Origin of the sequence: Comamonas terrae, assembly GCF_001544075.1 — a bacterium.
Lineage (GTDB): Bacteria > Pseudomonadota > Gammaproteobacteria > Burkholderiales > Burkholderiaceae_C > Comamonas > Comamonas terrae.
Map to the genome: position 1 here is coordinate 454,878 of NZ_BCNT01000001.1, position 107,090 is coordinate 561,967.

The following is a 107,090-nucleotide window of genomic DNA, read 5'->3' on the forward strand; positions in this document are numbered from 1 at the left end:
CTCCGCGCCCTGTGCCAGCAGCCATTCATGCACCTGGATGCCGAAGCTGCAGAACTGGCGGTACTCGCGATCGCCCAGCGCCAATACCTGGCAGCGATGGCCGCTCAGATCCTGCGCGCCCGCCAGCAGTTTCTGGACGAAATGCAACGCATGGTCGGGCGCATCGCCCTCGCCCGTGGTCGAAAGCATCCACAGGCTGTGCGGATGGCTGCGCAATACCGCGCCATCCAGCCGGTCGACGGGCAGCAGAGTGACCCGAAAGCCGCTGCCCCCCAGCATCCTGGCCGCCGCACGCGCCAGGCCTTCGGCCTGCCCGGTCTGGCTGGCAAAGACCACCAGAACGGGCGGCCCCTGCACATGTCCCGCCAGTTCCTCGCTGTCATGCGTGAAGGCCAGGCGGCGCTGGCGCGCCATCCAGCCCGTGCGCAGGCACAGGGCCGCATACGCTGCCAGCAGCGCCGCGGCACCCGACACGCGCGCAGGCGTCAATACCCAATCCAAGCTCATGATCCGAAACAGGCCCTCCAGGCCGAAGAAATGAGCGGGCCGGCTGCAGCGCCCGCATTGCGCTTTGGCGCCGCATGCGCATGGAGCACCGCGGCAATCGCATGTTGCTCGGCAAACGCCAGCCCCTCTTCAGGGCCCAGCACGGTCAGCACCGTGGCCAGGGCATCGGCATGCATGCACTCGGAGTGGAACACGGTCACGCTGGCCAGGTCGTGCGCGACGGGGTATCCCGTGCGCGGGTCCAGCGTGTGCGAATAGCGCCGACCGTCCGCTTTGAAGTGATGCCAGTAGTCGCCCGAAGTGGCAAGCGCGCCGGTACGCAAGCCCACGACCAGCGGCGCATACCCGCGCGTGGCCTGGCCGCCGATCTGCACCTGCCAGGGCGTGCCGTCCGGCTTGCTGCCCCAGCCGCGCAGCTCGCCGCCGATCTCGAACAGACCGCTGGCCCAGCCGGCCTGCTGCAGGCGCTGCGCCACCCAGTCCACGGCAAAGCCCTTGGCGATGCCGCAGAAATCGAGTTCCACGCCGCCGGGCTGCAGCAAGGCCTGGCCGGGCAACCAGTTCAGGCGCGCATGGCCGGCCTGCGCCATGGCGGCGGCAATGGCCGCCGCTTGCGGCTTGATAGCAGCCGGCCTTTGCTCCGCCTGCGCCGCAGGCCCGAAACCCCATAAGGACACCAAGGCCCCCATGGTCGGATCCAGGGCTGCGCCGGACTTTCTCGCCCAATTCAGCGCCGCCTGCAGCACCTGCGTGAACTCGGGCGGCAGGTCGAGATAGGTCCCGGCCGCCGCACGGTTGTAGCGCGTGATCAGTGAATCCGGCTCCCAGTTGCTCATCTGGGCGATGACCTCGTCCAGCACGGCCTGCACCAGGGCCTGGACCCCGTCAAGCGGCAGATAGCCGGGATTGGGCAGGCGCAGCGACCAGGCGGTTCCCATCGTGTGGCCGGCCAGCCGGTGGATGCTGGAGTCCTGCTGCAGCTGCATGGCGGCCGGCCGCCAGCCGCCGGCGGAAAAGTCGGCGCCGGCCGTGCCCGCAGCCGTTTCCACGGCCACCCGGGGCAGCTTCCAGATATCGGCCGCATAGCGTATGCGCGGGGCTTGACTCATCTCGATTCCCAAAAAACCTGGCGCCCCGGACCAGGGGCGCCGAACGCAAGCCGCCGCACGCCATGGCGGCGGCTATGGATGGTCAAGGAAGCACTTCCAGGGTGGCCACATAGCCCAGATGGCGCTCCTTGGCCTGCGCCACGCTGGTCCTGTCGTCCTTGGCATCGGTGCTGAGCCAGAACAGGCCCGGGTGCGGGAACTTGACCTTGAGCACGCCCTGCGCATCGGTCCTGAGCTTGATGGCGTTCACGCCGTCGCGGTAGCGGATGCCGTCGGCCACCAGCTCCACTTCCAGGTCGGCGGCAGGCTTGCCGTCCAGCAGGAAGGCAAAGCGCGCTTCCTCGGTGCTGACCAGGTCGTTGGGATGGGTGATGGGCTTGAGCTCCAGGCCCTTGCCCGTGACGGCCAGCGCCGAAGGCTTGCCCACGGAGACGAAGGTCTCCATGCGACGCACGTTTTCGGTGATGCGCACATCCTGGGCGTCGGCCGGAATCTGCTTGAGGATGTCATCGACAGAGCCGCGCAGCCGGCGCATCTGGCCCTTGCCATCCTTGTAGCCGCCCATCACCCCGTTCATCAGCATGCTCACGCGGTAGGTGCCGGTCTTCTCGGGCTTGAAGTCGAACACGCTGCGCAGCTCGCCCTTGACGGCATTCTTCATCTCCACCGCGGCGCCATCGGGACCGGTCACATTCACATTGTCCAGCGCCAGGGGACGGTGGTTGAAGAAGAACACGTCGTTGGACACGGCGGCATCCACCGTCACCCACTCGGGACTGGACAGCACGGTGCTGGAAGGCTTGAACCACAGGTCATGCGCCTGGGCACCCAGCGCGGCCAAAGCCAGAGTTGCGGCAGCGATGGCACGGGTCTTGAATTTCATATCAGGTCCTCGGAACAGAAAGGGTTGTCAAAGGCTCTACGCCAGTGCGTGAGCCTGCAAACGGGGGGTGGCCCGGCAGAGGGCAAGGGCCCAAGCCGTCCGCGCAGTCCTTCTTCCGACAGAAGGGGGCACAGCCGCTCAGGCAGTGGTTTTTCAAGGCTTGATGTCGAGCTTGATCTGGCCCAGCTCCTTGCTGCCCTGGGCCGACAGGCTGGTGGCTTGCTTGGCTGGCCACTCGAAAGGCACGGACACCAGTTCGCGGCCGCCCACTTCGCGGGCGGCTTCCACCATCAGCTTGTACAGGCCGGGCGCCAGCCTGGGCAGCGGATTCCTGCCTTCGGAATAGCTCAGCGTGTGTGCGCCCACGGGCTGGGTGGCCTGGCTCACGCCATCCACGGGCATGGTCAGCTCGCGTCCCGTGCGGCGCCACCATTGGCGCATGTCCTTGAGCCACTTGGTGCCCTCCGCATCGCGCTTCTTGATGTCATACCAGACGGACAGGTTGGCGGCCACGCTGCCGTCGGCCTTTTCCAGCCAGACGGCGACATAGGGCTTGTGGTATTCGGCCACCTGCAGCTGCGGCACCGTCACCGTCACATCCATGCCGCCGGCGATCGCCGGCAGGCCCACCACGGCACTCAGCGCCACCGAAGTCTTGAAAATCCTTTTCGCCATTTTTTTCTTCCTTCACTAATTCCACTCAGTGCACCAGCAGCAACGCCAGCAGTGCTGGCAGCACCAGTCCCAGGCCCACCATGGGCCAGGTCAGCGGGCGGCGCCCGGAATGCATCTTCAGGATCAGCAGCCCCGTGATGCAGAACACCAGGCACCCCACCGCAAATACGTCGATGAACAGGCTCCACGCCCCGCCCGTGTTGCGGCCCTTGTGCAGATCGTTGACATACGAGATCCAGCCGCGGTCGGTCTTTTCGTATTCGACGGCGCCATCCTTCAGATCCACGCGCAGCCAGGCATCGCCGCCCGGGCGCGGCAGGGGCACATAGGCCTCCTCCTCGCTCCACTCCACGGCGCGATGGCTGGTGCTCACCTTCATCTGGGCGGCTATCCAGGCCTGCACCGAGGCAGGCAGCTCGCTGCCGCCCGTCGCGCCCGATGCCTTGGCGTCTTCTCCCGGTTCCTTTTGCTGCTCCTGCGCGCGCCGGAGTTCCTGCAGCAGGCTCTCGGGCAACTGCTGCTGCAGCGACTGCACGCTGGGCTTGCTCTCGATCTGTCCGGCATGGTTCAGCGTGATGCCGGTGAAAGCGAACACCAGCATGCCGATCAGGCAGATTGCCGAACTGATCCAGTGCCATTCATGGAGTTTTTTGAGCCAGTACGCCCGCTGGGGCGCGTTGGAGGAAGCCGCCGTCATTGAAAACCTTGCAAAAAGAATGCCGCCTGAGTCCCGGGGACCGGCACCGCGCGCCGGGCCGAGAAAACTGCGCCAGCCCCGACGCGCGCAACGATGCGCGGCGCTTCCCACCGGACGTCCGGACAGCCGGCGACGTAACCGCCCAAAAGCTGCGGACCTGATACCAGCCAAGTAGCTGCGCCACCGTCGGCAGGGGGGATTCTAGAGGTTTGCAAGCTAAATGCATCTCACTTTTATTTACTTTACCTTGTCGAAACAAAGGTCTGCGCGAGCGGCAGCAAGCCCTCCAGGCCGGCCCGATATCTGTTGCCCCAGGGACACAACCGGCGATTTTCATCCATTTTTTGCTAATGGAATCAAGAATTATTATCAATAGCAACTAGAATCCGCTCGCTGTTTGAGTCAACCCGTCTCCTTTTTTACAAGCATGTCGAAGAACAAATCCAACCCAATCGAAAGCAACGGTCCGCAGTTCGAATTGACGCAGATCGTGATGGCCGTCGGCCTGACCCTGATGGGCGCCAATGCCATGGCCCAGGAGGCCACCCTGTCCACCGTGCAGGTGGAGGCCGCCACTGACAATCCCTTCAAGCCCCAGACAGCGCCTCAGGGCAAGTTCACCGCGCCCCTGATCGACACGCCCAAGACGGTGCAGGTGATCAATGAGGAAATCATCAAGCAGACCGGCGCCACCAGCCTGCAGGAAGCCCTGAAATCCACACCCGGCATCACCTTCGGCAACAGCGAAGGCGGCAACCCCTCGGGCGACCAGCCCTTCATCCGCGGCATGGACGCACAGTCGAGCACCTTCGTGGACGGCATGCGCGACATCGCGGCCGGCACGCGCGAAGTGTTCAACGTGGAATCGGTGGAAGTGATCAAGGGTGCCGACTCGGCCTACGCCGGCCGCGGCGGCGCCGGCGGCTCCATCAACATCACCACCAAAAAGGCCAGGAACGAGAACTTCATCTCCGGCGACGTGGGCCTGGGCACCGACAACTACAAGCGCGCGACGCTGGACCTGAACCGGGTGCTGAGCGAAGGCGTGGGCTTTCGCCTGAACGCCATGGCGCACGATGCCGACGTTCCCGGCCGCAACGGCCCCGAGAACAAGCGCTGGGGCATCGCCCCCACCGTGACCTTCGGCATGGGCACACCCACCGAGGTCACGCTGTCCTGGCAGCATCTGCAGACGGACAACATTCCCGATGGCGGCGTGCCCTATCTGTACAGCAGCACCGCCATGGCCGGCCTGCCGGGCGGCAGCACCGTGCGCCCGACCTACGGCAACAACCGCGAAAACTGGTACGGCCTGTACAACCGCGACTACGAAAAGGAAAAGAGCGACCTGTTCACGGCCACGGTAGAGCACAAGTTCACCGACACCAACAAGATCCGCAACAGCCTGCGCTACAGCAAGACCCGGCAGGACTATGTCTGGACCCAGCCCGACGACAGCAAGGGCAACGTGCTCAACGGCTATGTGTGGCGCCGCGGCAATGCACGCTTGTCCGAAACCACCACGCTGCAGAACGTGACCGAGTTCACCGGCAAGGAACAGACCGGCTCCATCGGCCACAGCTATGCCTTCGGCATGGAGCTGTCCAAGGAGAAGGCCGATGTCCGCTCCACCGCCATCCAGAGCACCAACACCGCCTGCAACTCGGTTTCCGATCCCTGGTGCACCACGCTCAGCGACCCCAGCGGCGCCAATGCGGCATGGAGCTTCCCCTGGGCCCTGCCTGCGCAGTCCACGATCAACAAGATCGACACCGTCGCCCTGTATGGCTTCGACACGCTGAAGCTCAACGAGCAATGGCTGGTGAATGCAGGCCTGCGCGTGGACCACTACAAGCTCTCCGCATCCGGCCCGGCCGGCGGCCGCGGCGCCAGCGCCTATCCCGCCTATGACCTGAGCCGCAGCGACACGCTGTTCAACTACCAGCTGGGCGTGGTCTACAAGCCGGCTTCCAATGGCAGCATCTACGCCAGCATCGGCACCTCCTCGCGTCCGGGCGGCTCCACCCTGGGCAACGGCAGCGAAGACCTGACCACGACCACCGATGCCCTGGCCAATCTCAAGCCCGAGAAGACGCGCTCCTTCGAGCTGGGCACCAAGTGGGATCTGCTGGACAAGAACCTGGGCCTGACCGCCGCCATCTTCCGCAACAACGTGACCAATGTCCGCATCACCGATGCCACCGGCACCTACATGGGCGGCGACAAGGTGGTCAACGGCCTGGAGCTGGGCTTCACCGGCCGCATCCTGTCCAATCTGAGCGTCTTCGGCGGCTATACCTACATGGATAGCGAGCAGAAGAACATGGGTATCGGCAACGTGGCCAACGGCCGTCCGTTCATCAACACGCCCAAGCACAGCTTCAGCCTGTGGACCAGCTACAAGCCCATGGCAAGGCTGACCCTGGGCCTGGGCATCTACGCCCAGAGCAGCGTCAACCAGGGCTATGCAGTCTCCACCGTGGATGGCGGCATCGTGACCAAGGGCGCTGCCGGCTATGCCCGCTACGACGCCATGCTGGCCTACCAGATCAACAAGAACCTGGCCTTCCAGCTCAATGTCTACAACCTGGGCGACAAGGTTTACTACAGCGGCGTGCGCTCGCCCCATTACGCCAACATGGCCCCCGGCCGCTCGGCCGTGGCTTCGCTCAAGTTCACGTACTGAGCATGAGCCAGAGGCCTGCGCCCTTGATCCGGCGCAGGCCGGCCAGTCGGCCCCGCCGCCCTTCAGGGCCTGCGGGGCTTTTTTGCATGCAAACTTCACGTCCATGCTGCAAGGAGAATCCCGCCCATGATGCTACGAATACCTGCTTTGCTCACTGCCGAGGAAGTGCGCCAATGCCGCCAGGCACTGGAGGCCGCCAGCTGGCAGGACGGCCGTGCCACTGCGGGCCCCGTGGCCGCCCAGGTCAAGAGCAATCTGCAGCTGCCGCTGGACAGCCCGGTCGGCCAGCAGATCGGCAACCTGATCCTGGACCGGCTGGGGCGCAACCCGCTGTTCATGTCGGCCGCGCTGCCGCTCAAAGTGCTGCCGCCGCGCTTCAACCGCTACGAGGGGGGCGGCACCTACGGCAACCATATCGACAACGCCTTCTTCAACATCCCGGGCACGGCCATCAAGGTCCGCACCGACATCTCGACCACGGTATTTTTCAGCGATCCCGGCGAATACGAGGGCGGGGAGCTGGTGGTCGAGGACACCTACGGCCAGCAAAGCGTGAAGCTGCCCGCGGGCGATGCCATCGTCTACCCCGGCACCAGCCTGCACCATGTCAGGCCGGTGACGCGGGGCGTGCGCCTGGGCAGCTTCTTCTGGACGCAGAGCCTGATCAAGTCCGACGAGCAGCGCCGCCTGCTGTTCGACCTGGACCAGTCCATACAGCAGCTGGGCAGCGAATACCCCGGCCACAGCCGCATCGCCGCGCTTTCGGGGACCTATCACAATCTGCTGCGGATGTGGGCGGAGAGTTAGCCCTCTGCACGGATTTGCCGCTTTCCATGCAAGGGAATCGCCGCGGCGCGGCCGGCACAGCCCCTGCCTGCCATCTCTGGGCGGGGCATGCCTGCTTGGTTGCCGCGCCACCACTTTGATCATGATCGAAAACGCACTGCGATGAATTCCATCCCTCTCAACACTCTGGGCACGCCGGTGGAGCCGCCGTTGCAGCGCATTCCCGCGGGTATCGCCAGCCTGGCCGACTATGCCCGGCAGGCCCAGAAGCACATCGAAGCCCATGCCTGGGCGCATATCGAAAGCGGCGCCGAGCAGGGCCTGACGCTGGCGCGCAACCGGGCGGCGCTGGAGCGGCTTTTGCTGCTGCCCGAGCCGCTGGCCGACCTGTCCCGAGCCAGCACCGCGCAGATGCTGCTGGGCCAGCGCCTGGAATGGCCGGTGCTGCTGGCGCCCGTAGCCTACCAGCGCCTGGCCCATCCGGAGGGCGAGCTGGCCGGCGCGCGTGCCGCCATGGCCATGCGCACCGCCATGGTGGTCAGCACCCTGTCCAGCTATTCCCTGGAGGACATTGCCCAGGCGGCCTGCGGCGCAGCGGCGGAACTGGGGCGGCGCGCGCCACTGTGGTTCCAGCTCTACAGCCAGCCCGAGCGGCAGCACACGCTGGCGCTGGTGCGGCGCGCCGAAGCGGCGGGCTACCAGGCGCTGATGTGGACGGTGGACGCCAGCATCAAGCGCTCCAGCTATCCGCTGCCCGCCGGCGTGGAAGCGGCCAACCTGCGCGGCATGCCCCAGGCGCGGCAGACCAGTGATCTGATGAGCGAGCACATCTTGTTCGGCACGCCGCTGGCCGCACAGGCGCCAGGCTGGGACGAGCTGCAATGGCTGCGCGGCCAGACGCAGCTGCCGCTGATCGTCAAGGGCATTCTGTCGCCGCGCGCGGCGCGCCGGGCCCTGGAGCTGGGGGCCGATGCGCTGGTGGTCTCCAACCATGGCGGCCGCGTCTTGGACTCTGCTGTCTCCCCTGTCGAGGTGCTGGCCGACATCCGCACGGCCATGGGCCCCGATATACCACTGCTGCTGGACAGCGGCATACGCCAGGGCACGGATGTCTTCAAGGCCCTGGCCCTGGGCGCCAATGCCGTCATGATCGGCCGGCCCCAGTTCCACGGCCTGGCCGTGGCCGGCATGCTGGGCATGGCCCATATGCTGCATGCGCTGCGCGCCGAGTTCGAGCTGGCGATGGCGCAGATGGGCTGCGCCCGCCTCGATGAGATAAGCGCCGACAGCCTCAGGCGCACGGCCTAGGCACGCCCCCGCGGGCCCGCACGCTCATGCTCTTCTATCCGGAGCGGCCCGAGCAGATGCCATGTGGCCTTGTCGGCTTTGCAAGCCAAATCCCCTGAAGTTCTTGTGGCTGCACTGCAAATGCGATGGATTCTCATTTATAATCCCGCTATCGCATCAATAGCCAGCCACAACTGCTTGTAGCCATGATCGTCTGTGTTTGCCGCCGGGTTTCGGACCGAGAGATAGCACGCCACGCGCATGCGGGCATGAGCTTCGACGAAATCCAGTTCGAGTTGGGAGTTGCCACGCAATGCGGCCGCTGCGAAAGCTGTGCACGCGATGTAGTGGCCCAGTGCTGCGCCAGCCACCCTGTTGCAGCCATCCACAACGAAGCGCATCACGAGGCGTCCCCGGGTCTGCAGACGATTCAGCTTGCCGACAACATCCTGGAAAGCAAAGCATGGCCCTCACCTTCCTGTCCGCAGTCCTTGGCAGCCTGATTCTCGTCATGGTTTGCGCCTGGTGGATCTTCCGGGACTGATGCACACTTTCATACCTGTGTCGTGACCGGTCCCGAACTTATCCGCCGCCCCGCTGTCCAGCGCCCCTGTTTCCTGTGACCGGCCCCGCCGGCCCGCGCTGACAGCCCCGCCTTCTTATGTCCCAGTCTGATCGTTTTACTCCCGCCGGCGGCACCAGCCGCAACATGGCGTTGGCCGGTGTGGTGGTGGCTGCGCATGCGGCCGCCCTGTGGGCCATGCAGCACGGCTTCGCCCAGCCACATCCTCCGGAAGTCATTGTTCCCGCCGAAGTGATCGCCGAGTTCGTCGCGCCGCCCGCCCCCGAACCCAAGCCGCCCGCACCGCCGCCGCCCAAGCCCCCGGCTCCGGCCCCCAAGCCGCAGCCCAGGCCCAAGCCGGTGGAGAAGAAGGCCGCGCTGCCCAAGGCCATTGCCGATCCCACGCCGTCGCCCACGGCCCCCCGGGGCGCCATCGACGATGCGCCGCAGGAAAAGACGCCGCCGGCTCCGCCCGCGCCAGCCACGCCTCCCGCTCCGCCCGCGCCCCCGGCCCCGCCGGCTGCGCCCAAGATGGAGCTGCCCTCGAGCAACGCCGCCTATCTGAACAACCCCTCGCCCGCCTACCCCTCCGTGAGCAAGCGCATGGGCGAACAGGGCAAGGTTTTCCTGCGCGTCTACATCAACGAGCAGGGCCAGCCCGAGAAGATCGAAATCAAGCAGTCCAGCGGTTACGACCGGCTCGACGAAGCCGCCCTCAATACCGTGCGCCAATGGAAATTCGTGCCGGGCAAGCGCAACGGCGTGCCCGAGGCCATGTGGCACATCGTCCCCATCAACTTCGTTCTCAAATAAACCAAGCAGTTCTCAGGAGTACCCATGGAATCCCAATTCGGCATTGCCCACGTCTGGACGCAGGGTGACTTCGTCACCCGCACCGTGGCCATCATCTTGCTGGCCATGTCGGTGGCCTCGTGGCTGGTCATTCTCATCAAGGCCCTGGACATCGTGAAGTTCAAGAAGTACGCCAAGAGCGCCCAGGACTTCTGGCACAGCCCCGACCTGGCCTCCGGCATGGACAAGCTCGGCGACGACAAGGCCAATCCCTTCCGCCATGTGGTGCTCGAAGGCCGCGAAGCCACGGCCCACCACCGCAAGACCAGCGCCCATCTGCACGACACGCTGGACATCAGCGACTGGGTGACCCGCTGCCTGCGCAACGGCATCAACGAATTCACGGCCCGCCTGCAGTCGGGCCTGGCCATTCTGGCCTCCGTGGGCTCCACCGCCCCCTTCATCGGCCTGTTCGGCACGGTCTGGGGCATCTACCACGCGCTGGTGGCCATCGGCGTGTCGGGCCAGTCCAGCATCGACAAGGTGGCCGGCCCCATCGGCGAGGCGCTGATCATGACGGCCCTGGGCTTGGCCGTGGCCATTCCCGCCGTGCTCGGCTACAACGCCCTGGTGCGCGGCAACAAGAGCATTCTCAATGCCCTCAACAGCTTTGCCCACGACGTGCACGCCTACTTCGTGACCGGCGCCCGCGTGGCCGTGGACGGCCAGATCTCGGGCAATGTGCTGCCCCTGAAGAAAGGCGCATAAGCCATGGCATTCGGAACCCTGGACGAAGACAGCGGCGACGAGGTGATGAACGAGATCAACATGACGCCTCTGGTGGACGTCATGCTGGTGCTGCTCATCATCTTCATCATCACCGTGCCCGTCATGAAGCACTCGGTCAACGTGGATCTGCCGCGCGCCAGCAACCAGCCCGAGGACATCAAGCCCGCCACCGTGCGCCTGGCCATCGGCGCCGACGGCAAGTACTTCTGGAACGGCGAGTCCATCAGCGACGAACAGCTGGAGGCCAACCTCAAGACCGAAGCCGCCAAGGACCCGCAGCCCGATCTGCACATCCAGGGCGACAAGGAAGTGCGCTACGAGCGCGTGGCCCAGGCCATGGCCACGGCCCAGCGCGCCGGCGTGCGCAAGATCGGCTTCGTGACCGACCCCGTGGCTGCCAAGTAGGCGGAGCGAACGCAGGCCTTCAGGCCCGCCCTTGAGCAACGGCCCTTCGGGGCCGTTTGCTTTTGCAGGGCCCGGTCCTGCTATGCAAATGCAAGCATCCACCGCCTGCCTTTCCTGGTTTTCATGGCTCTATCGCTACGGAGTGCAGATATATCCTGCGCTTGCAGCTTTTCTTTCAATAGCAGCCTCGCCGGCTTGCCGGTTTTCCCGCGGCCACCCGGCTTCGCGGCCCCTCTCCGCCTCCCGTGCGCCACAAACCCGTAATGAGAACAGGTATCACTTGCCTTTTAATTGAGAATTGTTATCATTCGCGAAACTGATTTCTCAAAGGATTCTTCTGCATGTCTGCATCCATTGCCGGGACCTCACAGCCAACCCCACGCACTTCGGCCATGGCAGCCACCAGCCCGACCGGCGCTGCCGCGGGCGCCCTCCCCGCAGCCGGCACCGCCGGCGTGGACAGCGCCCTGCTGCTCAACGGCCAGAAAGCCGTGACCATCGTGCACAACGGAACGCCCTACCGCCTGCAGGCCACCAAGCTCGGCAAGCTGATCCTGACCAAGTAAACATCCTGCTGCCGCCAAAAGAAAACCCCTGCACAGCTTGCGCTGGCAGGGGTTTTGTCTTGCACCCGCTCCGGCCTGTCCGGAAGGCCGGATCGGTGCGGATTACAGGCCCAGGGCGGCGATGCCGGCGCTGGCCACTTGCGCGTCCTCGTTGGCCTTCACGCCGGAGACGCCCACGGCACCCAGGCACTGGCCGTCCTTGATGATGGCAACGCCGCCTTCGAGCAGGCCGTCCACGGTGGGAGCGCTCAGGAAGGCGGTGCGGCCGTTGTTGATCATGTCCTCATAGCCCTTGGTGTCGCGGCGGCCCAGGGCGGCCGAGCGTGCCTTGGCAGGCGCGATGTGGGCCGAGATGGCGGCGGCGCCGTCCAGGCGCTGCAGCCACAGCAGATGGCCGCCGTCGTCCACGATGGAAATCGTCACGGGCCACTTGTTCTTCAGCGCCTCGGCTTCCGCGGCCGCTGCAATGGCTTTCACATCGGCCAGTTCGAGTTCATGCTTGGTCTTCATCAGTAAAAGGCTCCGTTGGATTGTCAATGCGCCGAGCATAGTAGCTGGCTTGCGCACGAATTAGATGTCATGTGCAAAACATTCCATCCCAAAACTGCCGCTTTCCACCGGGGTATTGAAAGGTGCGTACAGGCCCCCACCTAGAATGTTACTGTTTCAATCCACAATTCCTGAAGGAGGAACGGCCACATGAATGATCAAGTCACCACACTGGGCTCTGGCTACGGTGTCTCGCAGCAAGAGCGCAACCGGGTACTGCGCAACACCTACTGGCTGCTGGCACTCAGCCTGCTGCCCACGGTGCTGGGCGCTTGGCTGGGCGTGGCCACGGGCATCACCCGCTCGCTGACGGGCGGCCTGGGCCTGATCGTCTTCATGGTCGGCGCCTTCGGCTTCATGTTCGCCATCGAGAAGACCAAGCATTCGGCCGCGGGCGTCCCCGTGCTGCTGGGCTTCACCTTCTTCATGGGCCTGATGCTGTCGCGCCTGATCGGCATGGTGCTGGGCTTTTCCAACGGCGCCTCGCTGATCATGACGGCCTTCATGGGCACGGCCGGCGTGTTCTTCGTGATGGCCATGCTGGCCACCGTCATCAAGCGCGACCTGTCGGGCATGGGCAAGTTCCTGTTCGTCGGCGCCCTGGTGCTGATGCTGGGCGCCGTCATCAATGTGTTCGTGGGCTCCACCGCGGGCATGATGGCGATCTCCATGCTGGCCATTGGCATCTTCTCGGCCTACATGCTGTACGACCTCAAGCAGATCATCGACGGCGGCGAGACCAACTACATCAGCGCCACGCTGGCCCTGTACCTGGACCTGTTCAACGTGTTCCAGAGCCTGCTGGCCCTGCTGGGCATCATGGGTGGAGAGCGCGACTGAGCCCCGGCCGATGCCGACAAAAAGGCCCCGGAATCCGGGGCCTTTTTTCATCGCCGGGCCGCCCCAAGATGAAAAGCGCCCCCTTGGGGGGCAGCGACCACACAAAGTGAGTGGGCGCGGGGGCCATTTTTCTTGGCCGGATTTTTTTGCGCGCCGGGCTCAACTTCCGCCGCCGCCAGCCGATACTCCAGACAAGATGAAGCCACACCACCTGCCCCGAACCCTTGCCATCTTGCTGCTGCCCGCCGTGCTGGCCGGCTGCAAGATCGAAGATGTGCCAGGCCTTGGCCCCGATCCGCGCACCGTGGCGCGCGAGGCCGAAGCCAAGGCCGTTGGCGGCGCCTGCCGCCACGCCATGCGCGGCCTGGAGGACTGCTACGTGCTCAATCCCAAGGCGCCCAAGGCCCTGGTGTTCGCCGGCTGGAAGGACATGGACGAGTACATGCGCGCCAACAAGATCGAGGGCGTGCCCTCGGTGCTGAGCCAGACGGCGCCCGACACCCGACGCCAGGACGCCGAAGCGGCGCCCCAGTCGGCGAACCGCAGCCGCAGCTAGCGCGTCAGCCTTTGCGGTGTTCAAGCCGTGGTGCCTTCCGGCCCACGGCTTTTTGCTTTTCGGCTTCCGCCTGGCCGCCCGGCGGGCGGGACAAGGCATCCTTCTGAGCGCGTCGCCCCAACGATCGCGGACCGGCACAAATCAGTTCTGCCGAGATGGATTTTCAAATAGAAATAATTCTCATTTATAGTTCTTCCTGAAGGCAGAGCACCGCTCTGCATGCCCTTTTTTGCCGGCCCTGGGCAGGCTGCCCTGCAAGGACAAGACCACGTGCCATACGACGACATCGATCCACGGGCGCTCGAACACAATGCCTTGCTGCACTTCTACGCCAAGATGCAGCGGCGTTGCACCGGGCAGATGCAGGCCCAGATGCGGGAAATCGAGCGCCTGCAGGCTCTGGTCGTGCGCCTGCGCGGCCAGCTCATTGCCGGGGAAAGCACATTGGCCTGGGAACGCGAAAACCGGCTGACGCTGGCCTCTGCGCTGGCAGTCCGGGCCTTGCGCCCGATGCTGGCCGTGTCCGGGCAGCCGCCGCACGCGAGGCCTACCCTGCGGCCCGGCCCCGGCGGTGAAGCGCCGCCGGCTGCGGACGCCATGCCCGCCGCCGATGACCCGCAATTGCTGGAAAACAGCCTGCGCGCGGCCGATCTCGTGATCTGCCAGAGCGGCTGCATCAGCGCCGGCGCCTACTGGCGTGTGGAAGATCACTGCAAGCGCACGGGCAAGGCCTGCGTGCTGGTGGCGCAGCCCGATGCCCTGCGCATTGTCCGCGTCCATCGCGCCGGCCCGGACGGACAGGTGGTGGCAACACCGGCCTGCATCGGAGACCTTCCATGATGCGCCCCGCCTCGCCTGAGCAGGGGCAAGCAGCCCGGCCCTCCCGCCTCTGCCGGTTCAGGACCTGGCTGGGCCTGGCCATCTCGGCCGCAGGCCTTTTCGCGCTGTGCGACATGGCCTGGAACGGCAGCAAGGCCCTGGCGTTCTGAGGTGCGCCCCGGCCGGCGCTACACCACGCGTGCGGACGTTCCTGCCCTGGCTCAGGCGCGCTCGAACACGGCCATGCTTTCCACGTGGGCCGTGTGCGGGAACATGTTGACCACGCCGGCGGCCACGCAGCGGTAGCCGGCCTGGTGCACCAGCAGGCCCGCGTCGCGCGCCAGCGTGGCGGGGTTGCAGCTGACGTAGACGATGCGCCGGGGGAACTGCCAGCTCTCGTGTCCCTCCGGCAGGGAGGGCAGCGGCGGCTGCTCGGCCACGGGCTCCTCGCCCTCCGCGGGCTCGGGGTGCCTGGCGCCGATGCGGATCTGGTGGATGTCTGCCAGGGCCTTGGACAGCGCAAAAGCACCTTCGCGCGGCGGATCGACCAGCCACTTGTCGGCATGGCCGTCCGCGATCAGCATGGCCGGCGTCATCTCGAACAGGTTGCGCGCCACGAAGGCCGTGGGCGCGAGCCTGTCGCCCTCGGCGCGCCGGTCATTGTTGGCCGCGTAGTTCTCGTGCGAGCGCTGCACCAGCGTGTCCGAACCCTCGATGCCCAGCACCTCGCGGGCCATGGTGGCGATCGGCAGCGTGAAATTGCCCAGGCCGCAGAACCAGTCGATCACGCGTTCGCTCTTTTGCGCATCCAGCAGGCGCAGCGCGCGCGTGACCAGCACGCGGTTGATGTGCGGGTTGACCTGGGTGAAGTCCGTGGGCTTGAACGGCATGGTGATGCCGAAGTCCGGCAGGCCGTAGGACAGCTGCGGGCCGCCCAGCTCCATCCGATGCACGGTGTCGGGCCCCTTGGGCTGCAGCCACCATTGCACACCATGCTGCGCGGCAAATTCGTGCAGGCGCTGGCGGTCGCCGTCGGACAGCGGCTCCAGGTGGCGCAGCACCAGGGCCGTCACCTCGTCGCCGCAGGCCACCTCGATCTGCGGGCAGGTCTCGCGCGCATCCAGGCTGGCGATCAGCGCGCGCAGCGGCATGAGCATGGCGTCCACATGGGGCGGCAGGATCTTGCAGACCTCCATGTCGGCGATGTAGCGGCTCTTGCGCTCGTGAAAGCCCACCAGCACCTTGCCCTTCTTGGCCACATAGCGCACCGACAGGCGCGCGCGGAAACGGTAGCCCCAGGCCGGGCCCTCGATGGGGCGCAGCAGCGTCTCGGCCCTGACCTTGGCCAGGTGCCAGAGGTTGTCCTCGAGCACGCGCTGCTTGATGGCCACCTGGGCGGCCACGTGCAGGTGCTGCATCTTGCAGCCGCCGCAGGCGCCCGCATGCAGGCCGAAGTTGGGGCAGCCGGGCGTCACGCGCTGGGGCGATTCGCGGTGGATTTCGGTCAGCGTGGCCGCTTCCCAGTTGTTCTTCTTGCGGTGGGTGTTGGCGCTGACGATCTCGCCGGGCAGTGCGCCGTCGATGAAGACGACCTTGCCGTCGGGCTTGCGCGCCACGCCCTGCGCGTCCATGTCCATGGACAGCACTTCCAGCCAGCCCTCGGGCAGCGGGGAAGCGTCAGGCCGGGCATCGGGCAGGGTTTCGGGAATTTTGTTGTCGCGGGGTTCACTCATGGTGGCCCGATTGTCTCAGGCCGCCCCGCATCCCAGAGCCGGCGCGGCAAAAAACCTGCGGCTGCGGCGGATTGGCAACCGATGGCGCAGCCCGAGGCGGCAAGCGGCGCTTGCCGCTCTCTTCGTTTTTGATAGCTTGCTGCGCAGGCTACAGGCTGGAAAAAGCCATTTTCAATTACGTGATCCAGCAGGGACAAGCGCCAGCTGCTACGGATTCAGAAGCGCTGCTCCTCGCGTGCGCGGCGCTGGCGTTCGGTACGGGCCTGGGCGAGCTGGGCGCGCTCGGCAATCAGGTTCACCTCGGTCGCGCAATTGAATTCATCCAGCGAGAACACCATGGTGGCGCCTGGCGCAAGCCGGGGCACGGTCAGGTGCAGCGGCAGCGACAGATCCACGGGCGCGCGGTTGGAGCGGTAGATCAGCTCGTTGCCGGGCGCATAGACAAAGTAGCAGGCGGCCGACGCGGCCTGCGCCAGCGCACAGGCCGACAGCAGCAGGGCGGCACGCAAGGCGGTGGCAGCAGCAGTCATGTCTCTCCCTTTCTCCGATTTCTGCGTTGAATGGGCGCCATTATGGTTCAGCCCCGCACGGGCCACGCAACGGCCGGCAGAGCGGCCCGGCCTTGTCGAGAGAGGAAATTTCTTTTCCCTGAGAAATCATTCATCGCGAAACTCCTGTGCCTCATGCACTCTTCACCGACTCTCCCTGATTTGAAATTTCTGTATTGACAGAAATTTCAAATGCCGCAACACTGGCCGCATGCAACTGAGTCCCATCGCCCGACGCTTTGTCCACCACTGGGGTGACATGGGCAACGCCTGGGGCGTGAACCGCACCGTGGCGCAGATCCATGCGCTGCTGTTCTTCCACGGCCGGCCGCTCCATGCCGAGGAGATCGGCGAAACCCTGGGCGCGGCGCGCTCCAACGTCAGCACCAGCCTCAAGGAGCTGCTGGCCTGGAAGCTGATCCGCGCCAGCCGCCGCCCCGGCGACCGGCGCGACTACTTCGAGACCTCGGCCGATGTCTGGGAACTGCTGCGCACCATCGTGCGCGAGCGCAAGCAGCGCGAGTTCGATCCCACCTCGGCCCTGCTGCGCGAGCTGATCGCCCAGCCCGACTTCGAGAATGAGACACCCGACACCCAGGACCGCGTGCACGAAACGCTGCGCCTCATGGATTCGCTGGGCGTCTGGACCGACGAGATGCTGCGCCTGTCGCCCGCCACGCTGGACAAGATCCTGCGGCTGGGCGCCAGCGTGCAGCGCTTTGTGCGCGGCGGCGAGACGCGCTGACGCGGCCTTCTGCATCTGCGAAAGGAAAGACCATGCGTATCCTGATCTGCGGCGGCACCGGCTTTCTGGGCCGCCATGTCGTGAATGCCCTGATACAGGCCGGCCACGACCCGGTGGTGCGCAGCCGCCACTCCGACCCGGCGCTGGATTTCGCCCATGCGACCGACGCAGAGGCCTGGCGACCTCACCTGCAGAACGTGGATGCCGTGGTCAACGCCGTGGGCGCACTGCGCGACACGCCCGCCCAGTCGCTGGACATGCTGCACACGGCCGCGCCCATGGCGCTGTTCGACGCCTGCGCCCAGGCCGGCATACGCCGCGTGGTCCAGGTTTCGGCCCTGGGCGTCCATGAAGGCGACACGCGCTACGCCAGCACCAAGCGTGCGGCCGACGATCATCTGCTGGCGCTGAACGCCGCCGGCCGCCTGCATGGCGTGGTCGTGCGCCCCAGCGTCATCTTCGGCGCCGGCGGCGCCAGCACCGAACTGTTCCTGGCCCTGGCCCGGCTGCCCGTCCTGCTGTTGCCCCAGGCCGTGCGCGACAGCTTCATACAGCCCCTGGCCGTGCGCGACCTGGCTGAAGTGCTGGCCCGCCTGGCCGCGCAGGATGAGCCCACCGGTGTCGTCAACCTGGGAGGTCCCGAGCCCGTGGCCATGGGCAGCCTGATTGCCAGCCTGCGCGCGCAGATGGGCCGGGCGCCGGCCCGGGTGGGCCATCTGCCGCAGTGGGCCAGCGTGGCCAGCGCCAAGGTCGGCGACCGCATCAGCGCCCTGCCCTGGTGCAGCGAAACCCTGGCGCTGCTGCAAAACAGCAATGTGACCGATCCCCAGACGCTGGCGGACCTGCTGGGCCGCCCTCCCGTGCCGCCGCAGCGCCTGTACGCCACCTTGCCCAGGGAGCGCAGATCGTGAGTCCAATCCAGAACCTGCATGGTGCCAGGGCGGCCGTCGCTCCCCTGCACCGCGCCATGCACGGCAGCCTGGTAATGGTCTGGCTGGGCACGGCCCTGGTCAGCGCCCTGGATTTCTGGGGATGGTCCGGCCTGGAGCACGAAGGCGCACGCCTGCTGGCCGCCAGCGGCATTGCCGATGCGCGCTGGCAGGCGGCGCTGATCTGGGGCGGGCTGCTGGCCGACCTGGCCGTGGGCCTGGCCCTGGCCTTCAGGCCCGGCCGCGCCAGCTACGGTGCCGCGCTGGCCCTGATGGCCGCTATGACCGTGGCGGGCACGGCGCTGCAGCCCCTGCTCTGGCTGCATCCGCTGGGCCCGCTGCTCAAGAACCTGCCGATCGCCGCCATGCTGTGCTTTCTGCTGCAGGCCGGCCGCACTCCCTCTGCCACCAGAGAAAATCCATGAATACCTATCTGCTGCTCAAGACTTTGCACATCGTCTCCAGCGTGCTGCTGGTCGGCACCGGCCTGGGCTCGGCCTTTTACATGTTCTTTGCCAACCGCAGCGGCTCGGTGGCCGCGCAGGCCGTGGTCACGCGGCTCGTCGTGCGGGCCGACTGGTGGTTCACCACACCCTGCATCTTCATCCAGCCGGCCACCGGCATCGCCATGGCGCACATGGCAGGCTGGCCGCTGTCCACGCCCTGGCTGGCGCTGTCGCTGGGGCTTTATGCGCTGGCCGGCGCCTGCTGGCTGCCCGTGGTCTGGCTGCAGGTGCGCATGGCCGCCATGGCAGCCCAGGCCCACCGGCAGGCAGGCACCCTGCCCGCGCTCTACCTGGCCTACCAGCGCCGCTGGGAAACGCTGGGCTACCCGGCCTTCCTGGCCATGGCAGGCACCTATTTCCTCATGGTGAACAAGCCGGCGCTCTGGGGTTGATTCCCGCTGCGCCGGCCCGGGCTCACAGCTCGCGCCGGGGCTTTTGCGGCGCGTAGCGGTCGGCCTGGATGTCGGGCGTCACGCCGTGCGTGAACACCTCCTCGGTGATGGGCAGGAACTGGGCGTTCCAGGCCTCCCACTGGCGCTTGAGCGACTCGAAGACCTCGGGATGCCGGTGGCGCAGGTTGGCGCGCTCGCGCGCATCGTCCTCCACGTCGAACAGGAATTCGTTGTCGTTGATCTTCAGGTACTTGAAGGCGCCGGCACGCACGGCGCGCTGCTCCTGCGCCTTGTAGCGCCAGAACAGCGTGCGCGCGTACTGCGGCGCCCGGCCTTCGAGCACGGGCAGCAGGTTGTCGCCGTCGGGCGCATGGTCCGCATCGGGGGCCACGCCGGCGGCCGCCAGCAGCGTGGGCAGCCAGTCCATGCTGACCGCAACCTGGCTGCTGACCTGGGGCGCGATGCGCGCCGGCCAGCGCAGCAGCGTGGGCACGCGTATGCCGCCTTCCAGCAGCTCGGTCTTCTGGCCCGTGAACGGCCAGGTCTTGGAAAAGCGCTCGCCCCCGTTGTCGCTGGTGAAGACCACGATGGTGTTGCGCTCCAGGCCCTGTTCGCGCAAGGCCTCGAGCACCTGGCCCACGGCCTGGTCCAGCGAGCGCACCATGCGCGCATAGGTGGCGAGATTGCCGCCGTCGTAGTGGAACAGGTCCTGGAGGCTGCGCGAGATCTCCTCGTCCTCCGGCCCCACCCAGGGCCAGTGCGGCGCCGTGAAGTGCAGCGACAGCAGGAAGGGCTTGCTGGCGTCGCGGCGCCCGCTCTTGCCGTTGATCCAGTCCACGGCCTCGTCGGCCAGCAGCTGGGTGTAGTAGCCCACGCGTTCCACCGGCACCTCGCCCTCGTACAGGTCGCGCGGCACGGCCTCGCCCACGCCGGGCTTGTGCGTGAAGTAGTCGATGGCGCCGCCGTAGTTGCCGAAGAAGTGGCCGTAGCCGCTCTTGAGCGGACCGAAGTGCGGCAGGCTGCCCAGGTGCCACTTGCCGACCAGCGCGGTGTCGTAGCCCGCATCCTGCAGCAGCGAGGGCAGCGTGGGATGCTCGGGCGGCAGGCCATGCACATGGGCCTGGCGCACCAGCGGTTCCTCCAGCCCGCCGCGCAGCCGGTACTGGTAGCGGCCCGTGATCAGCGCGAAGCGCGTGGCCGAGCAGACGGCCGAGTTGGCATAGGCCTGGGTGAAGCGCACGCCCTGGGCGGCCAGCGCGTCCAGGTGCGGGGTCTGGTAGTCGGCCTGGCCGTAGACGCTGAGATCCGCCCAGCCCAGGTCATCGGCCAGGATGAAGACGATGTTGGGACGCTGATCGCTGCTCATGCCGCGCCTTTCTTGCCCGCGGCCTGGGCCAGGGCCTTGCCGTTGGCATCGGTGGCGCGCCACTGCGCCTGCAGCTTCAGGTCCTGCAGCGCCTGCTGCACGAAGGCCGGCGCCAGCCAGGCATTCACGTCGATGCTGCCGCGTACCAGGCCCAGGCGCTTGCCGTCGTCGAGCACGCCCTGGTAGGCGGCCTTGAGGCCTTCGTCCAGCAGCGGCGAGAAACGCTGGTTCAGGTCGTCGCCCGCGAGCTCCTCGCGAAAGCCGATATCGGGATTGCCGCTGGTCTCGGCATACAGGCGGATCAGTTCCTCGCGATGCGATTCCTGCGACGCCCATTGCGCCGCCCGCACCAGCTGGTTGGTCACGCGCTGCAGCAGCGGGGCCTGGCCGGTGGTGAACTCCTGCGTGGCCAGCATGCCCGAGCTGATGGACAGGTCGCGCCCCTTGCCGCGCGTGCTGATGGGAATGCCCACCCCCTTGTCGCGCAGCACGAACAGGTCGGCGCCGCCGAAGGTGGCGTCCAGCTGCCCCGCCACCACGGCGGCCTTGGAGCTGGGCCAGTCCATGTTGATGAGCTTGACGTCCTTTTCCGTCAGGCCCGCGCCGGCCAGCAGGTGGTCAAACGGGCGCTGGTAGGCCGTGCCCTTGAGCACCGAGACCTTCTTGCCGCGCAGGTCGGCCACGGTCTTGATGCCGGAGCCCGGCGCCGTGGCCAGGTAGCTGCCGGTGCCGCGTCCGGTGGCGGCGATGAAGCGCGTGTCCAGGCCGCGCGCCTTGTGGATGACCGAGGCCAGGTCGCCCAGGAAGACGATGTCCAGCTGCCTGGCCGACAGCGCCTCGGCCACGGCCGGGCCCGCGCCGCGGAAGAAATGCCACTCGACCTGGATGCCGTCGCGTGCGAACTCCTGCTCCAGCCACTTGCGGGCATGCAGCACCGCGGCCGAGCCCGCGCCCGGCGTGGGCTTGCCGGCCGTGCCCAGATCGGGCGAGCCCAGCCGTATCACCCGGGCCGTGGCCTGGGCCCGCGCCACCCAGGGCGCGGCACCGGCGGCCAGGCTCAGGGCCAGCAGGGAGCGGCGCGTGATGGCGCCGGCAGCGCCGGACACGCGGGCAGGTTCGGCAACGCCGTGCGAGGCGGCAACAGAGGTCAGCGATTCATGGTTCATGGGAAATTTCTGTGAAGGTTTCTGAAGGAAAAAATGGGCAAGGCTCAGACCGCGAAGCGCCAATGCACAGCAGGCAGGTCCGTGGGCAGGTCGGCCGGCAGCAGCTGCGGCGCCTCGGCCAGGCCTGCGGGAGAAAACTCGCGCAGCACCTCGTCCCTCACGGCGGCAAAGGCCGCCGAGGCACGCTCGCGCGGCTGGGCCAGCGGCACGGGCACGGTGCGGCGTATGCGGCCGGGCCGCGGCTCCATGACCACCACGCGCTGGCCGAGGTAGACCGCCTCCTCCACGTCGTGGGTCACGAGAATCATGGTGATGCCCTCCTGCTGCCAGATGCGGCGCAGCTCGTCCTGCAGGTGGGCGCGCGTCATGGCGTCCAGCGCGCCGAAAGGCTCGTCCAGCAGCAGCACGTCGGGCCGGTTGACCAGGGCGCGCGCAATCGCCACGCGCTGCGACATGCCGCCCGAGAGCTGGTGCGGATAGGCCTGCTCGAAGCCTTGCAGCCCCACCAGCGCGATGTGCTCGCGCACGGCCTGCTCCTGCGCGGCACGGGGCAGGCCCGCGTTGAGCAGGCCCATGGCCACGTTCTTCTCCACCGTGAGCCAGGGAAACAGCCGGTGCTCCTGGAACACGATGCCGCGCTCCAGTCCCGGCCCGCGCACGGGGCGTCCGCCCAGCAGCACCTGGCCTTCGTACTCGCTCTCCAGCCCGACGATGAGGCGCAGCAGCGTGGACTTGCCGCAGCCGCTGGAGCCCACGATACTCACGAACTCGCCGGCGGCGATGGACAGGTTCACGTCCTGCAGCACGGGCAGCGCGCGGCCCTCGACTTCATAACGTTTGTTCAGCCCCCGGATTTCCAGGGAATCGGCATGCGCCATCTTGTTCTCTCTTTCCAGTTCAATAGCGGGCGACCGTCTTCACGCGCCAGGCCAGCAGGCGGCGCTCCACCGCCACCAGCAGGCTGTTGAGCGCAAAGCCCACCAGGGCGATCACCACCACCCCGAACAGCACCAGGTCCATCCAGAAATGCTCGCGCCCGTCGATCAGGGTGTTGCCCAGGCCCTGGCCCGAGGCCAGCAGGTACTCGGCGCCCAGCGTGGCCAGCCAGCCGTAGATCACCGCCAGCTGCAGCCCCGTGAAGATGGAGGCCGCGGCCGCCGGCAGCACCACGCGCCCCAGCATCTGCCAGCGGCTGAAATCCAGCACGCGCGCCACTTCCACGTATTCGCGCGGCACGCTGCGCACGCCTTCGAAGGTGCCCAGCACCACCGGGAAGAAGGCCGCCATGGCCACGAAGGCCACCTTGGCCGCATCGCCGATGCCGAACCACACCGACAGCATCGGGATCCAGGCGAACAGCGAGATCTGCTTGAGGGTGTGAAAGCTGGGCCCAAGCAGCCGCTCCGCCCGGCGCGAGGCGCCCAGCAGCGCTCCCACGGCCAGGCCCGCCGCGCTGCCCAGGGCCACGCCCCAGAGGCAGCGCCACAGGCTGGCCGACAAGGCCTGCGCCAGCGCGCCGCTGCGCACCTGGTCCACCGCCCGGCGCCAGACGTCGAGCGGGGAGACCAGCAGGGCGGAATCCGTCCAGCGCGCATGCGCGGCCCAGGCCCAGACGCCCAGCAGCAGCAGGGGAAGAATCCAGCCGCGCAGCCGGCGCGGCACCAGGGTGAAGGGGTTGGGGAACGAGCGGGTCGTCGCCATGGCGGTCCTCCTTCAGAACCCCGTGCGGCGCCAGCGCAGCAGCCGCGCCTCGGCCAGGGCCAGCAGCCGGTCCAGCGCAAAGCCCACGGCACCCACAGCCACCACGGCGGCCAGCACCACGTCGAGCTGGAACAGCTGGCGCCCGTAGACGATGAGAAAGCCTATGCCCTCGGAGGACGCCAGCAGCTCCACCACCACCAGGGCCAGCCAGGCATGGGTGAGGCCGTAGCGCAGCCCGTTCCAGATGGCGGCCGTGGCCGCGGGAAACACCACGCGGCCCAGCAGCTGCCGGCGCGTGAAGCCATAGACGCGCGCCACCTCCACGAAGCGCTGGGGCACGCCCTGTATGCCCTGGCAGGTATTGACCACGATGGGCACCAGGGCCGCCTTGGCGATCAGCAGGAACTTGAGCTCCTCGTCGATACCCACCAGCAGGATCAGGAGCGGCAGCCAGCCGATCACCGGCACCTGGGCCAGCGCCTTGAACAGCGGGTACACATAGTCGCGGAAGGTGGCCGACAGCCCCAGGCCTATGCCCAGCGGCAGCCCCAGGGCCAGGGCCAGGCCAAAGCCCGCGGCCACGCGCTGCATGCTGATGCGCAGATGGCTCCCCAGCTCGCCCGAGGTCCACAGCTCGGACAAGGCGGCCCACACCTGGGCCGGCGCGGGCAGCACCTGTTCGGGCACCCATTGCCTGGCGCTGGCCAGCTGCCACAGCGCGAGCAGGGCCAGCGGAAACACCCAGGCGGTCAGCCAGGCCCGGCCCAGGCGCTGCAGCGGGCCGGATGACAGCCGCAGCGGCAGGCGCTGCAGCGCGGGCATGGCGCGCGAAAGAGAGGAGACAGCGTAAATCGACATTCCTTCAGAACCTTTTCCGCCGTGGACGCAGCTTGCTGGCCCACGGCTTTTTTAGAATCAAAAAGAATTTAATTTAGTTTTCTTATAACGATAAATGGTAAATAGCAATATGCATGGACAAAGATGTTTCGCGCGGAAGCTACTGCCGGAAAGTTATGAGAAACCGCTCGCAAGCTTGCTACCAAAGCGTTTCAAGCTATTGATATGAAAGCAAAAAGGGCGTGCATGGCACGCCCTTGGGATTTTTCTCCGGTTCTGGCCAGACCGTTCAGAAAGTCTTGTCCACGGTGATGGTGATGCGGTGCAGCTTGCGGTGCTGGGGAAAGAAATCGCCCACGGCATAGTGCTGGGTGGAGCGGTTGTCCCACACGGCCAGCGTGCCCGGCTGCCAGCGCAGTCGCGCCTGGAACTCGGGAACCTGGGCCAGGCCGAACAGCTGGGCCAGCAGCGCATCGCTGTCGGCGCGCTTGAGCCCCTTGATGTGGCTGGTGAACGTGGGATTGACGTAGAGGATCTTCTTGCCCGTGACCGGGTGCACGCGCACCACCGGGTGTTCCACCGGCGGATACTTGGCGCGCGCCGCGCGCAGCTCCTCGCCGCTGGCGTCCTTGCGCAGCAGGTATTCGGTCCAGCCGCTGATCTCCCAGGTATGCACGGCCGTCAGCGTCTCCAGGTAGGCCTGTTGCGCGGCCGGCAGGCTGGCATAGGCGGCCGTGAGGCTGGCCCACAGCGTATCGCCGCCATGGGCCGGAATCACCTGCGCATACAGGCTGGTGCCCAGCGGCGGGTTCTCGCGCCAGGTGATGTCGGAGTGCCAGTTGCTGGCCGCGCTGGGCCGCTGGGCCGTGCTCTCCACGATCTCGATCTCGGGCTGGTCCTCGAGCCGCGGGAAGAAGGCCTTGACCTCGGCCACCTCGCCGAAGCTGCGCGTGAAATCCACCTGCTGGCGCGGCGTGAGTTCCTGGTCGCGAAAGAACAGCACCTCGTACCGGGCGAGCGCGGCGCGCAGCTCGGCGCGCGTGGCCTCGTCCAGCGGCTGGCGCAGATCCAGGTCATGGATGAGCGCGCCAATGGTCGGCGTATAGGGCTCCACGCCGAACCGGGTGAACGCGGCCGCGTGATCGTTGGGGTGGGACATGGTCAAAACCTTTTATGGAATGGAGCTGGAAGGCAGAGCACTGGGCGCCATGCATAAAACCGGCGCGACCCAGGCGCGGTACAGCCAGCAAGGGCCTAGGCGGCCCCGCCGCCCCGCAGCGTGGGCTGCCCCAGCAAAGGCTGGCGTCCCCCTTCCAGGGGGAAGCAGCGCAGCCGCTCAGGGGGTAGTCAAAGTTTCGCGATCGACACCTCGGTCGACTTGACCAGCGCCACCACCTCCGAGCCCGGGGCCAGGCCCAGTTCGTCCACGGAGCGCGTGGTGATCACCGAAGTCACCGTGCCCCAGGGCGTTTCCACATCGACTTCCGAGACCACGTCGCCGCGGATGATTTCGCGCACCTTGCCCTTGAACTGGTTGCGCACGTTGATGGCTTGAATGGACATGAGCTTCTCCTGGAAAGTCCGTTGATTGAATGAAAGCAGCAGTGCAGGTGCACCGATGACTTTCATTCTGGAAGCCATGCGTCAAAACTCAAACAAATAAGAAATAAATTTTTTATACCCAAAACATCTAACAAAAAAGGCGGACGCGCTCTGCAGCCCCAGGGCTTGCAGAACGCGTCCGCCCTTGGCGGCTAACGCTTTGAAAACAATAGCTATCTACGCCTTTGCATCAAGCGCTGGAAGCCATTTCCGCTTCAATTCATCAGGCCTTGCCGGTGCGGCGCAGCACCTCGGGCATGACCTCGTTGGCAATGCGGTGCATGGAGTCATGCACCAGCTTTGAATCCAGCACACCGAAGTTCTGCAGGAACATCACGTGGTCGATGCCCATCTCGCTCAGGCCCACCAGCTGGTCGGCCACGGTGCGCAGCGAGCCGAACATGCCCAGGCCGGCGCTGACCACGGTGTCATAGGTGCGGCGGGTGTCGTAGAACAGGCGCGTGTCCAAGTACAGGTTGAAGGCCTGCTCCGCGTTCAGCTTGGCCTGCTCGTCGGTCTCGGCCACGTGGCAGTGGAAGGCCAGCACCGCGCTGCCCTCGCCCGGCGCGCCGGACTCGCGGTAGCCCTTGCGGTAGTCCTCGACCAGGCCGCGGATTTCCTCGAACGAGGTCAGGCATGAATACGGCAGCGAGAAGATGTTGCGGCCCTGGCGGCCCACGTGGTAGGCGGCCTCGCGGCGCTGGATGGCGACGTGGATGGGCAGCCTGTCCTTTTGCAGCGGCTGCACGTTGAGCGCCACGCCCGGCAGGTCGTTGTACTTGCCCTGGAAGTGCACGGGCTCGCCGGTCAGCGCCTGCACCACGACCTGCAGGTTCTCGTCGAAGCGCTCGCGCTTTTCCTCGGGCGAGACGCGGTGGCCCTCGAACTCGTGGCGCAGGTAGCCCGAGCCCACGCCCAGCGTGAGCCGGCCGCCCGAGAGCATGTCCACCATCGCGTAGTCCTCGGCAATGGTCAGCGGGTTGTGGATGGTGATGTTGGACACCGCCACGCCCAGGCGGATCTTCGTCGTCTCGCGCGCCAGCGCGGCCAGGAACACGGCCGGGTTGGGCACCGAGCCGCACTCGTGGAAGTGGTGCTCGGCCACGAAGAAGGTGTCGTAGCCCAGCGATTCGGCCAGTTTGGCCTCGGCGATCACCTGCTCGTAGAGCTGGGCCACCGAGCGGTGCAGCGAGGGATGGTGGTCCTGGACGGAAAAGATGGAATAGCGCATGGATTAGCTCACCTGCCGGATGCGTTCGATGTTCTGCGCACCGAACTGCTGGTTGAAATTCTGGTAGCTGGTTTCGAGCGCCGCGATGAACGACGCCTTGTCGACCTGCTCGACCACGGCCATGCCGTGCTGCTTGAGGTTGCGCACGCCCGACTGCTCGTCGGCCGCCACGCGGCGGCGCATGGCCAGGGCCCCGGCGCGTGCCGCGGCGCGGAAGGCGTCCTGGTCTGCCCTGGACAGCTTGCCGAACAGCGCCGGCGACACCAGGAACAGCGCGGGCGAGTACAGGTGCTGGGTCAGCGACAGGTACTTCTGCACCTCGTAGAGCTTGGAAGCCTCGATCACCGAGATCGGGTTGTCCTGCCCGTCCACCGTGCGCTGCTGCAGCGCCATGAAGGTCTCGGGCCAGTTGATCGGCGTGGGGCTGGCGCCCAGCCCCTTGAACGCCGCGATGTGCATCGGGTTCTCCTGCGTGCGGATCTTGAGGCCGCGCAGGTCCTGCGGCTGCACGATGGGCCGCTTGTGGTTGGTGATGTGGCGAAAGCCACCCTCGCCCCAGGCCAGCGCCACCAGGCCGCGCGCCGGAAAGCGCTGCAGCATCTCGGTGCCGATGGCGCCGTCGAGCACGGCATGGGCGTGCGCGTAGTCGCGGAACAGGAAGGGCAGGTCGAAGATGGTGACCTGGGGCACGAAGTTGCCGATGGCACCGGTGGACACCAGGGCCAGGTCCTGGCTGCCCAGTTGCACGCCCTCGATCATTTCGCGCTCGCCGCCCAGGGTGCTGGAAGGGAACTGCTGGATGCCGAAGCGGCCCTCGGTCAGGCGGGCCAGCTCCTGCGCAAACGCGGTGGCCGCCGCGCCGAACTGGGAGTTCTGCGGCAGCGGATAGCCGAGCTTGAGCTGGATGGCGGCCGGCGCAGCGGCTGCCCGGCCGGGAAGGGAAAGAGCAAAGGGAAGAGATGCGGCAGCGGCCGATGCCATGAAGGCACGGCGGCCATGAGAAGTGGGCGAATGCACGCGAAGAATCCTTGGTGAGCCCCGGACCGGGAACTGCGGGCACCAGGGGCCGCGGCCGCTTCATGGGCCGGCCCCCCTGGCAACGGGAAGCCCAGGATTCTAAAGCCCGGCGCCGCATGACCCGGCGCCCGGCCCGCGGCGTGATGGAACGCTCTCCAAAAAAGAGCAGTCAGCGCTTGCCCATCAAGCGCGGACTGCCGTTTTCATGCCATCTGCGGGATTCACACCGCCCAGCGCAGCCCATGGGCCGGCACGCCGGGCCAGGCGCCGCGGCCGTCATCCTGGGCCGGTGCATCGGGCTTTTGCAGCACGCGGTTCAGGATGCGTTCCTCCAGCGCGGCAAAGGCCGGGTCGCCATGCGAGCGCGGGCGCGGCAGTGCGATGGTTTCGTCCAGGGCGATGCGGCCGTCCTCGATCAGCACGACGCGGTCGGCCAGTGCCACGGCTTCCTGCACGTCGTGGGTGACCAGCAGCGCCGTGAAGCCATGGCGGCGCCACAGGCCTTCGATCAGCCGGTGCATCTCGATGCGGGTCAGGGCGTCGAGCGCGCCCAGCGGCTCGTCGAGCAACAGCAGGCGCGGCTGGTGGACCAGCGCACGGGCCAGGGCCACGCGCTGGCGCTGGCCGCCCGAAAGCCGGGCCGGCCATTCGTTCTCGCGGTCTGCCAGGCCCACCTGGGCCAGCACCTCGCGCCCCCTTTCCCGCGCCGAGGCCGGCAGGCCCAGCGTCACGTTGTCCAGCACGCGCAGCCAGGGCAGCAGGCGCGCGTCCTGGAACATGATGCGCGTGTCGTCCCGGGCATCGGCGGCGTCGGCTCCGTCGATGCGCACCTGGCCCGTGCTGGCCGTCTCCAGCCCCGCCACCAGCCGCAGCAGGGTGCTCTTGCCGCAGCCGCTGCGGCCCACGATGGCGATGAACTCGCCGGGCCGCACATCGAGCTGCACCTGGTGCAGCACCTCGCGCTCGCCGTAACGCTTGCTCAGTGCGCTGGCCTGCAGGTGCACGCCCGGCACCAGCTTGCGCCGCACGGCGCGCTCCTCGCGCTCCGCCAGTTCGGCCTGGCGCCTGGTCTCCAGGGCCTGGATTTCCTCCCACGAGGACTCCCAGGTCACCAGGGGAAAGCTTGCATTCAATGCGCCGGCCACGGCCCGACTGAAGCGGCTTGTCAATGGAGTCATTGCAGTTCCTATTCTTTTATCTACGTAAAAGCGCGCGGCCTGAAAAACTGGCGTACCCCATCGGCGGGGCGGCCGGCAAGGGCCGCCCCGCCGCAAAGGCCGCCGTCCTCCTCCCAGGGGGAAGCCGCGCAGCGGCTCAGGGGGTCGTCGCATAACTCGGGTGCCAGCGCAGCCACCAACGCTCCAGCGAGCGGGCGAACATATCCGCCAGCTTGCCCAGCAGGGCATAGAGCAGGATGCCGACCAGCACCACGTCGGTCTGCAGGAACTCGCGGGCGTTCATGGTCAGATAGCCGATGCCCGACTGCGCGGAGATGGTCTCGGCCACGATGAGGATCACCCACATCAGGCCCAGCGAGAACCGCAGGCCCACCAGGATGGACGACAGCGCGCCCGGCAGGATGATGTCGCGGTACAGCTGCCAGCGCGTGAGGCCGTAGCTCCTGCCCATCTCGATCAGCCCCGGGTCCACGTTGCGTATGCCGTGGAAGGTGTTGAGGTAGATCGGAAAGAACACCGAGACGCTGATCAGGAACAGCTTGGCCGACTCGTCGATGCCGAACCACAGGATGACCAGCGGGATCAGCGCCAGCGCGGGAATGTTGCGCACCATCTGGATGGTGGAATCCAGCAGGGTCTCGGCCCAGCGCTGCGAGCCCGTGAGCAGGCCCAGCACCAGGCCCAGGCTGCCGCCGATGGCGAGGCCGGCCAGGGCCCGGCCGGCGCTGACCTTGACATGGGTCCACAGCTCGCCCGAGACGGCCAGTGCCCAGGCCGCGCGCAGCACGTCCAGCGGTGCCGGCAGCACGCGGGTGGACAGCCAGCCCTGGGCCGACGCCACCTGCCAGGCCGCGATCAGCGCGAGGGGCACCAGCCAGGGAACCAGGCGCAGGCCCACGCTGCGCGCCAGTCCGGTGGACAGGTGGATGGTGGTGCGGGCCAGGTCTGCGCCCTTGATCGCATCCGCCTGCTTCAGGCCTGCGGTTTGAACTTCACTCATGCAAAAAACTCCTTGCGTCTGGCCGTATCAGCTTTGCGAAACCCGCACCGGCTCGCCCTTGACGACGCCCGGCGAGTACAGATTGGCCACGGTTTCGCCGAACGGGCCGCCCGCATTGCCGCCGGCCAGCTTGTCGCGTACGGCCAATGGCAGCAGCGGGAACACCAGCTCGGCAAAACGGTAGGCCTCCTCCAGATGCGGGTAGCCCGAGAGCACGAAGGTGTCTATGCCCAGGTCTGCATATTCCCGGATGCGGTCGGCCACGGTCTGCGCATCGCCCACCAGGGCCGTGCCCGCGCCGCCGCGCACCAGGCCCACGCCGGCCCAGAGATTGGGGCTGATCTCCAGGTCCTGGCGGCTGCGCTTGGTGCCGCCCGCGTGCAGGGCCGCCATGCGGCGCTGGCCTTCGGAGTCCATGCGCGCGAATGCGGCCTGGGCCTGGACCACGGTCTCGTCCTGCACCTTGCTGATCAGGCGCTCGGCATCGGCCCAGGCTTCCTGCTCGGTCTCGCGCACGATCACGTGCAGGCGGATGCCGAATTTCACGGTACGGCCGTGGCGGGCGGCTTTCTCGCGCACATCGGCGATCTTCCGGGCCACTTCGGCGGGCGGCTCGCCCCAGGTCAGGTAGGCGTCGACCTGTTCGGCCGCCAGCTCGTGCGCGGCCGCCGAGGAGCCGCCGAAGTACACCGGCGGATACGGCTTCTGCTGCGGCGGAAACAGCAGCCTGGCGCCCTTGACCGTCAGATGCCTGCCCTCGTAGTCCAACGTGCCGCCCTCGTGGCTGCGGGCCAGGATCTCGCGCCAGATGCGGATGAACTCGGCCGACTGCTCGTAGCGCTGCGCATGGTCGAGGAACACGCCGTCGCCCTCGAGCTCGGCCTGGTCGCCGCCGGTGACCAGGTTGATCAGCAGGCGCCCTTCGGACAGGCGGTCGAAGCTGGCCGCCATGCGCGCGGCCAGGCTGGGCTGGTGCAGGCCCGGGCGCACGGCTACGAGGAACTTGAGCCGCCGGGTGACGGGGATCAGGCTGGAGGCCACCACCCAGGGGTCCTCGCAGGAGCGCCCGGTGGGGATCAGCACGCCTTCGTAGCCCAGGCTGTCGGCGGCGATCGCCACCTGCTTGACGTAATCGTGGCTGAGCTGGCGCGCGCCCTGGGCCGTGCCCAGGTAGCGGCTGTCGCCATGGGTGGGAATGAACCAGAAAACCTGCATGCTTGTTTCTCCTTAGACCTGGGGTCCGCCAATGGGGGTGGAGGCGGCCAGGCGCGCGAATTCCGCGGCCGAGGGCTGCCAGACGATGTCGGCCACGCGCACCTGGCGCGGTATCAGGCCGAGACGAAAAAACGCATCGGCCACGCGCTGCTGCTCGGCCACGATGGCCGGGCCTATCAGCCCCACGGGCGAGCTGGGCCGCCGGGCGATGAAGCGGCTCACCACGTTCGCATCCAGCCCGCTGAAGGCCGCGATCAGGCTCACGCTTTCCTGGCGCGAGGCCTGGGCGAACCGGTCGGCGCGCGTCAGCTCCTCGAACAATGCCTTGATCACCTGCGGATGGCGCTCCACCACCTCGCGCGAGGCCAGGTAGAACGAGTTGTTGCCCGACAGGCCTTCTCCGTTGGTCAGCACGCGCGGGCGTATGGCCAGCTCGGTGGCTGCGTAGAAGGGATCCCAGATGGCCCAGGCATCCACGCTCTTGCGCTCGAAGGCGGCGCGCGCATCGGCCGGCGCCAGGTAGATGGGCTGGATTTCGCTCCAGGCGATGCCGGCCTTGTCCAGCGCCCGCACCAGCAGGTAGTGGGCGCTGGAGCCTTTTTGCAGCGCGATGCGCTTGCCCTGGAGGTCGGCCAGGCGTGTCAGCGGCGAGTCGGCCGGCACCAGGATGGCCGAGCTCTCGGGCTTGGGCGGCTCCGCGCCCACGTAGCGCAGGTCCTTGCCCGCGGCCTGGGCGAACACGGGCGGCGAATCGCCGGTCAGCCCGAAGTCCAGGCTGCCGGCCGACAGCGCCTCCAGCAGCTGCGGCCCGGCCGGAAATTCCAGCCAGCTGATCCTGGTCTGCGCAAAGCGCTTTTCCAGCACGCCATGCTGCTTGAGGATGACCAGGTTGACGGCGGATTTCTGGTAGCCGATGCGCAGCTGCGCGGGCGCCTGGGTGACCGGTACGGACTCGGCGCGCGCAAAGTGGTCGGCCAGCGTCCAGGCAAAGGCCGTGGTGCCCAGCAATTGCAGGGCCTGGCGGCGCCCGCGCTGGAAACGGGGAATGCTCGGTGGTTGGGGCATGGTGTACACCTCTTTGATGCAGTCTCAGCGGCTGGCCAGCAGGTCCACGGGGGCCGCGTGCAGCAGGTTGAGCTTTTTGGGAATGAGCCTGAGGTCGAAGAAGGTGTCGGCGATCTGCTGCTGCTCGGCCAGGATCTCGGGCGTCACGGCGGTCGTGCCGAAGCGCGCACGGCTCAGGTACAGCGCGGTCACGGCGGTCTCCAATCCCAGCACCTGCGCCAGTTCTGCCGCGGCGGCGGCCTGGTTCCTCGAGGCCCAGAGATCGATGGCGTTGAGCTCCTCGATGGCGATGCGCAGCACGTCGGCATTTTTGGTGGCGAAGTCGCGCGAGGTGAAGTAGTAGGCCCGGTTGTTGACCACGCCCGTGGCATCGGCCAGCAGGCGGGCATCCAGCGATTTCTGGGCTGCGGCCAGGAACGGGTCCCAGATCAGCCAGGCATCGACGGAGCCGCGCTCGAAGGCCGCGCGCGCATCGGCCGGGGCCAGGAAGACGGACTGCACGTCGCCGTACTGCAGTCCGTGCTTTTGCAGCAGCTTGACCAGGAAGTACTGCACGTTGGAGCCCTTGTTGTAGGCCACGCGCTTGCCCTTGAGGTCGGCCACGCTGCGGATCGGCGAATCCTTGGGCACCAGCACGGCTTCCAGCGCGGGACGCGGCACCGTGGCGCCCGCGTAGACCAGCGGCGCGCCAGCGGCCTGGGCAAAGATGGGCGGCGCCTCGCCCACGTCGCCGAAGTCGATGGAGCCCACGTTCAGGGCCTCGAGCTGCACGGGCCCGGCGTTGAATTCGATCCAGCGTACGGACACGCCCAGCGGCGCCAGGCGCTTTTCCAGCGTGCCGCGGTTCTTGAGCACCGACAGCCAGCCCTTCTGGTGGCCCACGCGCAGCACGCGCGGGCCCGCGGCTGCGGTGCCCTGGCCCTGGGCCCAGGCCGCGCCCGTGGTGGCCAGCACGGCGGCGGCCGCCAGCGAGGTCTGCAGCCATCGGCGGCGGGCCGGCACTGCCGGTGCGGAAGCGGAGAGATCGGAAATGTGGAATTCGGTCATGGTGCTTGCCTGTTTGCGTGGCGGGCAGGAAATCCGGGCAAAAGTTCCCCATGCGCCCCATTCATGGGCGCTGCCTGCTATGAAAATTGGAGATCAAAAACGGGCGGCTGCGGTGCGCGGCGATGGCGCACCGGCCGGCAAAGGGATCAGACGCTACATCGCACGTCGGCAAAGGCGACGTCTTCGAATTCCGTGGCCGCACTCCAGGCCGCGTTGCGGCGCAGGTCGCCGGCCAGCAGTTCGGCAGCATCCTCCACGCGCTGGGCAATATCCGCCGCCAGGCCGTAGCCGCCCTCGGGCAGCAAGGGCACGCCCTGGTCGGTGGCGTAGATGCCGGGCAGGATGTGGCGGGCCCCCAGCGACTGCAGCACGGGGCGCAGCGCATAGTCCAGCGCCAGCATGTGGTGCGGGCTGCCGCCGGTGGCCAGGGGCAGCACCAGCTTGCCCTTGAACGCGGTCTGCGGCAGCACGTCCAGAAAGACCTTGAGCAGGCCGCTGTAGGCAGCCTTGTACACCGGCGTGGCCACCACGATGGCATCGGCCCGGGCCACGCGCTCGGTGGCCTCGCGGACGGTGGCGGACTGGAACTGCGCACCCAGCAGGGCCGCGGGATCCAGCCTGGCCAGCTGCAGCACCGGCTCGACGGCCGCGCCGTGGGCCTTGAGCCGCAGCGCCGTGGCCTCGAGCAGGGCCGTGGAGCGCGATGGCTGGGTGGGGCTGCCGGCAATCAACAAAATGGACATGGTGGTGGGCTCCGCCGGTGCTGCAGTCTTACTTCTTGGCGTAGATCTGGTCGAAGCTGCCGCCGTCGGCAAAGTGCGCCTTGTCGGCCGCGGCCCAGCCGCCGAAGGCCTGGTCGATGGTGAACAGTTCCAGCTTGGGGAACTGCGTGCTGAACTCGGCCGCCACCTTGGCATCCGTGGGGCGGTAGAAGTTCCTGCCGGCGATACGCTGGCCCTCCTCCGAATACAGGTACTTGAGATAGGCCTCCGCGACGGTGCGCGTGCCCTTCTTGTCCACCACTTTGTCGACCACGGCCACCGAAGGCTCGGCCAGGATGGACAGCGAGGGTGCGACGATCTGGAACTTCTCGGGGCCGAACTCCTTGAGCGCCAGATAGGCCTCGTTCTCCCAGGCCAGCAGCACATCGCCCAGGCCGCGCTGCACGAAGGTCACCGTGGCGCCGCGTGCGCCGGTATCGAGCACGGGCACGTTCTTGTAGAGCTTGGTGATGAAGTCCTTGGCCTGGGCCTCGCCGCCGTACTTGCGCTTGGCGTATTCCCAGGCGGCCAGGTAGTTCCAGCGGGCGCCGCCCGAGGTCTTGGGGTTGGGCGTGATCACCTGGATGCCGGGCTTGACCAGGTCGTCCCAGTCCTTGATGCCCTTGGGATTGCCCTTCTTCACGAGGAAGACGATGGTGGAGTTGTAGGGTGCGCTGTTGTGCGGCAGGCGCTTTTGCCACTCGGGCTTGACGCTGCCGTTCTTGACCAGCGCGTCGATGTCGCCGGCCAGGGCCAGCGTGGCCACGTCGGCCTCGATGCCGTCGATGATGGAACGCGCCTGCTTGCCCGAGCCGCCGTGCGACTGCTTGATGCTCACGTCCTGGCCGTTCGTGGCCTTCCAGTGCTTGGCGAAGGCCTGGTTGTACTGCACGTACAGTTCGCGCGTCGGATCGTAGGACACATTGAGCAGCTGCACGGCCGCCTGGGGCGCGGCCGGAGACTGCGCCCAGGCCGGCAATGCGGGCAAGGCCGACAGGGTCAAGCCGGCAATCAGGCTGGCGGCAACGGGAAACTTGATAAAGTGGCGGCGATTTTTCATGAGACCGTGTTCTTTGAATGAATGGATAACGGATCCGTGTTCCGTTGCTCTGCATTCTTCAATCTCGCTCTTAAAACTCAAACCAATAAGATTTCAGTTTGTTATAGCCAAAACATCTGAATCACTGACAAGGACCGCATCGATGGCACGTACTGTTCACTGCATCAAGCTGGGCGTTGACGCCGAAGGCCTGGACTTCCCCCCCTACCCCGGCGAGCTGGGCAAGCGCATTTATGAAAACGTGAGCAAGCAGGCCTGGGCCGACTGGCTCAAGCACCAGACCATGCTGGTCAATGAAAACCGCCTGAACCTGGCCGACGCCCGCGCCCGCCAGTACCTGGCCCGCCAGATGGAAAACCACTTCTTCGGCGGCGGTGCCGACGCCGCGGCGGGCTATGTCCCGCCCAGTGCGTAATACAGCACAGCACGGCAGGAAGGGTTTTTGCAAAAACCACTTCTTCGGCGGCACCGCCGCTCCAGCAGGCCAGGTGCCGCCGGGCGCATAACCGACGGTTCGGTACAGACGGAACCAGGCTGCGCCGCCCTTGCAGGGCCCCATGCCGAAAGGCCTGGGGCCTTTGCTTTTGCAGAGCGCAAGGACGACGCGGATGCATGCCCGTCTTTCTTTTTCCGAATGCCCGTCAGTTGCGATACATTTTGCAAACAAAGTGCCGGACGCCTGCACCCTGGCTGCATGCGCTGATGGCCCCGAAACCCTTGTCCGGTCATGGGCCCCGGAATAGCGCATGCCGCAACTTCGTCTTTCACTTCGCACGGCGGTCACTCTCCCGTTCATCGCGGTCTTCGCGCTGACGGTCGGGCTGCTGTCCTTCTGGCAGCAGCGCCAGGTGGACAAGCTCATCAACCAGGAAAGCCTGCGCCTGCTTGACGCGATCACCATCGCCTCGCGGCACCAGCTGGCCGAATACCTCGAAACGCCGCTGCAGGTGCAGCACGCCGTGGCCGACGCTCTAGCGCGCGACGGGGTGTACCGGCCCGGCGACATGCGCCCCCTCTACCGCCATCTGATCCGCGCCTTCAGCGAGCTGTATGCGCAATACGACCAGATCAGCGTCATGGGCTTCGGCGGCGTACGGGGCGAGTATGCGGGCGTGCGGCGCGAACGCGACGGCACCTACCGCCTGATACTGCAGGACGACAGCACGCAGGGCATGATGCGCGTCTTTCCCGGGCTGGAACCGTCACCCGACGCCCTGGGCTACGCCGGCTACGATCCGCGCATCCGGCCCTGGTACAGCCATGCGATCGCTGCCGAGGGGCCGCGCTGGTCGCCCATCTACACGGTGGCCGGAGACCGCGGCGACGTGACGCTTTCCGCCGCCACCGCCGTGAAGACGCCCGAAGGCGTGGTCGGCGTCGTGGCGGCCGACCTGCGCCTGAGCAGCATGAACCGCTTTCTCCAGGCGCAGCCGCTGCGCGGCAACGGCTTCATCGCCATCGTGGATGCACAGGACTACCTGGTTGCGCATTCGCTGCCACGACCCATACTGGCGCAGCCGGGCAACGCCTTCCAGTCGCCGTCACGCCTGCCGCTGACGCAGTCGCCCGAGCCTGCGCTGCGCACCGCGGCCCGCTGGCTGGAGGCGCATCCGGCCACGGACGACACCCCCCTGCACCTGAGCTTTGCCGAAGAGGGCCAGATCTACCATGGCCAGATCACGCCGTTTCGCGACACGCGCGGCATCGACTGGCGCATCGTGGTGGTGCTGCCCGAATCCGATCTCGTGAGCAGCATACGCAGCGACAGCCGCACCGCCCTGACGGGCGCCATCGTGCTGGCCCTGCTGGGGCTGGCGCTCGGCCTGTGGTGGCTGCAGCGGGCCATACGCCCCATCCTGGTGACGGCCGACGCCGCCCACCGGCTGGCCGGCGGCGACTGGGATGCCGCCAAGGCCCTGGCCCCCACGCGGATGGTCGAGATCTCGGCCCTGGTGGGTGCCTTCAACCATATGGCGCAGCGGCTGCAGCAATCCTTCGAGCATATGCGCACGCTGGTGCAGTTCGACACCCTCACGCACCTGCTCACGCGCGCCGGCCTGATCCAGCGTGCCGACGCGGCCGCCATCGCAGCCGGCAAGCCCTGCCACGCGGCGCTGTGCCTGCTGGAGCTGCAGAACTTTCGCAGCATCCGCGACGACGTGGGTCACAGCACCGCCGAACAGTTGCTGCAGGCCGTGGCCGAGCGCCTGCGCACGCAGCTGCCGCGCCAGGTACTGCTGGCCCGGCCGGCCAGCAACGAATTCGCCATCGTGTGGCTGGAACAGCTCGACACGGAGCAGCTGCAGCAGCGGAGCCTGCAGGTGCTGAACATGTTCGCGCAGCCGTTTTCCGTGGGCGAGGACGATATTCTCCTGCGTGCCTGTGCCGGCGGGCTGTCCGGCGAACTGCTGCCCGGTGCCCTGCCCGACTGGCTGCGCAACGCCAGCATCGCGCTGGGCGAGGCAGAGCGCGGACCGCGCCGCTATGTGGCCTACGAGCCCGCGCTGGCGCAGCGCATGCTGGGGCGCACGCAGCTGGCCATGGAGCTGCGCCAGGCGCTGGACAAGCACGAGCTGGCCGTGCACTACCAGCCCGTGGTGGACCTGGCCACGGGACACATGCGCGGCGCCGAGGCCCTGGTGCGCTGGCACAGTCCCACGCGCGGCATGGTGCCGCCCGGCGTTTTCATCGCCGTGGCCGAGGAGTCCGACCTCATCCTGCGCATAGGCGGCTGGGTGCTGCGCCAGGCCGCGCACGACATTGCCGCGCATCTGGACCGGCTGCCCCGGGATTTCGAGCTGCATGTCAATGTCTCGGCCCGCGAGCTGATCCAGTCCGACTTCGCCACGACGCTGGAGCGCGTCCTGAACAGCAGCGGCCTGCCGCCGCGCATGCTGACGCTGGAGCTCACGGAATCCATGCTGCTCGAAGGCAACGATGCCACGCTGCAGCGCATCGGCGCCATCAAGGCATTGGGCGTGAAGATCGCGATCGACGACTTCGGCACCGGCTATTCCTCGCTGGCCTATCTGAGCCGGCTGCGCTTCGACTGCATCAAGATCGACCAGAGCTTTGTGCGCAAGCTGCCGGCCTCCCAGCCGGACACGGCCATCGTCACCGCCGTGCTGCGCATTGCCGAGGGCTTTGGCGTGCAGGTCGTGGCCGAGGGCGTGGAACTCGAGGCCCAGGCACTGCTGCTGTCCAGCCTGGGCTGCAGGCGCGCCCAGGGCTACTGGTTCGCCAGGCCTGGTCCGCTGGCGCAGATGCTGGCCTACCGCTCGCCATGGAAATGAGGCCGGCCGGCGGAAACCGCCCGCCGATTGGCTAGAATTGCGGCTTTCCTGCGGGAGAGCGGAGCGCCTGCCACACAAGAAGGCTCCCGCCGAAGGCGCAAACTCCCATAATCGCTCAGGCACGAAGTACCGCAGGAAGGATTCGCCAACTGGAGAGCAGCCCGCGGCCAAGACCTGCAGGGCTCACCGAAGGGGCAAGTGCGCAAGGGCTTGTGCATGCAACTCTCAGGTAAAAGGACAGCGGGAGAGGCGCGCCACCCATCCAGCTGCCACAGTGCCGGATGCCGTGGCCTTTCCCATCGGGGCCGTCATGCTTCCTTCGATTTCCTTGCTGGATTCTTTCCAGTCCTCCCAATTCACCGTCATGCTGGTGATCTACCTCGTGGCCATCACCGCCGAAGCCATGGCCGGCGCGCTGGCCGCTGGCCGCCGCAACATGGACATCTTCGGCGTGGCCGTGATTTCCTTCGTCACCGCGCTGGGCGGCGGCACCATCCGCGATATGGTGCTGGGCCACTACCCGATAGGCTGGACCCAGCACCCCGAATACGTCTACCTCGTCATCTCCTTCGGCCTGCTGACCACGGTGATCGCGCGCCACATGTACCGGCTCAAGCAGGTGTTCCTGTTCCTCGATGCCATGGGCCTGATCGCGTTCTCGCTGATCGGCTGCAACGTGGCGCTGGAGCTCGGCTACCCGACCGTGGTGGTGGTCATGGCCGGCATGATCACCGGCATCAGCGGCGGCATTTTGCGCGACGTGCTGTGCAATCAGGTGCCCGTGGTATTCCGGCGCGAGCTGTATGCCAGCGTCTCGCTCACCGTGTGCCTGCTGTTCCTGTCGCTGCGCGCGCTGGAGGTGAGTTCCAACATCAGCACCGCCGTGTGCTTTGCCGGGGGCCTGGCCTTTCGCCTGGCGGCCATACGCTTCAAGTGGCGCCTGCCGGTGTTTTCCTATCAGCAGCGCTGGGAATGAGTGCGCCGCGCGGCCGAACTTCCGTCACCCATGTCCGAAACCATTGAATGGTTGCCTGACGGCACGCCCTACAGCCCCCGTTTCGGGGACCGCTACCACAGCGAATTCGGCGGCCTGGACCAGGCGCGCCACACCTTCTTCGGCGGCTGCGGCCTGCCGCAGGCCTGGGCCGGTGCGCCGAAATGGCGCATCCTGGAAACCGGATTCGGCTTCGGCCTGAACTTCCTGGCCACCTGGGCCGCCTGGAAGGCCGATCCCCTGCGGCCGCGCCTGCTGCATTTCGTCTCGGTCGAGGCCTATCCCGTCTCGGCCGAAGACATGCGGCGCGCCCTGCCAGACGACGCGCAACTGCGTCCTCTGGGCCAGGCGCTGGCCGCCCAGTGGTGGGGCCTGCTGCCCGGCGTGCACCGGCTCTCGTTCGAAGGCGGCCAGGTGCTGCTTACGCTCTACATCGGCGATGCGCAGGCCATGCTGCGCAAGCAGCAGCTCATCGCCGACAGCGTGTTCCTCGACGGTTTTTCGCCCGGCGCCAACCCGGACTTGTGGAGCCCGGAGGCCCTGAAGACCGTGGCCCGCCACTGCCGCCGCGGTACACGGCTGGCCACCTGGTGCGTGGCCGGCGAGGTCCGGCAAGGCCTGGCGCGGCTGGGCTTCGAGGTCCGCAAGGTGCCCGGCGTACCGCCCAAGCGCCACAACCTGCAGGCCTGCTTCAACCCGCAGTGGGAGCCTCGCCAGCGCGATGACGGCTTGCCACCGCCCGTGGCGGCCCCGGCGCGCTGCCTGGTGCTGGGCGCCGGCCTGGCCGGCGCCGCGGCGGCCGCCAGCCTGGCGCGGCGCGGCTGGCAGGTCACCGTGCTCGACGCCGGCGATGCGCCGGCCAACGGCGCCTCCGGCCTGCCGGCCGGCCTGTTCTGCCCCCATGTCTCGCCCGACGACAGCGTCCTCTCGCGCCTGTCGCGCAGCGGTGTGCGCACCAGCTTGCAGACCCTGCAGCAACTGACCGGACGCCAGCATCTGGAAGCCGGCGTGGACTGGGCGCACAGCGGCGTGCTCGAGCACGACCTGAACCAGCCGGCCGAGCTGCCGCCCGAATGGCAGGGCCAGGAGTCCGCCGGCCGGCAATGGAGCCTGCCCGCCATGTCCGGCCAACTGGCAGCGGCCCGCCTGCCGGGCGACAGCCGGGCCGTCTGGCATGCGCAGGCCGGCTGGGTACGTCCGGCGCGCCTGGTCCGGGCGCTGCTGGCAGCGCCCGGCATCCGCTGGCAGGGGCAGGCGCAGATAGCCCGCCTGCGGCAGACCGCCACATCCCTTTGGCAAGCCCTGGATGCGCAGGGCCGTGAGCTGGCGCAGGCCGAAATGGTGGTGCTGGCCCTGGGCCCGGCCACGACAGGCCTGCTGCTGGCCAGCGGCCTGGATGCGGGCCAATGGGAGATGCAGCCGATCCGCGGCCAGGTCAGCGTGGCCGGGCACACGCCCGCCACACTGGCAGCCATGCCGCCGTTTCCGGTGAACGGCCACGGCAATCTGGTGCCTGACTTTCCGGCATCCGACTCCGGGCAAGGCCCAGGCCGGCAGTGGGTGATGGGTTCCACCTTCGAGCGCGACGTCACCGCGCTGCCGCCTTCGCCGCAGGAGCAGCGCAGCGCCCATGCGAGCAATGCCGACAAGCTCGCCGCATTGCTGCCCGCCTGCCGGCCCGCGCTGGATGCCTTCTTCGATGCGCCGCAGTTGCCGCCGACCTGGTCGCGCGTGCGCTGCGCGGCCTATGACCGCATTCCCGTGGTCGGCCCGGCGGGCCGGCATGCGCAGGACCTGCCGGGACTGTGGGTGCTGAGCGGCCTGGGGTCGCGCGGCCTCACGCTGTCGCTGTTGTGCGGCGAACTGCTGGCCGCGCGCGTGCATGGCGAGCCCTTGCCGCTGGATGCCAGGCTGGCCCAGGCCCTGGGCACGCAGCGCATGTGGGCACGGCTGCGGCACAAGCCGTCCTGAACCACATCTTCGATAGCGCTGAACGCATGCTGGGCGGCCTTTTCCGGTGGTTCTATCCGTTTTTTTGGGGCCCCTGCCGCCCTGCGCCCAGCAGGCTGTTGCTCACCGGCAGCCTCCGGCCCGCAAGCCGGGGCTCTGGCGCGACAAGGTTTCCACGCGCAGGAGTCCAGATTCAATAAAGATCCGTGCGCACTGCATGGGCATAGTGCTCGTTCGCCTGCGCGGCCTGGCCGGCTGCAAGCGAGCCGCCGTGCAATCGCGCCAGGCCCGCCATTACATCGCCCACTGTCGGCAGCAGGCCGGGATCCAGGCGGCTGTTGACGGACCATAGACCGGCGCGATGGAGGGCGCGGCCGCAGTGAAACAGCACTTCGTCAATCCGGACCACGATCGCGGTTTTGGGCACCTTGTGGCCTTCGCGCAGCTCCTGCAGCAGCTCGCTGTCGGTCGATATCCGGCCACGGCCGTTGATGCGAAGGAAGAGGTCCAGGCCGGGAAACAGGAACAGCATCGCCAGGCAGCTGTCCTGCTGCAGGTTGCGCAGCGAAGCGATGCGGTTGTTTCCCGGCCAGTCTGCAAAAACCAGCGTCTGCGCATCCAGCACCCGAACAAAGCCGGGAGCACCGCCGCGCGGAGAGGCATCCAGGCCCGCGGCATCTCCCGTGGCCAGGCAGAAGAATGTGGCCCTGGCCAGATATTCCCGATGGAAATCCGCCAGGTAGTGAAGTACGCCGTTGCGGATACGCTCGGTCGGCGGATCGTATAGCGCATCCAGGTCCACCGCATCCGGCCCTTGGGGCCGGGATGGTGCCGGAGGGGGAGAGAAATGATCAGGGGAAGGCATCAGCAAATCCATGGTGGATGTACAGGTTCGCAAGCGTATGCCTCTTCGGTATGGCGGCTATAGAATTTATTGGACAAAAAATACCTCGAATCCGCCATGTCTGATCTCATGAACGCACTGGGCGCCTATATGGACTCCGCCGAAGGCCCCTGCGTGGTCGCGGCAACCCGTGTGCTCGATCGGGAGCTGTCTTCCGAGATGCACCGGCATGCGCGCGGCCAGTTGTTCGGCTCCATCAAGGGCCTGATTTCCGTGCAGGTCGATGACGGTGTCTGGATTGTTCCGGCCATCCATGCCGTATGGCTTCCGCCGCACCAGGCCCATTGCGGGCGTTCCCATGGCCCTTATCACGGCTGGAGTGCCTATGTCGCGGAAGCGGCATGCGCCGACCTGCCGAAGCGGCCGTGCACCATCCGGGTGTCCGGCCTGCTGCGCGAAGCCGTGTTGCGCCTGGCCGGCTTCCCGCCGGGAGAGCCGCCGAGCGAGGCCCAGTCCCATGTATGCGCCGTTGTTCTGGATGAGATCCGAAGCCTGCCGGCCGAAGCGTTTGGACTGCCTTTGCCCCGGGACACCCGCCTTCAGCGCATAGCCCGCGCCTTGATGGCCAATCCGGCCGATGCACGGGACATCGAAAGCTGGGCGGATTTCGGTGCCCTCAGCTCACGGACGCTGAGCCGCCGGTTTGTGGCCGAGACAGGCTTCAACTTCACCGCCTGGCGCCAGCGCGTGCGCCTGCTGCGCTCCCTGGAAATGCTGGCCGAAGGCATGAGCGTCACGGCCATTGCCATTGATCTCGGCTACGCCAGCGTCAGCGCCTACATAGGCCTTTTCCGCCGTGTCTTCGGTGAGACGCCCGCCAGCTATCGCCTGCACCTGCAAACGAAGGCGTAGCGGCGCCCCAGCCATCAGGCCGCAGGCCGGCAGCCGTGCCTCCATGCGGCTGGATGGGCAGGCACTTCATTCGGCCGGGCCAAAGCCGAAATGGCTGCCGTGGCCTGGCGGCAACGGCGGCCCTTTGTCCGCGCGGCCATTGCTTCGCCCTTTCTTGGCAGCACGGGCCGGATGCGGGCTGGTTTGGCGCGGTCCGATGTCCAGGTCCTGAATCAGCGACTGCAGCGCAAGCAGCCCATGGGCCATGGCCTCCCTGTAGGTCGACACACCCGAATCCGCCCGCTGCAGCTCCTTCCATCGGCCCTGGCCGCGTTCGCTGAGGAGCCAGACAAAGGAGCCGGCTGCGGGCTCACAGACGTGGACGGCGATTTCTCGAAGTCTGCTGCTCATCGGCACAGCATAGGAGATTTCTCCAGATGCCCGTTTGCCCCCGCCTACCAGGCTGGCATGGTCGGGCCTACAAACGGCGACTCCCGGGCCGGCGAGACTGGAATTTCACGGTCACGATGGAGATTTCGGCATGGCAAGTGGAAGTCGCACCCTCTGGAACGGCGCTATTACCTTTGGCCTGGTACACATTCCCGTGGGCCTTCATACCGCCGCCACCCAGGAAGGCATCAATTTCGACTGGCTGGACAAGCGCACGCTGGACCCGGTGGGCTACAAACGCGTCAACAAGCGGACCGGCAAGGAAATTGACAAGCACAACATCGTCAAGGGCGTCGAATACAAAGAAGGCAAGTACGTCATCATCGACCCCGAAGAAATCGAGGCGGTATTTCCCAAGACTACCCATACCATCGAGATCGAACGCTTCGTCGACGCCGCCGAGCTGCCCTTCATCTACCTTGAACGCCCCTATTTCGTGGCGCCGCTAGACAAGAGCGACAAAGTCTATGCGTTGCTGCGCGAAGCCCTGATTGCCACGGGCAAGATCGGGCTGGCCAAGGTCGTCATTGCCACGAAGCAACACCTCGCCGCGCTGGTGCCTTCCGGCCCGGCCCTGGTGCTGAATCTCCTGCGCTGGGGCGATGAGGTCAGGACCCTGGACAGCCTCGAATTGCCTCCTGCGGGGAAAAAAGGCGTGACCTCCGCCGAACTCAAGATGGCCCGGCAGCTGATCGATGAAATGTCAGGCGAATGGAATCCGGACGACTTCAAGGACGAGTTCCGGCTGCGGGTCATGAAGCTGGTGGAAAAAAAGGCCAGGGCCGGCAAAGCCAAGACAGTGATTCAGCCGCAAGAGCAGGCACCGGAAAGTGCCAAGGTGATCGACTTGACCGCCTTGCTGAAAAACAGCCTCAAGGGAGGGAAAGCCCCGGCAAAGGCAAAACGCAAGACGGCCCCCAAAAAGGCGGCGGCCAGGAACGCCAATGCCAAAAAGGAGCCCCGGAAAAAAGCCGCCTAGCGGATCTCGGGGCGCATTGCATGCCCATCCGGGCCCCCATGCCGTTCGTCCCGGCCGCAAGGCCCTTGCGCATGGCGATATCGGCAAATGCTCACGACAAGAGCCGGCACGCAGGAAGCTTTCCCGGCCCCTGGTCTGGGACTTCGGCTCCCCCTGCGCCTACAGCCATGCCGCGGTTCCAGGGCTAAGCTGGAAACCCGATGGGAGTTTCGTATGCATGAAGACCACACCACGACGAAGCCTGAAGGCGCATGGATCCATCTGGAACTGGAGCATGAACTGCGTGACTGGACCTGGGCACTCGAGTGCTCGGAGGACCGGCTGCGCGAGGCTGTTGCCGCCGTCGGCAACGGCGCGGTTCAGGTACGAGAGTACCTTGAGCACCGCTGACGGAAAAGCCTCGCATGGCAGCCACCGCAAAGGCCCAGAAGGGCCGGGACGACAGCAAGCCAAAGAAGGCACGGCCGCACAGCAGGCCCGACCCTCTGCGGGCGTACAGGCAAAAGCGCGACTTCTCTCAGACGCCCGAGCCTGCGGAAGGCGGGCAATCGAGCGCGGCGGGCCTTCAATACGTGATCCAGAAACATTGGGCCAGCCGCCTGCATTACGATTTGCGCCTGGAGCTGCAGGGGACGATGAAAAGCTGGGCCGTGCCCAAGGGGCCCAGCTACGACCCGGCGGACAAGCGCATGGCAGTGCAGGTCGAAGACCACCCCATTTCGTACAACACCTTCGAAGGCGAGATTCCTCTCCGGCAATATGGCGCAGGCCAGGTGATCGTTTGGGACAAGGGCTGGTGGGAGCCTGTGGGAGATGCGGAAAAAGGCTACCGCCAGGGCAAACTGAAGTTCGTGCTCCACGGCCACAAACTGCAGGGACGCTGGGCGCTTGTGCGCATGCAGGGACGCAGGAGCGACAAGCAGCCGGCGTGGCTTCTTGTCAAGGAACATGACGAATTTGCCCGCCCGGCCTCGGAATTCAGCGTCGTCGACGCCCTGCCCGACAGTGTCTCTGCCCTGCCTCCGGCTGCGGCCCCCCGGACGCCGGGCATGGTCCAGGCCGACCGCGGCGCCCTCCCACCGGTCGCTGCCAAGGCCTCTCCCCTGCCTGAACGCCTGAAGCCCCAGCTGGCCACGCTTGCCGATGCGCCGCCAGCCGAACCGGCGCAATGGCTCTGGGAGCTCAAATTCGACGGCTACAGGCTGCTGGCCCGCATCGACAAAGGCTCCGTTCGCCTTTTCACGCGCAATGGCAATGACTGGACGGACAGAATGCCCGGGCTGGCAGCGGACCTCGCGCGCCTGCCCATCGAGTCGGCATGGCTGGATGGGGAAGTCCTGATGTTCGACAGCCAGGGCCGCCCGGACTTTCAGGCGCTTCAGAATGCATTCGACGGCCCATCGACACGCGGCCTGGTGTATTACCTGTTCGACCTTCCCTACGCGCAAGGAAAGGACCTGCGGCAGCTATCTGTGGTCGACAGACGAGAGATGCTTCGCGCACTGGTGGGTCGTTCGGAATCCTCCGCCATTCGATTCAGCGAAGCATTCGAGGCCCGTGCGGAGGATCTGGTGGCTTCGGCCTGCCGGCTGGGATTCGAGGGCGTCATAGGCAAGCGCAAGACAGCGCCCTATGCCTCCCAGAGGACTGCTGACTGGATCAAGCTCAAATGCCACCACCGACAGGAGTTCGTCATCGGCGGCTTTACCGATCCGCAGGGAACCCGCGTCGGCCTGGGCTCGCTGTTGCTGGGCGTCCATACCGACAATGGCGCCTTGCGCTATGTGGGCAACGTCGGCACGGGCTTCACGGATCGTTCGCTCGCCGGCCTGCACAGAAAGCTCAGCAGGCTGGCCTGCGGCCGCAACCCGTTCAGCAATGCAGGCGCCACGCCGAAGAACGCCCATTGGGTCCAGCCCAGGCTTTTGGCCGAGGTGTCCTTTGCCGAATGGACCCAACAGGGAAAGATCCGCCATTCGGTATTCCACGGCCTGCGGGACGACAAGCCCGCCACCGCGGTGGTCCGGGAACGCGCCAGACGCCTGCCCCCAGCGCAGGACGCTCCGGCCGCCGGTCAGCAGCCCGGCCCCCTGAAAGTGACGCATCCCGAGCGGGTCGTCGATCCGGCAACAGGCGTGAAGAAACTCGATGTGGTGCGCTACTACGCCAGGGTGGCGCCGTTGTTGATGGAATACGTAAAAGACCGTCCCGTTGCGCTGCTGCGTGCACCGGACGGCGTGGAGGGCCAGCGCTTCTTCCAGAAGCACCTGGATACCGGCTCCATGGACGGTATCGAGGAGCTGGATCCGGCGCTGCATGAGGGGCACCCGCCTCTGCTTGCGATCGCGTCTCCCCAGGGGCTTTTGGCGGGTGCCCAGATGAACGTCATCGAATACCACAGCTGGAATGCCCGAAAAGACCGGATCCTGCGGCCTGACCGGATGACGTTCGACCTGGATCCGGGTGACCAAGTCCCCTGGGAGCAGGTGCAGGAAGCGGCCCAGCTGGTCCGGGTGCTTCTCCAGGAGCTCGGCCTTGCCGCATTTCTGAAGACCAGCGGAGGCAAAGGCCTGCATGTCATCACGCCGATCAAGCGCCTCCATGACTGGGAGACCGTCAAAGGATTTTCCCGGGCATTGGTTCAGCACCTGGCATCCACCCTTCCCCAACGCTTCGTGGCAAAGAGCGGGCCGCGCAATCGCGTGGGCAAGATCTTTGTGGACTATCTGCGCAACGGATTCGGGGCAACCACCGCATGCGCCTGGACGGCACGCGCCCGGCCGGGCATGGGCATATCCGTTCCCGTTGCCTGGAGCGAGCTCGATTCGCTGACAAGCGGCGCGCATTGGACGATCCGTACGGTGGAGCAGCGCCTCGCAATCGGCAACTCGCCCTGGTCAGGCTATGCAAAAGCTGCGACCAGCATCACCGGCGCAATGAAGAAGCTGGGCTTTCGACCCGCCAGGCCACACGATGCCAGGCAATGAGTGCTCGAGTGAAGCTGGCTTTGCAGGCCGCGCATTGGACATGGCACGATTGCTCACCCGTTGGAGCCGGGCACGGCCCTGGCCGAGCGACATGGCAGTGCCGCAGATTGAGGGATTTCCCCTCACCTGCAAGTCTGGCCGTACCTCCACCATAGGCTTCGGTTTCACCCAACTCCAGGAGCACACGGCATGTCGGATGATCTCAGCAAGCAACCCAGTCCCGACCCGGCGGAATTCAACGCCTACTTTCCCTCCCCCTACTCGCTGGGCGAGTTCACCAGCCCGACGACGTCGATAGACGGTGCCGAGTACCCCGACGCCTACCAGGGCAGCCGCAAGGTGCTCGTGATCGCGGCGGACGAGCGCTACCTGCCCACGGATACCGGCAAGCTGTTCTCCACGGGCAACCACCCCGTCGAGACCCTGGTGCCCATGTACCACTTGCACCAGGCCGGTTTTGGCATGGAGGTGGCCACGCTTTCCGGCAACCCCGTCAAGTTCGAAATGTGGGCCATGCCGACACAGCAGCCGGAGATCACGGAGCTGCACCGCAGCTACCTGCCCCAGTTCCTGAAGCCGCGCAAACTCTCCGACATCGCCGACACCCTGAATGGCGATTCGGACTACCTGGCGGTGTTCATCCCGGGCGGGCATGGCGCCCTGATCGGCCTGCCGCAGAGCGAGGCCGTATCCAAGGTGCTTCGCTGGGCCATGGAGCACGACCGGCATGTGATCTCCCTGTGCCACGGTCCCGCCGCGCTGATTGCCGCCGGCGCCTTCGGCCAGCCCTCCCCCTTCAGCGGATATGCGATCTGCGCCTTTCCCGATGCGGCGGACCGGCAGACCCCGGCGATCGGCTACATGCCCGGCGGGCTGACCTGGTTCTTTGGCGACCGGCTGCGCGCCCAGGGCGTCAACATCCTCAACAGCGACATCACGGGCGCCACGCACCAGGACCGCAAGCTGATCACCGGAGACAGCCCCTTCGCCTCCAATGCGCTGGGCAAGCGCGCCGCGCGGGCCCTGCTGGACGCAGTGGCACCGGGCTGAGCCGATGCAGGAGCTGGTGCGCACCGTTGCCGCCATCGAGGGCAGCACGAACCTGCGCGCCCTCGCCAGGGCCGTGCGCGCCTTCGCCGCTCCGCTGGGCTTCGACCGCTTTGTGCTCTACTCCTCCCAGCCTTCCCGGCAGGAAGTGATCGAGCATGTGCACTGGGCCGAAGGCGACTGGTTTGGCGATGGGTCGCCGGTGGATGCCAAGGCCTATCTGAAGTCCTGCCCGGTCAACCACCACATCCTGGAAACGGACCGCCCCTTTTTCTGGACCAAGCGCGGCGAACCGGGCACGCAAACCTACCGCGTCGTACCCAGTCCGCGCGGGATCGGCATCCATGGCTGGCAGGTGCCGGTCTTCGGGCCCTCGGGACTGATCGGGGCGATGAGCTTTGGCGGCCGCCACGTCGACGATTCCCTGGCCACCCGGCTGGCACTGACGCTGATAGGCCAGGCGGCCCTGAGAAAAGCCATCGCGCTTTCGGCGGCCGCCCGCCAGGCCCGGCCGTCGCAGCTGACCCCGCGCGAACAAACGGTCATGCGCTGGATGGCGGCGGGCAAGCGGCAGGCCGAAACGGCCGCCATCATGGGGCTGTCGGAACGCACCATAGAAAACCACCTCCGGCGCATCCGGTTGCGGCTGGGCGCGACGACCACGGCGGAGGCCGTCCGCATGGCCATCCGGTCCGGGGACATCGCATCGTGATGCAAGGGCACGGCTCTCGCCGCCGACCGGATGCGGCCGAAAAGGTGGTGGCCACGGCCAGCGGCATTTCCCAGGGAGGGAGCCACCCACATATGGGCTGCCGGAGAAGGGTCAATGTACCGGCCGGCCGAGCCGTTTGCTCGCCCTTGATATGGCGTAGTTCACGAGGCAGTAAAGCGCCGCGACAACGAGGTACACGGGCACCAGCGCATGGTAGTTGGCAATGAGCACCTTGGCGTTCTGCATGAGTTCGCCGTAGGTGACGACGTAGCCGAAGGTGGTGTCCTTGACCACGATGACCAGTTGCGCGACCAGTGCCGGGACGATGTAGCGAACGGCCTGCGGGAAGACGACGTGGAAGAAGACCTGGGCCTCGGTCAGCCCCAGGCTTCGCCCGGCATCGGCCTGGCCGCGGGGAACGGCAAGCACGCCCGCACGGTATACCTCGGCCACCACGGCGGCCGTACTCAGGCTGACCGGCAAGGTCAGCATCCAGTAGGTGCTCAGCTTGATCCCGATCGACGGCAGCACCAGAAAGCACACATAGATGAGCAGCAGCGTCGGCGTGCCGCGCAGGAACTCGATGACCGCGATGCTCGGCCAGCGCACCAGCCGCGTCCGCGCCAGGCGCCCCACCAGCAGCACCAGCCCCAGGGCCAGCGCGATGGCGGCGGCCATCGCCGCCGACGCCAGCGTGCCGAGCAGGCCTTTGGACAGGAAGGCCCAGGTCGTCGGCCAGGCGAAGAATTCCCAGAAGGGGGCATCGAGCTGCCCTGCGGAATGGAACCTGAACACGATGCCCGCGGCGAGCAGGAGCAGCACGGCCGCGGCGATCGCGCTCATGGCCCGTGCCAAGGTCCGGGCCCGGGGGCCCGGAGCAGCAAACAGGATGTCTTCCAGAGTGCGGCTCATCGCAGTATCCGCACCTTCTTTTCCAGGACGGCGCCAGCCCAGGCAATGAGCAATCCGGTCGCCACGTACATCGCGGCGGCCACCGCGAATGCGGCCATGCCGGCTGCGGAGTCGTTGGCGATCTTGGATACGAGGGCGGTGAGTTCACGGCCCGGAAACGGCACCTGCGACGCCAGCGAAGTCGACAGCATCAGCGCGATGAGCAGCGAGGTCATGGGCTGCACCACCGCACGCAATGCCTGCGGCAGCACCACCGCAGAGATGATCTGCATGGGCCGCATGCCCAGGCTGAGCGCGGCCTCGATCTGGCCGCCGGCAATGGTGTTGATGCCCGAGCGCAGGTAGTCCGCCGTGAACGCGGAACAGACCAGCGTCAACGTCAGGATCACGCTGGGCTCGTAATCAATCACGACCTCGAGATCGGGCAGCGCGAACACGATGAAGATCAGCAGCGCCACGCTGGGAATGTTGCGGAAGACCTCGACATAGCCGGTCAGCACCCAGCGCAGCGGCGGCAGCGGCAGCAGCCGCAGCACCGCCACGGCCATGCCCAGCAGGAACCCGGGCACGAACGACACCACGGTGAGCTTCCATGTCAGCAAGAGGGCCTGCCAGAAGGCAGGCCCATGGTCGGCCAGGAGCCTGGAGACCGCCTCCATCGCTTACGGGATTGCAGGCGGCGTCGGAACGGCCGTGCTGCCGGTGCGCTGCCCGATGGATATGGTCCAGAGCTTGGCCCAGGTGCCGTCGGCTTCCAGCTTCTTCAGGAAGGCATTGACGAAGGCCACGCCGTCCGAACCCTTGGGCAGCCCGATGCCGTAGGGATCCTGTTCACCGAAGGGCGCCCCAGCCAGCCGTGCGTTGCTGGCGCCGAGGCTCAGCGTGTTGAGCAGCAGCGTGTAGTCGGTGACGTAGGCGTCCACGCGTCCCTGGCGCAGGGCATCGAGGGCCTCCTGGTGCGTCTGGAATTCCTGTACGGCAGCCTTGGGAGCGTACTGCGCGAGTATCGCCGGCCCCGTGGAGCCCGCCTGCGTGGCGACCTTCTTGCCTGCCAGATCGGCGTACGACTGGATCGACTTGTTGTTCGCCTTGACCAGTACGCCGGCCTGCGAGGCGTAGTAAGGGCCGGCGAACGAAATTTTCTCGGCGCGCGCGGGTGTGATGGAGTAGGTGGCGATCACCATGTCCACCTGATTGTTGATGAGCACCTGCTCGCGGGTGGACGAGGTCACCTGCGCGAACTGGTACCTGGCCCCGTCGCCCAGGATGTAGCGCGTGAGGAGTTGGGCCAGGCCGGCGTCGAAGCCGCGGATCTTGCCGTCCTTCTCGTTGAGCAGCGAGAAAAGATTCGAGGTTTGTACGCTGCCCAGGCGCAGCGTACCGGCCTGCTTGATCTTGCTGGCCCAGGTGCTCGCGCGAACAGTCGCGGCATCGGCGACGGGGCCCTGCGCAACCAGGGCGTCAAACGCCGCCGCATCGATGGGCGCGCCCTGCGCGAAAACCGATCCGCCGGTCAGGATCGCCAGGGCCGCCACGGTGGACTTCAGAATGGATTGGATCGACATGCGGTCTTCTTGGATGGTCTGTGACGAAAATCAATATACAGCAGCATCGGAAATGCGGAGCGCGCGGCGCCCGCGCGGGCCGCCATGGTGCGCACGATCCGGACTTCTCCGGCCATGCCCGGCCGGCCCTCCGGCCGCGCCGGAACAGGCTTGCGGCTCCACCGGAATGCGCAGCGGCCATGCCGGCAGGCTTATTTCCCCACGAACGGCAGCTCTGCCGTCTGCGGCACGGGAATGCGGCTGGCCAGCACCTTGTCCAGCGTCTTGCCGTCCATGTCCACCACCTCGAAGCGCCAGTCTTCCCACTCCACGACATCGGCTTCGTTGGGCATGCGGCCCAGCAGGAACATGATCATGCCGCTGAGCGTGTGATAGCGGCCGCGCTCCTCCTCGGGCACGGCATCCAGGCCCAGATGGTCCTTGAGCTCGGGCACGGGAATGTGGCCGTCCAGCAGCCAGCTGCCGTCCTCGCGCTGCACGGCCCAGCTGGACTCCAGGTCGCGCGGCTGGAATTCGCCCGTGATGGCCTCGATCAGGTCCTTGAGCGTGACGATGCCCTGCACTTCGCCGTACTCGTCGATGACGAAGGCCATGTGCACATCCGACGTGCGGAAGTTGTCCAGCAGTTCCATGCCCGTGATGGTCTCGGGCACGTACAGCGCGGTCTGCAGCGGCTGGTCCCTGAGCTCGCGGCTGCCGCCGGATGAAAGCACGGCGCTGGCCAGCCACTGGCGCGCATTGAGCACGCCCACGATGTTGTTCATGTCGCCGCGGATCACCGGAAAGCGCGCATGGTCGGCCTGCTCGATGCGCAGCAGATTGGTCTCGAAGCTGTCGTCGATGTCCAGGCACACCACGTCGCTGCGCGGCACCATGAGGGAGCCGATCTGGCGGTCATCCAGCCGGAACACGTTGCGCACCATGGTGTGTTCCTGGGATTCGATCACGCCGGCCGTGCGGCCCTCGACCAGCATGGCGTGGATTTCCTCCTCCGTGACCGCGTTGACCGCATCCTCCTTGACGCCGATGACCTTGAGCAGGCCGCGCGTGGATGCCGACAGCAGCCAGACGAAAGGCTTGGTCGCCAGCGCCAGGAAGTTGATGGGGCGCGAGATCAGGCGCGCCAGCGCCTCCGGATGGGTCTGGCCCAGGCGCTTGGGCACGAGCTCGCCCACCACGATGGAGAAATACGTGATGAACACCACGACCAGGATGGTGGACAGATAGCCTGCGTACTGCGCGCTCAGGCCCATGGCGATCATCCAGTCCTTCAGCGGGCCGGCCAGGGCCGACTCGCCCACGATGCCGTTGAGCACGCCGATGGAAGTAATGCCGATCTGGATGGTGGAAAGAAAGCGCGTCGGGTCTTCGCCCAGCTTCACGGCCGCAGCTGCGCCGCTATCGCCCTCATCCACCAGTTTTTGCATCCGGGTCTTGCGCGCTGTCACCAGCGCGATTTCGGACATGGCAAAGACGCCGTTCAGGCAGATCAGGGCGAAAAGTATGGCTATTTCCATAGTCAGGCACCCGCGTTATCCGATGGGTTTGCTGGCGCCTCGGTCATTGAACAAGGTTTGATTCTATGAAAACCCTGGTGCCGCCAGGCGTTTTCATAGGCAGGCGTCAGCCAGGGAATTGCCGCCCCGGCCGCCTGACAAGCCGATCGCAGCCCACCGCGGCGTGCCCCCAGCAGGCGTATGTGAGCACCTCCTGCCGCCATCCGGCCTGCACGGATGTGGCAAAGGAGCAAATGCATTTTCAGATATATATGAAGGACAAAATAATCGTTTGTTTTTATAAGGGGCCCCTCTACAGTTCGCCCCATGCACGAGTTCGCGTTCATCTTTGCTGGTTTTTTCGTGGGCCTGATCGTCGGTCTCACGGGTGTGGGCGGTGGCTCACTGATGACGCCTGTGCTCATCTTTTTCTTTGGCGTCAAGCCCTATCTGGCCGTCGGCACCGACCTGCTGTTCGCGGCCTTCACCAAGATGGGCGGCACCGTGAGCCTGGCCCGCCAGCGCCTGGTGCCCTGGCGCGTGGTCGGCCAACTGTGCCTGGGCAGCATCCCGGCGGCGCTGCTGGCGCTGTGGGCGCTCAGGGAGCTGGGCCCGGCCAGTGCGCAGGCCCAGCACATCATGACCACCACGCTGGGGCTGGCCCTGCTGCTGACGGCCAGCGCCACGCTCTACAAGGTGGTGGTGTTTTCCCACAAGCGCCAGCGCGAGGAACAAGGCCGCCGCGCCGGCAGCGGCCCCGATGCGCTGCGCCCGCGGCACTGGAGCCTGCCCGTGCTGCTGGGCGCCGTGATCGGCACGCTGGTCACCTTCACTTCGGTCGGCGCGGGCGCCATCGGCGTCACCGTGCTGCTGCTGGTCTACCCGCTCCTGCCGCTGCCGCGCATCATCGGCGCCGATATCGCCTACGCCGTGCCGCTGACGCTGCTGGCAGGCCTGGGCCACGCCACGCTGGGCTCCATCGACTGGCCGCTGCTCGCGCAGCTGCTGGCAGGCTCGCTGCCCGGCATCTGGCTGGGTTCCCGCCTGGTCACCCGTACGCCGGAGCGCCTGATCCGTTCGCTTCTTTCCGTGCTGCTCGCCTGGGCGGGCGCCAAACTGGTTTTGATCTGATCCCACCATGTACCAATACACAGAATTCGACCAACAATTCGTCAAGCTCCGCGCCCAGCAGTTCCGTGACCAGCTCGAGCGCTGGCAGCGCGGCGAGCTGACCGACGAGCAACTGCTGCCGCTGCGCCTGCAAAACGGCTGGTACATCCAGCGCTACGCGCCCATGGCCCGCATCGCCGTGCCGTATGGCGAGATCAGCAGCGCCCAGCTGCGCATGCTGGCCCGCATCGCCCGCGAATACGACAAGCCCGAGCCCGAGCTGCTGGCCCACGCCCAGGCCACGCAGGACCAGCTGCAGGCCGCCCAGCCCGGGCTGACGCTGGCCGCCGCGCCGCTGAAGTACGGCTACGGCCACTTCACCACGCGCACCAACGTGCAGTTCAACTGGATTCCCATCACCAAGGCCGCCGACGTGATGGACCTGCTGGCCAGCGTGCACATGCACGGCATCCAGACCAGCGGCAACACCATCCGCAACATCACCAGCGAAGCCTACGAAGGCATTGCCGAGGACAGCATCGTCGATGCCCGTCCATTTGCCGAAATCCTGCGCCAGTGGAGCACGCTGCACCCCGAATTCGCCTTCCTGCCGCGCAAGTTCAAGATCGCCTTCAACGGCTCCGCCGAGGACCGCGCGGCCACCGGCTGGTACGACATCGGCCTGCAGGCGCTCAAGAATGCCGAAGGCGAAGTCGGCTTCACCGTCAAGGTCGGCGGCGGCATGGGCCGCACGCCCGTGATCGGCACCGTGGTGCGCGAGTTCCTGCCCTGGAACCAGCTGCTCAACTACATCGAGGCCGTGGTGCGCGTCTACAACGGCTACGGCCGCCGCGACAACAAGTGGAAGGCCCGCATCAAGATCCTCGTCAAGGCCGAGGGCCAGAAGTTCATCGACGCGGTGGAGGCCGAATACCAGGCCATCGTGGCGCAGGACGGCGCCCCGCACACCATCACCCAGGCCGAGCTGGACCGCGTGAGCGCCAACTTCGTGGTGCCCGAGCTCAAGCCCGCCAACCTGCCCTCATCCGTCAAGACCGACGGCCAGCTCTACCAGCGCTGGCTGCAGCAGAACGTGCGCGGCCACCGCCTGCCCGGCATGCGCGCCGTCACCCTGTCGTTCAAGCGCGTGGGCTTTGCGCCTGGCGACGCCGACGCCGACACCATCGACGCGCTGGCCCAGCTGGCCGACCAGTTCTCGGCCGGCGAGGCGCGCCTGACGCACGACCAGAACCTGATGCTGCCCTGGGTCTTCGAGTCCGACCTGCCGGCGCTGTACGAAGCCGCCCGCGCCCTGGGCCTGGCCCAGCCCAACATCGGCCTGCTGACCGACATGATCGCCTGCCCCGGCGGCGACTACTGCGCGCTGGCCAACGCCCGCTCGCTGCCCATCGCGGCGGCGCTGACCGAGCGCTACCAGGACCTGGACGAGGTGTTCGACCTCGGCCCCATCGACCTGCACATGAGCGGCTGCATCAACTCCTGCGGCCACCACCACAGCGGCAACATCGGCATCCTGGGCGTCGACAAGGACGGCAAGGAGTGGTACCAGATCACGCTGGGCGGCGCCGACGGCTCCACGCTCTCCGGCCCGGCGATCGCCGGCAAGGTGGTCGGCCCCTCGTTCTCGGCTGCCGAAGTGCCCGACGTGATCGAGGCCGTGCTGACCACCTTCCGCGAGCTGCGCAAGCCCGGCGAGTTCTTCATCGACGCACTGCGCCGCATCGGCCACGACCCGTTCAAGGCCGCCGCCAACGCCGCCCGCCACCCCAGGCAGGCCGAAGAAGCCCTGGCCGAATGACGCAGCCGACCTACGAGAAAAACACCATGAAAATCATTGCTGCCAACGCCGTACCCGCCAGCGACGCCGACCTGAAGACGCTGCAGATCGCCAACGACGCCGAGCTCTCCGAGATCGCCGCCAGCGGCGCCCTGCAAGGGGTGGAGCGCATTGAGCTCTCCTTTCCCAAGTTCACCGATGGCCGCGCCTTCAGCCAGGCCGTGCTGCTGCGCCGCCGCTACGGCTTCACCGGCGACATCCGCGCCACCGGCGACGTGCTGATCGACCAGCTGGTGCAGATGGCCCGCAGCGGCTTCACCAGCGCCGTGCTGGCCGAAGGCGTGAATGCTGAGGCCGCCGAGCGACAGTTCGCCCGCTACCACGGCTTCTACCAGGGCGATGCGCTGCAGCCCCGCCCGCTGTTCGCCCGCGATACCGCGAGCGATACTGCCAGGGAGGCCGCATGAGCACCCTCGATCTCGCCCGCATCAACGCCGAACTGGGCCGCGACGCCCCCGCGCTGGTGAACTGGGCGCTGGGCCTGGGCCAGCGCGCCATCGTCACCACCAACTTCCGCCCGTTCGAGGCGGTGATCCTGCACATGGTCACGCAGGTGCAGCCCGACGTGCCCGTCATCTGGATGGACAACGGCTACAACACCGAGGCCACCTACCAGTTCGCCGACGCAGTCACCCGCCAGCTGGGGCTGAATCTCAAGATCTACCTGCCGCTGCGCTCGCGCGCCCACCGCGAGGCCGTCGAAGGCCCCACGCCCGCGCTCGACGATCCACGCCACGCGGCCTTCACCGAGGAAGTCAAGCTCGAGCCGTTCGCCCGCGCCCTGCGCGAGACCGCACCCCGGGTCTGGTTCACCGCGCTGCGCGCCACCGACAGCGCCGTGCGCGCCCAGATGGAGCCGGTGAGCATCAACCCCGACGGCCTGATCAAGGTGGCGCCGCTGCTGCACTGGTCGTCCAAGGATTTGTACGAATACTGCGAAAAGCACGGCCTGCCCAACAACTTCGACTATGTGGACCCGACCAAGGGCGAAGAGCAGCGCGAGTGCGGACTCCATCTCGCCCACTAAGAAAAACGATAGCTGTCAGCGCTTGATGCACAAGCGCCAGAGCCCTGTTTGATTGGAAAACAAATGAATGCCCGTGTTGACACTTCCGTTCTGACTCACCTCAGCAACAGCCATCTGGACGCACTGGAAGAAGAAACCATCTTCATCCTGCGCGAAGTGGCTGCCGCCTTCGAGCGCCCCGCCCTGCTGTTCTCGGGCGGCAAGGATTCGCTGGTCATGCTCAAGTGCGCCGAGAAGGCCTTCGGAGCCGGCCGCATTCCCTACCCGCTGCTGATGATCGACACCGGCCACAACTTCCCCGAGGTGACCGACTTCCGCGACCAGCGCGCCAAGGAGCTTGGCGCCGAGCTGATCGTGCGCAGCGTGGAGGACTCCATGGCCCGCGGCACGGTGCGCCTGGCCCATCCCGGCGAATCGCGCAACGTGCACCAGTCGGTGACGCTGCTCGAGGCCATCGAGGAATTCCGCTTCGACGCGCTGATCGGCGGCGCCCGCCGCGACGAGGAAAAGGCCCGCGCCAAGGAGCGCATCTTCTCCCACCGCGACAGCTTCGGCCAATGGCAGCCCAAGGCCCAGCGCCCCGAGCTGTGGACGCTGTTCAACACCCGCATCGCCCCGGGCGAACATTTCCGCGTGTTCCCCATCAGCAACTGGACCGAGCTGGACGTGTGGCAGTACATCGCCCGCGAGAACATCGCCCTGCCCAGCATCTACTACACCCATCAGCGGGAGGTCGTGGAGCGCAAGGGCCTGCTGGTTCCGGTCACTCCTCTGACCCCGCCGCGCGAAGGCGAGCAGGTCGTGGTGCGCGACGTGCGCTTTCGCACCGTGGGCGACATCACCTGCACCTGCCCGGTGGAAAGCGATGCCGCGACCGCCGAGGACATCGTGATCGAAACCCTGGCCGCCGAGGTCAGCGAGCGTGGCGCCACCCGCATGGACGACAAGACCAGCGAAGCCTCCATGGAAAAGCGCAAGAAGGACGGGTATTTCTAAGGCTCCCCCCGAGCGGCTGCGCCGCTTCCCCCTCTCTCGCTTCGCGGGAGGGGGACGACACCCTCGATGCGCGGCGGCGCTTCCTCGGAGTCCCTCCGTTGGGCTGTGCCTGATCAAAGAAAGAATGCGATGACTGAAACTATCAAATCCGTAGCTGCTGGCGCAATCACATCAAGCGCTGCAGGCCAATCTCTCCCAAATTCCGACCATGCCTCCGCGCTGCGCTTCATCACCTGCGGCTCGGTGGACGACGGCAAGAGCACGCTGATCGGCCGCCTGCTGGTGGACACCAAGGCCGTGCTGCAGGATCACCTGGCCGGCGTGACCAAGTCGGGCGAGACCGACCTGGCCCTGCTGACCGACGGCCTGTCAGCCGAGCGCGAGCAAGGCATCACCATCGATGTGGCCTACCGCTACTTCGCCACCGAGCAGCGCAAGTTCATCATCGGCGACGCGCCCGGCCATGAACAGTACACCCGCAACATGGTCACGGCCGCTTCGAGCGCCGACGCCGCCGTGGTGCTGGTGGATGCCACCAAGCTCGACTGGAAGAACCCCGATCTGCAGCTGCTGCCGCAGACGCGCCGCCACAGCCTGCTGGTGCACCTGCTGCGCGTGCATTCGCTGGTGTTCGCAGTGAACAAACTCGACGCCGTGGCCGACCCGGCGCTGGCCTTTGCCCACATCGGCGCCGCACTGCACAAGTTCGCGCAGTCGGCCGGCATCCGGGTGGCCGCCACCGTGCCCGTGTCGGCGCTCAAGGGCTTCAACGTGGTCAACGCCCAGGCCGGCTGGGCCGGCTATGAAGGCCCCAGCCTGCTGCAGCTGCTGGAACAGCTGCCCAACACCCCGGCCGACGTGGCGCTGCCGCTGGCCTTCCCTGTGCAGTGGGTGGAGAAGTTCTCCTCCTCGGCCGACACCAGCCAGGGCCGCCGCGTGTTCTGGGGCCGCGTGGCCGCGGGCGCGGCCCAGGTCGGTGCCCAGGTGCAGATCCTGCCCAGCGGCCAGCTGGCCACGGTGGCCCAGGTCATCGACCATGCACGCGTGCCCAAGACCGTGAATGCCGGCCTGTCGGCCGGCATCACGCTGGACCGCGAGGTGGACGTATCGCGCGGCGACTGGATCGTGGCCGCGCCCGTGGCAGCCCAGGCCGCCGAGGACGATTTCGATACGCCCGCCGCACAAAGCCCCTGGCCCGCCAGCCGCGAGCTGACCGCCACCGTGGCCTGGATGGACAACGAGCCGCTGCTGCCCGGCCGCGTGTACTGGGCGCTGCACGGCCACCGCTGGGTCAAGGCCAAGGCGCGCCGCGTGCAGCACCGCCTCAACATCAACACCCTGGCGCAGGAAGCGGCCGAGCAGCTCGAAGCCAACGCCATCGGCCAGGTGGAGCTGGTGCTGCAGGAAGCCATTCCCGCCGCGCCCTTTGCCAGGGCGCGCCAGCTGGGCTCGCTCATCCTCGTGGATACGGCCAGCCACGCCACGGCCGGCGCGGCCCTGGTGAACTGAACGCCGCCGCGCGCAGCCGGTGCGCCGGAATCAGCGCATCGGCGCGCGGCAGCGGCAGCCCGCCGGCATGGCGCGCAGCCCTGAAACCGCGTCGCGCCAGCCAGCTTTGCACCGCCCGTCCTGGCACCGAGCGGAAAAATCCTAGAATTGCAGGGTTTCAGCCACCCTTTTCTTATAAATAGAACCCCAATGACTCACGTCGTCACCGAAAACTGCATCAAGTGCAAATACACCGATTGCGTGGATGTTTGCCCCGTGGACTGCTTCCGCGAAGGCCCGAACTTCCTGGTCATCGATCCCGACGAATGCATTGACTGCGCCGTGTGCATTCCCGAATGCCCGGCCAATGCCATCTTTGCCGAAGAGGATGTGCCGGCCGACCAGCTGGCCTTCATCAAGCTCAACGCCGAGCTGTCCCTGGCCAAGGGCTGGAAGAGCATCACCAAGCGCAAGGCCTCGCTGCCCGACGCAGACGAGTGGAATGGCAAGCCGAACAAGATGGATTTGCTGGAGCGCTAAGCCGCTGCCGGGGCTGTGTGCGCTACGCTTGCCGGCATGAGCGCCACTCCAGCCCCCGCCTCCCAGGCCCCGCAGACCTCCTGCGCGAATCCCCTCCTTGCCTCTCCCATTGAAACCGATGCCCTGATCATCGGTGCCGGCCCCGCAGGGCTGTTCCAGGCCTTCCAGCTCGGCCTGCAAGGGATTGCGTCCCATCTGGTCGACGCACTGCCCCATGTCGGCGGCCAGTGCGCCCAGCTGTACGGCCACAAGCCGATCTACGACATCCCCGGCATTCCCGTCTGCACGGGCGCCGAACTGGTGCAATTGCTGGAGCGGCAGATCGCTCCCATGCAGGTGCCGCGCCACCTGTCCCAGCAGGTCGAGTCGCTGCAGCAGCGCGACGACGGCCGCTGGCTGGCGCAGACCACGGCGGGCACCCTGTTCGCCGCGCGCAGCGTGTTCATGGCCGCCGGTGTCGGCGCCTTCGTGCCCAAGGCGCTCAAGGTGCCCGGCGTCGACGGTCTGCTTCCCGAGCAATTGCACTACCACCCGTTGCAGCTGGACATGGCCTCGGGCCACACCGTGCTGGTCTATGGCGGCGACGAGGAGGCGGTGAACGCCGCCATCGCGTGTGCATCCTCCTGTGACGGCCCCCAGTCGTCCGGTGGCTCGGGTGCCGCCAAAACCTATCTCATGCACCGGCGCGATGCCTTCCAGGCCGAACCGCAGCAGCTGGCCCGCCTGCGGCAGCTGCGCGACAGCGGCGCCATCGAGGTCGTGATCGGCCAGATCACCGAAGTGCGGCATGCGGCCGGCCGGCTCGGTGCCGTACAGTGGATGGACGGCGAGGGCCGGGAGCATCTGCTCTCCATCGACATGCTGCTGGTCTTTCTCGGCATCTCGCCGCGCCTGGGCCCCATCAGCGACTGGGGCCTGTCCATCGAGCGCAAGCAGCTCGTGGTGGACCCGGCCACCCAGGCCACCAGCGCGGCAGGCATCTATGCCGTGGGCGACATCGTGACCTACCCGGGCAAGAAGAAGCTCATCCTCTGCGCCTTCCACGAGGCCACCATGGCCGCCTTTGCCGCCGCCGAATACCTGCAAGGGGAAAAGCCGCTGCTGCAATACACGACGACCAGCGCCAAGCTGCACGGATTCCTGGGCGTCGCGCATCCCGGCGCACAGTGATGCCTGCAGGCATTGCGCCATCCACTCCTCTTTAAGAAGCTGCCAGCGCAATGCCCTCCTTGGCTTCAGCCATTGATCCATCTGGAAACCATGAAGAGCATGCGCAAGCTGCTATCAAAACATCCAGTCCCGACAGTTCCAGGCTGGCGAACGCAGAAGGCCGGCGCAGGCACCACCGGCATGGCGCTATTATTTTTTCGGTTCCCGGCCTTCAGTTTGCGCGGCAGCTGCCGATAGCCAGTACATCACCACTATTGGACGCCTATGCTGGTTGCACCCCAAGAAGCCCCCACCCCGGCTGCAACGCCGGCTGCCTCACGCAGTGGCCTGTTCCAGATGCCGCTGTTCCATCCCGGCACCGAAGTCACGCAGAACGGCCGACGCGAAAAGGTCAGCCACGTGATCCTGCGCCGCCGCGAAATCATGGTCTACCTCGAAGGCCAGGAAGAGCCCGTCAAGCCCGAGCGCCTGAGCCTGGCTCCCACGACGTTCACCACCGAGCGCCGCCCCGAAACGCTGACCTGGTACCTCTGACCAGCGCTGCATGCAAAAAGGCCGCTGACGTCCCCGACGTCAGCGGCCTTTGTTCGTGATGGCTCCGGCCTACGCCCTTTGCGCCATCATCTGGCCCAGGCGTACCGCGCCGGCATGCTGCCACTGCGCGTTGAAACGCACGCCCGCGCTCTGGGGGAACAGCAGCACCACAGTGGACCCCAGCTGGAAGCGCCCCATCTCCTCGCCCTGCGCCAGCTCCACCGCCTGCTCGCCGCTGTAATCCCAGCGCTGGATGCGGCCCGGACGCGGAGGATTCACCACGCCATGCCAGACGGTGGCCATGCTGCCCACGATGGTCGCCCCCACCAGCACCAGCACCATGGGGCCGTGCGCCGTATCGAACACGCAGACCACGCGCTCGTTGCGCGCGAACAGGCCGGGCACGCCGCGCGCCGTCACGGGGTTGACCGAGAACAGGTCGCCGGGCACATAAATCATGCTCCGCAACCGGCCTGCGCATGGCATGTGGATGCGGTGGTAGTCCTTGGGGCTCAGATAGATGGTCGCAAAGCTGCCATTGTCGAATGCGCGCGCCAGCTGGGCATCGCCGCCGACCAGGGCGGTGGCGCTGTAATGATGGCCCTTGGCCTGGAAGATCTGTTCGCCCTCGATCGCACCGAACTGGCTGATGGCCCCGTCCACCGGGCAGATCCAGTCGGCCTGCGCCAGCGGACGCGCGCCGTCCCTGAGCGCGCGCGTGAAGAAGGCATTGAAGGTGGCATAGGCTGCGGGATCGGGCTGCGCGGCCTCCGCCATGTCCACACCGTAACGCGCGATGAAGCGCCGGATGACGGCTGTGGTCAACCCACCGGCCTGCGCCTGCGCCAGGCGGCCCATGACAGCGGTAAGCGCCTGCTTGGGCAGCAAATATTGTGAGATTACGGCGAGTCGTTCAGACACAGTGTGGTTTGCTATCAAAGTTATAGACGGTGACGCGGGATTCTAGCCAAGCGCGGTGGTGTGCCAGGCCGTGCGCAGAATACTTTGCATCTTGGGCCCAGGTTTCAAGCAAAACCATCATGAATTACCTCAGCAAAGGTGAAAACCGGCCACAGACTTCCGGCAGGCATTTTCCCTACCGCCGGGCCTGCAGCCCGCTTGCACCGTGTCTTGGCCGCTACGGTATATCCTGCTGCAGCGCACAAGGGGAAAACCGGCGGGTTACAATCGACGGGCTGAGGTGCACGCTGTTTTTCGTGTCCCTTCTGTGATTGATATCGGCCTTTTGTTCGGTCTGCGCGGTTGAGCGCAGCACATCCACCAGTAGCCGCGTGAGCTTGCTGCCCACGTTCCAGGCCATGCACCGTGGACCTGACGAACGAGCGCCGCTGACGACTTACCTGAGAGATTGAACATATGGCCAAGGAAGAACTGATTGAAATGCAAGGCTCCGTCACGGAAGTCTTGCCCGACTCGCGCTTTCGCGTCACGCTGGACAACGGTCACCAGCTGATCGCCTACACCGGCGGCAAGATGCGCAAGCACCACATCCGCATTCTGGCTGGCGACAAGGTGTCGCTGGAAATGTCGCCCTACGACCTGACCAAGGGCCGCATTACCTTCCGCCATCTGGCCAACCGCGGCCCGGCCCCCTCGGGCGGTTCGCGCTGAGACCGCAAAAGCCCGGCAACGGCATAAAAAAAGCGCGCTTTCCCAAAAGCACGCCTGTTTCCGGGCTAGAATGCCAGCTTACGGAGCGTAGCGCAGCCTGGTAGCGCATCTGCTTTGGGAGCAGAGGGTCGCGAGTTCGAATCCCGCCGCTCCGACCATAAAAGATAAGGGCTTACGTGAGAAATTGCGTAAGCCCTTTTTCTAACCAATTCCGAACTTTCTAACGCCTGAGAGTTCGCACCCCTCTTTTTTCCCCCCCACTCCGCGGCCTGGATAGACTTCCTCCATGCTCGCAACAACCCTCATCTGCCTCGTCGTCGGCATCTCCGATGGTGACACCCTGACGGCCCGCTGCGGCCAGCCGGGCGAATATGAACAGGTCAAGATCCGACTGCAGGGCATCGACGCACCGGAACGCCGGCAGCCCTTCGGGGAGCGAGCACGGCAGGCACTGGCGGAGCTGGCATTCCAGAAAGACGCCGTGCTGCGCTGCAACAAGCTCGATCGCTACAAGCGCCATGTCTGCAGCGTCTGGGTGAAGCCCGACGAGGCCACCGGGCCGGCGAAGACGCTGGACGTGGGCCTGGCCATGGTGTCCAAGGGCATGGTCTGGTGGTACCGCGCCTACGCCCGCGAGCAGTCAGCCCAAGAGCGTGGGCAGTACGAGTTTGCAGAGCAAGAGGCCCGGGCCCGTCGCGTCGGCCTGTGGCAAGACCCTGAGCCAGTTGCGCCCTGGGACTGGCGCAAGCTCACACGGGAGCAGCGTCAAACACGCTGACCGGAGCCAGCCGAAGGAGTTCGGAGGCCTCCTTTTGCGTCCCGGCAAGCCACTGATCGATATCCTCCATCTCGATCGGAATCACGCTGCGCTTGTCCTGCTTTCCCGATGGAAGCTTCGGGTCAGGCTTGTGCATGCGGGACATGAGCGGGTGCGCATCGGCGTTGATCGTCAGCATCGTGTAGCTCTCCACGATCTCGCCGCTTCCTGGGTCTTTCCAGCGATTCCACAAGCCCGCCAGCGCCCACGGCTCACCATCTTTGCGGGCAAACCTCCACCATACGTTTTTCCCTGATTCCCAATTGGGCTCGTCGAAGGTCCACGCGGGAATGATGCAGCGCTGGCCACGCGCCCATGGCGTTTTGTAGCTGGCCTTGCTTTCCAACTCTTCGGAGCGGGCGTTGTTCGTAGAGTACTTGAGCGCCCTCTCCGTCGCGAACCACGGTATCAGCCCCCACTGCCCTACCACCGGCTCGCGGCTGTAGCCGGGATCGTCGTGGGTGCGCCGGATGAAAGGCCCCTGCGCGCGCGGGAAGATGTCAATGCGCTCATCAGTCCACCAGCGATTAGGCGACTGCCGCCCGATCCTGAAATGGCGCTCGATCTCCGTCTCCGTGGGCGTGTTATAGCGATTGCACATGAGCACATACTAACAACACACGCCCGCAATATGCTGTATAAATACACAGTGTTTTTGCGAGGTGATGAAATGCAGGAATCGACAAACGGCTGCCTTGGCCGCATCACCGGCGTCGAGATTGCAGTCGCCGGGAAAACGCTCCCACCGGCCGATACCGTGGCCGGGCCCATCGAAGTCGAGGTGGACGCGCTGATGATGGGACGGGTGCGCCTACGATTCGAGCGGCGCAATTACACGCAGAGGAAGGTGAGGCAGCAGTATTTCTGGTGCCCCACCTACGCTGAAGTCATTGGCAAGCTCGATGCGTCAAGCGTGAAAGACGAGTTTCTGGCGCGCTGGTTGAGGTGGTCTGAAGATCGGGCCGATCAGGGTGATATGCCGACGTTCGATACAGCTGTCCGGATGTTTCATGCACAGCTTCTCGCTGACTGTCCCGCAAAACTTCACGCACTTAGCCCAGATCCAATCGGCATGCTTAAGCGGTGGATCGCCGAGGATGCGCTGCCATGAAAGCCCATGTGACGCTGCTGCGCTCAGGAGGCCGGCTCAGCGTCCCTGACCGTCCAACAATGCGAGCCGTCGGCGAGCTGGAATTAACGCATTTGCGCATATCACCCGACGAACCGCGCACCGTGCCCGTTCTGCAACTGCTGGGGGCTTCCGGCCAGCAGCTCTTTGAGCCTAAGCTCATCTCGATTTTTGTCGGCACAATGAAATTTTCCGGGCTCGAATTCGTGGGTGGCGCATGGTATGCACAGGAGTGGAGATGCGAGCTCACCCTTTGACCCCACTACACCCGACCCTGCTCCGGACGCCGGGCCGGTACGGATTGCCGCGTGAACGCGTGTTGCCCGGGAACCCGGACGGCTATGCCGTGGAGCCCATGTCCGGGGGCTGGGTGCTTGTAGAGGCATTCCCAGAGGGGGTCGTCTATTTCGGGCCCGGCCCGGCAGAGGTCGTGCGCTCTCCCGCGCCCTTCTGACTGCGCGACAATGCCCGCCATGGCAGATACCGAGAAATCCCCCATCGCAACCGTCCACCAGCGCGTCACGCATGCGTTCATGCAGCACTGGCGCAAGCACTCCAACAAATACCCCAAATTGATCCGCCTACCTGGCGACCAAGCCCGGCAGCTCGACAAAATGAACTCAATGCGCACCCCGGGAGAGATGTGGGGCGTGCCTGTGGAGATCGATGAAACCACGAAGGGCGAGATGATCGGCATCGACGGCGAGGTGATCGACCTCACCACCATTGAGCTGCCGTAGCCGTTCCATGTCACGACTCTCCCGAAATCTGGGCGCCCTGCTGCTGGCCGCCCTACCCCTGCTTGCCAGCGCCAGCGGATTTGCGGACTGCCCGCAGTTTTTTCCAGGCGGCCGCGCGCCGGTCATTCCGGCTCAGCCCCACCAGCGTGAACTGTGCTTCAGCGAGTTCGCGGTGCTGCACAGTGGCCAGACAAAGACGCCCGTGTTCGTCGCCCAGCGCCTCAACGCCCAGATGCTGCAGGAGGGCCGCGAACTCAAGCGCCGCGACCGCTTCTATGCTGAGGCGCGGCTGCCGCGTGCCGAGCGGGCCGAGCTCGAGGACTACAAGCACTCAGGCTACTCGCGCGGCCACATGGCGCCGGCCGGCGATATGAGCACGCCCGAGGGCAAGGCCCAGAGCTTCAGTTTGGCGAACATGGCCCCGCAAGACCCAAAGCACAACGGCGGCGCATGGTCCCGGATTGAAAAAGACACGCGGCGCTACATCGAGCGGGCGCGGGGCGATGTGTTCGTTATCACTGGCCCCTTGTTTGAGGGAGTGAAGGAAGTCATCGGCCAGAACCGAGTCCGTGTCCCGAGCCACTTCTTCAAGCTGGTCTATGACGCGACGACAGGCCGCAGCTGGGTGCATGTGCAGCGTAACGCGGCCGACGAACGCGCAAGCCCACCGATGAGCTACGAGGACTTTGTGCGCCGTACTGGATTGCACCTGCTGAAATGAAGAAAGCCCACCGGCGGCAGGCGCAACGTAACGCCGCAGAATTACTCCTGCCCCAGAACAATTAGCACCATACTGCTTAGGAGCAGCAAAAGTGCTGCGACCATCCAGAGCTCAATATTTGCATGGCGGCTCAGGACGTCAAACACAATCCCCGCTATGCACGAAATTGCAGCGCACACAGCCAGTGAAACTCTAAATTTGCTGCGAATCATTTCCGGCATTTCCTTCAGTGATCACTGGCTGGGGATGGTGGGGAACGCAACCTCATGATCGCAGACAGGACCAGGAGACACATCCACCAAACGGCCGATATACAGGTTTACGGCCTCTCATCAAGATGATGCGCTGAAAACTGCGTGCTCGCGACGATATTGAGAAATCAGATCGGCTCTTCGACTGACCGCCGACAGTTTTCGAGGGCCGCCCGCAGCTGGGTTTCGTAGCCCTCGCGGCGCTCAATCTCCGCCTGTGCCGCGCGCACGAACTGGTCCAGCGCCACCCCAGGCTCGAGTTGGTCGGTCGGCATTACCGGCCGCACGGGAATGGGTTCAGCGCAGGCCACCGGGATCGGCACATTGACCCGCTGCAGCTCGACACGTACAGGAGCGCTCTGGCAGCCGGCCAGGGCCAGCAAAGCGATCAGCAACACGGCTTTCATGGTCGTGCCCTCCGCTGCAGCCAACTATCCACCTGGTGCTGCGCGCTCGCGCATGCGTCACCCGGCACCGCGGGCGCCGTGGCCAGGATCTCGTCGGCCCGCCGCTCATGGTCGCGCGCCCTGCCGGCGGCCAGGGATCGGGCAGCGTCGGCTTCGCTCTTGCGCTTCTCCGCTTGCTCGCGCAGGTCTTGGACGGCATCGCTGCAGGCGTTTGCCAGCGATCGCGCACCATCCCGCTCCCCCTTCACGCTCGTCACTCGCTCAGCCGCGGCAGCTGCGGCGTCACGCTGGCCCAGGTAGGCCCGCGCCAGCATCACATTGCCGGCCAGGCTGGCCAGTAGGGCCAGGCCCATGGCGGGCAGCACCTTCGGCCCCATCATGCGCCCTGCTCCCGGCACAGGGCCCGCTCGGCTTGGCGGCGGTTCTGCAATCCCTGCACATACACGCCGTTGGCATACGACCAGTTCGGCGCCCCGCTGGGCGTGTGCGCGATCAGGTCACAGCCGGCCAGCACATTCCCTGCGTTTATCTGGCGCACGGCCTGGGAGGCGCAGGCGCCCTTCTTACCCACGTTGATGGCGAACATCGTCAGGCCGATCAGGCGGCGCGCGGTCAGGTAGTCCCAGTTCACGCAGCTCAGGATGGTGTAGCCGTATTCCAGCAGCGTGGCCTTGTTGACTTCCCGGCACTGGTCGCTGGTCAGCTTGGTACCGGGCTTGGCGCTCCAGTCCGTGCGGCCCGCGCAGTACGTCGGGATACCGTTGGCCAGCTTGTCGCGGTACACCTCGAGGATGTTGCCCTCCAGGCGCTCCAGCGTCGAGAAGGCCAGAGGGGATGTGAGCGCAGCCAGCAGCGCGGCCGGGATTGCGCCCTTCCTGGCCAAAGCGGCCGGGATGCTGGGTTTCGTGGGCACAGGATCAGCCATCGCAACGGTCCTCCCAGTGCGCGCCAAACTTCATCTCGAGCCGGGCGGCCGACTCTCGCTCCTCGCGCTGATCGCGGCGCCAGGACCAGTATTGCGTGCAGACCCACCCCAGCACGGCGATCAGCAGGCCGCCGACCACACCCCATTCCGAGATCGAGAGGCCGCTCACCACGGCCCCGGCCGCACCGCCATAGGTGGCGGCTTTACCTCCAACGACTGCTATGTTTTCCGCTGTATTGCTCACTCTCAACTCCCTTTGCTTCTGAGCACCACAGCGGACTTGCATGCCGACTGTGGACATAGCTCAGGGATGCTAGGGAGGGAGGCCTCACGCAAATGGCTACTCGATGCAAGTCGCCGCGAAGTAAAAGATCAGGCAGGCAGCGGCAGGCGCCGCCGCATCGAGGACGCTGGGCCAATCCCAGCACCTCCAGTAAAAGCCACCCCACCAGGGCATGCGCTCACGCTTGCCGCAGGCAAAGGCGTGGATGTAGCGGTACTCGGCCTGGGTGTGCTCGCGCGCGGCCCACCAGCTGCAAGCTAGCGCGCCACCCAGCCACCAGTTGCCGGACAGCAGGCCGACGAGCAGCTGGGCCAGCAGCGCGATCAGCGCGTGAAGTGCAGGCGTCCAGTCCATGTCAGGCCGCCTTGGCTTCAACGTCCGTCACCACGGCCGCTTCCTGCGCTGCTGCTGCTTCATCTGCTCGCTTGCGCTCGGCCTCCTGGCCCGCGACATAGGCCTCCTGCGCGATGGTGTTCATCAGTTGCTGCAGCGTGCCCACGATGCCGGCGGACAGCTCGGGCGTGAGCTTGTTGCCGACGTTGCTCTGCAGGACTTCATTCAGGCGGGGATGGATTTCGGTGTTCATGGTGGTTTCCTTTCTTGATAGTGATGGGGTCAGGCTTGGGCGGGTTGCTCGGGCTCAGCCGGCGGCGCCCAGCTGATGACGGCCACGGCCTCAGGGGTCTCGGCGGCCTGGATCTGCGCATACAGCGCGCGGGAGCGCTGGTGGATGCCATCGACGTGGGCCAGCAGCGCAAAGCCCACATTGATGATCCCGTCCGCATCCAGCTCGACGGTGGTGTTGTCGGCCAGGGTCCAGTGGATGGCATAGGGCTGGCCGGCATCGCGGGCGATCTTGCCGGCCATGGCCGCGCCGACGATGCGCGCACGGCTCTCGGCGTCCGAGTCAAAGCGGCCCACGCCGGCGAGGTTGAAGCCGCCGCATTCCAGCTGGTCGCGGATCGCCTTGATCTCGGCCCACTTGCTGGCCTTTGCCATGTCCAGCGTGGTGACAACCTCTTCCGGGGCGTAGCTGCCGCCGAAGAAGTCGCCGCCCTGGGTGTCGATCAGCGCTCGCTCGAGGCTGCCAAAGGGGTCCGCCGGGTCGTAGGCACTGACAGGCAGCGTCGGGTACAGCTGCCACAGCAGGCCCGTGCCGGCGCGGGCATCGGCCAGGGTCGGGTACAGATTGACCTGTACTTCCAGGCCGGCGGGAGCCGACAGGTCCGTGCCAGGGATGTGGCGCAGCAGCTTGGCCAGCTCGATGCGCGCGGCGCCGGTGATGCCGTTGCCCGTGGAAATGGTTTTGATAATCGGCATATATATTTACTCCTATGGTTTAAGTACCGGTTTACCGTCAATGATGATGTGGGTGGCGTCTGAAACATCCTGTCCAACTGGATACGCAACGAATCCAATCGGTGTGCAATCGTTCACGAAAGCCTCCGGCACCTCCATAATCTGAAATATCGCCGCCTCACCTGTTTTGCATATTGCGTATCTCATAATTACCTCTTGAAAATCGTGGCCCGCATAAATCGACTTCTGACGTTATCCGCATTGATCAGATAAAGATTGATATTCCGAGCGCTGCCATTTCCATGGAACAACCAGGAAAAGTTAAAAAACTTAAATGGCATACTTGGATCGCCATATGTTGTGATAGTCCTCCAGACTTCTGCTCCGTCAATATGCAGCACGACATAAACAGCCACACTGCCGTTTGCACTGGCTTGGTAGGTAAATCCGAAGTCAATCGCGCATTGACTAGCTCCGTCAAATGCAGGAATGCCAAGAGAGATAAATGGATTCGATCCAGGGCTGATCTGGTTATCCGCCTGCACAAATAACGGCACCGTTGCGGCGTTATATTGAAGATTCCCAGTTGTGACGATATTCTGCGCAGTCAGCGTGCCGCTGAATGTGCCGGAGGCACCAGACAGACTGCCGCTGAAATATGCATTCCCGTTCTCAATCCTGAACCCAGGCGCATAGATATTTCCGATGGCATTGATCTCAATATATCTGCCGTTGTTGTAATTACCCAGCAGCAAGCCATTCGGCCCGAGATGAAATCCACTTTGTCCGGCCGGCGGCCAGTTGTAACCGCTATACCCTCCTGCATTGAGGCCATTACCGTTGATCGTGATGCCGCCCAGATTGCCGGAGTTTGCATACACGGCGCCGCGCACGATCACGCCGGAAAACTCGGCTTGGCCGTTGGCATTGATGCTCCAGCCCGCCGACCCCGGAACATAGTTGGACGAGTTGATGTAAGAGCCCACGGCCAGGTTGCCAGCAGTCAGCTTGGCCGCGCTCACGTTGGCGATCTTCGCGTTGTCGATGGCGGCGTTTCCGATCATCGCGTTGACGATGGCGCCGTTCTGGATGGCTGCCGTGCCCACGGCGATGGCGCCGACAGCGATCTTGTCGGCCGTGATGGCCCCATCGACGATCAGATTCGCTTCAGCCGCAATCTCAAGGCGGATGTCTTGAGCACCTTGATAGACAGCACTTGTCCCGATGCCTGTGTATTGAAACCAAACTCCAACGCGCACATGACGAGCATTGGCAGGAATCGCTTTTCCTGGTACGCCCGCCCCAAACTGACCACCTTGACGAGACCAACCCCCAGCAGGCGGTTGACCGCCATAAACATAGCCAGATAAAGCTCCGCCCCAGCCATTCGTAGGGATTGAAGCACCGGCATCGTCGTAGAACTGCACAAAGATGTACATGTTCCGGTCATTGCCAAGGTCTGCATAAAGATTCGCAGACAGCCTGTACGTCCGTGTCGGATCGATAAGTACAGATTGGGCCCAGACCTTACTGTCAGCAGCAGTCGGCCCTGCTTGAAACCAACGCGAACCTGCAGCATTGCCCCCAGCGCCGGACGCCAGCGTTACCCCGCCACCGTCTATAGTCCAGGCATTAGCTACATCCTCCAGTTGTGGGTCAGCATTCAGCGCAGAGCCACGAGCCGTGACGAGCAGCTTTTCAGTCGTGATAGCTCGGGCCGCAATCTCCCGCGCATTGATAGCTCCAGCCGCAATCGTCCCCGCAATCACTGCGTCTGCAGCGATCTTGCCTGCCGTGACCGCATTTGCCTGCAGGTTGTAGGCGCTGACGGCATTGGCAGCGATCTTGCCAGCAGTAATGGCTTCTGCAACGATTTTAGGGGCGGTAATGGAGTTATCCGCAATCTCTACCGAAGTGATAGACCCGGGCTGGATGTCAATAGGGTTCGGTGCCCAAGCCGTGGCTACATCGCCTTCCTCGACCTGAGGCTCGGTAATCCATATTTCAGCATTAGCAGGAATAACGCTTGTCGGATTAGTCCCTGTAATGAACAGCTCTGCTAAGGCATCAGCAGCAAATACTACTTCAGCCTTATAGAGAGTCTCCTGCACAGTCAGATTCTGCGAAGTCAACCATGTTATAGAAGACGGGCCATAATTCCATGCAAGGTTAACGCCCGTAAGCAGGGTAGGCGTCGGTGTCTTCGCTCTAAACGATATTACATATTTTTGACCTGCGCGCCACTTGTCAAGATATATCAGAGGAGTCTGGTATAGGCCAATGGTGTACGCAACAGGAGTCCTGCTGGTAACCTTCACCAATCGGCGGTTAGGGTAACGTCCTGCCACTACGACATAGCCACTTGAGCCGTCGCCCGCGTTGTTATAGAGGCCCCACGGAGGCGGAAGCATGCCCGTAGCATCTGGAATAAGCGCCGCGTTCTTTACCAGATTCGCACCGCCAATCAAACCATTAAACTCTGTAGTCTCATACTTATTCGTAACAGGATTCCACGTATACAGCTGACCCTGGAACGTTATATTGTTCGTGGACTTTGTCGTAGGTAAGGTCGGGCCGCTGACAATGGTCACCGGCTCGATGCCATTGGCGAACTTCGTCGAATCGATAGCCTGCGCGGCAATCTTGCTAGCACTTACAGAGTTATCCGCAAGGTTGCCAGCCTCGACGATCAGCGGGCCCAGGTCGGCGTTGCCGATCTTGCCGATGGTGGTGTCGATCGGTGCCGTTGGATTCGCAGAGACCACGCCGTCTTTGCTTTTCCACTTCGCCCACCAGCGGTAGGTCTTGCCCAGGGTGACGGCGGTGGAGCCGATGTGGCCCGGCTGCTCCAGAGCCACCACGGCATCCGCAAAGGCGGGATCAGGCAGAGCCGCCGTCACCTCGGCCACGTAAAACACCGTCACGTCGGGGCCGTGGCCCTCCACATAGTTCGGGGCATCGGTCTGCAGCAGCGCGGTGGACAGCGCCGAGGAGACAGAAAAGCCCGTGGGCGTGGGCGGCGGCGTGAGGTCGGGCTGCTCGATGTTGTCGAAAACCTTGTCCAGCACGGCCACATAGCGGACGATGCCGTTGGCCAGCTGGCCGGCCGTGTCGATGGCGCGAAGGCCAAACGTCCACTGCCCGGCATCCGGCTTCGTGGTTTCAAACTGGGCCGCATACACGTCATCGGCCTGGCCCAGGGGCTGCATGTTGTCCCACATGGTCACGTTGAGGGGCACATCGCCGGGCACGTAGCGGATCTGCACGCCGGCCAGGGCCGCGGGCCGGCCGTCGTTGTACAGCCAGGCAAAGCGGCGCAGGCCGCCGTCCACCTGCTGCACCACGAACGTGCCGGGATTGCGCGGCGGCAGCTGTGTCATCGTCGTGATGTACAGCAGCTGGGCCGCATGGCCGGCCTGTCCTCCGGGGTTGAAGGGCCGCACCTCGATCAGCCACTCCCCAGCCCCGTCGATCCGGAAGGTGCTGCGGCTGCCCACGGCGTTGCCGTCGACCAGGCGCAGCTCGGACCCGTCACGGCCGGCCCAGACCTGGGCATGGTCGTAGTCGCCCTCCACGTCCCACAGGCAGGACAGCTCATACCATTCCGTGTCGCCCTGCAGGTTGACCTTCTCGGACACGCGCAGGTTCTTGGCCGTAGGCCGGCCCAGCTGCGGAATGCTGCTCTGGTTGGGCGCGGGCACATAGTTGCCGTTGAGCACGTAGTCCCAGAATTCCGGGCCCTCGGGCACGGCCGTCACGCGGGCACCCTTGAGGTCCGACTCAGGATCGATACCGGTCACGCGCACGCGATAGCCGGGCGTGCTCTTGAAGTCGTAGCACCAAAGCGTGTCATGCGCCGGGTTGTCGAGTCCTTCCCCGGGAAAATCGAGATCCGCCGGCCAGGCGCCCACCAGGGTGAGCACGTCGGACTCGGCCGCCAGCGGCTGCACGGGCCACACACGGTAGTCGCGCCCGCCGGGCACGCGCAGGCCAATATAGGGCGTGGCCAGCGGCGGCACGGGCTCGTCCAGCGTCAGCCGCACCTGGCCGCCCACGCGCTCAGCGGCGATCAGCCGGCCACCGAAACCCCACTGCGTCAGATCGTGGCTGACGGACAGCACGGACAGGCGGCGATAGTCGAGGTGCTCGATATCGGCCGTGTAGTGGATGGTCTTGTACTGGTACAGGCTCTGCGCCAAGTGGTAGCGCGCCATCACGGCGGCATGGGCCTCGCTCGTGATGCCCTCGCCGGTGATGCGCGCGGGGTTGAGCATGGTCGTGACGCCCGGGGCCTCCACGCGCAGCGTGGTCATCTCCCACGTGTCGCGGCTGAGCCATTGGTACTCGATGCCATCGGCCGCATTGCTGAGCGCGTAGTCGACGGCAAAGCCGCCCTTGAGCATGTTGGCCATGTTGACCACGGCGCTGTTGGGCTGGCCGTTGGTCACAAACGAGGCCGTGGGCCGGCTGCCGTCGGTCCACGTGAATTGACCCATGCCGGCCAGGGCCACCTCCTCGCAGAAGGCGCCCAGCGACATATTGCTGGTGATCCACTTGTCGTAGGTATAGCCGCGCGCCGTGCAGTGGAGCATGAAGGCCTTGAGGCCCTCGATGTCGATCTGCTCGTCGCTCAGCCCGAAGCCAAACTGCAGGATGCGGCGCCCCTGCTTGTCATGCACCCAGATGCCGCGCAGCGTCTGCAGCAGGATGGCGCCGGGGTTGGACAGGCCGTTGGCCCGCGTGGTGGCCGTGGCCCACTCGGTGCCGGTCCAGATCGGCATGGGCTTGGCCCGGTAGGTGGCGCGCACGGTGTCCAGGGCACCATTGAGCTGGCCGGAGGCACGGATCTTGATGCCGATGCGGCCCCACTGGCTGTAGTCGGCGGTGTCGGCCTGCACGCTCTTGAGCGCCACCCACGCGAATTTGCAGGCATCGGCCGATCCGCCGTCATTCCAGCGGGGCACGCTCAGCTTGGCGCGCACCTCGTACTGGCCCGGGGCCACGTCGAACGAGAACGTGCGGCGCAGCGCATCGCTGCTGGCGTTGACCAGCGTGGTGGCCAGCAGCGGCTGCCAGGCCGACGAACCCACGAGGCGATGCTCGATGGTCAGGTCCACGCTGTTGGGGCCGATGTTGCCTTTGCCGTCCACGTCGTACAACTGACCCTCGATGTCCAACTGCAGCGCGCCGGCGCCCGCCGAGCCCGTGCGCGTGATCCAGTCGCCGCCGTTGACGAATTCGCCGCCGGGGATGGAATCCACATTGCTGTACAGCGGCACATCCTGGCTGGCCATACCCGGAAAGCCGTTGAAATACAGCGCCACATCGCTGTAGCTGCCGATGGGCGTGTCGCCGATGGCCAGGTCGAACGCCTCATGCACGTTGATGCCGCCCAGCAAGATGGTGCTCAGGTACTGGTACTCGCCCTCGTACCAGCCGTAGGGCTTGCTGGCCAGGTCGGGCGTGACGCGCATCTCTCCCCACAGCACGGGGAAAGGCTCATAGGGCCGCGGCGCGTTGCGCTGATCGCTCAGGCTCCAGATCTGCTTTTGCGACAGAGCCTGCGGCGCCGTGACTTTGGGCCCCAGCACCTTGTTGATGAGCATGGAGCCGGCGACAAACACGCCGGTCTGGATCGCGGAAATCCATGTGCCTGCGGCCGCGGACACATACGTGCCGCCGGCGGCGCCGTACAGCGAGGACGCGATGCCACCGGAAAAGTACGTGAGCGCGGCAATGGCCACCAGCTGCAGGGCCGAGCGCCGCGGCAGGGCCCGGCAGGCGATCAGCTGGCCGTGCTTGGGATAGGTGCGTGCCCACATGGCCTGCGGCACCACGGCGCCGCCGATCATCACGGTCCAGCCGCCGGACTCGATGCCGGGCACATGGCGCGCCAGGAAGGCGGCCAGGGTCTCGCCGGGGTGCAGATCGGCCGGCACATTGCGCTGGCCTTCCAGCGTCAGCGCATTGGGCGTGACGACCAGGCGCCCCGCGGCGTCATAGATGGCGTCGATTTCTGCGCGTGTCACTTCCATTGGTAGTAGCCCTCGACCGTCAGGCCGAAGCCCCGCAAGTCCTGCACCCGGTGCAGCCGCGAGCCGCCCAGGGCATGGGAGGTGTGCAGCACGTGGGGCGCGTAGTTGATGAAGAAATAGGTGCCGATGTGCCCGGCCATGGGGACGCCGCTGTCGCGCATCAGCACGGCATCGCCGTCCTGCGGCAGCTCGGTGCGCGTGCCCAGCTCGCTGCAGTACGCAGCAATGGCCGCGGCCTGGGCGTCTGCCTGCAGCGGCCGGGCGCGCTTGCCGGCCAGCACCACGTCGCGGCAGAACAGCTCGCGCTGCACGAGCAGGGCCAGGTCGGCGCAGTCCATGTGGCGCGGGCAGTAGGGGATGCCGACGAAACGATCAAGCTGCGTTGCGTCCAGCATCAGAAAATCCCCGGTAGCGTGTGCGGGTTGGCGATCTGCAGGCAGGCCGCGCGGCGCATGAGCTCGTCCACGCTGCACGTGGCCTGGGCACTGGCGCCGCTGATGCTCACGCTGGTCATGGGCAGCCAGTACACGTGCTCGTGCACATCCGGCATATCGCGGGCCACCACGATCAGCTTGGCCATGGTCGTGGTGCCCGGCTGCCGGCGCTCCAGCTCGTCGCTCACGCCGCGGCCCACGTTGTCCATCGTCAAGCGCATGCGCGGCGCCTGACCCGTTGTGTCGTCGGGCAAGGTGAAGCCGAAGGGCAGGCCGATATAGCTGATGCCCTGGCTTACGAAGTCCTGCACATCGTTGCATATGCGCATGGGCTCGGAAAAGCTGGGGTTGGCGACCTCCAGCAGCTCGATATGGCCCACGTCGTTGGTGATGCGCTGGTTGCGCGTGCGGAAGTCGGTCATCGCAGGTACTCCAAGATGACCGAGCGCGAAGCAATGTGATAGCCGCCAGTGAGAGGCGTCAGTTCGCCGATGTTGGCGTTCTCGAAACGCATCGGCATCACCGCCCCAGTGAGCGGGTGCTTCACATCGAAGAAGCCGACGCGCTTGATGGTGTTGAAGTACCAGTCCTCGAACGCCAACGCATCTTCGCGTGTCTCGAACAGCAAGCTCACCTGGAGCTTGCGCACCACGCGGCTGTTACCCACGCGCTGCTTTGCCAGCCCGCGCTCCATATCAGAGCGGATGATCGCGGGATCGAAGGATTCAGACTGCCCCGTATGGAGCAGTGAAACGTATGCAGGTAGCGATGCCATGCACTGGCATGCTAGGGAGCGCGTCAGCTGTGTTTAAGGCCCGGGAAGCGCCCAGTAAGAGCACGGTATGTCGCACCGGAGCCGCTGGCGATTCCTTCGCCGATCCGGTTATCGATCTGCTTGAAGATGACTTCGACATCGAACTGCCCTGGGCCAGAGCTGCGTTGCCGCACCTCGGGCTCGGATGGCGCGCCGATGAACTTCATGTTGATGATGGGGGCAGCGGCAGCGCCCTCGCCGCCACGGCCCTCCGGAGAAGGCACCGATGCGACGTTCATGCCATCCAGCGGCGTGACGTTGCCCGACTGGCCGGCCATCATCAGCAGCTGCTTGTTGCCGACGGTCAGCAATTCCGGCACGTCGCGCTCATTCACCTCGTACATCTTGCCGGCACCGACCCTGCCACCGTTTTCACGCTTGCCGCTGAGCCCCAGGAAGTTGCCGATCGCGCTGACTGCCGATCCGAACAAACCGGACCCTGAACCACCGGCCACAGCACCGCCAAAGAGCGTCCGAGCCAGATCGGCCGCCACTGCTTGGCTGCCCATCTTCAGCAGCATCTGGCCCCAGGCCTTGCCGATGTTGCTGAAGCTACCCGTTAGGCTCTCGTAGATGGTATCTCCCAGCTGGTCCTGCACGTTCTGCGCGAATCGGACCGTGAACTGATCCATCTGGTTCAGGTTTTCCTGATATTCCTTCTTGGCTTTCTCAACCAGGCGACCAAAGGTGGTGCCATCAATATCCTCTGACGCCAACAGGCTGCGGAACTTCGCCAGTTCTGCGTTCATGCGCTCGAGCGGCGTCATGACGGACTCCTTGAGAGCATTGCCCATCTCATGGGATTGCCTTGTCAAATCGTCACGAGCCTTTTGAGCTTCCTGCGCCGCATTGCTGAAACCGCCGAGGACATCTTCATTCAGCTTCGCCCGCTGAATCGCATATTTCTCCTTAATGAGCGTTATGCCTTGCTCGTACTCCTCGGTTTTCAGCTTGCGCTCCTCGAGCAACTTGTGATGTTTGCTCAGGGCCGTGCGTTCCTCCGCATCGATCTTCGCAAGCTCGCTCACAACGGCATCAGCACTCAGACCGAGCAAATAACTCTTGCTATCGAATTTTTCTGCGCTCTTCAGCGAATCCTGAGCCTTCTTGCGCTTTTCCAGGGCGGCCAGTTGGTCCGCGAGCGACTTCATTTCGGCGCGCCGCTCGGTGCTGGCCTCCTTCAAAGCGCCGTTCTCCAGGTCGTAATAGATGCCGGCGGCAGTGCTGGCCTTGCCAAAAAGAGCAATCTGCCGCTTCAGCGATTCGATCTGCTTGTCTGCTGCGGCGTTGCCTTCGGCAGTCCCTTTTGCGGCATTGGAAACCGCGATAGCGCTTTGGTTGACAACGCCTATCAGTTCAAGGTTTGCAGCAGTCAGTTCCCGATGTGTCGCGATCGACTTTCGCTGCTTTCCATCCAGGTCCACGAAGGCCGCAGCCTGGGTAATCATGGAGGAGCGAAGTTTTTCAGACCAGCCCATGCCATCGGCCCAGCGATCGATGACCCCTTTCATTGCATCGGCCATCTGGCCACTGCTCAGTGACGCATCGCTGGCCACGGCCCACATTTCTCGCTTGAATGCGGCCCGAAACTTTGCCGCCTCCAGGCCGCTACTACCCATCGAGGCCTGAAACGCCGAAAGCATTTCCTCGAAAGCCCCACGCACTTCCGCGGCCTGCTGCTTCACCTCTGCCGCCTGCAGATTGATTACGCGTTCTCGCTGAAGGCTGTTCAGCTCCTTGAACTTCGCAATCACATCGTCGATGGGCTTCTGCAGGTCCACCAAGCCGGCGGCCGTCTTATCAGCCTTTGCCTTGAAATCCATCAAGGCGAAAGCAGCCACCCCAGCAGCGATTGCCAGGCCTGCCGGTCCCGTGAGGAACGCCAACACGCCCCGGATGGCTGCGCCCACAGTCGCCGAGGAAGCGACAAGCGCTGCCTGGGCCACCGCAAGCCGTTTGGTCGCGGCCTCGTGAGCCATAGCAGCAGCCGTTACCTGGGAATGGCTGATGGCTACGCCGCTCAACGCGCGCGCCTGAGCCAACGACGCGGCTGTTTCTGCCACCTGCGCTTCCGCCAGCGCAACTTCTGCCACCACTGCCCGCATTGATGCTGCGGCCTTTGCAGCCGTAGCAACGCTGGCCACGGTGACCCCGGCCACATACCGGGCCAGACCTGCAGTGACAGCAACCAGCGCCACGTCAGCCACAGCGTTGAAATTCTCCCCGAGGGTTTGCAGCACGCTGGAGATCGTGGCCGTGATTCCATAGGCCTGATTGGCCTGGCCGACATACTCGCTCAGCGCATTGGCCACCGAGCGCATCGCATCCTTCACTGTCGTGGGCATCTCCTTGACCTGCTGAGCGACTTTGGAGGAGCCGTCCGCGAGAGCCTGGACGAACATCTCGACCCCCAGCTTGCCTTCAGCGCCCAGCTTGCGGATCTCGGTAGCGCTCTTTTTGCTGCTGGCCGCGATGATGTCGACAACGCTGTCGACTGTGGAATAGATGCTCATCCAGGCATCGGCATCGACCTTGCCTTTCTGCAGGGACTTGGCCAGGGCCTCCATAGCGGTCTTGGACTTCTCTGCGCTGGCCGCATTTACGACAAGCAGGCCGCTGAAGGTGTCGATCACGTCAATTGATTGGCTGAGCGACAGACCCATCTCGCGCAGCACGGGGGAGAGCTGGATAAAGCTCTCGCGCGTTTCCTGGATGCTGCGGAACGTGGCATTGGCAGAGGCCAGCATGCGGTCCTGCACATAGGCATACTCTTCCGCGCTCTGAGTTGCCTGCTTGATACGGATTGCGTATTGGCCCCACTCGTCGGCCATGTCGATGATTTTCATCACCGCCAGGCCGGAAAGTGCAGCCTTCGCCGCAGCAGCGAGAGGGGTCAGACGCTGCAAGCTGTCTGCGGTCTTGTCGAGGTTCTGCTGGGCCCGGCGCTGATCCTTGATCATCTGATCCAGGTCCAGCGTCACGTCGTAGTAGATTTCCCCAACTTTCTCAGCCATCGCATGCTCTCCAAGGTTCTGGGACGCATGCTAGGGAGCGCTGCAAACTTGATGCAGATTCCTCGCTAGGACATAGCTGCCAAGGCCGCTCGGTATTCCTCGCGAGTCGGAACATCTCGCTTTTTCTTCTTGGCGTCCGGGAACTTCATCTCGAAAAGCGCCTGAAATTCGCTCATGCTGAGGGCTTCGGCGTCCTCTGCGTTCATCTGCAGGTGCACTCGGGCCGCCGCGACGTACTCAGCGACGTTGAATTCCGAAACTGGCCGGCCGCCCTCCTCGGCCTTGGTGACGGTGCCTACCATGCCATGGCGAAGCAGGTGCGCAGCCAAGCAAATTTGCTCCTGGGCAGGCATGGATCCAGGGTGATCATTGCCATCAGCATCGAGCCAGCCCAGCAACCCCGTCGCATCCTCCTGCTCGCACAGCGTGACCAGCACATAGCGGGCATTGAGGCGAGCATCGCTGCCGAAGAGACCTTTGAAGGTGTGCAGGATCTCCCCGGGCCGGCCCAGGGCCGCGATACGCGCAAAAGAGGGGCAGAAGGTGAACTCCAGGCCATCTGCAGTGATGACTCTGGAGTAGCCGTGCTCAATCAGCATCAGGGGCCCACAGGCGGGAGCGTGAGCACCACATCGCCGTTGCTCTGCGCACTGATGCTCCAGGTTGCCTCGTTGGCATAGGGGCTATCGTTGCTCCACGCCGAGACAATGAACGGCCCGGTGTACTTCTTGCCGCTGGGATACGTGACCCTGAGCCAGACCTTGGGCTGTTTGCCAGTGTCCTGGGGCGGGCTCACCACATGGGCCTCCAGTGCCTCCTGGTTGTGGACCTCGTCGTCATAGCTCACGCCGTCGCCGGAGAATTCGACGTTCTTGAAGGTCACCAAGCTGGTTTTGGTGAAGTTCGGGGACTTGTCCGCCGTGGTGTCCACGGTGTCCCAGGAGGTGTTGATGCTCTTGGCGCGCATCATGCCCAGGATTTTGTAATCGGCATCCTGCGGTACCGTTGCCTCGTCCTTGAGGGCAAATTCGACCTTTACGTCGCGTCCTACGTGAGCGCCCATGGCGAACTCCTTATCGGTTGATGATGGTGTTGATGGGAAGCTCGGCCACTGCCCGCCCGTCGTCGGTGGCCCAATAAACGGGCTCCCCTGGTTGTGCAAATACTAGGGAGCCGGATTCATTGGCGAGCAGCGCAATGACTTCCTGCGCCTTGTCGTCGGCAACAGTCGCCGCGTCGATACCGGAACCGATCAGCATCAAGCTGAAGGCCGGCCGACGCACCAGCGAGCCGCCCGGGCCGCCCATCGGCCGCAGCACGGCATAGCGATCCGACTTCCCGCCATCGGTCCACCGTCCGAACTGGAACCGCCATCCGCCCAGGACAGGCAGTAGCAATTGGCGTAGCTCCTGCACTGGATTCATGTTTTGATGGCGCCCTTGATCACGGCGCGGATGTTGGGCTCGGCGTTGTCAAAGCCCTTGCGCAGAAACTCTTTCTCAGCACTGGGCCTGCGAAAGCGCTGGATATGGGCGGGATCGTGCACAGGGATGGCATAGGCCGCCGTGTACCCGACGCGGCCCAAGACCTTGGCGCCCTGGGTCTCCACCTGCCGATACTGGCTGTTCAGCAGCGTGGAGGTGTCGATAGGGGTCATGACAGACGCCTCCGAGGCACCCAGGATCAGGGCCTGGGTCATCCCTTTGGCGCCCTTTGCCTGCACCTGGGCGAGGAACTGGGGAAGTGTGTTGGAGATGCGTGGTTTGGACATGATCAGGTCGCAATCTCAAAATCGTCCGCCGCCCGGTCGAAGGTGTCGGCGTAGCGTGTGATGGCCCGTATCTCAAGAGCACCAGCAGCCACAGGGTCTGTTGCGGTGCTTTCCCCGATCAGCACAAAGTCGCCCTGCTTTGCCTGGGCGAACTCGGTGTAGATCAGCTGGCGGGTCACGAACTCCACGCCGCGGGCATTGACTCGACGCTCGGCCTTGGCGCTGTAATCGCAATCGAATGCCACGGGCGCGCCAAAAGCGTCCTGGCCAGCCCAGTCGTCACGACCAAGGAGCGGCCAGAGGGTGGCTTTTGCGGTGTAGGACCAGGAAGCTGATGCGGACATGCGCCCCATGCTAGGGAGCGCAATGCCGAGGGTCGGCGGTCAGCCGTTGACCACGAACATGAATGCCGAGGCGGCGGGGTCAGGGCCCACGAGGTCGGCCACGGTGCCGGCCTTGTCCAGGGCGGCGAGAGAGCGGCGCAGCTGCGTCAGCGCGTCGTCCTGGTTCTTGAAGGAGCGGGAGGCACCAGAAGGCGCCCCCTGGGATTGGATCCGGCGGGGTGCGCCGGCGGAAGCGATGATGGCCACGGCCATGCACTGGATCAAGAGCTGGTCCTCGGCGCTGTAGCCGGCGTCCACCATCTTCTCCTCTGCGGCCGCCACCTTGGCGACGGCCGCGTCGATGAAGAAAGACGGCACGCTGACGCCGAGCGCCTGGTCAAGGTACTGGGTCGCATGCGTGCTCGTGATCACTTCTTGGCCTTCGAGTCGGTTTTGGCATCGGCATCGGCCTTAGCTTGAGCCCGGGCCTTTTCCAGTTCATCCGTCAGCACGGTATTCACCTTCGTGGCTTCGGCAAGCTGCTCCTGCAGCTGCGCTTCACGGCCCAGGGATGCTTCGAGGTCGGCTTTGGCGGCGGCCAACTGCTCGCTGAGCTGCTTGCTTTCCGCCAGGCCCGCCTTGACATCGGCTATCAGGTCCTCGATGGTCTTGGACTGGGCTTCCAAGGTCGCCTTCTGCTCAGCCATGATGCGTGCCCGCTCGAGGCGGTCCTGCTCAGCTGCCTCTGCCATGGCTGCGTTGATCTTCCCCTGTTCGGGGTCGACCGGCGCAAGGGCGGTGCCAGCGCCATCGCTCGAGACTTGCTGCTCGGCAAATACGGTGGGCTGCGTGCCGCCCAGCTCGCACTTGCCGGCGGCCCAGGCGGGCAGCTCGGCAAACTCGATCACGTCGCCGACCTTGGCCCCTGCGGGCCACGGTGCTTTCAGGTGCTTGATGGTGTACAGGGGCATGGTCAGGCCTTCGTGAAGTGGGCGATCTGCGAGCGGCCTTCGTAGTCGCTGCGGAACTGGGGCACGGCCGCGGCGATCACGCCGAAAACGTAATCGTCCTCGGGGTTGTGGCGCACCTTGGGACGGGTCACCAGAGGCATGCCGTTGAGGATCGAGCCCCAATCGCCGTTGCCGATGTTGGCGATGCTGATCACCTCGTTGGCTGGGATGCGCGGCACCGGCACGATCTCGGCCACCTGGGACACCTCACGCAGGCGCGCCAGGATGGTCTTGGGATAGCCGGCGGTGAATTCGTTGATGTCCGCGTAGGTGTAGTCGCTGTAGTTCAGGAAGATCGTGATGCGGCCGTAGGCGTTGTCGCCCAGGTGGGCATTCACTACGGCCTCGATCACGCTCAGCCACTGAGCACCGGTGGCGCCTTTGAGGTCCAGGCCGTGCATGCCGGTCGCACGCTGCGGGAAGTTGCGCAGGCCGTAAATGGTCGTGCCGGCCACATTGATGCTGCCGTAACCGTTGAGCACCACATCCTCCAGCTTCTCGGCCACCTTGCGCTGGTGGTTGGAGATGGTGGCGGTGTCGATGCCCGAGGGCCCCTTGCGCATCACCTCCATCTGCCGCCAGCCGAAGCGCGCCTGGCTGTCGAAGATGGGCAGGGGCGTGCCTTCGTAGGTCACCAGGGCCTGGTCGGCGCGGCCTTCGCTGCGGCCGTCCATGGTGACGTGCACTTCGCCGGAATCGGAGACCTTGGGGAAGTAGGAGACCAGATCACCCATCGAGACGGGCGTGTTGCTGGCCTGCGCCAGGCGGTTGAACATCACCAGGGTGTCGCGCTGCAGCTGCACGGCGCGGCCGTCGATGCGGCGCCAGGCGTCCAGGGGGATCTGGGCGGCATTGCCGGTCAGGGTGTCGCCGAAGCCGTCTGCAAAGGCGGCGTTGACGGCCATTGCCGTCTGGCGCATGTTGAACGAGGCGCGAGCAGCAGTAATCGCCGCGTCTTGTTCGGGAGTCAGTCGAAGCATGTGATTCTCCTTATGGGGTTCTGCCAGCAGCCGGTCAGGCCATGGTGTGGAAGTTGGCGATCTCGATGTCCAGCAGGTCGCCGGCGGCAGCGCCATTGGCAGCGGCGGCGGCATAGGCCACCACCACGTTGCCGGCGGCAGCGGCCGTCAACCGGCCAGCGGCGCCGATGGTCAGGGGCTGGCCGAAGGTGTAGTTGCCGGCGGCCACGGCGGCCTGGTATTGCTGGGTGGGCTCCAGGACGTAGGCCACGGCCGTCTCGTTGGCGGCATAGGCCGTCTTGAGCGGGTCGCTGCCGTTGAACCAGCTGCCGGCCGGCGCATAGAAGTCACGATGGGCCAGCAGGCGCACCATGGGGCCGAAGGCCACGGCCTGGGCCAGATTGGTAGCGCTCTCCGTCACGAACGTGCCGGGCAGCAGCGCTGCGGCCACCGGCTTGTCGGACACCGTGCGGGGGTGGCGGTCGTGGGGACCGCGATAGATGAGGTTGGCTTTGGCCATGGCTTACTTGGCTCCTTCGTCGATCAGGCTGTTGATGGAATAGCCCTTGAACTCATCGCCGGGCTGCTTCTGGGACTGGCTGTTGCCCACGCTGACGGGGGCGGCCTTGGCCTTGAGTTCCTTCAGGCGTGCCAGGGGCATGAGCTTGAAGTCCTCGACGGTCAGCGAGCTGTTCACCGCCAGCTCGGTGGCCAGGACGTCACGCTCGGCGTTCTCGGCAGCGGTCTGCGCGGCCTCAAGTTCGGCGATGCGCGAATTGGCCGCGGCCAGCTTCTCGTCCCCGGGCTTCTTGACCAGAGCGTTGTAGGCGGCCAGGACCTGGGTATCGTCCAGGCCCTCGGTCTTGATGCCGGCGGCATTGAGCGCGGCGATGATTTGCTCTTTCACGATGTCGACCTCCTGATGGTTCGTGACGGGTTCATAGGAAACCTGCCGAACAACTTCAACAGGCTGTCCGACCCATGCTACGGAGCCACTTTCGGAGGCGTGATAGTCCTGGCGCCATAGCTTTCCGCCCTCGTCTGTCCAGATGGCATAGGAGGTGAACACCTCGCGAATCCAGGCGTTCTGAGGCAGCCCAGCGCGCAGCCCGTCATAGATCTGGTCGAAGCTGAGGTCCTTGTTCGCGAACAGGCTGCGCATCCATCCGAGCAGGCCCTGGTACCGGCGGTCCTCGGGATCGTTGTTCACGCTGATGGTCTCGATCTCGTCCTCGCCGCCCTCGCTGTTGAGGAACATGCCCACGCCCTGCTCCGGCGTGCCGGCCCCTGTCTCGTCCAGCAGGATGGCCAGGTGGTCGTATTGCAGATTCGTTGCGATCGAGGTGTACTTCTTGCCGCGGCTCTCGCCGTTGGCCACGACCTCGACCAGATTCAGGCCGGTGCTGACGTGGATAGGGTCGGCATTGGTGCCGGCAATGGCGGCGTCCAGGCGCTCCACCAGCTTCTTGCCCTGCTCGGTGGCCTGGGCCATGTCCCCGTTGACGACAACATCGGTCAGCGTCCGCCCGCCCTCATGCCGGGCATTGCTGCAATACGCACCGATCCAGGCCGTGGCCAGGGCCTCGCCGTTGGCCGCGCTGATGTGCTGGCCCTTGCTGTTCTTCGGATGTCCGGCCGGGGCCGGCTTGCCCTCCAGGGTCTTGACGCCGGCGGCGAGTTGGTCGGCCGGGTAGAGCCGGCGGTTCATCACGATGTCGTCGACTGCGCCGCAGACATCGCGGATGGTGTAGGTGTTGCCGGTCTTGCTGACGTTGGCCGCGTTGACGGCGCTGACGATGTGGACTCGTTTTGTTGCCATGGTCTGCCTCATAAAGATGCAGGCCATGCTAGGGAGGCTAGGCCCCAGGCCCTTTATCCCATGCCTCTCGTTCTGCTGCCATGATCTTCTGAAGGCGTTCGGTCAGGATGGGCTTGCCATTGGCGTCCAGCAGGCACTCCGTCTGCCCGCAGTGGCAGTTGTAGCGATTGCCGTCACGGCCATAGAACGCCCTCACCTCGTCCGTCGAGTAGACGCGGCCATTGCGCGCCGCGTGTGTGGCCCTGGTGGTGGGCAGCAGGGCTGAAGTCCACAGCATGCCCGTGCGGATGCCCATCTCCTCCCGGGCGGCGTCAGCTTCCGCCCAGCGGGCCTGCCGCAGCGAATCGGTAATGTCGGTCTGGGCATACTGGCGCGCCTTGGCCCGTGTCACGCCCAGGCCCTCCTCGATCAGTCTGGCGGCAGCACGGGGATTGGTGCCCTCGGCCACGGCCCGGCCGATGATGGCCGCCAAGCGGCTCTGGCCCTCGGCACGCAGGCCAGTCCAGTGCTCGTAGCTCTTGATGCGGGCCAAGCCCACCCGGATCTGATACGGCTCGCTGCGGATGACCTGATCCAGCGAGCGAGCTGTGGCATAGACGGATGACAGGTTGCCGAGGTTGGCCACGGTCTGGGCGGTGCCCAGCTGCATGGCCTGTTCGACGAACGGGTCCCACCAGAAAACGTCCTTGGGTTCCTTGCCGTTTTGAATCCAGCGATCGAGCGCTGCCTGCAGCTCGAGCATCACGATGTCCATCACGGCCGGCGTGATGCCGTAGGCCACCCGCGGCGCGCTGTCGTTCAGGGCATAGACCGGGATCTTGTCAAAGGTGGCCAGCACTTCCTGGGTCAGTCCGGCCCAGCGCCGGTCGATCTCGGCCAGGGCGGCCCGCAGGAGGCGCATGCTGCCGGTGCGGTCCCGGGGTGTACCCGGGATGGCCGGATTACGCGGCGGCTGGCGCATTGTCATCCTGCTGCAGCGGGTCCACGGCGGGATCGCCTTCGGTCGGCAAGCCATCGTCCGTCCGCTCTTCATAGTCCATCACGGCGCGCAGCTCGTTGGCGTCGAATAGCGGTTCGGTCAAGCCGGACTGGAAGGCCTGCTGCATGGCTGCTGTCATCTTGCCCAGCAGGTTGGCTTTGTCGGTCTCCGTGGGGGCATTGACCGGCGGCCACTGGATCTCGAAATCCCCGGCCTCGATGATGCCGGCCGCCTGCATTCGGGTGATGAACTCCTCCAGCATGGGCGTGAGTTCGAACTCCTGGCGGCTCGCACAGCGGTTGGCGTAATCCTGCTTGTCCTCGTCGCTGGCCAGCCGCCCGGTCTGCTGGCCGAACAGGATGGTGAACGGAAGGCGCACAGATGCTGCAAACTCATTGGCAGCCACAGTCCACGGCCCGGTGGGATCGCTGATCGATGTCTGCAGTGTGGTCGCATCGCCGCCCTGCATCACGATGGCGGCGTCGGTGCTGCGGTTCAACGCTCGCGCCTGCGTCTCGTGGGCCTCCCGCACCGAGGTCGGCTCTTTGCCATCTGGGCCAGGGATCGCCTGCGGCGCGGCACCCGCTTCGTACTTGAAGACGATAGTGCGCGCGCTGTTTTTGAGATAGCTCTCACCCGAGCCGCCTGAAATCTTGTCCAGGTCCACCAGACGATTGAAGCCGGCGCGCAGCAGCGGGATGCCGTCGAAGAAGTCCCCCACCGATCCTTCGGCCAGGATCTGCACGCGGCTGGGGTGCACGTCGGCCCATTCCTCTGGTTTGCCCTGGGTGTCCGAGTCAGGAGGCGGCAGCTTCCGGTACTGGAACATGGCCGGCGTGCCGTAGTTCTCGGCGTTCTGGTCGATGTTCCACTTGGTGACCTTGAGCTGGTTCTCGAAGAGCGGGATCAGGTCAACCAGCTTCGCGGCGCGCTCCAGCGGCTGGTCCAGCGACTTGTTGTCGGCCACACGGTAGATCACGGCGGCATAGCGCCCGATCAGGTTGCGTCGGTCCAGGTCCTTGAGCTTGGCCATGACCCGCACGTCGCGCAGCAGCTTGCGGACCTTCTTCTCCCAGGCTGTCTCGCTGTCGCTCTCTGGCTTCTTGATGCGCGGCAACTTCTCCCAGCACTTGTCGAGCAGGCGATGCACAGCACCATGGCCTGCGCCGCCCCGTTCGTAGGCGGCATAGAGCAGTTCGAAGGTGACATGCTCCGGATAGCCGTATTGCGACCAAGCCGTGGGCCGCTTGGCATCCAGGCCCAGGGAGCCTAGGAACTCCTGGCGGGCGCGGGATATTTCGAGGGAGTTGGTGATGATCTCGGGCATGCCGTTGCATGCTAGGAAGAGCTAAACTGCGGCAGCAGCATAAAGGAGCATCAGTTAATGAGAGAGGCGATATTCAAACATGGTACTTGGAGCAAACTAAGCGCCCTTCCAAATCGATCCTTTGTTTGCGGATTCTGTTCGCACAGGGTCTCGTCAATAGTTGGATACTCAAAAAATGCCCAAAGAGATGGATCAGGCCAAATAATCGGAGCATTGCACATCTGCCCCAACTGTACTGGACCAAACTACTTCTTTGCTGATTCAAGATTCCCATCTCCTGCACTTGGAAATGAAGTCAACAACGTTCCAGCCGACCTATATGAGCTCTATCAAGAAGCAAGGCGCTGCACCGGGGAAGGCTGTTACACAGCGGCAGTTCTAATTTGCCGAAAAATGCTTATGAACATTGCTGTAACCCAAGGAGCTGACGAGGGTAAGGCGTTTATTCATTACGTATCTTTCTTGGCAGATAACGGATATGTCCCACCGAATGGGCGTCATTGGGTAGATCACATCAGAAAAAAAGGCAACGAAGCTACTCATGAAATTGCCATCATGAAAGAGGAAGATGCAAAGGACTTGATCGTATTTATAGAGATGCTCTTAAGATTCATATACGAATTCCCAGCCATGGTGCCAAACCCACCAGCCGGTAACTAAGTAAAGATCCCCACGGTCGGCTGCAGCAACCCATTGAACCCTCTCGCAGCTCCGTCGACCTGATCATCATATTTCCCAAAGGGGAACAGCCGGCACTCGTCGATGAACGGGGTGTTCCAGGCACCCTTGAGCAGCAGCACGTTGCCGGCGTTGATCTGGCTGGCCAAGGGCGTGGCCCGCGTCACCTTGTCGCCTGATTCCGGGCTGAAGTGCACGTTGTGGCCGGCCAGTAGCTTGGCGAAGGCCAGCACCTGGGACTTGCCGGCCTGGCCGGGGTCCTGCGGCAGGCTCTGCTTGAGCAGGCGGCCGTCGGCCATGGCGGTGTTCTTGATGAGCTGGTCCCGCAGGTTGGTCTCGAACTGCTCCCGCTTCACGTCGGCAATGATGTAGCGGCCATCGGCCAGCCGCCCGACCTTGGCTCCCGCCGTGTAGTCACCATCGCCGGAGGCGCCCAGGTCCCAGCCGCGGCACCACTCCACCACGCTGCCCGGGATGGCGTCCACGATGGGCATCAGGTCCGGCTTGATCACGCCGCCATCAGGGGGCGCAGGCAGCTGCCGGTACTGGCCGGCGAACACATAGGGGTTGGCCTTCTCCATGCGCCGCAGCTCCTCGGCACTGTGCTTCTCGGGCCAGAGTGGCGCTTCATCGTTGCCGATCCACGCCGACAGGCGCAGCTGCTCCCAGACTTCGCCGTTGCCGCCCGGTACTGGCGGGCCGTTGCCGTCCTTGCCACGGTCGCCCAGCAGCCAGCCGGCCAGGTCATCCTCGTGCAGGCGCTGCATGATGACGATGATGGGCGTGTCCGGGCTGTTCTTGCGGCTCTCCAGGGTGTTCTGGAACCAGTCGATTACGCCTTTGCGGATGGTGTCCGACTTGGCCTCGTCCGCCTTGTGAGGGTCGTCGATGATGATGGCGCCGCCGAAGCCGTCGCGATGCTTGCCCGCGCCAAAGCCCGTGATCGTGCCGCCCGTGCCCGTGGCGTACATCACGCCGCCGTCCGTGGTCTTCCAGTGCGAACCCGCATCGGTGGCCAGCCGCAGCTCGGGGAATACCTCGGCGAAGGCCTCATGCTGGACCACATTGCGCACCTGCGTGCTGTTGTTGACGGCCAGCGGCGTGCTGTAGCTGCAGTGGATGAATTCCGCATCGGGCACCTTGCCAAAGGCCCAGGCGATGAAGTTCACCACGGCCAGCTCGGTCTTGGAATACCGGGGCGGCATGTTGATGATCAGCCGCTTGCATTCGCCGTTGAAGACCCGCATGAGGGCGTCGCAGATCATGGCGTGGTGCATGGCCCTGCGCCAGAGGAAGCCCTTGCGCTGCAGGAACATCCAGCGGGAGAACGAATACAGGTCTTCACGCGCCCAGCCGACGGCAGCCAGGCGCTCGGCGGGGCTAAAACTTGGCCTGGACACTCTGCACCGCTTCCTTCAACTGCTCCGGGCTCACGTTCGCTCCCACGCTGCTACGAGGTTCCTCGCTATTCAACTCCTTGATGGTGTCCTTGTTGGCGTTCAGCAAGTTCAGCGCAATGCTCGCGCTGTCGTTGGCCAGTTTGGTAAGCACGGCCACGCCTTTCATCGCCTCCACGCTCTCACGAGCCAGGGGATTGGCGTCATCCACCTTCGCCACTTCAGAGTTGGCCAGAGCACTGAGCCGGTGGGCGGTCTGGGCGCCGTACTGGGCCGCGCTGGCGAGGTTATCGCTTATGGCCCGCAGCTTGGAGGCTAAATTAACGGCAATCAATTGTTCGGAAACCGGCAGCATTGCGAGTGATCGCTCCGCCGTAACCACTTGATTTGCAACGCTGTGGATGGTTTCTGCGCGTTTCGAAACTCGGGTGCTGATCGAAGTTTTAGACACCCCGTACTCTCGGGCGAGGTCGGCGGCCTTCTCCCCTGCCACGAGCCGTGCAGTGATCTCGCTCCATTGCTTGTCGCTTAGCTTTGACGGTCGTCCCATATCCTGCTGTTCTTCATCCTGAATGTCTGCTTGCGCGCCCGGGGCACGATCTGCCGCGCCCTGCGCTGGCGCTCCTTCTCCTGGCCCTCTTCCGTCTCCGCGAACCGGACAACCTGGCACCGCACCACGCCTTCCGCGCGCGTGACCACTTTCACGTTGCGGCTCTTCTCTGGTGCGCTGAGCGCCGTGCGCATCCGCAAACCGGTCATGGCCAGGTCGAATACCGAGGTGGGCCCCGTCACCTGCAGGGCCTGGGCTTCGTCGGCCCGCACGATGCTATGGACGATGGGCGGGTCCAGCTCTGCCTCGGCCACGTCCGCGCGCAGCTCCTCCAGCGCCGCCCGGCTGTCGAAGAGGTCGAACTGGAATTCGCTGCCGCCCATGCCCTGGTGTGCTCCCATTCCGTTATGCAAGGGCACCCCGGATCTGGGCCATCTGCCGCATGGACCATTCGGCCGCGGCCTGGGCGATACCGTTGCGGTCCAGGTCCAGCAGGCCATCGAACACCTGCGTGGCCAGCCTTGCGATTTCCAGCTCCGGCTTTGTCAGCTGGACCTTGCGCCACTCGCGCAGCCGCTTGCAGACTGGCTCGTAGGTGTTGAGCTGGGCCGCCACGGCCGCTTCGGCTTCCTGCGTCAGCTCCACGCCATCCTCCTGCAGCAAGCGGAACATCTGGCTGTAGGTGTAGCCGGTCTCCATCCAGTCCCACAGATCCGCCACCGTGGCCGCGCCCGTCTCCAGGCGGTGCACGAGGTCGTGATGGATCAGCTTGGCGTCCAGCTTCACGCTATCAGCCAGGCGCGGGCGCCAGAATTTGGGCAGGCCCACGGGCGCCCGGCGGTGTTTGCGTGCGGTCTTCATCGTTCGAACTCCCCGAAAAAGCTCTCCATGCAGGCCCAGCGCTGATTTGCATCGAGGGCAGGCCACAGAACAGCCTGGGCGTGAAGCGTCCAGAGGAAGGCGTCCACGGCCCGGTGCAGCTCTGCGAAATCCGCCTCGTCCATGCTGTCGAACTCCAGGCTGCGTGGGATGGCGTTGGGCTGGCCATCCATCCCGGGCACGAAGTCGGCATAGCCGGCGCCCATCGTCAGCCAGGCGCGCAGCTTGTCCAGCTCCGTGAAAGCCTCGGTGCGCTCGAGCAGGCGCTGCAGTTTGAGGAAGAAAAAGGCGTGGTGCTTGGGGCTCCGTGGCAGGCGGAAAGTGAAGCCCAGGGTCTCGCCGGGCCGCAGCGCGGCCACCGCCGCCTTGAACCGGCCGTAGGCCCGCTGGCCGGCCGGGTCCAGGCCGCAGAGCTTGCCGTCCTGGCCTTTGGTGATGACGAGGCGGCTCATGCCAAGATCCTCCAGGCCATGGCCAGCACCCAGATCAGCAGCAGCACCACCAGGCCAGCGGCGATGCCCAGGCAGCGGCCGATGCTGTCGAAAACGCTGTTGCCGCCCGCAATGGGCCAGAAACACAGGACCACCCACACCAGGGTCAGGAACGCGGGCATATGCCACCAGAGCAGTGTGACGGTCATGCCAGCTCTCCCCGGCCCCAGTGGGCCAGCAGCACTGCTTCGGCGCGGTTGTGATCCTTCTGGCGGCTCAGCTCGCCGGCGGCGGCCGGATACAGCCGGCGCGCGGCGTCCAGCGAGTCGGATTTCTCGCGCCCGAGGTTGAACGCACTCTTCCACGTCTGCGGCGCGACATGCGTCACCGGCCATTTCAGGCACTCCACCACCGTTTCGATCGCGCCCAGGCTGCGCATCAGGCTGCCCTGCGTCTGCACTGCGTTGTTGGCGCCGCCCATGGTGTTGACCTTTTCGAGCATCACGGTGGGCTTGCCTTCGCCCAGCGGACAGTGCTTGAGCAGCATCTGGCACAGGGCGTAGCCGTCGATCTTGCGCTTCACTAGCGCCTTGGGGCCAGCACCAGGGACAGGCATTGTCGGCAGGTCGAACACCGCGCGCACGCCGTTGTGGTCCAGCACTGCGCAGGCGCCAGTCAATCCGGGGTCAATTCCAATCACGATCATGGTTTCGTGCTCCTGTTTTTATTCAAAGTCATCGTCTTGGCGGCGCGGGCCGGTGCCCGGCTTGTCGCCGTGCCAGTTGCCGAAGCGCACCAGGTGGCCCGTGTAGTGCAGGTGCAGGTCGCCGGTGGCGCCGGCTCGGTTCTTGGCCACGCGCAGCACGGCGTAGTAGCGCCAGTCCTCGCCCAGGCTGGGCTTGAGGTGGATGGGCCGGTGGGGGAAAAGCACGATGTCCGCGTCCTGCTCGATCTCGCCGCAGTCGCGCAGGTCGGACATGATCGGCATCTGGTCCACGCGCTTTTCCACCTCGCGGTTCAGCTGGGCCAGCAGCAGCACCGAGATGCCCAGCTCCTTGGCCAGCTTCTTGAGGTTGCGTGTCACCTCGCCGAGCTGTGTCGTGCGGTTGTCCTTGGGGTTGGTCCCCTCCATCAGGCCCAGGTAGTCGACGATCAGCAGGCGCAGGCCATGCCGGCGCTTGAGGGCCCGGGCCTTGGTGCGCAGCGTGTTGATGTTCAAGCCCGTGCGGTCGCTGACCCAGAACGGCAGGCGCTTGATGCGCTCGGCCGCGGCAGTGACGGCGGCATAGTCGTCGTTCGTCATCCGGCGGTGCGGCTGGCGGATCTTGCTCAGCGCCACTTCGGACTCCATGGCCACCTGCCGCTGCCACAGGTCGCGGCGCTGCATCTCCAGCGAGAACATGGCCACGGTCTGGCGCAGCTGCGCGGCGTGCATGCCGATGGTCATGGCCAGGGCCGTCTTGCCCATCGACGGCCGGGCGCCGATGATCACGAGATCCCCTGACCGCAGGCCGCCGTCGAGCTGCTCGTCCAGTGCGGCCAGGCCGGTCGGCAGGAAAGGCTCGCCCTTGCCGCTGCAGCGCTCGTCCAGGTCCGCCATGAACTCGTCCATGCCGGCATCGGCGCCCACCCACTCCTCGCCCGGGGCGTCGGCCACCAAGCTGGAGAGCTGGGCCGCCACCTGGTCGACACGCTCCTCGATGGGCACGGCGTGGTCGCCGGCCAGTTCGCGGGCCTGCGTCACAACGGCGGCCAGCTGGCGGCTCAGCGCCCGCTCGCGGACGATCTCGGCATAGCGCCGGATCGCGTTCTGCGACGACGTGCCGCAGTTGTGCAGGTCGTTCAGGGCCAGCAGGTCGACACGGCCCTGCAGGTGCTCGTGCACGGTGATCACGTCCACGGGCTTGCCGGCGTGGGCCAGCGCGCTGACGGCGCCGTACACAGCGGCATGGGTCTCGTCGGCGAAATCCTTCGCCTGCACGATGTCCGACACCACGTCGAACTGCCGGGCGTCGTACAGCAGCGAGCCCACCAGAGCGCTCTCGGATTCATAGCTGACGAGCGGCGCAGCTTGTGCTGGCGCGTCGAAATCATCGTCCAACGGCGGCATGGTCCGGGCGTTCATGCGGCACCGCCTTTCGTCTTCTCGATGACGTGCGCCATGCCGCGGTCGGTCAGCAGGAAGTCGAGGTCGCATTGCCAGCCGGCATGCTCAGCCGACCGGTGAGCACGGCCCATCAGGAAGTCGTTCTTCGTGGCGCGGTGGAAGTACTCGCGCAGCCAGCCGCAGGCCTCCTCAGGCGTTGTCGCACGCGGCGTGCCGTCGGACTTCTTGCTGGTCAGCACCCAGCGCCAGACCCGGCGCAGTGCGCGCTTGCGCTTGTCGTTGAGCAGCCGGACACGGGGCAGCTCCGGCAGCTGCTCGTGGTACAGGTCCACGATGGTGTCGACCGGGCATGGCGGAATCTTGCCGTCGCCAGCGTCGTCCCCAGCCTCAGCAGGCTCAGCAGGGTCGCCCACCGGCACCGTGGGTTCTGCAGGGTCTCCTTCTCCGTCGGCCCCGCCGACAGGTCCGTTAGGACCTTTATTTAATTCCTGTTCCTGTTCCTGTTCCTGTTCTTGGCTTCTATGGGGCTTGCAAGGGCCTTGCGAAGCCCCTTCAATGCCCCTTGGGTTCGTTAGATGGAAAGCTGCGGCATAGCGCTCGAAAAAGGCGCCGAGGAACGGGTTATCCGGCAGCGAGTCGTAATCCTTCTGGATACCCTTGCAACGCAGGTCGGAAGCCTTGAGTTCCTTGGAAATCTGGTAACCGGCCATCTCGTGCACCCACACGAATTCCGACTCCTCGTCATAGGAGCAGTAACCCGCTTCGATGCAGTGCTGAAGCCCCTTCCTAGCCCCTTCTTCGCCCAGGCCTGTTTCGTAGGCCATGTACAGAATGGGCTGAGCGAAGAGCCCGAGCATGTTGGAGCTCGGGGAGGTCATCAGGTACAGGGCCACGATAAGCCCCTCCGGATGCTTTCGAAGGGCCTTCATGGTCTTGCCGTGCCACATCTTCGGCACGGCTTTCGAGTAATCACGCATGCCCGCACCCTCCTACCGCCCGCTCCATAGCGGCACGGCACTCAGGCGATCGAGCAGCAATCAGCGCCTGCATGGCGACAAGATGACGCCGCGCCTTTATGCGGTGGCGGACTTGGCCGGTGCGCTCGAAATCGAGCATGTTGGCGTGCATCAGCAGCCCCTCGGCCTGGATGCGCAGCTCGTGCGCCTGGTCGCCCAGGGACATGGCCGGCGGAATTTCCGGGAACTGCACCACCAGGGCCGGCTGTGGCGCTGGCCGGGTGCTGTCGGCGCTGAGCACGCCGACGTGTGAAATCTGCGTGTTCATGCCTGCTCCTGGCGCCCCTTGTTGTCTTTGGCATGCTCGGCCACCAAGGCCACGGCCACGGCCTGCAACGCCACAACGGCTTCGCCGATCTCGCGCAAGACATCGCGCTTGTCGTTGTCGCTGACATTGCCGTCTGCCTTCGAGCGCGTCACGGCCAGCAGCACGTCAGCGGCTTCGCGCACTGCGTCTGCAGTCGTGGTGGACAGGCACAGCCTGCCCTTGGCCATATCAATGACTGGCAGCGTCAGCATTCCGGCCTTGAACGAAAACACGGTGCCCAGGGCGTGGGCCTCGGGGCTGCCGACTTCATGGCACATGGCCGCGATCTCTTCAGCGTCGGCCAAGCCCATCTTGTGGTGAGCCGAGGCGCCGCTCAGCTCTTTGCGCAGAACCTCATCGGATTTACCCATCCGGGCGGCAAGCGCTGTTCGGCCGCCGGGATAGCTGGCGACCATGCGCCTCAGTGCATCAAGGGAATTCATGTCCGGCTCCCGGAAAAATGGACATTGCTCGGTCCTGGGCGGCCGGCGAAACTCGGCACATGCACAAAAACAAGACAAAACATGCGGGTAGGAATGGGCTCAGCCATGGGACACCTCCGTGCCGAGCTCTGGCGTTTGCACAACTGCCGACTTCTGGCTCATGCGCCATAGCGCGGCCTGCACGCGGTCGGAGATTCGAGGTGGCAGCACATCGGGCCACTGCGAAATGGCCTGCGAATTGATACCAATGGCCTCCGCAGCCTTCGCAACGGAGCCCCCCAGCAGTTGGATGGCGTCGGTCTTCTTCATGGGCGCCAATGTTAGAGCACTTACAGAAATGTGTAAAGCACTCTAACCTATCGCCTATGTAAGCTACCTAACATGTCTACGCTACAAGAACGCATCGCTCACCTGATGGAAAAGACTGGCCTCAAGGTGGCAGAAATTGCGCGAATAACGGGTGTGTCTTCGTCTGCTGTAACCCAGTGGAAAGACGGCCCAACCCAATCGCTGAAAACCGCCCCTGCCACCAAGCTTGCCAATGCCACCGGATTTAGCGCCATGTGGATCGCAACCGGTGCAGGGCCAGTACACGCCGACGCTGTACGCAAAGGCTTCGATGTGAACGTGAAGCCCGTCTACGAGGGACTACGGGCCTATCCCGTCATTTCCAAGGTGCAGGCCGGCAAGGTAAAGGAGATCACCTGTCCTTACGAACCGGGAGATGGCTATGCCATCGAGTTTGGCGATGACGATGCATCCCCCTGGGCGTTCTTTTTAGAAATCGATGGCGACTCCATGCTGCCCGAGTTCAATCCAGGCGACCGGGTGCGTATAGACCCAGAAATCATTCCTAGACCAGGTGATTTCGTTGCCGCCAAAAATTCATCTGAGGAAGCCACGTTCAAAAAATACCGCGTCCGCGGCATAGATCCGGCTGGCAAAGAAGTCTTTGAACTGGTACCTCTCAATGACGACTACCCCATCATCAGAAGTGATGAACATGACCTGACGGTCATAGGCACCATGACCGAACACCGTCGGAAATATCGGCGGAAATGAAATTGGAGAGCAGATGGCTGTCGAACAAGGTGAATACGGGCTCTGGTATTCAAAAGGGGTTGGATTCGCAACTCGCGAGCAGGCTCAAGCGCATGAGGACAGAAGCGATAGCTTGGCGCAGCACACGCCACCGTCCGCTGATGTGAAGAAATTGCCGGCAGTCTGGCCAGGGGTCATTGTGGCCGTCGTGATCGTGGCGTCCTTGGTGGTGATAACCATGAGGAGCTGTAGCGACTCAACATCACCAATCAAGAAGGCTGCAGACGAAGCAGCTCTCCAAGAGATCAAACTCCAACGCTTTGCGAGAGAAAGGCTGGCGAAGCAGCTGAAGGATCCCGACAGTGCCCAGTTCCGAAATCAAAAAGGATTCTGCGGTGAGGTCAATGCCAAGAACTCCTTTGGCGGCTATATCGGGTTCAAGCGATTCATCGCCGGAGGGGAAAACTTAATTTTTATGGAAGATGACAAACGCCTGGAGGCCGGCGCGTTCCAGGCCGCATGGGAAAAGTTCTGCCGATAGCATGCACATCCCAATCACAAATCTTTGTTGAGCCCGCATCTGCGGGCTTTTTTTACTGTACAAACAAACAGTACTTTGCCATAATTTTCACTGTATATCCAACCAGTACAGGAGAACTTATGGAACTCACCTCTGTCATCAACGTGCGTCTCGTAGACTGCCCTAGCGACATGGATCCTTCCATCAGGGAAAAGGCGGTCAGCCGCTTTTCCAAAGAACTGGTCAAGAGCTTTCGCAGCGAGGAGGAATTGCGTCAGGCCTACAAGCTGTTTACCGACGCGTCCGAAGGAGGGGTGATCAGCAAGGCTGAGGTGAAGATCGCTGAGAACTGGAGCAAGGCCTTTGACAAGGCCCGCCAGGCAGGTTTTCGCGAAATTGCAGTGGAAGAAGCGTACTTCGACGTGCGCCTGCAATGATTCGCTCCGCGACCCATAGGCTGTTTCATGCAGCAGCAAAGGTAATTCTCCGCGCCGCCCAAGCATTCTGGCGATGGGCATGACCACCTCCCTCTGGCGTGCCGCTCTATGAGCGGCTTTTTTTTTTGCGCCGGCTCCATTGGACCTTTGAAAAAAGTAAGACCACTTAAATATTTCGGTAAGAGTACTTGACTCCAAGATGTTAGAGCACTTACAGTACATCCCAACGACCCCTTACAGCACAACGGTTCTCCGGCTGCAAGGGGACGCCACCGGAAAGATGGACATCCGGCGTCTGAGAAGATGGGGAAGGCAAGAAGAGACGAACGTCCACTGCCGATGGCGCCATGAAGGAGCTGCCTCTGCTCCGGGAAAGGATGAGGCTTGTGAGTTCTGGAGCTGCCGAAAGCAGGAAAAGCCAGAACGAAAACCAAAGCAATGTGACAGATGGCTTTGGTTTTCCACAACCCAGGCCACGGCATGAAAACATGCACAAACTGCCAACAGCAAAAGCCACGGTCCGCGTTCCGGCCTCGCTCATCAATGCCTCACTTGCTGCAATCCTTGTGCCGCGACTGCGAGCGGGCCACCAGCAAAACCTACAAGCAGTCGGCTATCGGCAAGGTGAGCCAGTCCTCGGCTGAGACGACGTACAAGCGAAGCGACAAAGGGAAACGCGCACAGAAGCAATCCAAGCTCGTTCAGCAGGTACGCAATGGCGATCGTTTGGCTGCCAGATCTACGCTCAAGCATGCTCTTGCTGCTGGGCAGGTCAAGCGATGGCCAATGTGCGCGATGCCTGATTGCTGTGAATCAATAGTGGAGGCTCACCACCCGGATTACAGCCGACCGCTGGATGTCGTGTGGCTCTGCCCTGAACACCACGACGAACTACACCGCCATACCTGAGGTCTGGAGCCGGGCAACCGGGAGTAGCCAAAAACAAACCAGAGCGCCTTGCACCAGGGCGCTGCGGTTTGAAGAAGACCAACACGCACTTCGATCACCAATGGCCTCTAGCCCGGTAATTTCCACAATGTCGATAGTCTGTCTAAGTCAGACGCTATGCCGGGTGTCAGCCAAAGTCGTCATTACTGTCGTTTCTCGTAACATTTCAATGACAATTGATACGGCCGCTCGAATCTGGCTTAGCCTGTACTTCCCTAAACGTCACTTGTTGAAGGAGGTTGTATGGCGTTCTCGAAAGACACTGTATCGACTGCCGGATGGGATGGTTTGTCCGAGGAGCAGACGCGAATGCTCAAGATGGCTTACTTGATGGGCGCGAAGGACGCCATCAAGATTTGCGAAAGTCACCTGGATGGTGATTTGAAAGGCGAGCTCGAAGAGGACCTGATCTGCTCAATGGATAGGAGGTTGGGCCTCGTCAACACCAAGATGTGATTCCTACTCTGCTATGACAGAGCGCTAAGAAAAAGAAGTAGACCAACAAATACATGAAGCCGTCCGATTGGGGCGGCTTTTTCGTTTCCACAGGGCTACAACGGACGCATACCAGTACGGCCCTGACCACTATCAACCCTTTTCAAGCCGGGCCAGGGACCTCTCCTCCCTCCCTCAATCACTTCCCCAGGCACGCCGCAAGGCACCGGCTCTTTTCACCAAGGCCCGCAGCAACCGCTCGCGGGTCTTTTTCATTGGAGGCTCAACATGAACCACCCCTACCCCTGCTGGGTCTCGCAAGATGAGGCCCGCCATGCCCGCGCGCAATGCGAGCTGGAGGACGAATCCGAATTCTGGAGCCGGGCGGCCACGGCCCGGCTGCGCGAACAGCTGACGGTGCGCCTGCCCGGCGAGACATGGTTCAGCGAGTCCGTCCGCGGCCCGAAGGGCTTCTACTCCCCGGACGAGGTGCTGGCCGAAGCCATTGCCCAGAACCACCTGCCGCTGATCGAAGCTGTTTCCAAGCTGATGTACAGCGAGGCGGCCGAAGAGGTGCGCGAGCTGATGCTGGCGTTCTGGGATGGCCTGCACAACGACGCGAACGCCGCATGGCTCAAGCTGACCCGGGTGGGGAGCAAGGCATGAAGCGCATTCCCTTCCCCGTCGACGTGTGCCCGGATCCGGACGCGCGCTACCGCCGCACGCTGCTCGAGGCCTTTCCCTGCGATGCCCAGCAGGCCGTGGCATTCCACCCGCCGAGCAAGCGCTCGCCGCGCTGGCCCCTGGTGCTGGCCACGCTGCTCGCCGGCGCCGCCCTGGTAATGCTGGCCGGCTGCAGCGCCCAAGCAGCGGACACACCGGCCACCGACCTCAAACGGGCCGCCGCTGGTGCCTGGCTCTGCCCGGGCATGACCGCGGTGTGGCTCGACCCTCAAACCGTTCAATGCCTGAAGGACAAACCATGAATCAAGTATTCGCTGATGGCGGCCCAGTTCATCCCGTCAGACTCCCCGTCCCCGGGGAGAAACACGCCAATGACGAGCCGGTTCCAACTGAGCTGCACACTGGCATAAGCCTACGCGACTACTTCGCCGGGCTCGCGATGCAAGGCTACTTGGCGAGCTTCGACCCGCACGGCGAGCCCGTGGAGTACGCAACCAAGATCGCGGAAGACGCCTACGCACTGGCCGACGCCATGCTCAAGGTCAGGGAGAGCCAATGAAGCACCTGCAGCACCTCTTCCTCTGGAGCGCCGTCACGGCGCTTTCTTTTTGTGCAGCCGCTCTGCTGTCAGGTGCCGTATGACGTGCCCCACCGGTAAGCAGCAGCTCACCGCCGAGCTGGCAAAGAAACGCGCCAAGCGCTCCAGCGCCTCCCACAGCAAGCCCATGACCGCATACCGCTGCAACGAATGCGGCGAGTGGCACCTGGGCCAGCCCGCGCCTCGCAAGCGGCGCATTCCCATCATCAAACCCAACCACAGCATGAGGCTTTCCAAATGAATGCAGTTACCACCCAGACAGGCACCGCCAGCGTGCCGACCGTATCCAACGCCAGCGCCGGCGCCCTGCTTATGGACATGGCTGCCATGGATCGCCTGGAGCGCATCGCCGAGCTGATGGCCAGCGGCAAGACGACCGTGCCCCAGCACCTGCGCGGCAGCAAGGGCGATTGCTTCGCCATCTCGCTGCAGTCCATGCAGTGGGGCATGAATCCCTTCGCCGTGGCCCAGAAAACCCACCTCGTGAACGGCACCCTGGGTTATGAGGCCCAGCTCGTGGCCGCTGTCATCAACAACAGCGGACTCGTTACAGGTCGGTTCCAGTTCGACTGGTACGGCCCCTGGGAGAAGGTGATCGGCAAGTTCACCATCAAGCGAGGGGACAAGGGCGAATACCGCGTGCCCGGCTGGACCATGGCCGATGAAGAAGGCTGCGGTGTCCGTGTATGGGCCACGCTCAAGGGCGAAGCCAACCCGCGCACGTTGGAACTGCTGCTGGCCCAGGCCCGCACCCGAAATTCCACGCTGTGGGCCGATGACCCCAAGCAGCAGCTGGCATACCTCGCGCAAAAGCGCTGGGCGCGACTATTCGCCCCGGACGTGATCTTGGGCGTGTACTCGGCGGACGAGCTGCAGGAGCCGCAGGAGATCCACATGGGTGACGCCGTGGTGGTGGAGCCGGCGCGCCCCGAGGTGAAGGATTGGCCCGCTGACCGCTGGGCCGCAGGCCTTGGCAAATGGGTCGACGGCATCGCCGCCGGCAAACCCATCGCGGACGTGCTGGCTTGGCTCAACAGCAAGGCCCGGGTGACGCCCGAGCAGGAGCGACAGCTGCGCGCCGAAGTCGAGAAGCGCTCCCAGCCTGCACAGGCCGAAAGCCAGGACATACCTGCCGTCGATCCCGACAAGCTGATCGCCGAGATCAATGCGGCCATCACCCTGGATGCAGTCTACGAGCGCGGCGGCCTGATCGAAGCCATCGCCGACCCCGCAGCGCGCCAGCGCGTGACCGAAGTATTCGAAGCCCGCATCGCGGCATTGGAGCAAGCATGACCATGCAAATCGTGAACCTCGTCCAGGGCAGCCCCGAGTGGCATGTCCACCGTGCTCAGCATTTCAACGCCAGCGACGCGCCGGCGATGATGGGCGCCAGCCCGTACAGGACCCGCTCCGAGCTGATCAAGGAACTGGCCACGGGCATCGTGCCCGAGGTCGATGCGGTCACGCAGCGCCGCTTCGATGACGGCCACCAGTTTGAGGCGCTGGCCCGGCCTCTGGCCGAGGAGATCATCGGCGAGGAGCTGTCGCCGTGCGTCGGCACCCGCGGCAAGTACTCTGCCAGCTTCGACGGCCTGACCTTTATGAACGACGTGGCTTTCGAGCACAAGACACTCAACAGCACCCTGCGCGAGGTCCTGGTGCCCGGCTGCACGGGCGCCGACCTGCCGCTGCAGTACCGGGTGCAGATGGAGCAGCAGGCCATGGTCTCCGGTTGCGAACGCATTTTGTTCATGGCCAGCAAGTGGACGGCCGAAGGCCTGCCGGTCGAGGAGTATCACTGCTGGTACGAGCCCGACGCCGAGCTGCGCGCCCAGATCATCGCCGGCTGGGAGCAGATCGAGAAAGACGTGGCAGCCTACGACGCCAGCGCGCCGCAGCCGGCGCCCGCAGTGGCCGAGCCCGTGGAAAGCCTGCCTGCCGTGGCCGTCCAGCTGCAGGGCAGCCTTGCTGTGGTGTCGAATCTGGACAAGTTCGGCGATGCCCTGCGCGGCTTCATCAGCCGCATGGTGTCCAAGCCAAGCACCGACCAGGAGTTCGCGGATGCCGATGCCGAGTGCAAAGCGCTGAAGAAGGCCGAGGACATGCTGGAGGCGGCCGAGTCCAGCGCGCTGGCCCAAGTCAGCGACGTGGAGCTGCTGCGCCGCACTGTGGCCGACCTCAAGAACTTGGCGCGCACCACACGGCTGGCGCGCGAAAAGTTGGTCGCAGCAGAGAAGGATGCTCGCCGCACGGCGCTGGTGACGGACGCCCAGAAGGAACTGGATGGGCACGTCACAGCGCTGAACCAGCGCCTGGGCGCCAATTGGCTGCCTCGGATTGCGGGCGGCTTTGCGGAAACGATCAAGGGCAAGAAGTCGCTGACCAACATGCAGGACGCCGTGGCCGTGGCCTTGACCAGCGCCAAGCACGAAGCCAATCAGCTGGCCAGCCGCCTGGAGACGAACCGGAAGCATCTCGTGCAGGAGGGTACCGACTGGATCGCCCTCTTTGCCGACTTCGCCACTGTGGGCACAAAGGCGCCCGAGGACTTCCAGGCCCTGGCCGCCCTGCGAATCGGTCAGCACAAGCAAGCCGAGGCCCAGCGCCTGGAGGCCGAGCGTGCACGGATCCGCGCCGAAGAGGAGGCCAAAGCGAAACGTGAAGCCGAGGCGAAGGTCAAGGCCGAACTGGAACAGCAGCGTCAGCAGGTGCAGCAACAGGTCCAGGCCGCTCAGGCCGACATCGCCCAAGCCCAGCAAGACGGCACGCTGGCCAAGCCGTTGGCAGATGACCTGTCCAGCCTTGTCGCTGACCAAGCTGCCGAAGGTGTGGCCGGCATCGATGCCCAGCAGGCGATCAGCACAGCCAAGGCCAGCGCTGCAGTGGCGCCGGCTGCCGTGCCGGCCGAGGACGAGCCGGTGCTGACCCTGGGCCAGATCAACACCAGGATGGAGGCCCTGGGTCTGGGAAAGATATCGGCAGCCACCCTGGAGTTCCACGGCATCCCCTTCGCGAAGGAGCGCGCGGCCGTGCAGATCAAGGCCACCCAGGCGCGCCGGCTGATGCTGCTGATCTCGATGGGCGCGCGAAAGCTGGCCGACGAAGTACCGGCCACCACCGTTTAACCACCCCGCCCGGCCCTGCGCCGGGCACACCCCAAGGAGCCTCCCGTGAACAAATCCGACCTGATCGACTACATCGCAACCGACGCCCTCATCACCAAATCGGAGGCCGGCCGGGCTCTCGATGCAGCGATCCATGCCATCCGCCACGCCCTCCAGAAAGGCAACGATGTCCACCTGAACGGCTTCGGCACCTTCAGCGTGGCCACGCGCGCCGGCCGCACCGGCCGCAACCCGCGCACTGGCGAGACCGTCACGATCGCCGCCGCGCGCGTGCCGAAGTTCAAGCCCGGCAAGCACCTGAAGGATGCCGTGAACTGATCAGCCCCGCAACGACTGCCCCTGGCCCGCTGCTACCCAGCGGGCTTTTTTTCATTCCCAAAGGAACACCATGGCCTTCGAACTGGCTGAACCCACAACAGTAGCGATCACTAACGCCAACCCCCGCCGCGAGTTGCACGGCGAAGAAAAGGTCCGCGCGATCGACCTTTCCTTCACCCTGACCGGCGAAAACACCCTGCTGGACTTGATCGAGCCGGGCCTGCGCGAGCACCACTATTGCAACAACGCGCTCAAGGACGGCCAGGATCCGCTCCCCGGCGTCGTCATCCCGTTGCCGAACCTGCGCCACCCGCAGCTTCCCCTGATCTACCACTATGGCAAGGGGCAGAAATGGCGCGGCTATCACTTCATCTGGGACTGGGGCATCGACGAGAACCACGTCGATTTCACCGACGCGGTTCTGTCCGGCCTGCAGTACGAGTTGTCAGAGGGCGGCAGCGTGACCATCAAGGGCACGATCTCATACAACGGCGAGGAGCTGCAGGACAACGACCTCTTCGGCGAGCTGTCCGGCCTGGCCGCCGAAGGGGAAATCTCCATCAAGCTGCTCGCACCGGCCGAACTGGTCCAGGCCAAGAAGGGCTACCGCGCTGGCAAGCCCGACACGCCGCCGGCCAGGGACAGCGGCAGCGGCGAACTCGATTTCGACGATGACGACGAAGACAGCGAGGAGGAAGGCGACGGCGAAGAACGCACGCCCGAATCCGCCTTCGCCGACTCGGTGCTGGGCGACCAGCAGTAACCCCTCACCAGAGGCATGAGCACAGGGCGCGCTGCGCCTTGTCCTGATTCACTCTGTCGGGAGGTCAGCTGCGATGACCGTTGGTGGATCCTCACCGTCTGCCAACTTCTCGCGAGCTACCTGATGGATCACTTCCCAGTGTTTGTCATAGGCCGCGCGATATCGGGAACTTTCGTCAGGCCCGTCGCCAACTCCCAGCGCGTCGAGAGCCGCGCCGGTAACGAAGCCTCGTTGCATGACCTCACCGGAAAGAAAGTCGAACCCTACCTTGCGTGGGTTCATCTTGTAGCTGGGATCTTTGTCGCACTGGTCCATAAACGCCTCCCTATTTGAATCAGCTGAAGTTTATCCACCTGCCCGCATCGCGCGGGCTTTTGCTTTTCTGGACCCTATGACCGACACCTACGACACATTCCTGCGCGCCAAGGTGACGCTGCCGACCGACACCGGGTTTCCTTGCGAGCCGCACGAAGTCAATCCTCTGCTCAAGCCCCACCAGGTGGCCATGGTCTGCTGGGCCGTGCGAGGCGGCCGGCGAGCGCTCTTCGCGGCCTTCGGCCTGGGCAAGAGCGTGATGCAGCTCGAGATCGTGCGCATCACCCGCGCCAAGGCCGGCGGCATGGGCCTGATCGTGATCCCGCTGGGCGTGCGCCAAGAGTTCTTTCGGGACGCGGCCATGCTGGGCATCAAGGTCAAGTTCGTGCGCGCCATCGAGGACTGCGACGATCCGGAGGGCATCTACCTGACGAACTACGAGACGGTGCGGGACGGCAAGCTGGACCCGACGCGCTTCACCGTGGCCAGCTTGGACGAGGCCTCATGCCTGCGCGGCTTCGGCGGAACCAAGACCTTTCGCGAGTTCATGGCCCTGTTCGCCGGCGACCGCAAAACCATGGACGCGCGAGTGCGCACCGTTGGCGTGCCGTACCGATTCGTGGCCACGGCCACGCCGAGCCCCAACGAATTCATAGAGTTGCTGGCCTACTCGGCCTTTCTGGGGGTGATGGACGTTGGCCAGGCCAAGACGCGGTTCTTCAAGCGCAACAGCGAGAAGGCCGACCAGCTGACGATCCACCCGCACAAGGAACGTGAATTCTGGATGTGGTGTGCCTCCTGGGGCCTGTTCGTGCAGCGGCCCAGTGACCTGGGCTTCAGCGACGAGGGGTACGAGCTGCCGCCACTGGACGTGCGCTGGCACGAGATCGCCGCCGACCACGAGCAGGCCGGCCACGAGGTCTACGGCCAGGCCCGCATGTTCAAGGCAGAGGCCATCG

The 107,090-nt window shown here is 65.1% G+C and carries 126 protein-coding genes, 1 tRNA gene and 1 riboswitch (2 of these 128 cut by a window edge); of the genes, 57 read left to right on the top strand and 70 right to left on the bottom strand.

All coding sequences use genetic code 11. From position 1 onward, the window contains the following. The 5 genes from Cte04_RS02030 to Cte04_RS02050 form a co-directional block, all read right to left on the bottom strand. Positions 1-507, bottom strand: the 5' end (the start) of a protein-coding gene (locus Cte04_RS02030) for a sulfite reductase subunit alpha (RefSeq protein ID WP_066470898.1). It extends 897 nt beyond the left edge of the window; only the first 507 of its 1,404 coding nucleotides appear in the window; its start codon is at positions 505-507; its stop codon lies off the left edge, out of view. Beyond that, positions 504-1,616, bottom strand: coding sequence for an FAD:protein FMN transferase (locus Cte04_RS02035; RefSeq protein ID WP_174522872.1), 1,113 nt, complete (start codon positions 1,614-1,616; stop codon positions 504-506). The genes Cte04_RS02030 and Cte04_RS02035 overlap by 4 nt, the downstream gene beginning before the upstream one ends. 82 nt (positions 1,617-1,698) lie before the next feature. Continuing rightward, on the bottom strand, positions 1,699-2,499 hold the full coding sequence (locus Cte04_RS02040; RefSeq protein WP_066470902.1) for a DUF4198 domain-containing protein: 801 nt from the start codon (positions 2,497-2,499) through the stop codon (positions 1,699-1,701). 153 nt (positions 2,500-2,652) lie between these two features. Further along, entirely contained in the window at positions 2,653-3,174 is a 522-nt protein-coding gene (locus Cte04_RS02045; RefSeq protein ID WP_066470907.1) for a DUF2271 domain-containing protein, read from the bottom strand. A gap of 25 nt (positions 3,175-3,199) precedes the next feature. Continuing rightward, on the bottom strand, positions 3,200-3,871 hold the full coding sequence (locus Cte04_RS02050; protein WP_066470911.1) for a PepSY-associated TM helix domain-containing protein: 672 nt from the start codon (positions 3,869-3,871) through the stop codon (positions 3,200-3,202). 493 nt (positions 3,872-4,364) lie between these two features. Here Cte04_RS02050 and Cte04_RS02055 point away from each other — a divergent pair, with 493 nt between their 5' ends. The 8 genes from Cte04_RS02055 (at position 4,365) to Cte04_RS02090 (ending at position 11,744) form a co-directional block, all read left to right on the top strand. Then, positions 4,365-6,557: a TonB-dependent receptor gene (locus Cte04_RS02055; protein ID WP_370671017.1), complete on the top strand. Its 2,193-nt coding sequence runs from the start codon at positions 4,365-4,367 to the stop codon at positions 6,555-6,557. Between the two features lie 126 nt (positions 6,558-6,683). Beyond that, complete coding sequence (locus Cte04_RS02060) at positions 6,684-7,364, top strand: Fe2+-dependent dioxygenase (protein ID WP_066470917.1); 681 nt, start codon at positions 6,684-6,686, stop codon at positions 7,362-7,364. A gap of 141 nt (positions 7,365-7,505) precedes the next feature. Then, complete coding sequence (locus Cte04_RS02065) at positions 7,506-8,651, top strand: alpha-hydroxy acid oxidase (RefSeq protein ID WP_066470926.1); 1,146 nt, start codon at positions 7,506-7,508, stop codon at positions 8,649-8,651. 185 nt (positions 8,652-8,836) lie between these two features. Next, positions 8,837-9,133 carry a (2Fe-2S)-binding protein gene (locus Cte04_RS02070; protein ID WP_083526448.1) on the top strand — a complete coding sequence of 99 codons (297 nt, stop codon included), beginning with the start codon at positions 8,837-8,839 and terminating at the stop codon, positions 9,131-9,133. A 158-nt stretch (positions 9,134-9,291) separates the two neighbouring features. Then, positions 9,292-10,005 (top strand): energy transducer TonB, encoded by a 714-nt coding sequence (locus tag Cte04_RS02075; protein WP_066470930.1) that lies wholly within the window; start codon positions 9,292-9,294, stop codon positions 10,003-10,005. Between the two features lie 24 nt (positions 10,006-10,029). Continuing rightward, positions 10,030-10,752: a MotA/TolQ/ExbB proton channel family protein gene (locus Cte04_RS02080; protein ID WP_066470933.1), complete on the top strand. Its 723-nt coding sequence runs from the start codon at positions 10,030-10,032 to the stop codon at positions 10,750-10,752. A 3-nt stretch (positions 10,753-10,755) separates the two neighbouring features. After that, positions 10,756-11,178, top strand: a complete 423-nt coding sequence (locus Cte04_RS02085) for an ExbD/TolR family protein (RefSeq protein WP_066470936.1) — start codon at positions 10,756-10,758, stop codon at positions 11,176-11,178. A 341-nt stretch (positions 11,179-11,519) separates the two neighbouring features. Then, positions 11,520-11,744: a hemin uptake protein HemP gene (locus Cte04_RS02090; RefSeq protein WP_066470939.1), complete on the top strand. Its 225-nt coding sequence runs from the start codon at positions 11,520-11,522 to the stop codon at positions 11,742-11,744. Between the two features lie 102 nt (positions 11,745-11,846). On the opposite strand, the gene Cte04_RS02095 is transcribed toward Cte04_RS02090, so the two are convergent. Then, the gene (locus Cte04_RS02095; RefSeq protein ID WP_066470944.1) at positions 11,847-12,254 is read right to left on the bottom strand and encodes a GlcG/HbpS family heme-binding protein; all 408 of its coding nucleotides are present in this window, start codon (positions 12,252-12,254) and stop codon (positions 11,847-11,849) included. A gap of 189 nt (positions 12,255-12,443) precedes the next feature. On the opposite strand from Cte04_RS02095, the gene Cte04_RS02100 reads away from it, so the two are divergent. The 4 genes from Cte04_RS02100 to Cte04_RS02115 all read left to right on the top strand — a co-directional run bounded on the left by Cte04_RS02100 (position 12,444) and on the right by Cte04_RS02115 (position 14,678). After that, complete coding sequence (locus tag Cte04_RS02100; RefSeq protein WP_066470952.1) at positions 12,444-13,133, top strand: Bax inhibitor-1/YccA family protein; 690 nt, start codon at positions 12,444-12,446, stop codon at positions 13,131-13,133. A gap of 196 nt (positions 13,134-13,329) precedes the next feature. Further along, positions 13,330-13,689: a hypothetical protein gene (locus Cte04_RS02105; RefSeq protein WP_066470954.1), complete on the top strand. Its 360-nt coding sequence runs from the start codon at positions 13,330-13,332 to the stop codon at positions 13,687-13,689. A 270-nt stretch (positions 13,690-13,959) separates the two neighbouring features. After that, complete coding sequence (locus tag Cte04_RS02110) at positions 13,960-14,529, top strand: DUF2325 domain-containing protein (RefSeq protein WP_245633255.1); 570 nt, start codon at positions 13,960-13,962, stop codon at positions 14,527-14,529. Further along, complete coding sequence (locus Cte04_RS02115; protein WP_157081787.1) at positions 14,526-14,678, top strand: hypothetical protein; 153 nt, start codon at positions 14,526-14,528, stop codon at positions 14,676-14,678. Before Cte04_RS02110 ends, Cte04_RS02115 begins: the two co-directional genes overlap by 4 nt. Positions 14,679-14,729: 51 nt before the next feature. On the opposite strand, the gene rlmD is transcribed toward Cte04_RS02115, so the two are convergent. Both rlmD and Cte04_RS02125 read right to left on the bottom strand, forming a co-directional pair. Continuing rightward, positions 14,730-16,241, bottom strand: coding sequence for a 23S rRNA (uracil(1939)-C(5))-methyltransferase RlmD (gene rlmD / locus Cte04_RS02120; RefSeq protein WP_066470956.1), 1,512 nt, complete (start codon positions 16,239-16,241; stop codon positions 14,730-14,732). Positions 16,242-16,456: 215 nt separating this feature from the next. Then, positions 16,457-16,771: a hypothetical protein gene (locus tag Cte04_RS02125; protein ID WP_066470959.1), complete on the bottom strand. Its 315-nt coding sequence runs from the start codon at positions 16,769-16,771 to the stop codon at positions 16,457-16,459. 229 nt (positions 16,772-17,000) lie between these two features. Between Cte04_RS02125 and Cte04_RS02130 the strand changes: the two genes are divergently transcribed. From Cte04_RS02130 to Cte04_RS02145, 4 genes are read left to right on the top strand one after another with little or no spacing between them, the layout of a single operon-like run. Beyond that, a complete protein-coding gene (locus Cte04_RS02130) occupies positions 17,001-17,534 on the top strand; it encodes a GbsR/MarR family transcriptional regulator (RefSeq protein ID WP_066470961.1) in 534 nt (177 codons plus the stop codon). A 32-nt stretch (positions 17,535-17,566) separates the two neighbouring features. Next, positions 17,567-18,445, top strand: a complete 879-nt coding sequence (locus tag Cte04_RS02135) for an NAD-dependent epimerase/dehydratase family protein (RefSeq protein WP_066470965.1) — start codon at positions 17,567-17,569, stop codon at positions 18,443-18,445. A gap of 56 nt (positions 18,446-18,501) precedes the next feature. Further along, positions 18,502-18,888: a DoxX-like family protein gene (locus tag Cte04_RS02140; RefSeq protein WP_066471881.1), complete on the top strand. Its 387-nt coding sequence runs from the start codon at positions 18,502-18,504 to the stop codon at positions 18,886-18,888. Then, positions 18,885-19,361: a DUF2269 family protein gene (locus tag Cte04_RS02145; RefSeq protein ID WP_066470970.1), complete on the top strand. Its 477-nt coding sequence runs from the start codon at positions 18,885-18,887 to the stop codon at positions 19,359-19,361. Before Cte04_RS02140 ends, Cte04_RS02145 begins: the two co-directional genes overlap by 4 nt. 22 nt (positions 19,362-19,383) lie before the next feature. Here Cte04_RS02145 and Cte04_RS02150 read toward each other — a convergent pair whose 3' ends face one another. The 16 genes from Cte04_RS02150 to Cte04_RS02225 form a co-directional block, all read right to left on the bottom strand. Further along, positions 19,384-20,727, bottom strand: coding sequence for a sulfatase family protein (locus Cte04_RS02150; protein WP_066470975.1), 1,344 nt, complete (start codon positions 20,725-20,727; stop codon positions 19,384-19,386). Beyond that, on the bottom strand, positions 20,724-21,893 hold the full coding sequence (locus tag Cte04_RS02155; RefSeq protein WP_083526450.1) for an ABC transporter substrate-binding protein: 1,170 nt from the start codon (positions 21,891-21,893) through the stop codon (positions 20,724-20,726). Before Cte04_RS02155 ends, Cte04_RS02150 begins: the two co-directional genes overlap by 4 nt. A 44-nt stretch (positions 21,894-21,937) precedes the next feature. Beyond that, positions 21,938-22,771 carry an ABC transporter ATP-binding protein gene (locus Cte04_RS02160; protein ID WP_066470978.1) on the bottom strand — a complete coding sequence of 278 codons (834 nt, stop codon included), beginning with the start codon at positions 22,769-22,771 and terminating at the stop codon, positions 21,938-21,940. 19 nt (positions 22,772-22,790) lie between these two features. Next, complete coding sequence (locus Cte04_RS02165; protein WP_066470981.1) at positions 22,791-23,594, bottom strand: ABC transporter permease; 804 nt, start codon at positions 23,592-23,594, stop codon at positions 22,791-22,793. 12 nt (positions 23,595-23,606) lie between these two features. Next, entirely contained in the window at positions 23,607-24,452 is an 846-nt protein-coding gene (locus Cte04_RS02170; protein WP_066470984.1) for an ABC transporter permease, read from the bottom strand. 268 nt (positions 24,453-24,720) lie between these two features. After that, entirely contained in the window at positions 24,721-25,590 is an 870-nt protein-coding gene (locus tag Cte04_RS02175) for a TauD/TfdA dioxygenase family protein (protein WP_066470993.1), read from the bottom strand. Between the two features lie 188 nt (positions 25,591-25,778). Next, positions 25,779-25,994: a TOBE domain-containing protein gene (locus Cte04_RS02180; protein WP_066471886.1), complete on the bottom strand. Its 216-nt coding sequence runs from the start codon at positions 25,992-25,994 to the stop codon at positions 25,779-25,781. Between the two features lie 262 nt (positions 25,995-26,256). Then, positions 26,257-27,264, bottom strand: coding sequence for an LLM class flavin-dependent oxidoreductase (locus Cte04_RS02185; RefSeq protein WP_066470999.1), 1,008 nt, complete (start codon positions 27,262-27,264; stop codon positions 26,257-26,259). Positions 27,265-27,267: 3 nt separating this feature from the next. After that, positions 27,268-28,245, bottom strand: coding sequence for a TRAP transporter substrate-binding protein (locus tag Cte04_RS02190; RefSeq protein ID WP_066471001.1), 978 nt, complete (start codon positions 28,243-28,245; stop codon positions 27,268-27,270). 257 nt (positions 28,246-28,502) lie between these two features. Next, positions 28,503-29,459 (bottom strand): ATP-binding cassette domain-containing protein, encoded by a 957-nt coding sequence (locus tag Cte04_RS02195; protein WP_066471004.1) that lies wholly within the window; start codon positions 29,457-29,459, stop codon positions 28,503-28,505. A gap of 136 nt (positions 29,460-29,595) precedes the next feature. Then, positions 29,596-30,459: an aliphatic sulfonate ABC transporter permease SsuC gene (gene ssuC, locus Cte04_RS02200; protein ID WP_157081789.1), complete on the bottom strand. Its 864-nt coding sequence runs from the start codon at positions 30,457-30,459 to the stop codon at positions 29,596-29,598. 27 nt (positions 30,460-30,486) lie between these two features. Beyond that, entirely contained in the window at positions 30,487-31,674 is a 1,188-nt protein-coding gene (gene ssuD, locus Cte04_RS02205; protein ID WP_066471006.1) for an FMNH2-dependent alkanesulfonate monooxygenase, read from the bottom strand. 12 nt (positions 31,675-31,686) lie between these two features. Further along, on the bottom strand, positions 31,687-32,739 hold the full coding sequence (locus Cte04_RS02210) for a sulfonate ABC transporter substrate-binding protein (RefSeq protein ID WP_066471894.1): 1,053 nt from the start codon (positions 32,737-32,739) through the stop codon (positions 31,687-31,689). 24 nt (positions 32,740-32,763) lie between these two features. After that, positions 32,764-33,786: a sulfonate ABC transporter substrate-binding protein gene (locus tag Cte04_RS02215; RefSeq protein ID WP_066471009.1), complete on the bottom strand. Its 1,023-nt coding sequence runs from the start codon at positions 33,784-33,786 to the stop codon at positions 32,764-32,766. A gap of 146 nt (positions 33,787-33,932) precedes the next feature. Continuing rightward, the gene (gene ssuE, locus Cte04_RS02220) at positions 33,933-34,529 is read right to left on the bottom strand and encodes an NADPH-dependent FMN reductase (RefSeq protein ID WP_066471012.1); all 597 of its coding nucleotides are present in this window, start codon (positions 34,527-34,529) and stop codon (positions 33,933-33,935) included. Between the two features lie 28 nt (positions 34,530-34,557). Beyond that, complete coding sequence (locus Cte04_RS02225; protein WP_066471015.1) at positions 34,558-35,607, bottom strand: sulfate ABC transporter substrate-binding protein; 1,050 nt, start codon at positions 35,605-35,607, stop codon at positions 34,558-34,560. A gap of 142 nt (positions 35,608-35,749) precedes the next feature. Here Cte04_RS02225 and Cte04_RS02230 point away from each other — a divergent pair, with 142 nt between their 5' ends. The 4 genes from Cte04_RS02230 (at position 35,750) to mnmC (ending at position 41,865) form a co-directional block, all read left to right on the top strand. Next, on the top strand, positions 35,750-36,022 hold the full coding sequence (locus tag Cte04_RS02230) for an oxidative damage protection protein (RefSeq protein WP_066471018.1): 273 nt from the start codon (positions 35,750-35,752) through the stop codon (positions 36,020-36,022). Between the two features lie 331 nt (positions 36,023-36,353). After that, the gene (locus Cte04_RS02235; protein ID WP_066471021.1) at positions 36,354-38,900 is read left to right on the top strand and encodes a bifunctional diguanylate cyclase/phosphodiesterase; all 2,547 of its coding nucleotides are present in this window, start codon (positions 36,354-36,356) and stop codon (positions 38,898-38,900) included. A 41-nt stretch (positions 38,901-38,941) separates the two neighbouring features. Then, positions 38,942-39,042: riboswitch (glycine riboswitch) on the top strand. Between the two features lie 168 nt (positions 39,043-39,210). Further along, positions 39,211-39,876, top strand: a complete 666-nt coding sequence (locus Cte04_RS02240; protein WP_066471896.1) for a trimeric intracellular cation channel family protein — start codon at positions 39,211-39,213, stop codon at positions 39,874-39,876. Between the two features lie 30 nt (positions 39,877-39,906). Continuing rightward, positions 39,907-41,865, top strand: a complete 1,959-nt coding sequence (gene mnmC / locus Cte04_RS02245) for a bifunctional tRNA (5-methylaminomethyl-2-thiouridine)(34)-methyltransferase MnmC2/FAD-dependent 5-carboxymethylaminomethyl-2-thiouridine(34) oxidoreductase MnmC1 (RefSeq protein ID WP_066471023.1) — start codon at positions 39,907-39,909, stop codon at positions 41,863-41,865. Positions 41,866-42,037: 172 nt separating this feature from the next. On the opposite strand, the gene Cte04_RS02250 is transcribed toward mnmC, so the two are convergent. Continuing rightward, positions 42,038-42,709 carry a pyridoxamine 5'-phosphate oxidase family protein gene (locus tag Cte04_RS02250; RefSeq protein WP_066471900.1) on the bottom strand — a complete coding sequence of 224 codons (672 nt, stop codon included), beginning with the start codon at positions 42,707-42,709 and terminating at the stop codon, positions 42,038-42,040. A 96-nt stretch (positions 42,710-42,805) separates the two neighbouring features. Here Cte04_RS02250 and Cte04_RS02255 point away from each other — a divergent pair, with 96 nt between their 5' ends. Then, a complete protein-coding gene (locus Cte04_RS02255) occupies positions 42,806-43,600 on the top strand; it encodes an AraC family transcriptional regulator (RefSeq protein WP_066471903.1) in 795 nt (264 codons plus the stop codon). Between the two features lie 66 nt (positions 43,601-43,666). Here the strand turns inward: Cte04_RS02255 and Cte04_RS02260 are convergent, their stop codons facing one another. Next, the gene (locus Cte04_RS02260) at positions 43,667-43,990 is read right to left on the bottom strand and encodes a hypothetical protein (protein WP_174522873.1); all 324 of its coding nucleotides are present in this window, start codon (positions 43,988-43,990) and stop codon (positions 43,667-43,669) included. 130 nt (positions 43,991-44,120) lie between these two features. Between Cte04_RS02260 and ku the strand changes: the two genes are divergently transcribed. The 5 genes from ku (at position 44,121) to Cte04_RS02285 (ending at position 49,754) form a co-directional block, all read left to right on the top strand. Beyond that, on the top strand, positions 44,121-45,008 hold the full coding sequence (ku, locus tag Cte04_RS02265) for a non-homologous end joining protein Ku (RefSeq protein WP_066471030.1): 888 nt from the start codon (positions 44,121-44,123) through the stop codon (positions 45,006-45,008). Positions 45,009-45,221: 213 nt separating this feature from the next. Further along, positions 45,222-45,398, top strand: a complete 177-nt coding sequence (locus tag Cte04_RS02270) for a DUF3606 domain-containing protein (protein ID WP_157081790.1) — start codon at positions 45,222-45,224, stop codon at positions 45,396-45,398. A gap of 14 nt (positions 45,399-45,412) precedes the next feature. Then, a complete protein-coding gene (gene ligD / locus Cte04_RS02275; protein WP_066471035.1) occupies positions 45,413-47,995 on the top strand; it encodes a DNA ligase D in 2,583 nt (860 codons plus the stop codon). Between the two features lie 189 nt (positions 47,996-48,184). Beyond that, a complete protein-coding gene (gene hchA / locus Cte04_RS02280) occupies positions 48,185-49,045 on the top strand; it encodes a glyoxalase III HchA (RefSeq protein WP_066471043.1) in 861 nt (286 codons plus the stop codon). A gap of 4 nt (positions 49,046-49,049) precedes the next feature. Beyond that, complete coding sequence (locus Cte04_RS02285; RefSeq protein WP_066471046.1) at positions 49,050-49,754, top strand: PA1136 family autoinducer-binding transcriptional regulator; 705 nt, start codon at positions 49,050-49,052, stop codon at positions 49,752-49,754. Positions 49,755-49,865: 111 nt separating this feature from the next. On the opposite strand, the gene Cte04_RS02290 is transcribed toward Cte04_RS02285, so the two are convergent. The 4 genes from Cte04_RS02290 to Cte04_RS02305 all read right to left on the bottom strand — a co-directional run bounded on the left by Cte04_RS02290 (position 49,866) and on the right by Cte04_RS02305 (position 53,748). After that, the gene (locus tag Cte04_RS02290) at positions 49,866-50,666 is read right to left on the bottom strand and encodes an amino acid ABC transporter permease (protein WP_066471048.1); all 801 of its coding nucleotides are present in this window, start codon (positions 50,664-50,666) and stop codon (positions 49,866-49,868) included. Then, complete coding sequence (locus tag Cte04_RS02295) at positions 50,663-51,325, bottom strand: amino acid ABC transporter permease (RefSeq protein WP_066471052.1); 663 nt, start codon at positions 51,323-51,325, stop codon at positions 50,663-50,665. The genes Cte04_RS02290 and Cte04_RS02295 overlap by 4 nt, the downstream gene beginning before the upstream one ends. Positions 51,326-51,328: 3 nt before the next feature. Beyond that, a complete protein-coding gene (locus Cte04_RS02300; RefSeq protein WP_066471054.1) occupies positions 51,329-52,231 on the bottom strand; it encodes a glutamate ABC transporter substrate-binding protein in 903 nt (300 codons plus the stop codon). A gap of 191 nt (positions 52,232-52,422) precedes the next feature. Next, entirely contained in the window at positions 52,423-53,748 is a 1,326-nt protein-coding gene (locus Cte04_RS02305) for a hemolysin family protein (protein ID WP_066471056.1), read from the bottom strand. Positions 53,749-54,054: 306 nt separating this feature from the next. Between Cte04_RS02305 and Cte04_RS02310 the strand changes: the two genes are divergently transcribed. The 9 genes from Cte04_RS02310 to Cte04_RS02350 all read left to right on the top strand — a co-directional run bounded on the left by Cte04_RS02310 (position 54,055) and on the right by Cte04_RS02350 (position 62,450). Continuing rightward, positions 54,055-54,858, top strand: a complete 804-nt coding sequence (locus tag Cte04_RS02310; protein WP_066471064.1) for a sulfite exporter TauE/SafE family protein — start codon at positions 54,055-54,057, stop codon at positions 54,856-54,858. A 7-nt stretch (positions 54,859-54,865) separates the two neighbouring features. Further along, on the top strand, positions 54,866-56,656 hold the full coding sequence (locus Cte04_RS02315) for a nitrite/sulfite reductase (protein ID WP_066471067.1): 1,791 nt from the start codon (positions 54,866-54,868) through the stop codon (positions 56,654-56,656). A 26-nt stretch (positions 56,657-56,682) separates the two neighbouring features. Next, entirely contained in the window at positions 56,683-57,102 is a 420-nt protein-coding gene (locus tag Cte04_RS02320) for a DUF934 domain-containing protein (protein ID WP_066471906.1), read from the top strand. Then, positions 57,099-57,722 (top strand): phosphoadenosine phosphosulfate reductase domain-containing protein, encoded by a 624-nt coding sequence (locus Cte04_RS02325; RefSeq protein WP_066471069.1) that lies wholly within the window; start codon positions 57,099-57,101, stop codon positions 57,720-57,722. Before Cte04_RS02320 ends, Cte04_RS02325 begins: the two co-directional genes overlap by 4 nt. A 63-nt stretch (positions 57,723-57,785) precedes the next feature. Next, positions 57,786-58,718: a sulfate adenylyltransferase subunit CysD gene (gene cysD / locus Cte04_RS02330; RefSeq protein WP_066471072.1), complete on the top strand. Its 933-nt coding sequence runs from the start codon at positions 57,786-57,788 to the stop codon at positions 58,716-58,718. Between the two features lie 129 nt (positions 58,719-58,847). Next, positions 58,848-60,227, top strand: a complete 1,380-nt coding sequence (locus Cte04_RS02335; RefSeq protein WP_066471082.1) for a sulfate adenylyltransferase subunit CysN — start codon at positions 58,848-58,850, stop codon at positions 60,225-60,227. Positions 60,228-60,416: 189 nt separating this feature from the next. Next, on the top strand, positions 60,417-60,746 hold the full coding sequence (gene fdxA / locus Cte04_RS02340; protein WP_066471084.1) for a ferredoxin FdxA: 330 nt from the start codon (positions 60,417-60,419) through the stop codon (positions 60,744-60,746). A 108-nt stretch (positions 60,747-60,854) separates the two neighbouring features. Continuing rightward, on the top strand, positions 60,855-61,916 hold the full coding sequence (locus Cte04_RS02345; RefSeq protein ID WP_066471910.1) for an NAD(P)/FAD-dependent oxidoreductase: 1,062 nt from the start codon (positions 60,855-60,857) through the stop codon (positions 61,914-61,916). A gap of 264 nt (positions 61,917-62,180) precedes the next feature. Beyond that, the gene (locus tag Cte04_RS02350; protein WP_066471087.1) at positions 62,181-62,450 is read left to right on the top strand and encodes a hypothetical protein; all 270 of its coding nucleotides are present in this window, start codon (positions 62,181-62,183) and stop codon (positions 62,448-62,450) included. 69 nt (positions 62,451-62,519) lie between these two features. Here the strand turns inward: Cte04_RS02350 and asd are convergent, their stop codons facing one another. Together asd and Cte04_RS02360 are read right to left on the bottom strand one after the other, a co-directional pair. Continuing rightward, positions 62,520-63,371, bottom strand: a complete 852-nt coding sequence (gene asd / locus Cte04_RS02355; RefSeq protein ID WP_066471095.1) for an archaetidylserine decarboxylase — start codon at positions 63,369-63,371, stop codon at positions 62,520-62,522. A gap of 217 nt (positions 63,372-63,588) precedes the next feature. Continuing rightward, a complete protein-coding gene (locus tag Cte04_RS02360; protein WP_157081791.1) occupies positions 63,589-63,771 on the bottom strand; it encodes a hypothetical protein in 183 nt (60 codons plus the stop codon). Positions 63,772-63,827: 56 nt separating this feature from the next. On the opposite strand from Cte04_RS02360, the gene infA reads away from it, so the two are divergent. From infA to Cte04_RS02375, 3 genes are all read left to right on the top strand, one after another. Further along, positions 63,828-64,082 (top strand): translation initiation factor IF-1, encoded by a 255-nt coding sequence (gene infA / locus Cte04_RS02365; protein WP_066471098.1) that lies wholly within the window; start codon positions 63,828-63,830, stop codon positions 64,080-64,082. An 81-nt stretch (positions 64,083-64,163) separates the two neighbouring features. Further along, positions 64,164-64,240: transfer RNA gene (locus tag Cte04_RS02370), tRNA-Pro, on the top strand. A 128-nt stretch (positions 64,241-64,368) separates the two neighbouring features. Further along, positions 64,369-64,860 carry a thermonuclease family protein gene (locus tag Cte04_RS02375; RefSeq protein ID WP_066471100.1) on the top strand — a complete coding sequence of 164 codons (492 nt, stop codon included), beginning with the start codon at positions 64,369-64,371 and terminating at the stop codon, positions 64,858-64,860. On the opposite strand, the gene Cte04_RS02380 is transcribed toward Cte04_RS02375, so the two are convergent. Then, complete coding sequence (locus Cte04_RS02380; RefSeq protein WP_066471102.1) at positions 64,832-65,500, bottom strand: SOS response-associated peptidase; 669 nt, start codon at positions 65,498-65,500, stop codon at positions 64,832-64,834. The genes Cte04_RS02375 and Cte04_RS02380 overlap by 29 nt on opposite strands. A gap of 30 nt (positions 65,501-65,530) precedes the next feature. On the opposite strand from Cte04_RS02380, the gene Cte04_RS21730 reads away from it, so the two are divergent. From Cte04_RS21730 to Cte04_RS02400, 4 genes are all read left to right on the top strand, one after another. Then, positions 65,531-66,010 carry a hypothetical protein gene (locus Cte04_RS21730; protein WP_066471104.1) on the top strand — a complete coding sequence of 160 codons (480 nt, stop codon included), beginning with the start codon at positions 65,531-65,533 and terminating at the stop codon, positions 66,008-66,010. After that, complete coding sequence (locus Cte04_RS02390; protein ID WP_066471107.1) at positions 66,007-66,285, top strand: hypothetical protein; 279 nt, start codon at positions 66,007-66,009, stop codon at positions 66,283-66,285. The genes Cte04_RS21730 and Cte04_RS02390 overlap by 4 nt, the downstream gene beginning before the upstream one ends. 216 nt (positions 66,286-66,501) lie before the next feature. Further along, entirely contained in the window at positions 66,502-66,768 is a 267-nt protein-coding gene (locus Cte04_RS02395; protein ID WP_217997561.1) for a hypothetical protein, read from the top strand. After that, complete coding sequence (locus tag Cte04_RS02400) at positions 66,755-67,489, top strand: DNA/RNA non-specific endonuclease (RefSeq protein ID WP_370671012.1); 735 nt, start codon at positions 66,755-66,757, stop codon at positions 67,487-67,489. The genes Cte04_RS02395 and Cte04_RS02400 overlap by 14 nt, the downstream gene beginning before the upstream one ends. A gap of 379 nt (positions 67,490-67,868) precedes the next feature. On the opposite strand, the gene Cte04_RS02405 is transcribed toward Cte04_RS02400, so the two are convergent. From Cte04_RS02405 to Cte04_RS02520, 24 genes are all read right to left on the bottom strand, one after another. Next, a complete protein-coding gene (locus Cte04_RS02405; protein ID WP_066471121.1) occupies positions 67,869-68,147 on the bottom strand; it encodes a hypothetical protein in 279 nt (92 codons plus the stop codon). Next, the gene (locus tag Cte04_RS02410) at positions 68,144-68,527 is read right to left on the bottom strand and encodes a hypothetical protein (protein WP_245633256.1); all 384 of its coding nucleotides are present in this window, start codon (positions 68,525-68,527) and stop codon (positions 68,144-68,146) included. The genes Cte04_RS02405 and Cte04_RS02410 overlap by 4 nt, the downstream gene beginning before the upstream one ends. Beyond that, complete coding sequence (locus tag Cte04_RS02415; RefSeq protein WP_066471122.1) at positions 68,524-69,072, bottom strand: lysozyme; 549 nt, start codon at positions 69,070-69,072, stop codon at positions 68,524-68,526. Before Cte04_RS02415 ends, Cte04_RS02410 begins: the two co-directional genes overlap by 4 nt. Further along, on the bottom strand, positions 69,065-69,316 hold the full coding sequence (locus Cte04_RS02420) for a holin (RefSeq protein WP_066471917.1): 252 nt from the start codon (positions 69,314-69,316) through the stop codon (positions 69,065-69,067). Before Cte04_RS02420 ends, Cte04_RS02415 begins: the two co-directional genes overlap by 8 nt. 96 nt (positions 69,317-69,412) lie before the next feature. Next, complete coding sequence (locus Cte04_RS02425; protein WP_066471123.1) at positions 69,413-69,709, bottom strand: hypothetical protein; 297 nt, start codon at positions 69,707-69,709, stop codon at positions 69,413-69,415. Between the two features lies 1 nt (position 69,710). Continuing rightward, positions 69,711-69,941 carry a hypothetical protein gene (locus tag Cte04_RS02430; RefSeq protein WP_066471125.1) on the bottom strand — a complete coding sequence of 77 codons (231 nt, stop codon included), beginning with the start codon at positions 69,939-69,941 and terminating at the stop codon, positions 69,711-69,713. Between the two features lie 29 nt (positions 69,942-69,970). Beyond that, the gene (locus Cte04_RS02435) at positions 69,971-70,675 is read right to left on the bottom strand and encodes a DUF4376 domain-containing protein (RefSeq protein ID WP_066471134.1); all 705 of its coding nucleotides are present in this window, start codon (positions 70,673-70,675) and stop codon (positions 69,971-69,973) included. A 188-nt stretch (positions 70,676-70,863) separates the two neighbouring features. Beyond that, a complete protein-coding gene (locus Cte04_RS21830) occupies positions 70,864-76,689 on the bottom strand; it encodes a host specificity factor TipJ family phage tail protein (RefSeq protein WP_066471137.1) in 5,826 nt (1,941 codons plus the stop codon). Then, the gene (locus tag Cte04_RS02445; protein ID WP_066471142.1) at positions 76,680-77,084 is read right to left on the bottom strand and encodes a hypothetical protein; all 405 of its coding nucleotides are present in this window, start codon (positions 77,082-77,084) and stop codon (positions 76,680-76,682) included. Before Cte04_RS02445 ends, Cte04_RS21830 begins: the two co-directional genes overlap by 10 nt. Further along, positions 77,084-77,545: a DUF1833 family protein gene (locus Cte04_RS02450; RefSeq protein ID WP_066471144.1), complete on the bottom strand. Its 462-nt coding sequence runs from the start codon at positions 77,543-77,545 to the stop codon at positions 77,084-77,086. Before Cte04_RS02450 ends, Cte04_RS02445 begins: the two co-directional genes overlap by 1 nt. Beyond that, on the bottom strand, positions 77,542-77,898 hold the full coding sequence (locus tag Cte04_RS02455) for a hypothetical protein (protein WP_066471146.1): 357 nt from the start codon (positions 77,896-77,898) through the stop codon (positions 77,542-77,544). The genes Cte04_RS02450 and Cte04_RS02455 overlap by 4 nt, the downstream gene beginning before the upstream one ends. Positions 77,899-77,921: 23 nt before the next feature. After that, positions 77,922-80,951, bottom strand: a complete 3,030-nt coding sequence (locus Cte04_RS02460) for a tape measure protein (protein WP_066471156.1) — start codon at positions 80,949-80,951, stop codon at positions 77,922-77,924. Positions 80,952-81,016: 65 nt separating this feature from the next. Beyond that, complete coding sequence (locus Cte04_RS02465; RefSeq protein WP_066471159.1) at positions 81,017-81,550, bottom strand: DUF6246 family protein; 534 nt, start codon at positions 81,548-81,550, stop codon at positions 81,017-81,019. Beyond that, positions 81,550-82,014: a phage tail tube protein gene (locus tag Cte04_RS02470; protein WP_066471162.1), complete on the bottom strand. Its 465-nt coding sequence runs from the start codon at positions 82,012-82,014 to the stop codon at positions 81,550-81,552. Before Cte04_RS02470 ends, Cte04_RS02465 begins: the two co-directional genes overlap by 1 nt. A 10-nt stretch (positions 82,015-82,024) precedes the next feature. Next, entirely contained in the window at positions 82,025-82,375 is a 351-nt protein-coding gene (locus Cte04_RS02475) for a phage tail termination protein (protein WP_083526456.1), read from the bottom strand. Next, on the bottom strand, positions 82,372-82,722 hold the full coding sequence (locus Cte04_RS02480; RefSeq protein WP_066471171.1) for a hypothetical protein: 351 nt from the start codon (positions 82,720-82,722) through the stop codon (positions 82,372-82,374). The genes Cte04_RS02475 and Cte04_RS02480 overlap by 4 nt, the downstream gene beginning before the upstream one ends. Before the next feature lie 2 nt (positions 82,723-82,724). Continuing rightward, complete coding sequence (locus Cte04_RS02485) at positions 82,725-83,066, bottom strand: hypothetical protein (RefSeq protein ID WP_066471922.1); 342 nt, start codon at positions 83,064-83,066, stop codon at positions 82,725-82,727. A gap of 39 nt (positions 83,067-83,105) precedes the next feature. Then, on the bottom strand, positions 83,106-83,477 hold the full coding sequence (locus Cte04_RS02490; protein WP_066471173.1) for a DUF7370 family protein: 372 nt from the start codon (positions 83,475-83,477) through the stop codon (positions 83,106-83,108). Next, positions 83,474-84,016: a hypothetical protein gene (locus tag Cte04_RS02495; protein WP_066471175.1), complete on the bottom strand. Its 543-nt coding sequence runs from the start codon at positions 84,014-84,016 to the stop codon at positions 83,474-83,476. The genes Cte04_RS02490 and Cte04_RS02495 overlap by 4 nt, the downstream gene beginning before the upstream one ends. 2 nt (positions 84,017-84,018) lie before the next feature. Beyond that, positions 84,019-85,035, bottom strand: coding sequence for a major capsid protein (locus Cte04_RS02500; protein ID WP_083526457.1), 1,017 nt, complete (start codon positions 85,033-85,035; stop codon positions 84,019-84,021). A gap of 34 nt (positions 85,036-85,069) precedes the next feature. Further along, positions 85,070-85,534 carry a hypothetical protein gene (locus tag Cte04_RS02505; protein ID WP_066471181.1) on the bottom strand — a complete coding sequence of 155 codons (465 nt, stop codon included), beginning with the start codon at positions 85,532-85,534 and terminating at the stop codon, positions 85,070-85,072. 3 nt (positions 85,535-85,537) lie between these two features. Beyond that, positions 85,538-86,833 carry a hypothetical protein gene (locus tag Cte04_RS21935; protein WP_245633257.1) on the bottom strand — a complete coding sequence of 432 codons (1,296 nt, stop codon included), beginning with the start codon at positions 86,831-86,833 and terminating at the stop codon, positions 85,538-85,540. 37 nt (positions 86,834-86,870) lie between these two features. Next, a complete protein-coding gene (locus Cte04_RS02515) occupies positions 86,871-87,734 on the bottom strand; it encodes a phage minor head protein (RefSeq protein ID WP_066471188.1) in 864 nt (287 codons plus the stop codon). A 40-nt stretch (positions 87,735-87,774) separates the two neighbouring features. Then, complete coding sequence (locus Cte04_RS02520) at positions 87,775-89,139, bottom strand: anti-CBASS protein Acb1 family protein (RefSeq protein WP_066471191.1); 1,365 nt, start codon at positions 89,137-89,139, stop codon at positions 87,775-87,777. Positions 89,140-89,196: 57 nt separating this feature from the next. Here Cte04_RS02520 and Cte04_RS02525 point away from each other — a divergent pair, with 57 nt between their 5' ends. Next, complete coding sequence (locus tag Cte04_RS02525; protein ID WP_083526459.1) at positions 89,197-89,799, top strand: DUF4145 domain-containing protein; 603 nt, start codon at positions 89,197-89,199, stop codon at positions 89,797-89,799. Here Cte04_RS02525 and terL read toward each other — a convergent pair. The 12 genes from terL to Cte04_RS02585 all read right to left on the bottom strand — a co-directional run bounded on the left by terL (position 89,796) and on the right by Cte04_RS02585 (position 97,256). Beyond that, positions 89,796-91,217 carry a phage terminase large subunit gene (gene terL / locus Cte04_RS02530; RefSeq protein ID WP_066471194.1) on the bottom strand — a complete coding sequence of 474 codons (1,422 nt, stop codon included), beginning with the start codon at positions 91,215-91,217 and terminating at the stop codon, positions 89,796-89,798. The two genes, Cte04_RS02525 and terL, sit on opposite strands and share 4 nt — an antisense overlap. Continuing rightward, positions 91,198-91,764: a helix-turn-helix domain-containing protein gene (locus Cte04_RS02535; RefSeq protein ID WP_066471196.1), complete on the bottom strand. Its 567-nt coding sequence runs from the start codon at positions 91,762-91,764 to the stop codon at positions 91,198-91,200. Before Cte04_RS02535 ends, terL begins: the two co-directional genes overlap by 20 nt. Further along, positions 91,743-92,165 (bottom strand): hypothetical protein, encoded by a 423-nt coding sequence (locus Cte04_RS02540; protein ID WP_066471199.1) that lies wholly within the window; start codon positions 92,163-92,165, stop codon positions 91,743-91,745. The genes Cte04_RS02535 and Cte04_RS02540 overlap by 22 nt, the downstream gene beginning before the upstream one ends. A gap of 4 nt (positions 92,166-92,169) precedes the next feature. Continuing rightward, complete coding sequence (locus Cte04_RS02545) at positions 92,170-92,625, bottom strand: hypothetical protein (protein WP_066471201.1); 456 nt, start codon at positions 92,623-92,625, stop codon at positions 92,170-92,172. Then, positions 92,622-93,095 (bottom strand): DUF1367 family protein, encoded by a 474-nt coding sequence (locus Cte04_RS02550; RefSeq protein WP_066471203.1) that lies wholly within the window; start codon positions 93,093-93,095, stop codon positions 92,622-92,624. Before Cte04_RS02550 ends, Cte04_RS02545 begins: the two co-directional genes overlap by 4 nt. After that, positions 93,092-93,283, bottom strand: coding sequence for a hypothetical protein (locus Cte04_RS02555; protein WP_066471206.1), 192 nt, complete (start codon positions 93,281-93,283; stop codon positions 93,092-93,094). Before Cte04_RS02555 ends, Cte04_RS02550 begins: the two co-directional genes overlap by 4 nt. Next, positions 93,280-93,780 (bottom strand): RuvC family protein, encoded by a 501-nt coding sequence (locus Cte04_RS02560; protein ID WP_157081793.1) that lies wholly within the window; start codon positions 93,778-93,780, stop codon positions 93,280-93,282. The genes Cte04_RS02555 and Cte04_RS02560 overlap by 4 nt, the downstream gene beginning before the upstream one ends. Positions 93,781-93,798: 18 nt before the next feature. Then, positions 93,799-95,199, bottom strand: coding sequence for a replicative DNA helicase (locus Cte04_RS02565; RefSeq protein WP_066471213.1), 1,401 nt, complete (start codon positions 95,197-95,199; stop codon positions 93,799-93,801). After that, complete coding sequence (locus Cte04_RS21835) at positions 95,196-96,158, bottom strand: hypothetical protein (protein ID WP_066471215.1); 963 nt, start codon at positions 96,156-96,158, stop codon at positions 95,196-95,198. The genes Cte04_RS02565 and Cte04_RS21835 overlap by 4 nt, the downstream gene beginning before the upstream one ends. Then, positions 96,151-96,465, bottom strand: coding sequence for a hypothetical protein (locus Cte04_RS02575; protein WP_066471217.1), 315 nt, complete (start codon positions 96,463-96,465; stop codon positions 96,151-96,153). Before Cte04_RS02575 ends, Cte04_RS21835 begins: the two co-directional genes overlap by 8 nt. Continuing rightward, positions 96,462-96,947, bottom strand: a complete 486-nt coding sequence (locus Cte04_RS02580) for a phage regulatory CII family protein (protein WP_066471222.1) — start codon at positions 96,945-96,947, stop codon at positions 96,462-96,464. The genes Cte04_RS02575 and Cte04_RS02580 overlap by 4 nt, the downstream gene beginning before the upstream one ends. A 99-nt stretch (positions 96,948-97,046) precedes the next feature. Continuing rightward, complete coding sequence (locus Cte04_RS02585; RefSeq protein WP_066471225.1) at positions 97,047-97,256, bottom strand: Cro/CI family transcriptional regulator; 210 nt, start codon at positions 97,254-97,256, stop codon at positions 97,047-97,049. A gap of 72 nt (positions 97,257-97,328) precedes the next feature. On the opposite strand from Cte04_RS02585, the gene Cte04_RS02590 reads away from it, so the two are divergent. The 13 genes from Cte04_RS02590 to Cte04_RS02650 all read left to right on the top strand — a co-directional run bounded on the left by Cte04_RS02590 (position 97,329) and on the right by Cte04_RS02650 (position 105,816). After that, positions 97,329-98,009, top strand: a complete 681-nt coding sequence (locus Cte04_RS02590; protein ID WP_245633258.1) for a LexA family protein — start codon at positions 97,329-97,331, stop codon at positions 98,007-98,009. Between the two features lie 13 nt (positions 98,010-98,022). Further along, complete coding sequence (locus Cte04_RS02595) at positions 98,023-98,529, top strand: hypothetical protein (protein ID WP_066471232.1); 507 nt, start codon at positions 98,023-98,025, stop codon at positions 98,527-98,529. A 119-nt stretch (positions 98,530-98,648) separates the two neighbouring features. Continuing rightward, on the top strand, positions 98,649-98,945 hold the full coding sequence (locus Cte04_RS02600; RefSeq protein WP_066471234.1) for a hypothetical protein: 297 nt from the start codon (positions 98,649-98,651) through the stop codon (positions 98,943-98,945). A 386-nt stretch (positions 98,946-99,331) separates the two neighbouring features. Further along, entirely contained in the window at positions 99,332-99,589 is a 258-nt protein-coding gene (locus Cte04_RS02605) for a hypothetical protein (protein WP_157081794.1), read from the top strand. Positions 99,590-100,136: 547 nt separating this feature from the next. Further along, complete coding sequence (locus Cte04_RS02610) at positions 100,137-100,349, top strand: hypothetical protein (protein ID WP_066471236.1); 213 nt, start codon at positions 100,137-100,139, stop codon at positions 100,347-100,349. 267 nt (positions 100,350-100,616) lie between these two features. Continuing rightward, positions 100,617-100,994, top strand: coding sequence for a hypothetical protein (locus tag Cte04_RS02615; protein WP_066471239.1), 378 nt, complete (start codon positions 100,617-100,619; stop codon positions 100,992-100,994). Continuing rightward, a complete protein-coding gene (locus tag Cte04_RS02620) occupies positions 100,991-101,314 on the top strand; it encodes a hypothetical protein (RefSeq protein WP_157081795.1) in 324 nt (107 codons plus the stop codon). Before Cte04_RS02615 ends, Cte04_RS02620 begins: the two co-directional genes overlap by 4 nt. Then, on the top strand, positions 101,311-101,571 hold the full coding sequence (locus Cte04_RS02625; protein WP_066471247.1) for a hypothetical protein: 261 nt from the start codon (positions 101,311-101,313) through the stop codon (positions 101,569-101,571). The genes Cte04_RS02620 and Cte04_RS02625 overlap by 4 nt, the downstream gene beginning before the upstream one ends. A gap of 79 nt (positions 101,572-101,650) precedes the next feature. Then, the gene (locus Cte04_RS02630) at positions 101,651-101,851 is read left to right on the top strand and encodes a hypothetical protein (RefSeq protein WP_066471249.1); all 201 of its coding nucleotides are present in this window, start codon (positions 101,651-101,653) and stop codon (positions 101,849-101,851) included. Continuing rightward, positions 101,848-102,903 (top strand): RecT family recombinase, encoded by a 1,056-nt coding sequence (locus tag Cte04_RS02635; RefSeq protein WP_083526460.1) that lies wholly within the window; start codon positions 101,848-101,850, stop codon positions 102,901-102,903. The genes Cte04_RS02630 and Cte04_RS02635 overlap by 4 nt, the downstream gene beginning before the upstream one ends. Beyond that, the gene (locus tag Cte04_RS02640; RefSeq protein ID WP_066471254.1) at positions 102,900-104,735 is read left to right on the top strand and encodes a YqaJ viral recombinase family protein; all 1,836 of its coding nucleotides are present in this window, start codon (positions 102,900-102,902) and stop codon (positions 104,733-104,735) included. Before Cte04_RS02635 ends, Cte04_RS02640 begins: the two co-directional genes overlap by 4 nt. Positions 104,736-104,780: 45 nt before the next feature. Next, the gene (locus Cte04_RS02645) at positions 104,781-105,053 is read left to right on the top strand and encodes an HU family DNA-binding protein (RefSeq protein ID WP_066471257.1); all 273 of its coding nucleotides are present in this window, start codon (positions 104,781-104,783) and stop codon (positions 105,051-105,053) included. Between the two features lie 70 nt (positions 105,054-105,123). Next, positions 105,124-105,816: a hypothetical protein gene (locus Cte04_RS02650; RefSeq protein ID WP_066471260.1), complete on the top strand. Its 693-nt coding sequence runs from the start codon at positions 105,124-105,126 to the stop codon at positions 105,814-105,816. A 48-nt stretch (positions 105,817-105,864) separates the two neighbouring features. On the opposite strand, the gene Cte04_RS02655 is transcribed toward Cte04_RS02650, so the two are convergent. Next, the gene (locus Cte04_RS02655) at positions 105,865-106,131 is read right to left on the bottom strand and encodes a hypothetical protein (protein WP_066471263.1); all 267 of its coding nucleotides are present in this window, start codon (positions 106,129-106,131) and stop codon (positions 105,865-105,867) included. A gap of 76 nt (positions 106,132-106,207) precedes the next feature. Here Cte04_RS02655 and Cte04_RS02660 point away from each other — a divergent pair, with 76 nt between their 5' ends. Then, positions 106,208-107,090, top strand: the 5' portion of a protein-coding gene (locus Cte04_RS02660; protein ID WP_066471265.1) for a DNA methyltransferase. The gene runs 1,655 nt beyond the window's last position; the window shows 883 of its 2,538 coding nt (coding positions 1-883); its start codon is at positions 106,208-106,210; its stop codon lies off the right edge, out of view.

What these genes read in the sequence shown, in the direction of transcription:
- Cte04_RS02035 (WP_174522872.1), bottom strand. Translation starts at nt 1,616, where the DNA reads ATGAGTCAAGCCCCGCGCATACGCTATGCGGCCGATATCTGGAAGCTG.
- Cte04_RS02040 (WP_066470902.1), bottom strand. Translation starts at nt 2,499, where the DNA reads ATGAAATTCAAGACCCGTGCCATCGCTGCCGCAACTCTGGCTTTGGCC.
- Cte04_RS02045 (WP_066470907.1), bottom strand. Translation starts at nt 3,174, where the DNA reads ATGGCGAAAAGGATTTTCAAGACTTCGGTGGCGCTGAGTGCCGTGGTG.
- Cte04_RS02050 (WP_066470911.1), bottom strand. Translation starts at nt 3,871, where the DNA reads ATGACGGCGGCTTCCTCCAACGCGCCCCAGCGGGCGTACTGGCTCAAA.
- Cte04_RS02055 (WP_370671017.1), top strand. Translation starts at nt 4,365, where the DNA reads ATGGCCGTCGGCCTGACCCTGATGGGCGCCAATGCCATGGCCCAGGAG.
- Cte04_RS02060 (WP_066470917.1), top strand. Translation starts at nt 6,684, where the DNA reads ATGATGCTACGAATACCTGCTTTGCTCACTGCCGAGGAAGTGCGCCAA.
- Cte04_RS02065 (WP_066470926.1), top strand. Translation starts at nt 7,506, where the DNA reads ATGAATTCCATCCCTCTCAACACTCTGGGCACGCCGGTGGAGCCGCCG.
- Cte04_RS02070 (WP_083526448.1), top strand. Translation starts at nt 8,837, where the DNA reads ATGATCGTCTGTGTTTGCCGCCGGGTTTCGGACCGAGAGATAGCACGC.
- Cte04_RS02075 (WP_066470930.1), top strand. Translation starts at nt 9,292, where the DNA reads ATGTCCCAGTCTGATCGTTTTACTCCCGCCGGCGGCACCAGCCGCAAC.
- Cte04_RS02080 (WP_066470933.1), top strand. Translation starts at nt 10,030, where the DNA reads ATGGAATCCCAATTCGGCATTGCCCACGTCTGGACGCAGGGTGACTTC.
- Cte04_RS02085 (WP_066470936.1), top strand. Translation starts at nt 10,756, where the DNA reads ATGGCATTCGGAACCCTGGACGAAGACAGCGGCGACGAGGTGATGAAC.
- Cte04_RS02090 (WP_066470939.1), top strand. Translation starts at nt 11,520, where the DNA reads ATGTCTGCATCCATTGCCGGGACCTCACAGCCAACCCCACGCACTTCG.
- Cte04_RS02095 (WP_066470944.1), bottom strand. Translation starts at nt 12,254, where the DNA reads ATGAAGACCAAGCATGAACTCGAACTGGCCGATGTGAAAGCCATTGCA.
- Cte04_RS02100 (WP_066470952.1), top strand. Translation starts at nt 12,444, where the DNA reads ATGAATGATCAAGTCACCACACTGGGCTCTGGCTACGGTGTCTCGCAG.
- Cte04_RS02105 (WP_066470954.1), top strand. Translation starts at nt 13,330, where the DNA reads ATGAAGCCACACCACCTGCCCCGAACCCTTGCCATCTTGCTGCTGCCC.
- Cte04_RS02115 (WP_157081787.1), top strand. Translation starts at nt 14,526, where the DNA reads ATGATGCGCCCCGCCTCGCCTGAGCAGGGGCAAGCAGCCCGGCCCTCC.
- rlmD (WP_066470956.1), bottom strand. Translation starts at nt 16,241, where the DNA reads ATGAGTGAACCCCGCGACAACAAAATTCCCGAAACCCTGCCCGATGCC.
- Cte04_RS02125 (WP_066470959.1), bottom strand. Translation starts at nt 16,771, where the DNA reads ATGACTGCTGCTGCCACCGCCTTGCGTGCCGCCCTGCTGCTGTCGGCC.
- Cte04_RS02130 (WP_066470961.1), top strand. Translation starts at nt 17,001, where the DNA reads ATGCAACTGAGTCCCATCGCCCGACGCTTTGTCCACCACTGGGGTGAC.
- Cte04_RS02135 (WP_066470965.1), top strand. Translation starts at nt 17,567, where the DNA reads ATGCGTATCCTGATCTGCGGCGGCACCGGCTTTCTGGGCCGCCATGTC.
- Cte04_RS02140 (WP_066471881.1), top strand. Translation starts at nt 18,502, where the DNA reads ATGCACGGCAGCCTGGTAATGGTCTGGCTGGGCACGGCCCTGGTCAGC.
- Cte04_RS02145 (WP_066470970.1), top strand. Translation starts at nt 18,885, where the DNA reads ATGAATACCTATCTGCTGCTCAAGACTTTGCACATCGTCTCCAGCGTG.
- Cte04_RS02150 (WP_066470975.1), bottom strand. Translation starts at nt 20,727, where the DNA reads ATGAGCAGCGATCAGCGTCCCAACATCGTCTTCATCCTGGCCGATGAC.
- Cte04_RS02155 (WP_083526450.1), bottom strand. Translation starts at nt 21,893, where the DNA reads ATGAACCATGAATCGCTGACCTCTGTTGCCGCCTCGCACGGCGTTGCC.
- Cte04_RS02160 (WP_066470978.1), bottom strand. Translation starts at nt 22,771, where the DNA reads ATGGCGCATGCCGATTCCCTGGAAATCCGGGGGCTGAACAAACGTTAT.
- Cte04_RS02165 (WP_066470981.1), bottom strand. Translation starts at nt 23,594, where the DNA reads ATGGCGACGACCCGCTCGTTCCCCAACCCCTTCACCCTGGTGCCGCGC.
- Cte04_RS02170 (WP_066470984.1), bottom strand. Translation starts at nt 24,452, where the DNA reads ATGTCGATTTACGCTGTCTCCTCTCTTTCGCGCGCCATGCCCGCGCTG.
- Cte04_RS02175 (WP_066470993.1), bottom strand. Translation starts at nt 25,590, where the DNA reads ATGTCCCACCCCAACGATCACGCGGCCGCGTTCACCCGGTTCGGCGTG.
- Cte04_RS02180 (WP_066471886.1), bottom strand. Translation starts at nt 25,994, where the DNA reads ATGTCCATTCAAGCCATCAACGTGCGCAACCAGTTCAAGGGCAAGGTG.
- Cte04_RS02185 (WP_066470999.1), bottom strand. Translation starts at nt 27,264, where the DNA reads ATGCGCTATTCCATCTTTTCCGTCCAGGACCACCATCCCTCGCTGCAC.
- Cte04_RS02190 (WP_066471001.1), bottom strand. Translation starts at nt 28,245, where the DNA reads ATGGCATCGGCCGCTGCCGCATCTCTTCCCTTTGCTCTTTCCCTTCCC.
- Cte04_RS02195 (WP_066471004.1), bottom strand. Translation starts at nt 29,459, where the DNA reads ATGACTCCATTGACAAGCCGCTTCAGTCGGGCCGTGGCCGGCGCATTG.
- ssuC (WP_157081789.1), bottom strand. Translation starts at nt 30,459, where the DNA reads ATGAGTGAAGTTCAAACCGCAGGCCTGAAGCAGGCGGATGCGATCAAG.
- ssuD (WP_066471006.1), bottom strand. Translation starts at nt 31,674, where the DNA reads ATGCAGGTTTTCTGGTTCATTCCCACCCATGGCGACAGCCGCTACCTG.
- Cte04_RS02210 (WP_066471894.1), bottom strand. Translation starts at nt 32,739, where the DNA reads ATGCCCCAACCACCGAGCATTCCCCGTTTCCAGCGCGGGCGCCGCCAG.
- Cte04_RS02215 (WP_066471009.1), bottom strand. Translation starts at nt 33,786, where the DNA reads ATGACCGAATTCCACATTTCCGATCTCTCCGCTTCCGCACCGGCAGTG.
- ssuE (WP_066471012.1), bottom strand. Translation starts at nt 34,529, where the DNA reads ATGTCCATTTTGTTGATTGCCGGCAGCCCCACCCAGCCATCGCGCTCC.
- Cte04_RS02225 (WP_066471015.1), bottom strand. Translation starts at nt 35,607, where the DNA reads ATGAAAAATCGCCGCCACTTTATCAAGTTTCCCGTTGCCGCCAGCCTG.
- Cte04_RS02230 (WP_066471018.1), top strand. Translation starts at nt 35,750, where the DNA reads ATGGCACGTACTGTTCACTGCATCAAGCTGGGCGTTGACGCCGAAGGC.
- Cte04_RS02235 (WP_066471021.1), top strand. Translation starts at nt 36,354, where the DNA reads ATGCCGCAACTTCGTCTTTCACTTCGCACGGCGGTCACTCTCCCGTTC.
- Cte04_RS02240 (WP_066471896.1), top strand. Translation starts at nt 39,211, where the DNA reads ATGCTTCCTTCGATTTCCTTGCTGGATTCTTTCCAGTCCTCCCAATTC.
- mnmC (WP_066471023.1), top strand. Translation starts at nt 39,907, where the DNA reads ATGTCCGAAACCATTGAATGGTTGCCTGACGGCACGCCCTACAGCCCC.
- Cte04_RS02250 (WP_066471900.1), bottom strand. Translation starts at nt 42,709, where the DNA reads ATGCCTTCCCCTGATCATTTCTCTCCCCCTCCGGCACCATCCCGGCCC.
- Cte04_RS02255 (WP_066471903.1), top strand. Translation starts at nt 42,806, where the DNA reads ATGTCTGATCTCATGAACGCACTGGGCGCCTATATGGACTCCGCCGAA.
- Cte04_RS02260 (WP_174522873.1), bottom strand. Translation starts at nt 43,990, where the DNA reads ATGAGCAGCAGACTTCGAGAAATCGCCGTCCACGTCTGTGAGCCCGCA.
- ku (WP_066471030.1), top strand. Translation starts at nt 44,121, where the DNA reads ATGGCAAGTGGAAGTCGCACCCTCTGGAACGGCGCTATTACCTTTGGC.
- Cte04_RS02270 (WP_157081790.1), top strand. Translation starts at nt 45,222, where the DNA reads ATGCATGAAGACCACACCACGACGAAGCCTGAAGGCGCATGGATCCAT.
- ligD (WP_066471035.1), top strand. Translation starts at nt 45,413, where the DNA reads ATGGCAGCCACCGCAAAGGCCCAGAAGGGCCGGGACGACAGCAAGCCA.
- hchA (WP_066471043.1), top strand. Translation starts at nt 48,185, where the DNA reads ATGTCGGATGATCTCAGCAAGCAACCCAGTCCCGACCCGGCGGAATTC.
- Cte04_RS02285 (WP_066471046.1), top strand. Translation starts at nt 49,050, where the DNA reads ATGCAGGAGCTGGTGCGCACCGTTGCCGCCATCGAGGGCAGCACGAAC.
- Cte04_RS02290 (WP_066471048.1), bottom strand. Translation starts at nt 50,666, where the DNA reads ATGAGCCGCACTCTGGAAGACATCCTGTTTGCTGCTCCGGGCCCCCGG.
- Cte04_RS02295 (WP_066471052.1), bottom strand. Translation starts at nt 51,325, where the DNA reads ATGGAGGCGGTCTCCAGGCTCCTGGCCGACCATGGGCCTGCCTTCTGG.
- Cte04_RS02300 (WP_066471054.1), bottom strand. Translation starts at nt 52,231, where the DNA reads ATGTCGATCCAATCCATTCTGAAGTCCACCGTGGCGGCCCTGGCGATC.
- Cte04_RS02305 (WP_066471056.1), bottom strand. Translation starts at nt 53,748, where the DNA reads ATGGAAATAGCCATACTTTTCGCCCTGATCTGCCTGAACGGCGTCTTT.
- Cte04_RS02310 (WP_066471064.1), top strand. Translation starts at nt 54,055, where the DNA reads ATGCACGAGTTCGCGTTCATCTTTGCTGGTTTTTTCGTGGGCCTGATC.
- Cte04_RS02315 (WP_066471067.1), top strand. Translation starts at nt 54,866, where the DNA reads ATGTACCAATACACAGAATTCGACCAACAATTCGTCAAGCTCCGCGCC.
- Cte04_RS02320 (WP_066471906.1), top strand. Translation starts at nt 56,683, where the DNA reads ATGAAAATCATTGCTGCCAACGCCGTACCCGCCAGCGACGCCGACCTG.
- Cte04_RS02325 (WP_066471069.1), top strand. Translation starts at nt 57,099, where the DNA reads ATGAGCACCCTCGATCTCGCCCGCATCAACGCCGAACTGGGCCGCGAC.
- cysD (WP_066471072.1), top strand. Translation starts at nt 57,786, where the DNA reads ATGAATGCCCGTGTTGACACTTCCGTTCTGACTCACCTCAGCAACAGC.
- Cte04_RS02335 (WP_066471082.1), top strand. Translation starts at nt 58,848, where the DNA reads ATGACTGAAACTATCAAATCCGTAGCTGCTGGCGCAATCACATCAAGC.
- fdxA (WP_066471084.1), top strand. Translation starts at nt 60,417, where the DNA reads ATGACTCACGTCGTCACCGAAAACTGCATCAAGTGCAAATACACCGAT.
- Cte04_RS02350 (WP_066471087.1), top strand. Translation starts at nt 62,181, where the DNA reads ATGCTGGTTGCACCCCAAGAAGCCCCCACCCCGGCTGCAACGCCGGCT.
- Cte04_RS02360 (WP_157081791.1), bottom strand. Translation starts at nt 63,771, where the DNA reads ATGGCCTGGAACGTGGGCAGCAAGCTCACGCGGCTACTGGTGGATGTG.
- infA (WP_066471098.1), top strand. Translation starts at nt 63,828, where the DNA reads ATGGCCAAGGAAGAACTGATTGAAATGCAAGGCTCCGTCACGGAAGTC.
- Cte04_RS02375 (WP_066471100.1), top strand. Translation starts at nt 64,369, where the DNA reads ATGCTCGCAACAACCCTCATCTGCCTCGTCGTCGGCATCTCCGATGGT.
- Cte04_RS02380 (WP_066471102.1), bottom strand. Translation starts at nt 65,500, where the DNA reads ATGTGCAATCGCTATAACACGCCCACGGAGACGGAGATCGAGCGCCAT.
- Cte04_RS21730 (WP_066471104.1), top strand. Translation starts at nt 65,531, where the DNA reads ATGCTGTATAAATACACAGTGTTTTTGCGAGGTGATGAAATGCAGGAA.
- Cte04_RS02390 (WP_066471107.1), top strand. Translation starts at nt 66,007, where the DNA reads ATGAAAGCCCATGTGACGCTGCTGCGCTCAGGAGGCCGGCTCAGCGTC.
- Cte04_RS02395 (WP_217997561.1), top strand. Translation starts at nt 66,502, where the DNA reads ATGGCAGATACCGAGAAATCCCCCATCGCAACCGTCCACCAGCGCGTC.
- Cte04_RS02405 (WP_066471121.1), bottom strand. Translation starts at nt 68,147, where the DNA reads ATGAAAGCCGTGTTGCTGATCGCTTTGCTGGCCCTGGCCGGCTGCCAG.
- Cte04_RS02410 (WP_245633256.1), bottom strand. Translation starts at nt 68,527, where the DNA reads ATGATGGGGCCGAAGGTGCTGCCCGCCATGGGCCTGGCCCTACTGGCC.
- Cte04_RS02415 (WP_066471122.1), bottom strand. Translation starts at nt 69,072, where the DNA reads ATGGCTGATCCTGTGCCCACGAAACCCAGCATCCCGGCCGCTTTGGCC.
- Cte04_RS02425 (WP_066471123.1), bottom strand. Translation starts at nt 69,709, where the DNA reads ATGGACTGGACGCCTGCACTTCACGCGCTGATCGCGCTGCTGGCCCAG.
- Cte04_RS02430 (WP_066471125.1), bottom strand. Translation starts at nt 69,941, where the DNA reads ATGAACACCGAAATCCATCCCCGCCTGAATGAAGTCCTGCAGAGCAAC.
- Cte04_RS02435 (WP_066471134.1), bottom strand. Translation starts at nt 70,675, where the DNA reads ATGCCGATTATCAAAACCATTTCCACGGGCAACGGCATCACCGGCGCC.
- Cte04_RS21830 (WP_066471137.1), bottom strand. Translation starts at nt 76,689, where the DNA reads ATGGAAGTGACACGCGCAGAAATCGACGCCATCTATGACGCCGCGGGG.
- Cte04_RS02445 (WP_066471142.1), bottom strand. Translation starts at nt 77,084, where the DNA reads ATGCTGGACGCAACGCAGCTTGATCGTTTCGTCGGCATCCCCTACTGC.
- Cte04_RS02450 (WP_066471144.1), bottom strand. Translation starts at nt 77,545, where the DNA reads ATGACCGACTTCCGCACGCGCAACCAGCGCATCACCAACGACGTGGGC.
- Cte04_RS02455 (WP_066471146.1), bottom strand. Translation starts at nt 77,898, where the DNA reads ATGGCATCGCTACCTGCATACGTTTCACTGCTCCATACGGGGCAGTCT.
- Cte04_RS02460 (WP_066471156.1), bottom strand. Translation starts at nt 80,951, where the DNA reads ATGGCTGAGAAAGTTGGGGAAATCTACTACGACGTGACGCTGGACCTG.
- Cte04_RS02465 (WP_066471159.1), bottom strand. Translation starts at nt 81,550, where the DNA reads ATGCTGATTGAGCACGGCTACTCCAGAGTCATCACTGCAGATGGCCTG.
- Cte04_RS02470 (WP_066471162.1), bottom strand. Translation starts at nt 82,014, where the DNA reads ATGGGCGCTCACGTAGGACGCGACGTAAAGGTCGAATTTGCCCTCAAG.
- Cte04_RS02475 (WP_083526456.1), bottom strand. Translation starts at nt 82,375, where the DNA reads ATGAATCCAGTGCAGGAGCTACGCCAATTGCTACTGCCTGTCCTGGGC.
- Cte04_RS02480 (WP_066471171.1), bottom strand. Translation starts at nt 82,722, where the DNA reads ATGTCCAAACCACGCATCTCCAACACACTTCCCCAGTTCCTCGCCCAG.
- Cte04_RS02485 (WP_066471922.1), bottom strand. Translation starts at nt 83,066, where the DNA reads ATGTCCGCATCAGCTTCCTGGTCCTACACCGCAAAAGCCACCCTCTGG.
- Cte04_RS02495 (WP_066471175.1), bottom strand. Translation starts at nt 84,016, where the DNA reads ATGCCCCTGTACACCATCAAGCACCTGAAAGCACCGTGGCCCGCAGGG.
- Cte04_RS02500 (WP_083526457.1), bottom strand. Translation starts at nt 85,035, where the DNA reads ATGCTTCGACTGACTCCCGAACAAGACGCGGCGATTACTGCTGCTCGC.
- Cte04_RS02505 (WP_066471181.1), bottom strand. Translation starts at nt 85,534, where the DNA reads ATGGCCAAAGCCAACCTCATCTATCGCGGTCCCCACGACCGCCACCCC.
- Cte04_RS21935 (WP_245633257.1), bottom strand. Translation starts at nt 86,833, where the DNA reads ATGGCAACAAAACGAGTCCACATCGTCAGCGCCGTCAACGCGGCCAAC.
- Cte04_RS02515 (WP_066471188.1), bottom strand. Translation starts at nt 87,734, where the DNA reads ATGCGCCTCCTGCGGGCCGCCCTGGCCGAGATCGACCGGCGCTGGGCC.
- Cte04_RS02520 (WP_066471191.1), bottom strand. Translation starts at nt 89,139, where the DNA reads ATGCCCGAGATCATCACCAACTCCCTCGAAATATCCCGCGCCCGCCAG.
- Cte04_RS02525 (WP_083526459.1), top strand. Translation starts at nt 89,197, where the DNA reads ATGAGAGAGGCGATATTCAAACATGGTACTTGGAGCAAACTAAGCGCC.
- Cte04_RS02535 (WP_066471196.1), bottom strand. Translation starts at nt 91,764, where the DNA reads ATGGGACGACCGTCAAAGCTAAGCGACAAGCAATGGAGCGAGATCACT.
- Cte04_RS02540 (WP_066471199.1), bottom strand. Translation starts at nt 92,165, where the DNA reads ATGGGAGCACACCAGGGCATGGGCGGCAGCGAATTCCAGTTCGACCTC.
- Cte04_RS02545 (WP_066471201.1), bottom strand. Translation starts at nt 92,625, where the DNA reads ATGAAGACCGCACGCAAACACCGCCGGGCGCCCGTGGGCCTGCCCAAA.
- Cte04_RS02550 (WP_066471203.1), bottom strand. Translation starts at nt 93,095, where the DNA reads ATGAGCCGCCTCGTCATCACCAAAGGCCAGGACGGCAAGCTCTGCGGC.
- Cte04_RS02555 (WP_066471206.1), bottom strand. Translation starts at nt 93,283, where the DNA reads ATGACCGTCACACTGCTCTGGTGGCATATGCCCGCGTTCCTGACCCTG.
- Cte04_RS02560 (WP_157081793.1), bottom strand. Translation starts at nt 93,780, where the DNA reads ATGATCGTGATTGGAATTGACCCCGGATTGACTGGCGCCTGCGCAGTG.
- Cte04_RS02565 (WP_066471213.1), bottom strand. Translation starts at nt 95,199, where the DNA reads ATGAACGCCCGGACCATGCCGCCGTTGGACGATGATTTCGACGCGCCA.
- Cte04_RS21835 (WP_066471215.1), bottom strand. Translation starts at nt 96,158, where the DNA reads ATGCGTGATTACTCGAAAGCCGTGCCGAAGATGTGGCACGGCAAGACC.
- Cte04_RS02575 (WP_066471217.1), bottom strand. Translation starts at nt 96,465, where the DNA reads ATGAACACGCAGATTTCACACGTCGGCGTGCTCAGCGCCGACAGCACC.
- Cte04_RS02580 (WP_066471222.1), bottom strand. Translation starts at nt 96,947, where the DNA reads ATGAATTCCCTTGATGCACTGAGGCGCATGGTCGCCAGCTATCCCGGC.
- Cte04_RS02585 (WP_066471225.1), bottom strand. Translation starts at nt 97,256, where the DNA reads ATGAAGAAGACCGACGCCATCCAACTGCTGGGGGGCTCCGTTGCGAAG.
- Cte04_RS02590 (WP_245633258.1), top strand. Translation starts at nt 97,329, where the DNA reads ATGTCTACGCTACAAGAACGCATCGCTCACCTGATGGAAAAGACTGGC.
- Cte04_RS02595 (WP_066471232.1), top strand. Translation starts at nt 98,023, where the DNA reads ATGGCTGTCGAACAAGGTGAATACGGGCTCTGGTATTCAAAAGGGGTT.
- Cte04_RS02600 (WP_066471234.1), top strand. Translation starts at nt 98,649, where the DNA reads ATGGAACTCACCTCTGTCATCAACGTGCGTCTCGTAGACTGCCCTAGC.
- Cte04_RS02610 (WP_066471236.1), top strand. Translation starts at nt 100,137, where the DNA reads ATGGCGTTCTCGAAAGACACTGTATCGACTGCCGGATGGGATGGTTTG.
- Cte04_RS02615 (WP_066471239.1), top strand. Translation starts at nt 100,617, where the DNA reads ATGAACCACCCCTACCCCTGCTGGGTCTCGCAAGATGAGGCCCGCCAT.
- Cte04_RS02620 (WP_157081795.1), top strand. Translation starts at nt 100,991, where the DNA reads ATGAAGCGCATTCCCTTCCCCGTCGACGTGTGCCCGGATCCGGACGCG.
- Cte04_RS02625 (WP_066471247.1), top strand. Translation starts at nt 101,311, where the DNA reads ATGAATCAAGTATTCGCTGATGGCGGCCCAGTTCATCCCGTCAGACTC.
- Cte04_RS02630 (WP_066471249.1), top strand. Translation starts at nt 101,651, where the DNA reads ATGACGTGCCCCACCGGTAAGCAGCAGCTCACCGCCGAGCTGGCAAAG.
- Cte04_RS02635 (WP_083526460.1), top strand. Translation starts at nt 101,848, where the DNA reads ATGAATGCAGTTACCACCCAGACAGGCACCGCCAGCGTGCCGACCGTA.
- Cte04_RS02640 (WP_066471254.1), top strand. Translation starts at nt 102,900, where the DNA reads ATGACCATGCAAATCGTGAACCTCGTCCAGGGCAGCCCCGAGTGGCAT.
- Cte04_RS02650 (WP_066471260.1), top strand. Translation starts at nt 105,124, where the DNA reads ATGGCCTTCGAACTGGCTGAACCCACAACAGTAGCGATCACTAACGCC.
- Cte04_RS02655 (WP_066471263.1), bottom strand. Translation starts at nt 106,131, where the DNA reads ATGGACCAGTGCGACAAAGATCCCAGCTACAAGATGAACCCACGCAAG.